Below are 110,263 nucleotides of genomic sequence, written 5' to 3' on the forward strand. Positions count from 1 at the left end.
CAAGCTGCACATCCTCGGCACCGATGTGGCCGACCTGATCGGCACCATCGACCACAACCTCGTCCACGGCGCGGCACAACCCCGCTTCCAGCGCAAGGTGCTGTACCACGCCATCCCGGCCGAGGCCGCCCCTGCGTTCCACGCCCTGGCGGCCGCCGAATCGCAGGCCCTGCTGCTGCGCCTCGACCGCTGGCTGGCCGCGCACGACACCGCCTCCCCCACCGATGCGCGCGTGCGCATCGGCCTGGGCATCCATGCCGTCGAGGAGGCCGTGCCGGCCGGCCTCGCGACCGAAAGCCACGCCCCATGAGCCTCCGCGATTTCACACCGGCCGCGCTGGCCGCCTCCCTGCTGCTCACCGCCTGCGGTGGCGGAGGGAACACGGGAGGCGGAGGCGGCATCGGCGGCACGGGCGGCACCATGCGCCTGTCGATCACCGACGCCCCGGCCTGCGGCTACGACACACTGCACGTGACGATCGAGCGCGTGCGCGTCCACCAGAGCGCAAGCGCCGCTGACGGCGACGCCGGCTGGTCCGAGATCGTGCTGTCGCCCGCCCGCCGCATCGACCTGCTCACGCTCACCAACGGCACGCTTGCGGACCTCGGCGAAGTCACGCTGCCCGCAGGGCGCTACACGCAGGTCCGGCTCGTGCTCGCCGACAACGCCGCGGCGGGTGTTCCCGCCAACGCGGTGCGGCCCACCGGCAGCCCCGAGACGGCGCTCACCACGCCGTCGGCCCAGCAGCCGGGCGGCCTCAAGCTCGCCGCGGGCATCGACGTGACCGAGGGCCAGGTGGCGGAAGCGGTGCTCGATTTCGACGCCTGCAAGTCGATCGTGCGCCGGGGCACCGCGGGCCAGTACAACCTGAAGCCGGTCATCTCCGTCATCCCCGTGCGCGCGGGCGGCGGCGACCGCCTGATCTCCAGCCAGCGGGTCACCGGCTACCTCGATCCGTCGATCGCCGCCGGCGCCTCGGTGTCGATGCAGCTCGACGGCGTGCCCGTGAAGGCCACGGTGCCCGACCCCGCCGGCCGCTTCGTGCTGTACCCGGTGCCCGTGGGCACGTACGACCTCGTGGTGACGGCGCCCGGCCGCGCGGTCGCCGTGGTGTCGGGTGTGCCCGTCTCCGCTTCGTCCGAGACACGCCTCAACGACGCCTCGCACCCGGTGCTGCCACCGACGAGCTCGCCCCGCGCCGTCACGGGCCGCGTCCAACCGCCCACGGCCACGGTGCGGGCCTTGCAGACGGTGCCCGGCGGCCCCGCGGTCGAAGTAGCCTGGGGTCCGGTCGACGCGGGCTCGGGCGACTTCGATCTCTCGGTGCCCGTCGGCCTGCCCGTGCGCGCGGTCTACGCCCGCCCGCCGGCGATGCTCGACTTCGCCGTCAACCTCGCCGGCACGCCGTCGGCCCGCATCGACGCCCGTTCCGACGGCGCACGCCAGACGCTCGACATCGACCCCACGGCCACCACGGTGCCGCCGGCCAACTTCAGCTTCCCCTGAACGGCGGCCTCGCGTGAAACATCCCTGGATCCACGACCACCCCGCGCTGGCGCGCCCGGTGCCGGACGCCGCGGCCGGCATCGAGGTCGTCGAGATCGTGCACCCCGAGCGCTTCTGCTTCGGCGCCGAGACGCGAAGCCCGGCCTCCCCCGCGCAGGCCCGCATCCTGATCCTGGACACGCTGGCCCACCTCGCCGCGATCACGGCGTCCATGCTCACCGACCTCGGGTACGAGGCCCGCTGGTGCATCGACAGCCGCGACGTCATCGAACACCTCGACCGCGACGCGGCCTGCGACCTCCTGGTCGCCCCGGCCTTGAACCCGACGCTGGACGCCGGCCTCGCGCTGGCCCGCGCGGCCCAGGCCCGCCAGCCCGCGCTGCGCATCCTGCTCACGCACGGCTCGGCGCAGGACGTGGGCACGGCGCCCTTCGAGCGACTGGCCAAGCCCTACAGCCAGACCAAGCTGCACCACAAGGTGCGCCAGGTGCTGGTAGCCCCGCCCGGCACGCCGTAAGGATTTCCAAGCGGCGTAGAATTCGTCACCGGGCCCAAATTTTGGTGCCCGGTTTTTTGTTTCCGGCGCCCGCCGGAGGGAACCGGGTTTTCCAGGTCAAGCGCTCGCATTTCAAGGAGCGACTCAATGGAAATCTTCGACTACGACAACGTCCTGCTGCTGCCCCGCAAGTGCCGCGTGGAAAGCCGGTCCGAGTGCGATGCCTCCGCCGAGCTGGGCGGGCGCACCTTCAAGCTGCCGGTGGTGCCGGCCAACATGAAGACGGTGGTGGACGAACCCCTCACCGAGTGGCTCGCCGCCAACGGCTACTTCTACGTGATGCACCGCTTCGACCTCGACGCCGTGGCCTATGCCACGCGCATGCGCGAGAAGAACCTGTTCGTCTCGATCAGCTCCGGCGTGAAGGCGGAGGACTACGCCGTGATCGACCGCCTCGCCGCGAGCGGCGTGGGCGCCGACTACATCACCATCGACATCGCGCACGGCCACGCCGAGAGCGTGCGCAAGATGATCGAGCACATCAAGGCGAAGCTGCCGGACACCTTCGTGATCGCCGGCAACGTGGGCACGCCCGAGGCCGTGATCGACCTCGAGAACTGGGGCGCCGACGCCACCAAGGTGGGCATCGGCCCGGGCAAGGTCTGCATCACGCGCCTGAAGACCGGTTTCGGCACCGGCGGCTGGCAGCTGAGCGCGCTGAAGTGGTGTGCCCGCGTGGCCACCAAACCCATCATCGCCGACGGCGGCATCCGCGACCACGGCGACATCGCCAAGAGCGTGCGCTTCGGCGCCGCGATGGTGATGATCGGCTCGCTGTTCGCGGGCCACGAGGAATCGCCCGGCAAGACGGTGGAGGCCGACGGCAAGCTCTTCAAGGAGTACTACGGCTCGGCCAGCGACTTCAACAAGGGCGAGTACAAGCACGTCGAGGGCAAGCGCATCCTCGAGCCCATCAAGGGCAAGCTGGCGGACACGCTGCGCGAGATGCGCGAGGACGTGCAGAGCTCGATCAGCTACGCCGGCGGCACGAAGCTCGCCGACATCCGCAAGGTGAACTACGTGATCCTCGGCGGGGACAACGCGGGCGAGCACCTGCTGATGTGAGCCCCGCGCCGTCATCCCGGCGGAAGCCGGGACCCACTGGCGGCACCGCGCGCAGGATCCGCAGTGGGCCCCGGCGTTCGCCGGGGTGACCACCGTTTCGGGAATCAGTCCGCGATCATCCCCGACCGCTGCCCCGGCTCCACGACGACCCGGTCCAGCGCCCGCAGGGGCCGCACCAGCGCGGACGACGGCTGCACCGGGCACGACCCGGTCTGCAGGTACGACAGCGCGGCCGCCGTGAGCGTTTCCGTCGCGTCGCCCAGGTTCTTCGAGAAGTCGTCCTTCACGGCGCAGGTGAGCGGCAGACCGCTGTAGTACTTGCCCTGGCCGGCGGCATTCAGGCTCTCGAAGTTGACGAGGCTGTAGACGTTGTCGCACACGTCCTGCGGCGAGAAGCCCACCGGCTTGCCGCAGCTGGCGCTGCCGATGGTGACCACGGTGGCGTACGGCTTCAGGCCGTTGACGACCATCTCGCTCGCCGAGCACGTGCGCGGGCCGGTCAGCACCACCACGCGCGGGAACGCGGTGCTGCCCTGGTTCGTGAAGGTGTAGTTCGCGTCGCGCAGCCCGCTGATGGGGTTGTAGGCCAGCCGCGTGAACAGAGCTCCCGCCCGTGTGGCGCCGGTCACCAGCGACCCGAGGTGGGTGGCCGTGGAGACGCGGCCGCCGCCGTTGTAGCGCAGGTCGAGGATGAGTTCGGTGGCACCCGCCTGGCGGAACTGGGTGATGGCCGCGGTCAGCGGGGCTTCGGCCTGCGTGACGAAATCCTTCAACGACAGGTAGCCCGCCTTCGCGCCGCCGGGCAACGTGAACACGGTGTTGGCCGTGACCGGCACGAGGTTGTAGCGGGCGCCGGTGAGCGTGACCGTGCGCTGCGCGCCGTTGGTCTCGAGCACGAGCGTCAGCACGTCGCCCTCGCGGGTGGGCGACAGCGAGGCGAAGTTGCCCGACTGCACGAGCTGCGAGGCCGCGATGCCGTTGGCGGCCACGACCGTGTCGCCGCGGGACACGCCCGCGGTGGCCGCCGGGCTGCCCGGGTCGACGTACCGCACCTTCAGCGGCAGCGTGCCCTCGGTGCCGTTGACGGAGACGCCGTAGCCGAGCGTGCGCCCCTCGACGAAGAACTCGTCGAAGGCGGAGCGGCTCTCGATGTAGCTGAAGCGGTCGCGCGGTTCGCTGGCATCGCCCTGGAACCGCAGCGCGTCGAGGTAGGCCTCGGGGTCGGCGTACCCCTCGGGCGACGGCGTGGGCGACTTGCCGGCCCAGAAGTAGTACTTCGCCATTTCGCCGCGCAGCCAGAGCTTCTCGTTGTTGATGGTGCACGCGAAGGACTTGCCGTCCTCGTAGTAGTCGTAGTCGTCGTCATCGCCGCCGCAGCTGGCCAGCAGGGCGAGCGCCGCGCAGGCCGCCGTTCGAAGCAGAAATCGCATGCAGGATCCTCCAGAGACCTCCCACGATATCAGCCCGGCGGCGGCACCTACAATCGACCCTTCCCCCGTTTCAGCCTGTTTCACCGAACCACCCCGCCCGGGGGCGTCCGGACCCGCACCATGACCGAACTCGCCAAATCGTTTGAGCCCGCCGCCATCGAAGCCCGCTGGGCCCCGCTGTGGGAGCAGAGCGGCCTGTACGAACCCACGCTCGACGCGTCGAAGCCGTCGTTCGCGATCCAGCTGCCGCCGCCCAACGTCACGGGCACGCTGCACATGGGCCATGCGTTCAACCAGACGATCATGGACTCGCTCACGCGCTACCACCGCATGCGCGGGCACAACACGCTGTGGGTCCCTGGCACCGACCACGCCGGCATCGCTACGCAGATCGTGGTCGAGCGCCAGCTGCAAGACAAGGGCCAGAGCCGCCACGACCTCGGCCGCAAGAACTTCGTCGCCCGCGTGTGGGAGTGGAAGGAACAGAGCGGCTCCACCATCACCCAGCAGATGCGCCGCATGGGCGACTCGGTGTCGTGGAAGCACGAGTACTTCACGATGGACCCGAACCTGTCGGCCGTCGTCACCGAAACCTTCGTGAAGCTGTACGAGGAAGGCCTGATCTACCGCGGCAAGCGCCTCGTGAACTGGGACCCGGTGTTGCGCTCGGCCGTGTCCGACCTGGAAGTGTCGAGCGAGGAGGAGGACGGTTCCCTCTGGCACATCCGCTACCCCCTGGCCGACGGCTCGGGCGAGGTGGTGGTCGCCACCACGCGCCCCGAGACCATGCTGGGCGACGTGGCCGTGATGGTGCACCCGGAGGACGAGCGCTACACCGCCCTCATCGGCCGTGAGGTGAAGCTGCCGCTCGTGGGCCGCAACATCCCCGTGATCGCCGACGAATACGTCGACCGCGAGTTCGGCACCGGCGTCGTGAAGGTCACCCCGGCCCACGACACGAACGACTACGCCGTGGGCCAGCGCCACAAGCTGCCGATGATCGGCGTGCTGAACCTCGACGCCACCGTCAACGACAACGCCCCCGAGGCCTACCGCGGCCTCGACCGCTTCGTGGCCCGCAAGCGCGTGGTGGCCGACCTGGAGGCGCAAGGCTTCCTCGTCGAGGTCAAGAAGCACAAGCTGATGGTGCCGCGCTGCGAGCGCACCGGCCAGGTCATCGAGCCCATGCTGACGGACCAGTGGTTCGTCGCCATGACCAAGGCCGGCGCCGACGGCACGAGCATCGCGCAGAAGGCCATCGACGTGGTCGAGAGCGGCGAGGTCAAGTTCTTCCCCGAGCAGTGGGTCAACACCTACAACCAGTGGATGAAGAACATCCAGGACTGGTGCATCTCGCGCCAGCTGTGGTGGGGCCACCAGATCCCGGCCTGGTACGGCACGGGCGGCGAACTCTTCGTCGCACGCGACGAGGCGGAAGCCCGCGCGAAGGCCACGGCCGCCGGCTACACCGGTGAACTGACCCGCGACGAGGACGTGCTCGACACGTGGTACTCGTCGGCCCTCGTGCCCTTCTCGTCGCTCGGCTGGCCGAACAAGACGAAGGAACTCGACCTCTTCCTGCCCTCCTCCGTGCTGGTCACGGGCTTCGACATCATCTTCTTCTGGGTCGCCAGGATGATCATGATGACGAAACACTTCACCGGCCAGGTGCCGTTCCGCCACGTCTACATCCACGGCCTCGTGCGCGACTCGCAGGGCAAGAAGATGAGCAAGTCGGAAGGCAACGTGCTCGACCCGGTCGACCTGATCGACGGCATCGCGCTCGGCCCCCTGCTCGACAAGCGTGTGGTGGGCCTGCGCAAGCCGGAGACGGCGCCGCGCGTGCGCAAGGACACCGAGAAGGAATTCCCGGACGGCATCCCCGCGTTCGGCGCCGATGCGCTGCGCTTCACGTTCGCGTCGCTCGCCAGCCTGGGCCGCAACATCAACTTCGACAGCAAGCGCTGCGAGGGCTACCGCAACTTCTGCAACAAGCTCTGGAACGCCACGAAGTTCGTGCTGATGAACTGCGAAGGCCAGGACTGCGGCGTCGACGAGTCGAAGCCGGTGGAACTGTCCCCATCCGACCGCTGGATCATCGGCGAGCTGCAACGCGTGGAGGCCGAGACCGCGAAGGGCTTTGCCGAGTACCGCCTCGACAACGTCGCCACCGCGCTGTACCAGTTCACCTATGAGTACTGCGATTGGTACGTCGAGATCGCCAAGGTGCAGATCCAGACCGGCAACGAGGCGCAGCAGCGCGCCACGCGCCGCACGCTGATCCGCACGATCGAGACGCTGCTACGCCTGCTGCACCCCATCACGCCGTTCGTCACGGCCGAGCTGTGGGAACGCGTGGCGCCGGTGGCCGGCCGCGCGGGCCCGAGCATCGTCACGGCGAAGTACCCCGAGGCCGACCTGTCCCGCATCGACCCGGAAGCCGACGCCTGGGTGGCCAAGCTGAAGCAGGTCGCGAGCGCCTGCCGCGTGCTGCGCAGCGAGATGCAGTTGCAGCCCGGCAACCGCGTGCCGCTGAACACCTTCGGAGACCGCGAGTTCCTGACCGCCGCGGCGCCGCTGCTGAAGGCGCTGGCGAAGCTGTCGGAGGTCAACGTGCTGGCCGACGAGGCCGCGTTCGTGGCGGCCACCAGCCTGTCGCCGGTGACCAACGTGGGCGACGCCCGCCTCGCCCTGCACGTCGAGATCGACGTGGCCGCCGAGCGGGTGCGCGTCGGCAAGGAGATCACGCGCCTGGAAGGCGAAGTCGCCAAGGCGCAGGCCAAGCTGTCGAACGAGAGTTTCGTGGCCCGGGCCAAGCCCGAGGTGGTGGATCAGGAGCGCGCGCGCATCGCCGACTTCACGGCGACTCTGGCTCGGCTGCGAGATCAAGCGGCTCGCCTGGCGCAGTCGGCCTGAACTCGGGCGGCGCCACCGGCGTCGCCATGAGCAGCTCGTCGATGCGGCGGGCCACGGCCCACGCGCTGCGCAGCCGCGACTCGCGCGTGGTGCTGGCCAGGCGTGGCGTGATCTGCAGGTTGCCGATGCCGTGCAGCGGGCGGCCCTCGTCGAGGGCGCCCGGCTCCAGGCTGTCGATCCAGCCGGCGGCCATGCGGCCGCTGCGCAGTGCGTCGGCGAGCGACTTCTCGTCGAACACGCCGGAGTGGGACACGCTCACCATCACCTGGTTCGGCTTGCACCACGGCAGCAGCCGCTCGCCGATCAGGCCCTGGTAGCGCGTGAAGTAGTTCAGCTGCACGGCGAGTGCGTCGCTCGTCTCGATCAGTTCGCGCAGCGGCATGGGGGCCACCTTCCAGCGGTCCCAGACGCCGTCGCTCGCGTGCAGCGAGGGCTCGTAGCCGATCACCCGGCAGCCGAAGCCGCTCAGCATCGAGGCCATCGCGCGCGCGGCCGGCGGCATGCCGATCAGGCCCACCGTGCACGCGCCCAGCTCGCGGCCCACGCGCATGCCGTCGGCGCCCTCCACGGGCACCCGGCGCAGCATGGAGAGGATGGCGCCGATCATGAACTCGGCCTCGGCCTGGGCGGTGGCGGTGGCGCTGCGCACCACCTCGATGCCGGCGCGCTGGCAGGCTTCGGCATCGATGTTCTCGGCGCCGCTGTTGATGCGGCCCACGGCGCGCATCATGGGGGCGAGCGGCAGGGTCTTCGCGCCGAAGGCCACGGACGCGGGGAGGATCAGCGCGCGCACGTTGCACAGGGCGAGGCGGAAGGCCTTCAGGTCCTGGGCCAGTTCGGGTGCGTAGCGCACCGTGTGCCGCGACTCGAGCCACTGCCTGACTTCCGCGTCCAGCGTGTCGACGATCAGCAAGTCCATAGGGTTGTCACGCAGTCTCGGTAAAACGGCCGGGCCGGATTCCTGTTCCGGGCCATGACACAATGTTTTTTCTGGGTCGCTGACCGCTGACCCACGCTCACCCACCTGATCACCCGCTCGTCCACTCACCCACTCGAAACGCTGCGCACCATGTCAGTCACCAAGGCAATCTTCCCCGTGGCCGGTCTCGGCACCCGCTTCCTTCCCGCCACGAAGGCCCAGCCGAAGGAAATGCTGCCGGTGGTGGACAAGCCGCTGATCCAGTACGCCGTGGAGGAAGCCTATGCCGCCGGCGTGCGGGAGATGATCTTCGTCACCGGCCGGCACAAGCGCCCCATCGAAGACCACTTTGACATGACTTTCGAGCTCGAGGTAGCCCTCGAACAGGCGGGTAAGCAGGAGTTGCTGGACGTGGTACGGAGCGTCAAGCCCGACGACATGGAGTGCATCTACGTGCGCCAGCCGCAGGCCCTGGGCCTCGGCCACGCCGTGCTGTGCGGCCAGCGCCTCGTGGGCAACGAACCGTTCGCCGTGCTGCTCGCGGACGACCTGATGGTGGGTGATCGTCCGGTGCTCAAGCAGATGGTGGAGCAGTACAACGAGTGGCGCGTGTCCATCCTCGCCGTGCAGGAAGTGCCGGCGGAACACACACGCCGCTACGGCATCGTGGCGGGAACGGCCATCAACGACCGCCTGATGGACGTCAACCGCATGGTGGAAAAGCCGGCGCCGGAAGATGCGCCGTCGCGCCTGGGCGTGGCCGGCCGCTACATCCTGACCCCCGGCGTCTTCCACGAGATCGCCAACCAGCCGCGCGGCGTGGGCGGCGAGATCCAGCTGACCGACGGCATCGCCGGCCTGCTGCGCCGCGAGAAGGTGTTCGCGTACAGCTACGAAGGCAAGCGCTACGACTGCGGCAGCAAGGAGGGGTTCCTGCAGGCCAACGTGGAGCTGGCGCTGAAGCACCCGGTGCTGGGCCCGGGCTTCCGCGACTACCTGCGCACGCTCGAGATCTGAAAAACGGTCATCCCGGCGAACGCCGGGATCCACCGGTGAACAGCGCGCCCCGCCCGCAGTGGGCCCCGGCGTTCGCCGGGGTGACGGGCATCGGGGTTCAGCGCCGCCGCAGGTAGTGCACGAACTCGCCGCCTTCGGCGGTCTGCTCGATCAGCTCGTTGCCCGTCTGCCGGGCGAACGCCTGGAAATCGCGCGTGGACCCGGGGTCGGTGGCCACCACCTTCAGCACGTCGCCGCTGTGCATGTCCGCCAGTGCCTTCTTGGCCTTCAGGATGGGCAGCGGGCAGTTCATGCCGCGGGTGTCGATTTCCTTGTGGACGGTGGGTGCGTTCATGTCGATTCTCGCGGCGAGCCGGCCGGGGGCCACTCGAGCCATTGGGGTTCGATGCCGCGCGAGCGCAGCCAGTCGGCCACCGCCTGGCCCGTGCCGGCGGGCCAGCACTTCACCTTCTCGGGCGGCACCAGCTTGTACTCGGCCAGTTCGGGCGACAGCGTCACCTCGCCGCGCGCCACGACGTGGTACGCGATGATGACCTGGTTCATGCGCTGGAAGTCGTAGACCCCCACCAGGTTCACGGCCTCGGCGGTGAGTGCCGTTTCCTCGAACACCTCGCGGGCGATGCCCTCCTGCGGCGTCTCGCCCGCTTCCATGAAGCCGGTGACGAGGCCGAACATCTTCTGCGGCCACGCGGCGTTGCGGGCCAGCAGCAGCTGGCCGCCCGCCTCGGGCAGCTCGATCACGGCGGCGAGCACCGGGGTCGGGTTGTTCCAGTGGGTCCAGCCGCAGGACGGGCAACGCGTGCGCTCCTTCGGGCCGCCATCCTCGACTTCGGTGATGCGCTGCAGCGCGGTGGCGCAGTTGGGGCAGAAGTGGAATGCGTGGACCATGGCGTCAGGCCGGGAAGACGCCGGTGGAGAGGTAGCGGTCGCCGCGGTCGCAGACGATGAACACGATGGTCGCGTTCTCGACCCGCTTGGCGACTTCGAGCGCGGCCCAGCAGGCGCCCGCCGCGGAGATGCCCGCGAACAGGCCGTCCTCGCGGGCGAGGCGCCGCACCATGTCCTCGGCGTTCTCCTGGCTCACCTCGATGGTCTCGTCGATGTTCGTCGGGTCGTAGATCTTCGGCATGTAGGCCTCGGGCCACTTGCGGATGCCGGGGATGCGCGAACCCTCGCTCGGCTGCGCGCCGATCACCTGGATGGCCGGGTTCTTCTCCTTCAGGAACTTCGACGTGCCGGTGATGGTGCCGGTGGTGCCCATCGCGCTCACGAAGTGCGTGATGCGGCCGTCGGTGTCCTTCCAGATCTCGGGGCCCGTGGATTCGTAGTGGGCGCGCGGGTTGTCGGGGTTGCCGAACTGGTCGAGCACCCGGCCCTTGCCCTCGCGCTGCATCTGCTCGGCGAGGTCACGGGCGTATTCCATGCCGCCGCTGCGGGGCGTCAGCACGAGTTCCGCGCCGAAGGCCTTCATGGTCTGCGCGCGTTCGATGCTCAGGTCCTCCGGCATGATCAGGACCATGCGGAAGCCGCGCACGGCCGCGGCCATCGCCAGGGCGATGCCGGTGTTGCCGGACGTGGCCTCGATCAGCGTGTCGCCGGGGCGGATCTCGCCGCGCTCCTCGGCGCGCTTGATCATGCTGATGGCGGGACGGTCCTTGACCGAGCCGGCCGGGTTGTTGCCCTCGAGCTTGCCGAGGATGACGTTGCCGCGCCGGTCGTTCTCCGCGCCGGGCACACGCACCAGCCGCACCAGCGGGGTGTTGCCGATCGAGTCTTCGAGTGTCTTGTAGGTCTTCATGCGCTCTCCTGCCGCCATTGTCGCAGGAGCGGGAGAACCCGGCCGGCATGCGGAATCTCGGGCTGCACCTCGTTACCGCCCCCCTCGCCGGCTCCGGTACGCTTCGCTCCACAAAAGGAACCCAGGGAGAGAGGGATGGACCGTTCGAAACACTGGCACGTGGCCGCGCTGCTGGGCGCCGTCGCGTGCCTGGCCACCGCGGGGTGTGGGGGTGGAGGCTCCGACACACCCGCCACGCCGCCGGCCCCGGCCGTGACACCGTCGCCACCGGCCGCGGCGCCGCCCGCCTCCGCGCCCCCGTCGGCACCGGCGTCCGCCCTCACCCCGGCTTGCGCGAACTTCTACACCACCGCCTTCACGCTGTCCGGCACCCGCACCACCGATCCCATCGCCACGCTCGCCAAGCCCGCGAAGGGCGCGGCCTTCGCGGAACCCGCGTACGGCACGTGTGTCGTGCGGTCCACCGACCACGCGGCCGACGGTGTCGCCGGCTTCACCCGCAACGACTACTCGCGCCGCCAGGCCTTCAACGCCACCGGCACCCACTACCTCGCCTACGCGCTGAACGGCAGCTGGCACCTGTACGAGACCGCCACGCGGCAGCGCGTCAAGGTGCTGCCCGGCCCCGGCGGCGATGCCGAGCCGCAGTGGCACGCCACCGACGGCGACAAGCTCTACTACCTGCCCACCAACGGCGTCGGCATGAAGGTGAACGAGCTCACGGTGTCCACCGGCGCCACGCGCGTGGTGGGCGACCTGGGCGCCCGCCTGAAGGCCCGCTGGCCGGCCGCCGCGGTGGCGTGGACCAAGTCCGAAGGCGCACCGTCGCGCGACCAGCGTTACTGGTGCTTCATGGTCGAGGACGTGAACTTCGGCACCCTCGGCGTGGCCACGTGGGACCGCGACACCGACAGCCTCGTGGGCACGATGAACACGAACGGCGACCGCCCCGACCACGTCAGCATGAGCCCGAGCGGCGACTGGTGCGTGGTGTCCGGCGACGGCGCGCGCGGCACGGTCGCGTACTCGCGGGACTTCTCGCAACAACGCAAGCTGCTCGCGAAGTCCGAGCACTCCGACATCGCGATCGGCGCGAACGGCGACGACCTCTACGTCTCGGTCGACTACCAGTCGGCCCAGGGCGACCTCTTCATGATCAACCTGCGCACCGGCGAACGCACGGCGCTGCTGCCCACCTACCTCGCGGGCACCACCAACGCGCTGCACATCTCGGGCAAGGGCTACGACAAGCCGGGCTGGGTGATCGTGTCGGTCTACGCGGGTTTCATTCCCGCCGGCGGCAGCCGGCAGTGGATGCACGACAAGGTCTTCGCGATGGAACTCAAGGCCTCGCCGCGCACGTTCAACCTCGCGTTCCACCGCTCGCTCTACAACGAGTACTGGACGGAACCGCACGCGACCGTCAGCCGCGACTTCACGAAGGTGCTGTTCAACTCGAACTGGAACACCGGCAGCAAGGACGACGTGGACGCCTACATGGTGGAACTGCCGGCGGACGCGGTGAAGTGACGGCCACGGCGCGCGGGGCTCAGGCCTTCCGCGCGTCGACCCCTGCCACGCCCGAATCGATCAGGTAGCGCGCGCCCACCTGGGCCTCGCGGATGGCCGAGGCCAGGTTGGGCGCGGGGCCCACGTCGCCCGGCGAATGCTCGACGCCGTCGATCCGGAGGAACCAGTTCCAACGCCCGCCTCCGGCATCGGAAAGAACGATCTCCACCGCGTGGCCACGGTGGACGAACGCGGTCGCGTCCTCGGGTACTTCGTACGACATCGGAATCCTCTTCGCCTTCTCGCAACAACGATGGGGCGCGAGGTTCCGCGAATCGGCGAAACGCCGCAACCCCTTGGCTGGAGGACCTGGGGTTCAGGCGAGCGGAGGGCGTGAGTTCCGGCACGCTCCGGAACAGGCGCCTAAGGCGTCAGGTCCCACTGGGACTGCGCCTGGGCGATCACCGCGCGGATGCTGGCGAGGTACGCGTGGCCATTGCCCACGTGATCGATCGTCCAGTTGGGACCTTCGCCCGGCGGGTCGATCAGGTGCACGGGAAAGCCGACTTCGACGGCCTCCCCGTCCTCGACCACGGCGGGAATCTCGTGGACCAGACGCGCCACCTCGTCATGAATCTCGTGGGCCGTTTTCGCGATCCTCGTCATCAGCGTCTCCCGTGGATGGATGGCCCCATCATGAACCAGGCGCGCGAAGACGGTCTCCGGTGGAACCCGGGTGGCGACGAGGGTATGGGAGCGGGAGCGTGTGGCAGGGTCTGGCCCTGGTGCCCCGGGTCGGACTCGAACCGACACTCCTTGCGGAACCGGATTTTGAGTCCGGCGCGTCTACCATTTCACCACCGGGGCCGGTGCGAGCGGAACGGAACATTCTGCCACACGCCCGGGTCGGAACCCGAGCGCCCGGGGCCGATCCGCAAACCGGGTACCCTAGCGCCTTTGCTGACTTCTCCGGACCCCGCGCATGCCCCCGATGCCCCCCGTGACCCAAGCCCTGCTGCTCATCAACGTGGGCATGTTCTGCGCGCAGTACCTCCTCAACCTGCAGGCGCTCGCGCTGTGGCCGATCGACCGCGGCTTCCTGCCGTGGCAGATCGTCACGTACAGCGTGCTGCACGCCGACATGTTCCAGCTGTTCTTCAACTCGCTCGGGCTCTGGATGTTCGGGGCCGAGCTGGAACGCGTGTGGGGCGGCAAGCGGTTCACGCAGTTCTGGCTCGCAAGCGTCGTCACGGGCGCATTCACGCAGCTGGCGCTGTCCGCGGCCCTGGGATGGGGCAACCCGACGGTGGGTGCGTCGGGCGGCCTGTTCGGCCTGCTGCTCGCGTTCGGCATGATGTTCCCGAACCAGGTCATCATGCCGCTGTTCCCGCCCATCCCGATGAAGGCGAAGGTCTTCGTGGTGGTGTTCGGCGCCCTGGCGCTCGTGCTCGGCCTCATGGCCCGCAGCGCGCACCTGGGCGGCATGATCGGCGCCTTCCTGATGATCCAGTACTGGCGCGGCCGCCCGCCGTTCGGCCGGCGCTGAGCTCCGAACGCCCGTCAGGCGACCAGCCCTTCCCGCACCGTCGGGTAGCGCAGCACGAGGCGCAGTTCCGCCACGAGCCGCCGGTTGTCGAGCCGGCGCGACTCGCTCCAGAACGACATCTGCATGGGCGACATCGTGCGCTCCGCCTCGGCGCGCGTGATGCGCGGTGGCCGCGGCAGGCCGCACAGGTCCGCGGCCAGGTCGAAGTACTCGCCCATGCGCAGGTCGGTGTGGTCGCTCGCGTGCACGATGCGCTGCGGCAGGCCGCGGTGCAGCGCCGCCACGCAGGCGCGGGCGAGGTCGTCGGCGTGGATGTGGTTCGTGAAGACGTCGTCCTCGGCCACCAGCACCGGCGTGGCCTTCGCGAGGCGCTCGCGCGGGTGGCCCCCAGGGCGATCGCCCGCATAGATGCCGGGGATGCGCAGCACCGTGGCGCGCACGCCGGCGCGGCGGCCGAACCACCGCACGCGGGCCTCGGCGTCGACCCGCCGCCGTGCGCGGTCGGTGGCCGGGTTCACGGCGCGGGTCTCGTCGAACCGCGCGCCGCCCGCATCACCGTACACGCCGGTGGTGCTGCCGTAGACGAGGCGTCGCACGCGGCCCTGGCGCGACAGCGCGTCCAGCAGGTGGCGGGTGCGTTCGTCGGTGTCGCCGTCGCGCGCGGGCGGCGCGAGGTGCAACACGGCATCGGCGAGGCCCGCGAGCCGGCCCAGCGTGGCGGGCGTGTCGAGGTCACCCACCAGCGGCACCGCGCCGGCCGCGCGCAGCTCGGGTGCGCGGGCCGCCGTGGACGTCAGCGCCAGCACGCGCCAGCGCCCCGCGAGCAGCCGGACGACACGCAGGCCCACGTCACCACACCCCACGATCAACAGGACGGGCCGGCGGAAGCGGGTGGGACGGGTGGACGGCGTGGGCATGGGATCGCGGGCAAAATCGGGGTGTGGAAGATGAGCGAATTGCCGGAAGAGATTACCCCATGACATTCAACGTCACCGTGTTGCCGAGCGGTGTGAGCTTCGAGGTGGACCGCAACGAACCCATCCTGGCCGCGGCCATCGAGAAGGGCATCGGCCTGCCGTACGGCTGCAAGGACGGCGCGTGCGGCTCCTGCAAGTGCCGCCTCGTGGAAGGCCGTGTCATCCACGGCGCCCACCAGGCCAAGGCGCTGAGCGCCGAGGAAGAGGAAGCCGGCATGGTGCTCACCTGCGTGGCCGCGCCGCAGACCGACGTGGTGCTCGAGGCCCGCACGGTGGCGGGCGCGGGCGAGTTCCCGGTGCGCAAGATGCCGAGCCGTGTGATCAGCATCGACAAGCCCGCGCCCGACGTCGCCATCATCAAGCTGCAGCTGCCGGCGAACGACAAGCTCGCGTACCACGCGGGCCAGTACATCGAGTTCATCCTGCGCGACGGCAGCCGCCGCAGCTACAGCATGGCCACCGCACCGCACACGCAGGAGACACAGCCGGGCATCGAGCTGCACATCCGCCACATGCCCGGCGGCAAGTTCACCGAACACGTGTTCCACGGCATGGCGCCGAAGGAGATCCTGCGGCTCGAAGGGCCGTTCGGCAGCTTCTTCCTGCGCGAGGACGCGCCCGGCCCGGTCATCCTGCTCGCCAGCGGCACGGGCTTCGCGCCCATCAAGGCCATCGTGGAACACATGCGCCACAAGGGCGACGCGCGTCCCGTGCACCTGTACTGGGGCTGCCGCAGCCTCGTCGACCTCTACGCGCACGCCTGGCTCGTGGAGGCCGCGCGCACGACGCCGCAGCTGACGTACGTGCCGGTGCTGAGCGAGCCGAAGCCCACGGACGAATGGACCGGCCGAACCGGCTTCGTCCACCTGGCGGTGATGGCGGACTTCCCCGACCTCTCGCAGCACCAGGTGTATGCGTGCGGCGCGCCCATCATGGTGGAGACGGCGCAGCGGGAGTTCGTGACGCACCGCGGGCTGCCGCCCGACAACTTCTACGCCGACTCCTTCACGAGCGAAGCGGACAAGCACTGAGGCCCGGCCGCGGCCTCACCCCCGCTCGGCCACGAACGGCTGCTCGATCTGGAACTCCCCGGCGGTGTCCTTCACGATCCGCACGATGACGGGCAACATGTCATCGGGGCCCACCCAGGTGGAGCCGCCGCGGGCACGCTCCCAGTCCCCTCGCGGGATCGCGACGAACTCGACCCCGGGCTTCCAGGCCGGGTCGGCCTGCAGGCGGCGGTTGAGTTCGGCGATGTACTGGTCGTTGGTGAGCGAGGCCACTACAGCTCCAGGTGCATCTGGTGCTCTTCGTCGTGGGGATGCAGCGTGGCGAGCGCCTTCTCGGTGGCCACGATCTCGTCGGCGATGCGATCGATCTTCGGCCGGTTCCAGGCCGGAGCGGCATAGGCCTCTTCCAGCTCGTTGCGAAGGCGGTGGTATTTGCCCGTCAGTTCAGTGAATCCCATCGAAGGCTCCTTTTGGGTCTCTGCTGCGGTGCAGTATGACCCAAGTGGAAACCCTAGGGTGTAGGACAACAGGCGTCACGAGGGGTGAGATTGTCGCAACGGTGTGTCGCGTGGGGCCGACGTGGCCTCACCGCGACATCGAACCGAGCAGGCCCCAGGCCCAGCCGGCCACCAGGGGCGCCAGCAGCACGATGGCCAACCAGACCACGGCATGGCGAACCCAGCGGGCACGCCGGTACCGCAGGCGGCGCCCGGGCCCCAGCAATCCGTCGGAGGTGGTGAAACTGACACGGCCGGTGAGTTCTCCCGGGCGTGTCGATCGCGCCGCCGCAGCGGCACGGTGAGGGGCGGCACTCGAAGGCGGGATCACGCGGCCTCCAACGGCCGACCAGCCCTGCCCCCGCATCCCCACGGCGATGTCGTCGGTCATCACGATTCTCCCCAACCCGCCGGAACGGTCCGGCCCCGACGCCAGTGTGAAGGCCACTCTTCGGCCACCGGGTAGGCGCTGGGCGCGGCCGCTTGTCGGCGCCGTCCGACAAGGCTCACTCCCACCGGCGCTTAGAATGCCGTGCCCTGCGCTCCCTCGCCGTAGTTCAATGGATAGAACGGCCGCCTCCTAAGCGGCAAATACAGGTTCGATTCCTGTCGGCGGGACCAGCCACTTTGCGGCAAAGTGCCAGCAGGCGCAGGACGGAAGGCATCAACAGGCGCGACAGACGCCGATGCCCCACGCGACTCAGGGAGAGAAGAGGGACCATGAAGAGGCATGTGGTGCGGCTGGCGCACGAGATCTCGCACGTCACGGGCATGGCCCTGCGCAAGGCGCGGGCCATCAGGCAGCCGCGGGTGCTGATGTACCACACCGTGGACCCCGAGGGCATTCCAACGGACGTCTTCAGGGCGCAGCTCGACGTCATCCGCCGGGAATTCGAACCCATCTCTCTGCCCACGCTGCTCTCCCGGTACCGCGACGGCCGCTGCACGGGCCGCGAGGTCGCCCTCACCTTCGACGACGGGGTCCGCAACCACCTGAGCACCGCCTACCCGTTGCTGCGGGAAGCGGACGTTCCCGCCACGTTTTTCCTCTGCTCCGGCCTGATCGACTCCGGCCAGTGGGTCTGGAACACCGAGGCCCGTGCCCGGCTGCAGGGCCTGGGTGCGGCCGAACGCAAGGCGCTGGCCACCCGCGAGGGATGGCCGGTCCACGCCGTCGAGGCGCTCGTCGAATGGGCCAAGGGCCTCGCACCGGACCGGCGCGAGGCGTTCGAGAGTGCCGTGCGCGCCCACACGCCGGCGTTCGAGCCCACGCCGATGCAGCAGGACCTGTTCGCCCCGATGACGTGGGACGAGGTTCATTCGCTGGATCCGGCCCTCATCACGATCGGCAGCCACACGGTGTCCCACCCCATCCTGACCACGCTGTCGGCCCGGGAGCAGACCGAGGAGCTGACGGCGAGCCGCGCCCGGCTCGAGGCGCAGCTCGGCCGCGAGGTCGACATCTTCTGCTACCCGAATGGCGACTCGGATCCGGCCGTGGTCGAGGCCGTGCGCAAGTCCTACCGCTGGGCGGTGACCACCGAGGAGTCCTTCTGGGGGCCGGGCCACGACCTGTGCCGGCTGCCCCGGATCCCGGCGGCACCGCACCACGCCTTGTTCGTGCGGCGGATGCACAAGCCCACCTCCTGATGAGCACGCCCACCCGCCCCGCCCCACGGGCCGTGGCCCTGGTCCTCGACGGCCACAGCCGCGCGGCCGCCGAGACCGTGCTGGCCCTGCCCCGCGACGTCGAGGTCCACGTGTCGGCCGCGTCGGACGACTGCCTGTGTTTCGCCTCGCCCCGCGTGGCGCAGCGCCTGAGGCAGCCCGCCGACCCCGCCGAGTTCCTCGTGTGGCTGCAACAGCTGGACGCGCAGCACGGCTACGCCCTGATCGTGCCGGTCACGGAAACCTCGCTGATCGCGCTCAAGTCGCACGCCGTGCCCGCGGCCCTGCGCGCGAAGGCCGTCATCGGCGACGAGGCCTCGATCGACGTGGCCCTGAGCAAGGACCACACGGTGCGCGTGGCCGAAGGCCTGGGCATCCGCGTGCCGAAGGGCCGGCTGGTCACGGACGCAGCCGCAGTGACCACGGCCGCCTCGTTCCCCGCGGTGGTCAAGCCGGTGCACAGCAAGGTGCGCATCGACGGCCACCTGCGCACGATCGAGGCTCGCATCTGCGCCGACGAGCAGGCCCGCCAGGCCGCGTTCCGCGAGATGCTGCCGCACACCCCGGTGGTCGAGCAGGAATACTTCGCGGGCCGTGGCGTGGGCGTGGAGGCCCTCTTCGAACACGGCGAGCCGCGCTGGGTCTTCGCCCACGAACGGCTCCACGAGATGCCGCTCACCGGCGGCGCCAGCACGTACCGGCGCGCCATCGAGCCGCCGGCCGCGGTGCGCGAGGCCGCCCTCGCCCTGCTGCGCCACCTGCGCTGGCACGGCGTCGCGATGGTCGAGTTCAAGGTCTCGCCCGACGGGCAGGACTACCGCCTGATCGAGATCAACCCGCGCCTGTGGGGATCGCTGCCGCTCGCCGTGGGCGCCGGCGTCAACTTCCCGCTGGGCCTGCTGCGGCTGGCCACCGGCACGCCCGTGGGCCCGCAGCCCCGGCCCACGCGCTGCCGCTACATGCGCCACGTGTCGAACGACGTGCGCTGGTTCGTGCAGTCGTGGAAACGGCGCCACGACCCCCTGCTGGTCAAGCGACTGGACGCCGGGGACTTCCTCGGCCTGCTGCGCCCGCTGTGGGGCGCCGAGCGCTGGGACCTCTTCCGCTGGAACGACCGCACCCTGTGGTGGGCCGCCACGCGCGACCTGTTCCAGGGCATCACGAACCGACTGAACCGCTGGCGCGCCGGCCGCGCCGCCCGCGCGAACTGGTCGCGGCTCGCGCCGGACTGGCGCGCCGGCCGCATCGAGCGCGTGCTGGTGCTCTGCTACGGCAACATCTGCCGCAGCCCCGTGGTGGGCCTGATGCTCGCCGACGCGCTGCCGGGCGTGCAGGTGCGCAGCGCCGGCATGCACCCGAAGACCGGCCGCACGTCGCCCGCGGCGTGGGCCGAGACGGTGCGGGACACGCTGTCGGTGGACCTCGCCGACCACCGCTCGCAGCAGGCGGGCGAGGCCGACATGGCCTGGGCCCAGCTGGTGATCGCGATGGACACCGAGAACTGGGAGGCCATCGAGCGGACGTTCCCCACGCACCTGCCGCGGGTCACGCTGCTGTCGGCGATGGCGGAACAGGGAGGTGGCAGCGAGGTGCCCGACCCCTACAACAAGCCGGGGCCGGAGATGCGCGCGATCGCGGAGACCATTCGCCGCTGCGTGAGCCGCGCGATCGGTGCGTTCCCGCTGCGCCCGGGATCCCCGGGCTGACCTGACCGCGGGGCCTCAGGAGGGCCGCTGGTCGAGCGTGGGGCCGTCGCCGCGCAGCAGGCGGCCCAGGGCGGGTTCCGGGAGCTTGTCGCCGAGCGGGATCGCATCGGGCGCGCCCACGTCGGAAAGGGCCCGGGCCGGCACGTTCTGCCGCAGTTCGCGCGGATCGAGTTCGGATTCGGCGGCGATGGCGTCGTCGTAGGCTGCTTCGACCGACACCTCGCCCACGGCGGAGGCGAACAGGGTCTTGAGCAGCCAGGCGACCCCGAGGAAAAGCCCGATGCCGATCACGGCGAAGGCCGTGAGCAGCACGCCGTGCACCCACGGCGTGGTGAAGAAGGCGAAGCCGGCCGCGGCGACCAGGCCCGCGACGGCGATGCCGCCACGCGCCCCGGGACCGAAGAAGTCGCCGATCACCAGCGCGTAGCAGATGAGGAAGGCCACGGCAAACAAGTACTGCAAGACACCCATCGATTCAAGACTGTGGTGAAGCTCGCTCATGTGGCACCCGGTGGAACGTAAAACGTTGTGACGCGATGCCATGGTGCCATCCGGCGACGAGGTCGAACGTGACAAAACCCCCTGTTTCCCCTTGGTTATGGGGGTCTCGCCACACAGCGTTCTTCGCCACGGTCAAACATCACGGGTTTCCGGATCCACCGCGCCCCTGGCGAAGCGGCCACGCAACACCCCGAAACGGGGTCGACACACGCAGCAACACAGCAGTCTCCCACGCCGCCGCTGCTCGCAAATACGGTGAAACTTCCGGTCTCCTTCCCCCTCAAAACGGGGGTCCCGCGTCATATACTGAAATCGATTCTTTTTTGGGGTTTGCCGGTCATCCGGCCAGGAGCAGGTCATCTATGGGTTCGAAATTGAAGGTTGCCGGCTGGATCTCGCTCGGTGCGGTGGCCGGGGCGTTGACCACCATGCAGCTCCAGGCGACGGCCCGCAACACCGCGGCGCAGTTCCCCCTCGAGGAAATCCAGCAGCTCTCGAACGTCTTCGAACTCGTCAAGAGCACCTACGTGGTGCCCGTCGATGAGAAGAAGCTGATCACCGATGCCATCGGCGGCATGGTGGCGGGCCTCGATCCGCACAGCCAGTACATCGAGCAGAAGAACGTCAAGGAGTTCTCCGAGAGCATCACCGGCCGCTTCGTCGGGGTCGGCATCGAGATCGGCATGGAAGACGGCCTCGTGAAGGTCATCACCCCCATCGAAGGCTCTCCCGCCTACAAGGCCGGCATCAAGAGCGGCGACCTCATCACGAAGGTCGACGACACCCAGGTCAAGGGCCTCACCGTCGAGCAGGCGGTGAAGAAGATGCGCGGTGAACCGAACACGAAGGTCGTGCTCACGATCTTCCGCAAGACCGAGTCGCGCACCTTCACCGTGCCCATCATCCGCGCCGAGATCCAGGCGCAGAGCGTGCGCGCGAAGGTCGTCGAACCCGGCTACGCGTGGCTGCAGGTTCGCCAGTTCCAGGACAAGACCGTCGAGGACTTCGTCTCCAAGATCGAGGCCATCTACAAGGAAGACCCGAAGCTCAAGGGCCTCGTGCTCGACCTGCGCAACGACCCGGGCGGCTCCGTCGTCGCGTCCGTCGCCATCGCGGCGGCCTTCCTGCAGCCCGAGGTGGTGGTGGTCTCCACGAAGGGCCAGCTCGCCGCGTCGAAGTCGGTGCTGCGCGCCACGCCGAAGGACTACCTCTACTACGAAGGCCGCGGCCTGCTGCGCTCGCTGCCGCCGGACCCGCTGCGCCGCCTGCCCGACGCCGTGAAGTCGGTGCCCATGGTGGTGCTCGTCAACGAAGGGTCGGCTTCCGCGAGCGAGATCGTCGCGGGCGCGCTGCAGGACCACAAGCGCGCCACCGTGATGGGCGCGCAGACCTTCGGCAAGGGATCGGTGCAGACGCTGATGTGCCTCGGTGCCGAGCCGCAGCGCATCGACAAGTGCCCGAGCGCCGCCATCAAGATCACCACCGCGCGCTACTACACGCCGGCCGACCGCTCCATCCAGGCCAAGGGCATCGTGCCCGACATCATGCTGGACGAGACCGCCGACGGCCCGCTGTACTCCGCGCTGCGCACCCGCGAGGCCGACCTCGACAAGCACCTGCAAAGCGGCCAGGGCGTGGAAGAGAAGGACGTCGCCCGCGAAAAGGCCCGCGAGGAAGCCCGCAAGCGCTACGAGGAAGAAGCCGCGAAGGCCGGCAAGTCGCCGCTGAAGCAGCCGCCCGAACTCGGCAGCCCGGAAGACTTCCCGCTGATGCAGGCGCTGAACCAGCTGAAGAACAAGCCGGTGCAGGTCTCGAAGACGGCGACGGAACGCAAGCCCGACGAAGACACCAAGACGAACTGACACATCGCAACAGGAAGCATGTCATCCCGGCGCAGGCCGGGACCCTGTGCTTCCTTCGACGGACGAGCCTTCGACCACCGCCCAAGGTCCCGGCCTTCGCCGGGATGACCGCGGTGGTGGTGAACCCATCGAGATGGACGACAACCAGCTCCTCCGCTACTCCCGGCACATCCTGCTCGACGAAGTCGGCATCGAGGGCCAGCAGCGCCTCCTCGCCTCCCACGCCCTCGTGATCGGTGCCGGCGGCCTCGGCTCGCCGGTCGCGCTGTACCTCGGCACCGCCGGGGTCGGCCGCATCACCCTCGTCGACCATGACACGGTCGACCTCACGAACCTGCAGCGGCAGATCGCGCACGACCTCTCGCGCGTGGGCCGGCCCAAGGTCGAGTCCGCGGCGCAGGCCATCCACGCGATCAACCCCGACGTGCAGGTCGTCGCGCTGCAGGAGCGTGCCGACGCGGTCCGCCTCGCCGAACTCGTGGCCTCGGCGGACGTGGTGCTCGACTGCACCGACAACTTCGCCACCCGCCAGGCCCTCAACGCCGCGTGCGTGCGCCACCGCAAGCCGCTGGTGTCGGGCGCGGCGATCCGCTTCGACGCGCAGGTGTCCGTGTTCGACTCGCGGAACCCCGAGGCGCCCTGCTACGCCTGCGTGTTCCCGCCCGACCATCCGGCCGAGGAAACGAACTGCGCCACGATGGGTGTGTGGGCCCCGCTCGTGGGCATCATCGGCAGCCTGCAGGCGGCCGAGGCGCTCAAGCTGCTGGCGGGCGTGGGCACGTCGCTTGCAGGTCGATTGCAGATGCTCGATGCGCGCGACATGACCTGGACCGAGATCCGCGCGCCGCGAGACCCCGAGTGCCCGGTTTGCGGTCCGCATCCGGCGCGTTAAGCTGTGACCCATGAACAAACGTTCCGACCTGACCGCACGCAACTTCCCTTCGGCCCAGCAGGAGGCCGGCAAGGCCGTCCCGCAGACCAACTACGACGGCCCTGAAAGCGCCTACCGCCTCGCCTTCACCGACACCGATTTCCTGCTGCGCCAGGAACTGCGCCCGGTGCGCATGCAGCTCGAGCTGCTCAAGCCCGAGATGCAGCAGCAGGAACTGGGCATCGAGAGCACCATCGTCATCTTCGGCAGCGCCCGCATCGTGCCGCGCGACACGGCCGAACGCCTCGTCGCCGACGCCACCTCGGCCGGCAACCCCACCGCGCTCGCCATCGCGAACCGCCACCTGGTGATGTCGCGCTACTACGAGGAAGCCCGCCGCTTCGCCGAGATCGTCACCACCCGCTCGCGGTCGATGACCACGCCGCTGTACGTCGTCACCGGCGGCGGCCCCGGCATCATGGAAGCGGGCAACCGCGGCGCGTTCGAGGTGGGCGGCAAGAGCATCGGCCTGAACATCGTGCTGCCGCACGAGCAGGCGCCGAACCCGTACATCACGCCGGAGCTGTGCTTCCAGTTCCACTACTTCGGCCTGCGCAAGATGCACTTCCTGATGCGCTCCATCGGGCTCGTGTGTTTCCCGGGCGGCTTCGGCACGCTCGACGAAATGTTCGAGGTCATGACGCTGATGCAGACGGGCAAGTGCCGCCGCCGCCCCATCCTGCTGTTCGGCAAGGAGTTCTGGACGAAGCTCATCAACTTCGACTGGCTCGTCGAAACGGGCATGATCAGCGAACTCGACCTGCAGCTGTTCAAGTTCGTCGAGACGGCCGAGGAAGCGTGGGACATCCTCGACGCCGAATACGGCTTCAGCCTGCACGAGAATGAGAAGGGCGGCGCGTCCGCCGACATCTGATCCCGTCCGTCAACCACCTCAGGCATCGCCTGGAAAGGGGCCCGCGATGAACCAGCCAGTCAGCCTCATCGGCGCCCCCACCGACGTAGGCGCGGGCACCCGCGGGTCCAGCATGGGCCCCGAGGCGCTGCGGGTCGCCAACATCGGCCCGGTGCTCGCCAGCCACGACCTGGACGTGGCAGACCGCGGCAACCTCTCCGGCCCGCCCAACCCCAACCTGCCGCCCGTCGACGGCTACCGGCACCTCGCCGAGGTGCAGGCCTGGAACATCGCGGTGCACGATGCCGTGTACGCCGAGCTCGCGCTCGGCCGCCGCCCCATCCTGCTCGGCGGCGACCACTGCCTCGGCATCGGGTCCATCAGCGCGGTGGCGCGGTACTGCCGCGAGCAGAACCGCAAGCTGCGCATCCTCTGGCTCGACGCCCACGCCGACTTCAACACGCAGACCCTGACCCCGAGCGGCAACCTGCACGGCATGCCGGTGGCCTGCCTGTGCGGCCACGGCCCGAAGGAGCTCGTCGAGATCGGCGGCCACGTGCCGGCCATCAGCCCGAAGTGGGTGCGGCAGATCGGCATCCGCAGCGTCGACCAGGGCGAGAAGCGGTTCGTGCACGAGATGGACCTCGAGGTCTTCGACATGCGCTACATCGACGAGATGGGCATGCGCCACACGATGGAGATCGCGCTCGCCACGCTCGACGCCAACACCCACCTGCACGTGAGCTTCGACGTCGACTTCCTCGACGCCGAGGTGGCCCCCGGCGTGGGCACCACCGTGCGCGGCGGCCCCACGTACCGCGAGGCCCAGCTCTGCATGGAGATGATCGCGGACACCGGCCGCCTCGGCTCGCTCGACGTGATGGAACTCAACCCCGCGCTCGACGTGCGCAACAAGACCGCCGAGGTCGCCGTCGACCTCATCGAAAGCCTCTTCGGCAAGAGCACGCTGATGCGCACCCGCCCATGACCCCGGCCCTGAAAGAGCGCCGCAAGGTCGCCGTCGTCACCGGATCCTCCTCGGGCATCGGCGCCGCCACCGCCCGCCTCTACGCGCGCAACGGCTGGAACGTCGTCGTCAACTTCTCGCGCAAGCCCGAACCCGCGGAGGCGGTCGCCGCCGAATGCCGGGCGTTCGGCGTCGAGGCACTCGTGGTGCAGGCCGACATCGCCTCGGAGGCCGACTGCCGGCGCGTCGCCACGGAAGCCGAAGCCGCGTGGGGGCGAGTCGACGTGCTCGTGAACAACGCCGGCACCACGAAGTTCGCGCCGCTGAAGGACCTCGACGCCGTGTCGGCGGAAGACTTCCACGCCATCTACGACGTGAACGTCGTGGGCACGTACCAGATGACCCGCGCGCTCGTGCCGCTGATGAAACGCACGCCGGGCGGCGGCATCGTCAACGTCTCGTCCATCGCGTCGATGATGGGCCGCGGCTCGTCCATCGCCTACATGGCCTCGAAGGGTGCGCTCAACGCGATGACCATCGCCCTCGCGCGCGCACTGGGCCCCGAGCTGCGCGTCAACGCCATCGCCCCCGGTTTCGTCGAGACCCCCTGGCTGCGCGAGGGCCTGGGCGCCACCGGCTACGAGCAGGCCCAGCGCGCCTACCGCGACACCGCCACGCTCGGCGCCGTCATCCAGCCCGAGGACGTGGCCGACGCCGCGTGGTGGCTGGGAGCCGGCGCGTCCAAGACCACGGGCGAGGTGATCCTGCTCGACGCGGGGGTGCGGCTGGGCCGGGCCTGAGGTCCCCGCCACAACTGCTCACCACTCCCCCCCTTCGGAGTGGTTGACATGTTATGTCGCGAGCCCTACGCTGCAACGCATGGGGCCGCGTCGGCTCCTGCAACGAGAGGAGCCATGAAACCACTTCACGAGCAGTTGTTTCGCCTCGACGACCACCTCGGTCGCCTGATGGGCAAGGTCGCGGTGCAGCTGCAGCCCATCCCCGGCGAGGTGCCCGTCGTGCAGGTCAACATCGGCGGCCGCGACGAGCTGCCGATCTTCATCACGCGGTCCGACACGCAGATCCTCTGCCTCTGCTACCTCTGGACCGACGCCGAGGTGAAGCCCGCGCGCCGCAACGAACTGGCGCAGACGCTGCTCGAACTCAACCCCTCCGTGCCGCTGTCGGCGTTCGGTCGCATCGGTGACCGCTACGTGCTGACCGGCGCCCTCGCCATCGACGCCCCCGTCGAAGCCGTCGCGCAGGACGTCGCGGTGCTGAGCGACAACGCGCTCGACGCCCTGGACGCCCTGTCCGAGTTCCTGGAATAGGAGAGCCCCATGTCCGTGATCAAGAGAGTGGTGACCCTGCTGCGCGGCAGCGTGCGCGAGATCGGTGAAAGCGTGGTCGACGCCAACGCCACCCGCATCTACGAGCAGGAGATCGTCGACGCGCGCCAGGCCATCGTGGCCGCCCGCAACGACCTGACGATGGTGATGGCCAAGGAGATGCAGAGCGCCCGCGAGATCGAGCGCCTGCAGCAGGAGGCCGCGCGCTACGAATCGCTGGCCGTCGAGGCGCTCGACAAGTCGCAGGAGTCGCTGGCCGAGGAAGTGGCCGGCCGCGTGGCCGCGCTCGAGGAGGAACTCGCCGGCCAGACGAAGGCGCATGCGGCCTACGCGCTGCAGGTGGTCAAGCTGAAGGACCTGGTGCGCACCGCCGAGCAGCGCATCCGCGAACACGAACGCGAGATCGGCATCGCGAAGACCACCGAAAGCGTCTACCGCGCCACCCGCTCCATCTCGGAGAACCTGGGCAGCGGCGGCTCGCGCCTGCTGAACGCGCGCGAGTCGCTCGAACGCATCAAGCAGCGGCACGAGGAACTGGCCGACCGCATGACCGCGGCCGACCAGCTGGAAGGCGAACTGGGCCATGGCGCACTCGACCGCAAGCTGCGCGAGGCGGGCATCGGCGAACAGGCCGACCGCCAGCGCGACGCGATGGCGCGCATCCGCGCCCGCGCGGCCACGCGCACGGCTCCCGCGGCCGAATGACCGTGCGGCAGAAGCCGGCCCGCTGGACCTCGTCCGACGAGGCGATCCGGGCCGTCCAGGTCGCCTTCGACGTCGAGGAGGCCGTGCTGCAGGCGGTGCGCCAGGCGGCGTTCGAGAACCACCTCTCGAACTCCGACCAGATCCGCAAGCTGCTCGACCTGCCCACGGCCGAGAAACCGAAGCGGCCGCGCCTGACCGTGTCGCTGAGCCCGGCCGACTATGAGCTGCTGGCGAAGCGCTACGGGCTGGCGGGCGACGACCGGCTGACCATCAAGGAGCGGGTCACCGCGGAACTCATCGCCTTCGCCGGACAACCGGACGAGGGCACGCCGGCGCCATGACCGGCATCACGCGCGGCAGAACACAGAACAGCGCGCGGAACCACGAGGGAGCAGGGAATGGGAAACTTCTACGGGGCGGCCTTCGGCTTCCCCACGGCGATCTACACGGCGCTGCTGGGCATGGTGCTCTTCTACTGGGTGCTGGCCGTCGTCGGGGTCGTCGACTTCGACAGCAGCGGCATCGACCTCGAACTGCAGGCTGACGCCAGCGTCGACGACCTGGGCACCCTCGCCGGCTTCATCGTGGCCTTCGGCCTCGGCGGCGTGCCGTTCTCGGTCGCCATCAGCCTGCTCGTGCTGATCTCGTGGACCGTGTGCTGCCTGATCGCGATGTGGCTGCTGCCCCTCGTGCCCACGCTGCTCCTGCAGCTCGCCGCCGGCACCGCCGCCCTCCTCGGCAGCTTCGCGCTCGCGCTGCCCGCCACGGCCGTGAGCCTGCGGCCGCTGCGCCGCCTGTTCGTGACCCACGGCGCCGCCACCAACGCATCGCTCGTGGGGCAACGCTGCAGCGTGCTGACCAGCCGCGTCACCGACACCTTCGGGCAGGCCGAGGTGCCGCGCCGCGGCGCCCCGCTCAACATCGACGTGCGTGCCGCCGAGCCCAACGTGTTCACCCGCGGCACCGCCGCCCGCATCGTCGACTACGACCCCGCCACACAACGCTATTCGATCGAACCCGAGGTGTGAACGCGCCCGCGCGCCACACCACCCCATCCATCGCTGTCACGCATTCCAACCAATAAAGCTGAGGGAAGAAATTCATGGAGCCCATCTTCATCGCCGTCGGAGTCCTGGCCCTGCTCATCCTGGGCCTGTTCGCCATGTTCGCCAAGTTCTACCGCAAGGTGGAGCAAGGCTACGCGCTCATCGTGAACACGCTGCGCGCCGACCCCGACGTCACCTTCACCGGCCACATGGTGTACCCCATCATCCACAAGGCCGAGCTGATGGACATCTCCGTGAAGACCGTCGAGATCGACCGCTCGGGCAACCAGGGCCTGATCTGCAAGGACAACATCCGCGCCGACATCAAGGTGAAGTTCTTCGTGCGCGTGAACAACACGGCCGACGACGTGCTGAAGGTGGCCCAGAACATCGGCTGCGAGCGCGCGTCGAACCACGAGACGCTCGAGGAGCTGTTCTCGGCCAAGTTCTCCGAAGGCCTCAAGACCGTCGGCAAGAAGATGGACTTCGTGGACCTGTACCAGGACCGCGCCCACTTCCGCGAGGAGATCCTGAAGGCCATCGGCGGTGACCTGTCCGGCTACAAGCTGGACGACGCCGCCATCGACTACCTCGAGCAGACGCCGCTGCACAAGCTCGATTCGAACAACATCCTCGATGCCCAGGGCATCCGCAAGATCACCGAACTCACCGCGGTGGAGCACGTGCGCACGAACGAGCTGCGCCGCAACGAGGAGATGCAGATCAAGAAGAAGGACGTCGAGGCGCAGGAGACGCTGCTGGAGCTCGAGCGCCAGCAGTCCGACGCCCAGTCGCGCCAGAAGCGCGAGGTGGCCTCGGTGCGCGCGCGCGAGGAAGCGGAGACCGCCAAGGTGCAGGCCGAGGAGCAGGCCAAGACCGAGCTCGCCCGCCTGAACACCGAGCAGGTCGTGTCGGTGCAGCAGGAGAACGTGCTGCGCGAGAAGGAAGTGGCCGAGAACAACCGCAAGCGTGCGGTGGCCATCGAGGAGGAAAAGGTCATCCGCGCCCGCCAGCTCGAGATCGTCGCGCGCGAGAAGGAAGTGACGCTGCAGCAGATCGACAAGGAAAAGGCGGTCGAGGTGCAGAAGAAGGCCATCGCCGACGTGATCCGCGAGCGCATCGTCGTCGAGCGCACGGTGGCCGAGCAGGAGGAGGCGATCAAGGACGTGCGTGTGGTGGCCGAGGCCGACCGCACGAAGAAATCCACGATCATCATGGCCGAAGGCCAGGCCGAAGAGAAGCTGGTGCTGGAGGTGAAGGCCGCCGAGGCCCAGGAGCGCCGCGCTCGCCACAAGGCCACCGAGGAGCAGACGCTCGCCGAGGCCCGCTTCAAGGTCGCCGAGCGTGACGCCGAATCGAAGAAGCGCGAGGCCGAAGGCCTCACCGCCATCGCCGCCGCCCCGGGCCTGGCCGACGCCCGCGTGCTGATCGCCAGCGCCGACGCGAAGGAGAAGCAGGGCCTCGTCGACGCCAAGGTGGAACTCGCGCGCGCCGAAGCGCTGCTGAAGACCGGCCAGGCCACCGCCACCGTGGTGGAAGCGACCGCCATGGCGGAAGCCTCCGGCCTGCGCGCGAAGCTCGAGGCCGAGGCGCAGGGCAAGGAAAAGCTGGGCATGGCCGAGGTGTCGGTGCGTGCCGCCGATGCGGACGCCGCGCTGAAGTCGGGCCAGGTCGACGCCCAGGTGGTCGAGGCCAAGTTCAACGCCGAGGCGAAGGGCCTGCGCGAGAAGTTCGAGGCCATGAAGGCCATGGGCCCGGACACCCGCGCGCACGAGGAGTACCGCATGCGCCTCGAGATGGCGCACGTCGAGACGCTCAAGGGCATCGATGCGCAGACCGCCATCGCGAAGGACCAGGCCGAGGTGCTGGGCACGGCGCTCGCCAAGGCCAACATCGACATCGTCGGCGGCCAGGGCGACTACTTCGAGAGGTTCGTCAACGCCATCTCGATCGGCAAGAACATCGACGGCACCATCGCGAAGAGCAACACGCTGCAGGTCGCGTTCAAGGACCAGCTGGCCGGCAACCGCGACGTGATCGAGGACGTGCGCACGGTGGTGGGCGCGCTCGGCGACTCGACGGCCGAGCTGAAGGACCTCACCGTCTCGGCCCTGCTGGGCAAGGTGATGCGCGACGGCAGCGAGTCGCAGAAGGCCGCGCTGCAGGGGCTGCTGAACGGGTTCAAGCAGTAACCCGGCATGGCGGACACCTCCTCCACCGACACCACCGAACGGATGGTGGCCGACAGCGGCTCCTACGAGCTGCTGAAGAAGCGCCTCGCCGACCAGGGCGGCACGCTCCTCGAACAGGCCCGCGCGCTCAACACCGCGCGGCTGGCCGAGTTCGGCCGCTCCGAGCAGGCGATGATCCTGCGCACGCGGGCACGCACCGAGAACAACTGCGTCGCCCGCGACCTGGTCGTCATCGGCGACCTGTTCCTGTTCGGCTACAACGTCTTCATCGGGCTGCGCAAGGAAACGGCCGTGGAGGACGTCTTCGCGCTGTACCGGCTGCCCGCGGCGGACGGCGGCGACGAACTCGAATCGGTGCCGTCGGCCGGCACCTTCCTCGACGACCCGCGCTTCCTCGCCGACTTCCGCGAGCTCTACACCTACTACAAGCAGGCCACGCTGACGCAGCTGCGTGTCACGCACGACAAGCTGCTCGCGGCGTTCCAGATCGGCCAGCAGGTCAGCGACGTGCGGGTGTTCCGCTGGTCCATCGAGAACGACGGGGCGATCCGCTACACCGACAACCGCGGTGAACGCGACATCGCGCTGCCCCCGAGCCACGACTTCGAATGGACGGTGTGCACGCGCGAGGACCACGTGGGCGGCAGCTTCCCCCACATCAACATCCTCGACACGGTGTTCGTCGAGACGCTCGGTGGCGACCTCACCGTCAAGATCGAGAACAACACCGAGACCGGCCACGGCATCTACAGCGAGCCGGTGAGCGACCCCACGCAGTCGCTCACCGACGCCGAGGTGGCCTACGCGAAGCTCGGGCTGCTGATCCTGCTGCGGGTCAAGCCGTACCGCGAGACGCAGACGCGCTACCTCGTCTACAACACCCGCACACAGCAGGTGCAGCGCATCGACGCCATCGGCGCCTCGTGCATCCAGCTGCCGGAGGACCACGGCATCGTCTTCCCCGGCGGCTGCTACCTGCAGTCCGGCGAAACGAAGACCTTCGACCTGCCCGGCGAACTGGTGGACGCGCTGCGCTTCAAGCGCATGGTGCGTTCGCCGAACGGCGAGGACGTGCTCTACATCTTCTCGCAGCCGGCCAGCGGCCACTACGGCCTCTTCACGTACAACCTGATCGAGAAGGCCCTGAGCCCGCCGATCGTCGTGAACGGCTACGCCCGGCTGCCCGACGGCCGCATGCTCGTGTTCCAGGCCGACCGCGGCGAACCCGTGCGTGTGCACCCGATGCAGCTGTGGCAGACGCCCTTCGCGCACGAGGAACACGCGAGCCGCCAGCCCCGGGGCACCGGCTTCTTCGGCCGCGTGGGCAACGCCGACCTCGTGCGCGGCGTGTCCGACCTGATGGGCATCGCCCGGGCCGTGCGCGAGCAGGTGCCCACCCGCGCCGCGTACGACGACCTGATCCGCCAGTGCACCCGCCTGGCCGACGCATACTTCTGGCTCGACGCGCCCGAGGCCGGCGGCCTGCACACGACGCTGCGCGCCATCGCCGACGCGTCGCGCAACACCCTCGCCGAGTTCGAGAAGGTGGACGCCATCCGGCGCGACACCGCCCGCGCGCTCACGCAGGCCGAAGGCGCCCAACGCGCGCTCACCACCGACATCGCCAGCATGCTCTGGCGGCGTCCCGACGATTTCATGCAGGCGCTCGGCCGCCTGCGCGAGCAGCGCGGCCAGCTGCAGATGCTCCGCGAGCTGCGGTACGCCGACCTCGACCGCATCGGTGCGATGGACGCCGAGCTCGTGGCGGAGCAGCAGCGCGTGGGCGAGCGCGCGCTGCAGTTCCTCGCGGACGAGCGGGCCTTCGACGGCCACCAGAAGGAACTGGCACGCCTCGCCGCCGAACTGCCTCAGGCCGGCACCACGTCGCTGCTGGCCCAGGTGCTGGAAACGCTCGACGGCCTCGCCGCCGGTGTCGACGTGCTCACCGAACAGCTGGGCAACCTGCCGGGCGGCGACGCCGTCGTCCGCACCGCCATCCTCGACCGCATCTCGCTGCTCTACACCGAGATCAACCGCCTGCGCGCCGACGCGCGCAACCGGCGCAAGACCCTCGGCTCGAGCGAGGCGGCCGCCGAGTTCGGCGCGCAGTTCAAGCTCTTCGGCCAGGCGGTCGACAACGCCCTCGAGTTCGCCGACACGCCCGAGAAGTGCGACGACACCCTCACCCGCCTGCTGGCCCAGCTGGAGGAACTGGAAGGCCGCTTCGCCGAACAGGAAGGGTTCCTCGCCGACATCGCCGACAAGCGCGAAGCCGTGGTGGAAGCCCTGTCGGCCCGACGCCAGACGCTGGTCGACGCCCGGCAGCGCCGCGCACAGGCGCTGGTGGACGCGGCCGGCCGCATCCTCGACGGCGTGCCCCGCCGCGTGTCGCAGCTGGCCGACCTCGCGCAGGTGCACAGCTACTTCGCCGCCGACCCGCTGCTCGCGAAACTGCGCAAGCTGATCGAGGACCTGCGGGCGCAAGGCGCGGCCGTCGCCGCCGACGACCTCGACACGCGCCTCAAGACCGCCCGCGACTCGGCACTGCGCGCCGTGCGCGACAAGAGCGAACTCGTCGCCGACGACGGCAACACGCTGCGCCTCGGCCGCCACGCCTTCACGATCAACCGCCAGCCGCTCGATCTCACGCTGGTGCCGAAGGACGACGGGCTCGCCTATCACCTGTCCGGCACGGACTACCACGCGCCCGTGGACGAGCCTCGCCTCGCGCCACTCGCCGCCTACGGGTCGCGGCCGCTGGTGTCGGAGAGCCCGTCGCTCGCCCGCGCCGAGTTCCTCGCCGGGCGCTTCCTCGAAGCCGCGCAGCGGGGCGAGGTGTCGCTCTCGTGGGACGAGTTGTCCCGCTTGGCCGGCGACGGCGCCGAGTCGCATGCGGCGCTGCTGTCGGCGCTGCGCCAGTACGCTGCCCCCCGCTACCAGGAGGGCTACCAGAAGGGTGTGCACGACGAGGACGCGGCCCGCGTGCTCGCCGCGCTGGTCTCGATGCAGGCCCAGGCCGGGCTGCTCGCCTGGGGCCCCACCGAGCGCGCGCTGGCCCAGCTCTACTGGCACCACGGCCGCTTCGTCGCCGAACGCGAGTCGCTGCAGCGGCGTGCCCGCGCGGCGATGCAGATGCGCGAGCTGTTCGGGACTCGCGACGCGATGGTCCGGCTGGAGGCCGACATCGCACAGGCCCTGTCGGACTTCGCCCGCGAAGTGCTGCCCGACCTGCTGCCCGAGGACGGCGCCACCGACCGCGCGCAGCAGCTGGCCACGCTGACCCGACAGTCCGCCACGTACTTCATCCACCAGCTCGCGAGCGAACACGGTGCCGAAGCCTGGGTGCTGAGCGGCGCGGGCCAGGACCTGGCCGACGCGCTGTCGCGCGAGCTGGAACGCGGCGGCCGCCTGGCCGCCTGGTCGGCCGACCTCGACGCCGCCACCGCCCCCGAACGCTGGCGCCTCGCCCGCGACTGGGTGGGGGCGTTCGCCCGCACCCAGTCGCCCGACGCACTCGCCTGGATCGACGACGCCGCCATGGTGTTCGCCCTCCCCGGCCCCCGCGCGCGCATCAACGCCACCCTCGACGTCGCGCTGACCGGCCTGCTCGCCGAACACCCGCGCGTGGCCGGCGGCCAGCTCGCGCTGAACCTCAACGACTTCTGGCGCCGCTACCTGCACCACACCGGCCACGACGTGCCCGGCTTCGAAGCGCTGCAGGCGCTGCGCCACGAGCTGATCGCGAAGGAGAAGACGCGCCTGCGGCTGACGCAGTTCCAGGCGAAGCCGCTGTCGACGTTCGTGCGCAACCGGCTCATCGACGAGGTGTACCTGCCACTCGTGGGCGACAACCTGGCGAAGCAGCTCGGCGCGGCCGGTGAAGGCAACCGCACCGACCGCATGGGCCTGCTGCTGCTCATCTCGCCGCCGGGCTACGGCAAGACAACGCTGATGGAGTACGTGGCGGACCGCCTGGGCCTGATCTTCGTGCGCATCAACTGCCCCGCGCTCGGCCACCAGGTCACGAGCATCGACCCGGCCACCGCGCCCAACAGCGCCGCGCGCCAGGAACTCGAGAAGCTCAACCTCGGGCTCGAGATGGGCAACAACGTGATGCTGTACCTCGACGACATCCAGCACACGAACCCCGAGTTCCTGCAGAAGTTCATCGCGCTGGCCGACGGCACGCGCCGCATCGAAGGCGTGTGGAACGGCGAGACCCGCAGCCACGACCTGCGCGGCAAGCGCTTCGCGGTGGTGATGGCGGGCAACCCGTACACCGAGTCGGGCGACGTGTTCAAGATCCCGGACATGCTGGCCAACCGCGCGGACATCTACAACCTGGGTGACGTGCTGGGCGGCAAGGAGGCGATCTTCGCGCTGTCGTACATCGAGAATGCGCTCACCGCGAACCCCGCGCTGATGCCGCTCGCCTCGCGCGACCCGCAGGACGTGCACCGCCTCGTGCGCCTGGCCTCGGGCGAGGACGTGCCGTCGAGCACGTTCACGCACGCGTACAGCGCGGCTGAACTGGAAGAACTCACCGCGCTGATGCAGCGGCTCTTCCGCGCGCGCGACCTGCTGCTCAAGGTCAACCTCGCCTACATCGAGTCGGCCGCGCAGCAGGATGCCTACCGCACCGAGCCGCCGTTCAAGCTGCAGGGCAGCTACCGCAACATGACGAAGCTCGCGGGCAAGATCACCGCGCTGATGCGCGACGACGAACTCGACGCGCTGCTGCGCGACCACTACCGCGGCGAGGCGCAGACGCTCACGACCGGCGCGGAGGAGAACCTGCTCAAGCTCGCGCAGCTGCTGGGCCGCCCCACGGCCGACGAGGACAGGCGCTACCGCGACATCCGCGACGAGTTCGTCCGGCGCCGCAAGCTGGGCGGCGACGACACCGACGGCAGCACGCGCATCGCCAGCACCCTCCTCGACGTGGCCCGCGCGGTCGACGGCCTGAAGCCGGAGGCGCCGAACGACGAGGGCCGGCGCATGGCCGACGCGCTGCTCGAGTTGTCGATCACGTACCGCAAGATCATGGTGCCGCTGATCGCCGCCACCGAACACCGGCTGAAGCTCGACAGCTCCATCCGCGACGAGGTCGAACGGGTCGGCCGCGCGCTGGAGGACGTCAAGCGCAAGACCTCGCCGAAGGCCTGACCACCATGGAACTTCTCCTGACCCAGATCGAACTGTCGATCGCCGACGAGCGCCTGAGCGACGACGAGAAGCGCGCCCTCACGCAGGCGCTGCGCCAGGCGTCACCGCCCGAGGAAGGGCTGCGCCAACTGCGCAACCGCGCGTTCGACCTCGTGCGCGAGCGCCTCGCGGCGTCGCCTTCGCCCGACGACGTGGCCGGCCTGCTGAAGTGGCTCGAGGGTGTCGTGCGCGCGCTGGACGTGGGCCGCGCGCCACAGGGCACGCCGGTCGCGTCGGCCTGTTTCAGTCCCGGCATGGCCTGCCTGCAGGCCATCGTCGACCGCCTGCGTGCGGCGCGGCGCCAGGCCGACCTCTGCGTCTTCACGCTGTCGGACGACCGCATCACGGCCGAGGTGCTGGCGGCCCACGCGCGCGGCGTGGCCGTGCGCATCGTGACCGACAACGACAAGGAGTTCGACGCCGGCAGCGACATCGCGCAGCTGCGCCAGGCCGGCATTCCCGTGGCCGTCGATCGCACCGACGCGCACATGCACCACAAGTTCGCGCTGTTCGACGGCACGTGGCTGCTCAACGGCAGCTACAACTGGACGCGCAGCGCGGCGCAGGTCAACGAGGAGAACCTCGTGGTCCAGAACGACCCCGGCCTCGTGCGCCAGTTCCAGGTGCAGTTCGACACCCTCTGGAAACGACTCCACTAGGACCCGCCCATGGCACGACCGGAATTCAACTGGAAACTTCCCCCCGAGATCACGCAGCGGCTCGGCCATGACAGCTACGGCGCGCAGCGCGCCATCCACGAAGGCGACCACCTGCTCGTGGTGCTGCACGAGCCACCGGTGAACGAGGGCAACGAACGCGAGCACCGCGTGTTCCTGCGCGGCCCCGATGGCGCATGGCGCTTCCAGGGCGCGGAACACGGCCAGCACATGATGGCCGACCTGCTGACCCGCTACGAAACGCTGCTGGGGCAGGCCGAGCAGCAATACGCGTCGGCCGACAACGCCGACGACCTGTTCCCGCTGCTCGACCGCCTGCTGCCCACGAGCCGCGCCGCGGTCAACCTGCGCGATGCGCTGCAGCAGGCCCGGGACCGCGTCAAGGAAGACCGGCTGCTCATCACGTGGCGCGACCGCGCGGTGGACGTGGCCCGCGGCTTCGAACTGCTGCTGGCGAACGCCCGGCTCGCGCTCGACTACCGCCTCGCGAAGCAGGCCGAGGCGCAGACCCAGGCGGCGCTGGCCGGCACCCGCGCCCAGCTCAAGCTCAACACCATCGCCGCCCTCACCTTCCCGCTGATGACGGTGGCCGCGGTGTTCGGCATGAACCTGCACCACGGGCTGGAGAACCAGGCGGGGTGGCTGTTCTGGGCGGTGTTCGCGGCCGGGCTGGCGCTGGGGCTGGTGGTGAAGTCGTGGGTGCGCGGAGCCCCGCCGCCTGCGCCGGTGAAACCCGGCGGCACGCGAAATGCACTCGGCAAGAAGGCGAGCCCCCGTGCACGGAAAACCGTCTGACGGCATGCCGGTCGTCGAGCGCCCGTTCTTCAACGTCCAGGTGTTCGCGGCCCCGCTCGACGAACTGGTGGCGAGGCTGTGCGCCGTGCCGCTGCGCGGCAAGGTCGCCCGCACCACACCGTTCGTCTTCCCGACTCAGCCCTACCACCAGGCGCCGGAGGATCCGCCGATGCTGCTGTGGACTCCATCGTGCGTGCCGGGCCTGACCGCATTCATGCCAAATGTGGGCTCCGGCTGCTATTTCATCGCTGCCTATGCGGCCGAACGCCTGCGCATCGCAACGCTGCAGCTCCGCAGCACCGTTTCCGACGCCGAGTGGCCGATCAACGAACTGATCGCACACGAAGGCGGCGTCGAGCGGCGCATGGTCCGCGCGATGCGCGACAGCCCCCGCTGGGATTTCTGCGCGGTCGGCGATCCGCTCGCGATCGAGACCCCCTCGATGTATTCGGCCCGCCGCATCCGTGACCGCTTCCACCGCGTCGCCCTGCTCGACGCGGCGGAGCGTTGGGGTGCGCCACTGCGCGACCCGGCCTTCTGGCGCACCGACCGGACGGCGATGACCTTCAGCAGCGACGGGATCCTGCGGCACGAGCTGGCCCGCATCGAGTGACCGCGTCGGCCGCTTCAGGCCGCCCAGGCTTCGTTCAGCAGTTCCCGGAAAAGCACCGACAGCCGCGGCTCCGGATCCTCGCGTTCGGCACGTGACGGAACCAGGGTTTCGAGGCGAGCCAGCTCCTGCTCGATGAACCGCTGGATGGGCGCGATCTGGGGCGACAGCCCGAGCTCCGGGGTGCGGCGCTTCAACACCAGCAGGTCATCGATGGCTTCCCGCAAGCCTTCGACATCCTGGATCGTTTCGAGCAGACGTTCGAACTCGATGGGCGCCGGCTGTTGCCGGCGCTCGAGCCAACGGACCGACAGCAACGGGCGAAGGACGTAGAAGTATTTCTTCAGGGGCACCTGCTCGGCTTGCAGGTACCCGCGGAAGTTCGTCTTGGCCATGCTGCGGTAGTGGTAGATGCCGCGCTCGACCGAATAGACCTCGGGCAGCAATGCCCGGGCTCGGGCCGCGAAGCCACCGCGGCTCTCGTACACCAGGGGCGACTGCACCCACTCGACGAAACCCGGGTTCGACACCCGGAACAGGCGCAGCGCCTTGCGAAGGTCCCACCCGTTGATGTCCATGTCGTCGACGATGGGGTACTCGATGACGTCGCGTTGTTCTTCCAGCCCCACGGACAGATACCACTCCGGGCGGTTCACGTAGATGAAGCGCGCGTCGAAGTCGCTGTTGGGCGACGGAAAGCCCCAGGCCCGGCTGCCCGACTCCACGGCGAGCAGGACCTTGACGTCATGCTCCGCCTCGGCCCCGCGAAGCCGCTGGCGGATCTCCTCGCGCACCGCGAGTGGAACGTTCGTATCGTCAGATGGGGAGTTCGGGGCCATGCCGCTGATTCTGCCTTCGATGTCCACAACGCCCACGTCGCGCGGCGCCACCATCGGAAGGGGCGGGTCGCCGGGTGTGGCGTACGTCGTCAGTCCCGAGGCATCGGCTCCCGGAAGGCCGAGTGGAGGATCAGGCCTCCCTTGAGCAGCAGCGGCTCGACCCGCACGAAGCCGGCATCGGACAGCGCGGCCCGCTGCTCCTCGATGCGCATGTAGAGCTGGTCGTTCGACTGCCCGCCGTCACCTGCGAAGTGGTCGCAGACGAGGTAGCGGCCCTGGGGCGACAGCAACGCACGCACCTGCTCGTGCAGGCCGCGGGCATGGCGCTTGTGGCGAAGCTCGTGCACGGCCTGGTGCGTGACCACGTGATCGAACGTGCCGAGGCCGTGGCCCAGTCCCGGTTCCTTGAAGCTGCGCTCGACGAAGGTCACGCGGCCGGCCAGCGCACCGAGGCGCTCCGCGGCCAGTTCGTGCATCGCCGGCGAGTTGTCGAGCGCCACGTAGTCGAGGTCCGGCAGCGCCTGCAGGAGATGCCGGGCGAGGAATCCGGGACCGGAGCCCAGCTCCAGCACGCGCCGGGCGCCGCCTTGTGCCAGCGCCTCCGCGAACGCGGCGAAGAAGTCGGTGCGCCAGGGGCGAACGGCCAGTGCCTGGTCGGCCCACTCGCGGGCGTCGGCCATCTGGCGGAGGTCGATGGGGCTGGGGACGTCGGGTGGGATCATGGTGCTCTGCTTCGGTCTTGTCTCGTCGTGCCGCTACATCGGCCCGCCACAGAACCCCACCGACGCCGGCCGTTCCGTGTTGCCCGGCGCCACCTGGAACGTGGTGCGCTCCGTGGTCTCGCGCGACTTCGGCTTGAACGCCGGCCATTCGGTCTCGCGCCACTGGAAGGTCCAGCGGCCTTCGCCGTCGGGGTAGCGGATGGTCAGGGCGCCAGAGTTCTCGTCGTGGCAATGGCCGCGCGCGTAGTCGCGTTCGCTGAAACACGCGCGGACCATCTTGCTGCACGAGAACGGCACGGCGCCGTAGGCCACCGTGCGTGCGGTATCGAGCATGACGAAGTCGGCGGTGCGGAACGACGCGCCGCCGCCGGAGTACATCTCGCGGACCTCGCTCACCAGGGCGATCGCGAAACCGCGGTCGCCCACGGGGTACAGCGCCGGATGGATCTCGAGCGGCGGGGGCTTGCCGCCATCGGCGCGCGGCTCTTGCGTGTGAGGCTGCTCCGAGAAGTCCCACACGGTGGCTCGGTTGCCTCGCAGCGGGTCGGCCGCGTCGAGCACCACCAGCATCGGGCGCGAGGCGTCGATCAGCCACATCGGTCCGTCTCCCTGCCCTCGCGCCACGTAGGCCTTCGTCTCCACCGGCTCGCACGGCGTGGACAACGCCGCGCACAGCGAGGCCAGCTGCGCCGCGGTCACGCGGGTGGGCGGCGCCGGCTGCAGCACCACGGCCTCGCGCGGCGCGGCGACGGCGCCGAAGGCCATGGCCCACAGGGCCGTGGCCACGAGTGTCCGATGCAGTGCCGACACCACGATCACACCGAGTCCAGCTCGCGCACCATCGCCACGACGGTCGACACCCCGTCGTGCTGCTGCTCGTAGGCTTCGAGCCACGGCAGGAATTCGGCTGCCGACAGCGCCCGGTTCAGTGGCGCCAGGTCCGGCGGCAGGTCGAGCAGCACTGCGTCGAGTTCCGGGCCCGCCATCTCGTGGCACACGCCGATGCGCGGCTGCAGCAGTTCGCGCGCGGCATGCAGGTGCACGAGGTACGGTTCGAGTTCGGGCGGGCCGTCGCCGTCCAGCGTGGCCCCGGCCTGCTCCAGCGCTTCGCCGAACGTGGGGCCGACGTCGGCCGTGACCGCCTCGCCCGTGTCGAGGCCCGTGCCGGCCGCGGCATCGAAGCCCGGCACGCCTTCGAACGCGGACCAGTCGAACTCGGCCTCGGTGACGTTCATCGCCTGCTCGGCCGCCGCGGCATTGGCGGCGAACTGCTCCGGCGTGAGGTCGGGGACCGGCGACGCGAGCGCGGCGGCCATGCCCCGCAGGAACGAGAGGTCGGCGATGGCGTGGGCGTGCAGGTACAGGAACTCGAACGAGGCACGGTCCATGGTCAGATCACCGATCCGGCGAGGGCGGCCGCACCGCCGATCATCAGCGGCAGCGGCATGCCACGCCCGGCGACGTTGACGAGTGCCTGCGTGGCAATGGGCGTGAGCACGCTCATCATCGCGCTCAGGATGCCGCGGATCACCTTCGCGGTGATCTGCGCTGCGCCAGTGATGATGATGCGGGCCCATCCGGCCGCGTGGCGGATCCACTGCATGAACTCGGCGCTCTGCTCGGCGAGGCGGGTCAGGTCGCGGGCCAGCGACACGCAGAAGAGGTCGATGGCAGTGAGGCCCGAGATGGCGGCGAAACCGGCCTGCTTCAGCAGGTGGCTGAACGCCTTCATCAGGTAGCTGAGGCCCTGCGCCGCACGCTGCGTCATCCAGCCCGGGTTGTCGGAGCTGCGCAGCAGCCAGCGGGCGAGCACCGCGTTGTCGTGGTCCACGGCCATCGCACGCAGGCGCACGGTGTCCCACGAGATGTCGGGACTGCCGATGCTGGCGACGTACTCGAGCATGTCGTGGTTCGCGACACTCAGCAGCTTGCCGGTGGGCGACACCAGCGTCATGTTGTTCTCGTCCGCCGGGTCGCCGTTGACGTGGCCGTACGGGTACGGGCCCACCATGGTCACCGGGTCGAGGTCGTGGGCGACGCGGAAGATGTTGCGCTTGCCGATCGACGCCTCGATGGCGTGCTGCGCGCCCATCGCGCCCACGCGCGGCGAACCGAACGTGTAGAGCTTGACGTCCTTGCCGCGCCCCGAGAAGTGCGCCGCCACGAGCGTGGCCACCGCACCGCCCAGGCTGTGCCCGACGCAGTGCACGACGTCGGCGTCCATGATCCGGTTGATGTCGCGGGCGAGGCCGATCTTCACGCTGTCGAAGGTGTTGCGGAAACCCTGGTGCACGGGACCGAAGCCCGGCAGCCCCACCATCGACGCGCGCAGGTCGGTGAAGATGTCGGCCTTCGAGTGTTCGGCGCGCGTGCCGCGCGTGGCGATCACGACCTGGCGGCGGCCGGCGCGGTTGAAGCTCAGCACGTAGCCGAAGCCGGTGGACACCCCCGCGGTGGAGCCGGCGAACACGCGGTCGAGCCGTGCGCCCGCGAGCGGCGTGGACGCCAGCGACGTGTTGGCGTGCTGCTTCGTCAGGACTCCGGCGCCGAGGCCGTCGCCCGTCACCATCTTCTTCACGTTGGCGCGGGTTTCCATGCCGATCTGGGGCACGCCCGTGATCCAGTCCTGCAGCGTGAAGTACGCGTTGTGGGCGATGAAGGTGGCCTCTTGCGGCGAGAGGAATTCGTGGTTCGACATGGTGTGATGACGCCGCGGTGACCCGCGGTCTCCCTGGGGTGGATCAAAGAACGGAGGTGAGATCGAGCGACCAGACGTTCGACCGCGGCGGGTTCGCGCGGTCGTCGGTGGTCTCGAGCCACAGGCGGCTGCCCACCACGCCCCAGCGCCGCACGTTGCCATCGTCGAGGCCGACGGTGGCGATCTCGAGGCCGTCCGGATGGCGCGGCGAGAAGAGCACCAGGTGGTCGAAGTGGTTCACGTAGCGCTGCGGGCCGACGCGTTCCTTGTCGGACCCGTAGCGCACGAGCACGGTGTCGGGGCGCACCTGCAGGCTCGCGAGGTACTGCAGCGGCAGGCCGCGCGCCCAGTCGGGCGTGACGTCGGCGAAACGGCGCACGCGGTCGGCCGCGATGTCGTAGACGAACAGCGCGTCGACGGGACGCGGGTCGTGGTACTTGAGGTGGAACAGGATGCGGTTGGCGGGCAGCGCCAGCACGCCTTCCGACGACCACATGATCCACTTCGACTGCGCGGGGTCGATGGTGCCGGTGCGGGCCTTGCCGAAGCGGGCGGGCGTTCCCGGCTGGATCTCCCAGAAGCCGGTGGACTGCTTGGCGCCGTAGGTGTTGACGAGGGCGACGGCGGGCTGGCCCGCGCCGGCGTCGACGATGAAGGCCTCGGCCGGCGGCTGCGGCTTGCGCTCGGTGGCGAGCACGCCCGCCGGCGGCGGCGCATCGGCGCTGACGTTGCGCAGCGTGGGGTAGGACGGTGCGGGCGGCGTGGACACGGCCGGGTACGCCGTCTCGCGCTTGAGCGCGCCGCCCAGCTCGGGCCGAACCGTGGTGGTGTACTTGCTCTTGAAGAGACCGAAGATCATGCTGGACTTCCCGCCGTCGTTGGACACCGCGGGACCGCAGCCGCCGAGGATGCCGGCGAGCGCGGCCACGCCGGCCCATTCGACCACACGGCGCGTGGCGGAACGGCGGGGAGCGTGGGAAGGGACTCGGCGAAGCGGCATCGGGCTGGGGTCATGGGTCGCGATGAGCCCGCATTGTGATGTCGCCCGCTGGATGCGCACCCCGCCCATCAGGGGGGAATGCCCCCCCGATGCGACCAAAGTCATGCGCTGCTGTTTCATGTCGATACGAATGCCCTGCTCGACCGGAGCACGATGGCCCCTCCGTTCCCAGGACCTCGCCATGACCGACACCCGCGAACACCCCGCCGTCCTGCGTGGCAGCTGCCTGTGCGGCGGCGTGGCCTTCGACATCCGGGGGCCGCTGACCGGCGCGCTGTACTGCCACTGCCGCATGTGCCGCAAGTCCCACGGCACCGCGTTCCGTGCCCGGGCCGGCGTGGCCGCCGCGGACTTCCGGTGGGCGCGCGGCGACGACCTCGTCACGTGGTTCGAGTCGTCGCCCGGCAACCACCGCGGCTTCTGCCGCGTGTGCGGCGCCAACCTGATCAGCCGCTTCGACAAGCACCCCGATGTATACGGCCTGGCCCTCGGCGTGCTCGACGACGATCCGAACGTGCGGCCGGGTTGCCACGTGTTCGTCGCCGACAAGGCGCCGTGGTTCGAGATCACCGACACGTTGCCGCGCTTCGAGGGGTTTCCGCCGACAGGTTGAGCTGGGACCGCGAGGGGGAGAAGGACGCGACTGAAGCGCTCGGCGCATGTGCTCAGGGACGGCTCTGATCTCTGATGGGCTGCTTCAGGCTGAAAGCGGAAGTTCAGGCTTCTCGCGCAAGAATCTCGAGGCGGCCCAACGTCTTCGCCAGCCCCTCATCAGTATCGTCGTACGGATAGTCGAAGTAGTCGATCTGCAACCACCTCGACGCTTGCCCCGGATGCACGTATTTCTCGAAATCGTCTACGAGTATGACCTCGCTCGGATCAGCGGAAGGAACAAAGTTCAAGTCCTTGGTCTCCCCATGCCATGCGACGTACTCGACGTCACCAAACCATGCAGGTGCGGCGCCTTCCGCCACCAGCAGCGCGGCGATGTCCCTGAAGAGAGGTTCCTTGACTGTGGTGAACATGACCACCCGCGGGAACAACTCCTGGCATCGACTAAGGAAGTCGAAGAGTCCGGGCCTTGGGATTTGGCTCATCGCGTTTGAGATGAGGGTTCCCTCAAGGTCGAGGGCGAGAACCTTCGGTCGTTGGATTTTCATAAGGTGATCCAGGTTGCAGGACTGCTCTCTGCGCGCGGAAAACCCTTCGTGGGTTGACCGCATCAGGCTGACAGTGGACAAGCGTCGCTAGACTCCGCTGGTCCACCGTTTCGCAGCGGCCCGTGCCCGGTGCCGGACTCGTTGAGAGAACTGCTTCGAGGAAATCGAATGCAATTCGGCCGCAGCATCGACATCAACCGGGGCACCCTGCTCCACCCATCGCAGCGCAAGCTCGACCCAGTATTCCGTTGGCCACCGCAGCCCGGCGAGAAGCACTGCCCTCGCATCGAACGGCCCCGCCGAGAATTCAGCGAACGGCCGCTCAAGGGGAAGGACGATGCTGGGTGGGTACATGGGCGAATCGTAGCGCGGGACATCTGCTTCCGCTGCACAGCCGCCCATCGCATCCAAGTTGGCACTCAACGCGAAGTCGCCGGCCGGCTGCGACCCGATGGACGCGGACAGGCACCATGTTCTTTCCGGAACACCTTCGGTTCGATCGCCGGCCGGGCGAACAGGCCGCGACGGCGCGAACGCGCGAGGCGCTCCGCGTCCGCATACGGGCCCGGCGCGTTGCGGTACCCCGGGCTCCAGGCATGTCCCTGCTTCACGAGCCACTCGCCGATGTCCTCGCCGCCCAGCGTGACGGTGCCGACGAGGCGGCCGTAGCCGTCGACGGCATGCGTCTCGACATGCACCTGCCTGCGCAACAGACGCGAACTCAAGGCCTCGGTGGCCTCCTCGTCACCATCCTGGCAGCGCTCGGGCGCATCGACGCCGTGCAGCCGCACGGACACCGGCTTGCGGCCGTCCTCGCGCACCCACACGGTGTCGCCGTCGGTCACGTGGGTCACCACCCCCGTCATCGCATGGGCGCTGGTCGCGATCACCAGCACCAGCCCCGCGAACAGCCTTCTCATCGTCATCCGGGACGCCGCTCCATCGTCACACGCACCCGCACGATGTCCGCATCGTCTCGCTGCAGCACCTCGAACACGACGCCATGCCACACGAGCTGGTCGGCCCCGGCGATCAGCGCCTCGCCGAGCCACTCGGACAGCGAGGCCGCCGGCTGCGCGGGCAGCGGCACCTGGAAGAAGTGGCACACGTCGGCGAGCGGCAGCGAGCCGTCGAGCACGAGGTGGCCCTGCAGCTTCACCGGGTCCGCGGCGGCAGCGTTCGGTTCGACCACCACGCGGAGCCAGCGGGCCACGGCCGACAGAAAAGTGCCCTGCAGCATCAGCGACAGCAGCACCACCGCGAAGGCGACGTTGAAGAAGCGGTAGCTGCCGCTGACCTGCGCCATCAGCGGGAACAGTGCGAGCACGATCGGCACGGCGCCGCGCAGGCCCACCCAGCCGACAAAGAGGATCTCGCGCGCCGAGAAGCGCATGGGGGCGAGGCACAACGCCACCGCGACCGGGCGCGCGACGAAGATCAGCGTCGCGGCCACCGCGAGCGTGCGGCCGGCGTCCTCCACCATCTGGTGCGGCGACACGAGCAGCCCCAGCAGCAGGAACAGCCCGGCCTGCGCGGCCCACGCGTACCCGTCGAGCGCGACCGCCGCGCCGCGCGAGGCCTCGTCCGCGAGCGCCCTCACCCGCACGCCGAACAGGTAGACGGCGAGGAAGCCCGAGCCCTCGACGAGGCCCGCCGACGCGAACACCACGAAGCCGGCCGACAGCAGGATCAGCGCCATCAGCCCGCCCTGGTTCGGCGCGCGCGCATGCATCGCGCGCAGCAGCCAGGCCATCGCCCAGCCGGCCGAGAGGCCGACGAGCGTGCCGAAGCCGGCCTGGCGCGCGAGCAGCCACAGCGCCTCGGCCCAGCCCGCGTCCGCGCGGATCGTGTCGATCAGCGCGAGGGTCAGGAACACCGCCATCGGGTCGTTCAGGCCGGACTCGACCTCGAGCGTGGACGACACCCGCGCATCGAGCTGCACACCCGCGTGGCGCAGCACGGAGAACACCGCCGCCGCATCGGTGGACGACACGATGGCGCCCAGCAGCAGGCCGTAGCGCCAGTCGACGTCCATCGCCGCCATCGCGACCGCGCCGACGATGGCCGCGGTCACCGCGACCCCGGCCGTGGCGAGGCCGAACGCGGGCTTCAGGCCGGCACGGAACGTCGCCATGCGGGTGCTCAGGCCCCCTTCGAGCAGGATGATCGCGAGCGCCGCGTTGCCGACCCACGCGGTGAGCTGCGTGTCGTAGAAGCGCACGCCGCCGGGCCCGTCCACCCCGACCAGCATGCCGGCCACGAGGAACACGAGCAGGAACGACAACCCGAGCCGGGCGGACATCACGCCCGCGACCAGGCTCATCAGCGTGAGCAGGCCGGCGGCGAGCAGGATCAGGTACAGCGTGTGCATCGGACCCGGATCATCGCAGACCCGGCCCGTGCGTCACCGCCGCCGCCGGCACCAGAAGACGAGCCCCGCGCCCAGTGCAGCCAGCAGGCCCATCCCGGGCTCGGACACCGGCGCGGCGATCGGGGGTGGCGCCGGCACGACCGGGACCGACGGCTCGACCGGGACGGCACCGCCCACCCAGCCCCCACCGCCTCCCGGCGGCCACGGCGACCACGGCTCGCCCCGCCCGCCGCCCTCGTCGATGTCAGGACCGGCACCGCCGTCGCCCGGGCCCGGCGACGGCATCCCGGGCCACGCGGAGATGCCCTCACCCGGTTCCGCCATCGGGCCCGCGCCCGGCGGATCGAACTCGAGCTCCGCCACGGGTGGCGGTGGCGCGGGCCGCCGCACGATGCGGCTGACGTTGCGGCACACCGTGGGAACGAGGATGCAATGTCCGTCCTCGCAGTAGACGAGCCCGTGCTCGCGGTGCTCCGACCGCCAGCCGTCGCGCGTGGTGGTCACGCACCGCAGGCCTTTCGACCCGAAGTGCATGCCGGTGATCTGCGGCTCGTAGTCCTGCGTGCCCGCGATGGTGCCGCGGGTGATCTCGACGAAGTCGTCGTACGCATGGCGCGCCATGCGGTCCTTCAGCCGGGCGCGCACCGGCTTCGGGATGTCGTCGTAGACGTCGATGGCGGCGGGGACTTCGCCGAGGTAGGGGTCTCGCCCGGGATCGTCCCAGGCACACGCATTGGGGAGGGCCGCGGCGGTGGCGGCCAGCAGGGTTGTCAACAAGGGCATCGGCGCAACTTCTCCGAAACTCGACATCCCCTTTTGGCAATCCGGATGCCCGCTACGGTCCTCGTTCCACCTGCCGGTACACCGCCTCCGACACCCGGGCGAGCTCCTCCTTCCCGGCCTCGGCCGAGATCGCGTAGCCGAACGGCCCTTCCACCCAGTAGAAGACGTTGACGTCCCCCTGGCGCCCGAAGCGGAACGCGGTGGATTCGCCCCCGGTCTCCCGGGTGACGTACAGCGTGAGCCGCGCGCCGGGGCCCTGCGCCTCGTCGCGGCGGTACATGAACTGGGCCACCGGCCCCTGCCCGCCCGGCAGCAGCCGCCCGCCCTCGAGCGTGTAGCCGAGCGACTGCAGGTGCGGCGCCTTCATCGGCGCGTTCATGCGCTTGGACAGCCACGTGACCAGCTGGTCCTCGTGGGCCGCGTCCACCTCGACGGGCCGGCGCTGCTCGGGCACGAACACCGCGTGGGCGACCGCGGCCCGTTCGGCGAAGGCCGGCAAGGTGGTGGCGACCACCGGCGCGGGCGACCACTGCGCCCGCAGCCCCCACCCGACGGAACCGCCCAGCAGCAGGAGCGTGACGCCGGCGGCCACGCGCCAGGCCGTGGCCGAACGCACGGGGCGCGCGGCCGACACGAGGCGGCGCGGCACGGCTTCGTCGAGCACGGGGTCGAACAGGGCACGGAGCCCGCGCGCCTGGTCGGTCCAGGCGGCCACGCGGCGTGCGGCCTCGGGGTTCGCGGCGAGGTGCGCCTCGACCTCGCGGTGGCGCTCCGCCATCAATTGACCATCGACGAACGCATGCAGGTCGGCGTCCGTGACCGGTCGGGAGTCGTTCGTCATTTCACCACCTTCAGGTGCGCCGGGCCCGGCCGCCCGTCCTGCATCAGCGCGCGCAGGCGCTCGCGGCCGCGCGACAGGCGCGACATCACGGTGCCCACGGGAATGCCGAGCGCCTCGGCGACCTCGGCATACGCCATGTCCTCGAGGGCCACGAGCAGCAGCACCTCCTTCTGTTCCAGCGGCAGGCGATCGAGCGCGGCCTGCAGGTCCAGCACGGCCAGCCGTTCGCCCTGAGCGGGCGGAACGGCCAGGTCGGCGTCAGCCTCGCCGTCGCCCAGGGCGACGGTGGGCACGCGCGGGCGCCGCACGCCGTCGACGTGCAGGTTGTGCATGATCCCGAAGAGCCAGGCCCGCATGTCGGCCACGCCGCGCCACAGCGCGGCGCGCGACCAGGCGCGCTCCAGGGTGTCCTGCACCAGGTCGTCGGCGTCCTCGCGGTTGCCCGCGAGCGCGCGGGCATACCGCCGCAGCCGCGGCACCCAGTCGAGCAATTGCCGGTCTTCGGGGTTCATTCCTTGATGATGTGCCACACGTCCTTGAAGTTGTCACCCGTGCGGTCGCCGGCCTTCTTGTCGGCCTGGTACGTGTAGACGGGCTTGCCCTTGAAGGACCATTGGCGCGAGCCGTCGTCGCGCGTGACGACGCCGAAGTCGCCCATGGGCTGGTCGGCGGCACCGGCCATCGCGGGCGGCCACAGCGTGGCGCAGGGGCCGTTGCAGGCGCTCTTGCCACTGCCGGCGGTGTCCTTGTCGAAGGTGTAGAGCGTCATGCCCTTGGCGTCGACGAGCGCGCCACCCGCGAACTTCGCGGGGGCGTCGGCAGCCATCGCGGCGGCGGACAGCGTGAGGAGGGCCAGGGTGGTCGTCAGGAATCGGGTCGTCATCGTCAGCTCCGGTGGGGGGTGGATACCGGAGCAGACGGACGGGCGGCCCGGCTTATTCCCGTGGCTGCGAACTTTTTTCGAGGGTCAGTCCGGCAGCACGAAGGAGAAGCGGGCGCCCTCGCCCTTCGCGGCCTTCACCCAGACCTCGCCCCCGTGCTTCTGCATGACCCGCCGCACGATCGCGAGGCCCACGCCGGTGCCGGGGAAGTCGCTCTCGCGGTGCAGGCGGCGGAACGGTTCGAAGAGCTGGTTCGCGTACTTCATGTCGAAGCCCGCGCCGTTGTCGCTCACCGTGAAGACCTGGCGGCCGTCGTCGGCGATCTCGCCCTGGAAGCTCACGCGCGCGTCCGCGCACTTCCCCGTGAACTTCCACGCGTTGGACAACAGGTTCTCGAGCGCGATGCGCAGCAGGCCGGCGTCGGCGATGGCCGTGAGCGTGGGGTCGATGTCGACCTCCACACGCCGGTCGGGCTGCGCGGCCTGCAGGTTCGCGACGATGTCGCTCGCCATCTTGCCGATCTGCACGGGCCGCGGCCGCAGGTCGGCACGGGACACCTTCGACAGCGACAGCATGTCCTCGATCAGCGTGTCCATGCGGCGCGCGGCACGATGGATGTTCTCGGCGAAGCCCCGGGCCGTGTCGGCGAGCGGCGGAGAGGTCTCGCCGAGCAGCAGGTCGCTGTAGCCCGTCACCGCGCGAAGGGGCGCCCGCAGGTCGTGGGACACCGAGTAGCTGAACGCCTCCAGCTCCTTGTTCACCGCCTCGAGCTCGGCGGTACGCTCCTGCACCCGTGCCTCCAGGCCCGTGATCAGCGCGACGTTCTCGAACGCGAGCGACGTGGAATCGGCCAGCGCCTGGATCAGCGCGACTTCGTCGGCGGTGGCGGCATGCGGTTCGGCCCAGTAGTTGCCGATGGCGCCGACCGGCGCCTCGGCGCGGATGGGCACCATCACGAGGCTCTTGACGAAGGTGGGGCGGTAGGCGTCGTGGGGGATGCGCGCGTCGGCGTAGATGTCGGGGATCACCGCCGGTTCGCCGTGCAGCATGGCCCAGCCGCTGATGCAGGCCGACATCGGGAACCGCAGGCCCTTCCACATCGGGGCGATGGCGTCCTCGTCGGCGTAGTGGCACATCTCGCCGTCGCGCAGCACGAACGTGGCGCCGTCGGACCGCATCATGCGACGCGACGCGCGCCGCACGATGCGCATGATGTCGTCCACGGTGCGGGCGAGCGACAGGTCGCGCACCGCATCCACCAGCACGGCACGCGCTTCCGTGAGCGTGGCGAGGCGCTGGCTCTCGCGGGCCTCGTTGAGCCGCCGCAGCGCGCTCGGCAGCCGCCACAGCTGGTTCTTCGGCACGTAGTCGGTGGCGCCCGCCTCGATGCAGTGTTCGGCCCAGTGCGGATCGGTGTTGCCGCTGACGAAGATGAACGGCACGTCGGGCCGCTGGGCGCGCGCGACCTGCATGGCCTGCAGGCCGTCGATGCCCTCCACGCGGTTGTCGGAGACGATCGCGTCGAAGTCGCCGCGAGCCATGGCGTCGTGGAATTCATCGGCCGAAGAGGCGCCGATCCAGGTGGGCTCGACCCCGAGCCGCGCGACTTCACGGCGGACCAGATCGGCATCGAAGGCATCGTCCTCCAGGTGGAGGATCTGCAGCTTGTTCATGTTCGCACTCCCGTGGCGACGAGCGCGGGATTTGCGTGTGCTCTGCACGGCATGACGGCCCGCGTCGAAACCATCTTAGGCCGACACCCCTCGCCCCTGCATGACAGAGCCCGCCTTGACCGTGGAACCTTGCCGGTTTTCAACGAAGCGAACGTTCGTTCGATGCGCGCCTTGCATACACTCACGCCCCCACGATCCAGCCTTCGAGCGGATCCATGTCCGCCGGCAGCCCGTGGTTCGGCTGCCCGGCGCTCCACGCGGCGAACACGAGGCACAGCACCGCATCCAGGCGGTCGCCCGACGCATCGGCCACGAGTCCGTCGCGCATCGCGTGGCTCATTCGCACGCGCACGCCCAGCCGGGTGCGCCCCTGCTCCAGCGCCTCGACCAGGTCCTTGCGGGCGATCAGGCGCTCGGGGGTCTGCTTCGCGCGTTCGTCGCTCTTGTACGAGCGGGTGCCGATCAGCTCCCGGGCCAGCAGGCCGGGGTACGCTTCCAGCGCGACACGCTGCGGGTCGCCCGGGTGCAGGCCCGGCAGGTGCACACCCGCGGCCCGCAACAGCGGCACGCCGGCGTGCATCATCAGCGCGACCGGCGGGTTGACCCACTTCATCGACGGCGACGAACCCGCCGGGCCATCCGTCGCGCGGTGCGCGAACTTGGAACCCGCGGGGCGGGCATCGCAGAAGGCGGCGAAGGTCTCGCGCACCTCCTCCCGGGTGAGGCCCGTGAACCGGTCCATCGACGAGGCCCAGGTGTCGGGCCAGCCGAGGGTCTCGACCAGTTCCCGCGGCAGCCCGAACGGGAAGTCGAAGCCGCCGACCCACGGGCCGGGCTGGGCCAGCGTGCCGGCGAGCCCGTCGAAGTCCTCGTGGGCGTCGAGCCGCTCCAGCTTCACCACGCCGGACGCCGCACGGCCCGAGGCCACGGTGATGGGCTTGCGCCGGGTGGGCCGGCTCGTGAAGTCGACGCCGAGGAACAGGGTCATCGCACCGGCTCGCGCATCGTCACGAACTCTTCCGCGACGGTGGGATGGATGCCGATGGTGCGGTCGATCTGCGCCTTGGTCAGCCCGGCCTGCACCGCCACGGCGAAGCCCTGGATCACCTCGCCCGCGTCGGCGCCCACCATGTGCATGCCCAGCACACGGTCGGTGGCGGCGTCCACGACGATCTTCATCAGCGTGCGTTCGGTGCTGTCGCTCAGCGTGTGGCGCAGCGCCTTGAACTCGGCGCGGAAGATGCGCACCTCGCCCACGGTCTTGCGCGCGTGTTCCTCGCTCATGCCCACCGTGCCGATGTTCGGGTGCGTGAACACCGCGGTGGCGACGGCGCCGTAGTCGATGGGCGGGCGCTTGCCGTCGCCGAACAGGTGATCGACGACGGCCATGCCCTCGGCCAGTGCCACCGGCGTGAGCGCCTTGTGGCCCACGAGGTCGCCGATCGCGAACACCGAGGCCACCTTCGTGCGGAAGCGTTCGTCGACCGGCACGGTGCCGTCGGCATGGGGCGTGATGCCGAGCGCCTCCAGGCCCAGGCCGCCGGTGAAGGCGCGGCGGCCCGTGGCGTGCAGCACCGCGTCGACCTCCACGGTGGACCCGTCGCTCAGGCGCACCACCTGCGCGGCTCCGGCCTTCTGCACGTCGGCGATGGTGCAGTCGAGACGCACCGTGAGGCCCTTCTTCTGCATCTCGGCGGACGCGAAGGCCGACACTTCCTCGTCGAAGCCGCGCAGCAGGCGCGGCCCGCGGTGCACGAGCGTGACCTGGCTGCCCAGGCCCTGGAAGATGGACGCGAACTCGCACGCGATGTAGCCGCCGCCCACCACCAGCAGCCGGCGCGGGAACGGGTCGAGGTCGAACATCGCATCCGAGGTCAGCGCGTGTTCGGCCCCCGGGCCGGACGGTGCCTGCGGCCGGCCGCCGGTGGCGAGCAGGATGTGGCGCGCCGTGAAGCGCTGGCGGCTGCCGTCGGCACCGGCCACGTCGACCGTGTGGCCGTCGACGAGCGACGCCCAGCCGCGCACGAGCTGCACGCCCGCGTTGCGCAGCAGCCCGTCGTAGATGCCGTTGAGCCGCGCGATCTCGGTGGCCCGGCGCGACTTCAGCCGGTCCCAGTCGAAGGCCGGCTCGCCGAACGACCAGCCGAAACCCTTCGATTCCTCGAACAGCTCGCCGTAGTGCGCCGCATGGCTGTAGAGCTTCTTCGGGATGCAGCCGAGGTTCACGCAGGTGCCACCGAGCGCGCCGCCCTCGGCGACGATCACGCGTGCGCCGCGTGCCGCGGCCATGCGGCCCGCGCGCACGCCGCCGCTGCCGGCACCGACCACGAAAAGGTCACAGTCGAACGAATCCATCGCCATCGTCTTTCGTCATCGAGGCCGCCACGCGGCGGCACGGCGGGATGATGCCTCAGTGCCCGCCGGGGCGTGGCCGCAGGGGCTTCGTCAGTACCGGCCCGTGGCGCCCGCCACCTTCAGGTACAGGCGTGCGCACCACGCGACCCAGCGGCGGCGCAGCATGCCCTGCACGCCGGTGGGGTACGCGCGTTTCGACGGGTCGATGGCGCTCGACGCGGCCACGGCGCGGTCGAAGGCCTCGGCGAGCGACCGGGTGAACGCCGCGTCGCGCACCACCACGTTGGCCTCCAGGTTCAGCAGCAGCGACAGCGGGTCGATGTTGGAGCTGCCCACGGTGGCCCATTCGTTGTCGACGAGCGCCACCTTCGCGTGCAGGAAGGCCGGTGTGTATTCGTAGATATGGACCCCCTCGGCGAGCATCTCGTCGTACAGCGCGCGCGCGGCCAGCGCCGCGATGCGGTAGTCCACCTTGCCCTGCAGCAGCAGCCGCACGTGCACGCCGCGGCGCGCGGCCTGGCGCAACACGCGGCGGAAGGCGCGGCCCGGGTAGAAGTACGGAGAGACGATGTCCACGCGTTCACGCGCCTTGCGGATCGCGTCGATGTAGCTGCGTTCGATGGCACGGCGGCGGCGCAGGTTGTCGCGCAGCACGAAGGCCGCGCGCACCGGCGGCAGGCCGGCCACGTCGGGCCCCGTGCCGGGCGGCGCCATGCGCAGGCGCTTCATCAGGCGGCGGGCCCGGGCCACCGGCTCCGCGCCGCGGGCGAGGGTCGCCAGCTCGCGGCCGAAGTGACTGCCGAGCACCGCGCGGTGGTACAGCGCCCGCACGGCCTGCTCGATCGGGGCGACGATGGGGCCCTTCATGCGCACCGCGAAGTCGAGGCGCGGCGCTTCGCTCCAGCCGTGCACCTGGTCGTAGCGGTCGTCGAGGAGGTTCACGCCGCCGACGAACGCGACGTTGCCGTCGACCACGCACAGCTTCTGGTGCAGGCGGCGCAGCTGGCCGGGCTGGAACCAGCTCCACCAGCGGTCGAGTGGACGGAACACCGCGATGTGGACGCCGGCCGTGGCCAGCGCCTCACGCAGCACGGGCATGTCGACACGGCAACCGAAACCGTCGAGCAGCACGCGCACACTGACCCCTCGCCGCGCGGCATCGGCCAGCGCGCGCGTGACCTCCTTCACCAGGCCCTCGTCGGTGTAGATGTAGGTGGCGAGCCAGATCTCCCGGCGCGCCGATGCGATGGCCTGCACCATCGCCGGGAAGAGTTCGTCGCCGCCCTGCAGCAGCCGGGCCTCGTTGCCGCCACTGTACTGGGCGCGGACGGCAGCGCGGGTGAGGGCCGTGTCGGCGGACCTCATCCGGCGTCCAGGGCCAGTTCCGCCACCAGCGGCAGGTGGTCCGACATGCGCGCCCAACTCGGTCCCCGCGGCACGTGGGTGCCGATGCAGTGCAGGCCGCGCGTGTAGATGCGGTCGAGCGAGAAGAGCGGCATGCGCGACGGGAACGTGCGTGCTGCCGCCCCGCCTTCGAGTTGCGCGCGCCGCAGCCCCGTGGCCTTCATCGGCGCGCCGAGCCGCTCGCCCCAGTCGTTGAAGTCGCCCGCGACGATCAGGCATTCGTCCTTCGGGATGTGCTGCTGGATGAACGCCGCGATGCGCTCGACCTGCCGCACGCGGCTCGAGTGCATCAGCCCGAGGTGGGCCACGATGGCATGCACCGGCGTGCCGTTCCAGTCGAGCCGCACGTGAAGCAGGCCGCGCTGCTCGAAGCGGTGGTCCGACACGTCGTGGTGTCCGGGGTCGCCCACCATCGGCCAGCGCGACAGCAGCGCGTTGCCGTGTTCGCCCTCGGGCGTGATGGCGTTCGTGCGGTAGGCCACCTGGTAGCCGTCGGGTGCCAGGTAGTCGCCCTGCGAAGCCTTCGGCCAGCCGCGGTGCGGGTCCGGGAACGCGCGGGCCTCGCGGTGGTTGAAGTTGCGCACCTCCTGCAGGCACACGAGGTCGGCGTCGAGCGCCTCGATGCCCAGCACGAGGTTGTGGATCTCGAGCCGCTTCTGCGGTCCGACCCCGCGCACGCCCTTGTGGATGTTGTAGGTCGCGACCCGCAGCACGTCGGCGGCGTGGGTGGTGCTCTTGGGGAAGCGGAGCGGGTTCATGCGGACTCAGTCGAAAAAGCGCGGCAGTTGCAGGATGGCCTCGGCGTTCGACGGCGAGAAGCAGCGGTCCGCCGCCTCGCGCCACGGCAGCCATTCGAAGCGGGTGTGTTCGCGCGGCGCGAGCACGACGGGCGTGCCCTCCGGCACCCGCAGGCCGAACACATGTTCGGTGTTGTGCGTGACACCCGGTGCATACCGGTGCCGCCACACGGGGTAGATCTCGTAGACGTTCCGGATGGCCCAGTCGCGCAGGTTCGTGTCGGGCACGGCAGGCGAGCCGATGTGGATGCCCGTCTCCTCGCCCACCTCGCGCACGGCGGTGTCGCGCGGGTCCTCGCCGAGGGTGTCCTTCGAGCCGGTCACGCTCTGCCAGAACCCCGCGTTCGCCGCCCGTTCCATCACGAGCACCCGCCAGGCCGTGTCGTGGATCACGACCAGCACGGACTCGGGGATCTTCGGGGGACGGGGTGACGGCTCGGGCGTGGACATGACCCCAAGGATAACGAACCGGCGCACGGCCCGTGGACCGCGAATTCGTTCCACGGTCGTGCGTTTCGAAATGTGACAGCAATGCGACGCAGTGCCGGAATTCTCGAATTAGGGGGGTGATGACGCACCCAAGCCACACGGCTTGCCGCAAAAATGCACCTTCGTTCAAAAGTGGAAGCCGTACATGTCCCCTGTCTTCGACCGCTCCCGACGCCATGCCCTCCAGTCCCTCGCCGCCGCCGCAGGCGCCGCGACCGGGTTCCCTGCCCTCGCCCAGGACAACGAGATCCGCATCGGGCAGAGCATCCACCTGACCGGCCCCATGGCGGCCACCACGAGCCAGTCCCTCAAGGGCCAGGCCCTCGCGCTCGACGAGGTGAACCGCGCCGGCGGTGTCAACGGCCGCCCGGTCAAGCTGATCCAGCTCGACGACCAGTACGACGCGCAGCGCTGCGTCGCCAACGTCAAGTCGCTGATCGACACGCACAAGGTCTCCGCGCTGTTCGGCCTCGCCAACAGCCAGGCCATCGGCGCCACCCTCCCGCTGCTGGCCGAGCGGAAGATGCCGTTGATCGGCATCTACTCCGGCTCGCCGGCGCTGCGCGTGCAGCAGCACCCCTGCCTCTTCACCACCGCGGCCAGCTTCCGCGACGAGGTGGTGCAGATGGTGCGCAACCTCGTCGCCGTGCAGCAGGCCGACCTCGGCGTGGTGTACCTCGACAACCCGTTCGGCCAGCTGATGCTGCCGGTGGCCGAACAGGTCATCCAGGAGCACGGTGCCACGCTGGTCGGCAAGCAGGCGCTCGAGGCCACGGGCGCCAACGCCGCCGAGGTCTCGAAGGCGCTCGCGGCCAACCGGCCCAAGGCCGTGCTGCTGATGGCTTTCGGTCCGTCGACGGTGGCGTTCGTGAAGGCGGCCCGCAAGCTGATCGGCGTGCCCATCTACGCGCTGTCGATCACCAACGTGGCCGCGCTGCTGCAGGCCATGGGCGAGGATGCCCGGGGCCTCGCCATCACGCAGACCGTGCCATACCCGTGGCGCGAGACGAGCGGCATCACGCGCGACTTCAACACCGCCGCGCGGCGTGAACAGTTGCCGGTCACGTACGAGGCCATGCTGGGCTACGTCAACGCGCGCGTGCTGGTCGAGGGCCTCAAGCGCTCCGGCAAGGCGCCCACGCCCGAGGCCGTGATCCGCGGCTTCGAGAGCATGAGCAAGGTCGACCTGGGCGGCTACGAGGTCTCGTACGGCCCGAAGAAGCACCACGGCAGCGCCTTCGTCGAGATCACCATCGTGGGCCCGGACGGAAAATTCATCCGCTGACCGAGAAATCGTTCCGCACTAGGGTCTGTACCGGTCAAGTCGTGTCACGGATGTGACGACATGTGGAAACGGTCCCGATTCGGGGACCGCCTTGGAGTCCTCATGTCGAACCGTTTCTCGATCCGGCGCGCGCTGGCCGCTGCCGTCCTGCTGCTCTCCCTGCTCTTCGGCGCAGGCACCCTGACGAGCATCTGGGCGCTGCGCGACAGCAACCAGGCGCTGTCCGACGTGAACGGCGAGATCCGCATCGCGCTGTCGATGTCGGACTCGCTCAACCACCTGCGCACGGCGCGCGTGTGGCTCGTGCAGGCGTCCACCTACACCACCTCCGGCATGATGGCCGAGGCCGACAAGGCCGTGTCGACCGCGGCCGAGAAGGTCCAGCTGTCGCGCAAGGCCTTCGCCGACTACCAGGCGCTGAAGAAGGGAACGGCGGAGCAGGCGCTCGCCGACGCGGCAGCCAAGCACTACGAGGCCTACGTCACCGAGGGCATCGAACCGCTCGTGAAGGCACTGAAGGCCAACGACGCGATGGCCTACCTGCGCACGCTCAAGACCAGCACGCAGCAGCTCGACCACACCTTCGAGGACGCGCTCACGCAGGCCATCGAGTTCCGCGAGAAGCAGGCGCTCGCGAAGAATGAAAGCACCCAGCGCGCGTTCCAGACGAGCCTCGTGCTGCTGCTCGCGCTGGCCGGCGTCTTCGCCCTGGCCGCGTTCGCCATCTGGCGTGTCGCGACGGCCTCCGTCGTGCGCCCGCTGCACAGCGCGGCCACCCACCTGCGCCTCGTGGCCGGCGGCGACCTGTCCCACGCCGCCCCGGCCCACGTGCGCGGCGAACCCGACGAGGTCGCGCAGATGATCGACGGCCTGGCCGCCATGCAGCACCACCTGCGCGACACCGTCTCCGCGATCCGCGAGTCGGCCGACCAGGTGGGCACCGCCACGCTCGAGATCGCCCAGGGCAACCAGGACCTGTCCGTGCGCACCGAGGAACAGGCCGCGAACCTGCAGCGCACCGCCTCGTCGATGGACCAGATGGCCGCCACCGTGGGCCAGACCGCGCAGACCGCCCAGCAGGCCACGCACCTCGCGGCGTCGGCCTCCGAAGTCGCCACGAAGGGCGAGGCGATGGTGGGCGAGGTGATCGCGACGATGGGCAACATCCACGCGTCGAGCGCCCGCATCGGCGAGATCACGTCGGTGATCGACGGCATCTCGTTCCAGACCAACATCCTCGCGCTGAACGCCGCGGTGGAAGCCGCGCGCGCCGGCGAACACGGCCGCGGCTTCGCGGTGGTGGCGGCCGAGGTGCGCACGCTCGCGCAGCGCAGCGCCTCGGCGGCGAAGGAGATCAAGACGCTGATCGCCGACTCGGCCGGCAAGGTGGACCACGGCGTGCGCTGCGTCAACGACACCGGCGAGACGATGAAGGAGATCCTCGCGCAAGTGGCCCGCGTGTCGCAGCTGATCGGCGAGATCCACGCGGCCACCTCGGAGCAGGACTCGGGCCTCGGCGAGGTGAGCCAGGCCGTGAGCCGCATCGACCAGGCCACGCAGCAGAACGCCGCGCTGGTGGAGGAAGGCGCGGCCGCGGCCGAGAGCCTCAAGCAGCAGGCGCAGCGGCTGACCCAGGCGGTGCGCACGTTCCAGCTGGGCCGCTGACCCGGTCCTGCGCCAGAATGGGCGCATGGCCGCGCCCGCTCCCATTCACCACGCCCGAGTCCTCGGTTCGCCATGGCCGGGCGTGTTCGTCACCGAGATCGACAGCGGGCGCCACTTCGGCCGGCACTGGCACACCACGCACGGTCTCGGCCTGCTCGATGCCGGCGCCCAGCGGTCGGCGAGCGGCGTGGGCCGTGTCGACGCGTTCGCCGGCGACCTGATCGCCACGAACCCCGGCGAGGTTCACGACGGCCAGCCCCTCGGCGGGCCCTCGCGCCGCTGGCGCATGGTCTACCTCGATGCCGGCGCGATGGCCGCGTGGGACGGCCTCGGCGTGGACCGGGACGTGACCCGGCCGGTGTTCCACGACCCCGCACTGCGCGCCCGGCTCGGACGCCTGTTCGCGCGGCTGGACGCGTGGGCCGGCGGACAGGGGGACCGCCTCGCGTGCGACGAATCGCTGGCCGAGGTGGTGGCGGGCCTGGCACCGCACGGATTGACGATGGCGCCACGGGAGGTGTCGGCCGACGTCCGGCGCGTGCACGAGCGGCTGGCGGATGTGTCCGGGGAAGATCCGTCCCTCGCCGAACTGGCAGCCCTCGCGGGCCTGGGTCCGTTCCAGCTGCTGCGCCGGTTCCAGAAGGTGTACGGAGCGCCGCCCCATGCGTGGCGGCTCGCCTGCCGGGCCGAACAGGCCCGTCAGTGGATCCGCGCGGGGATGCCCCTCGCGGAGGCGGCGGCCCAGGCCGGCTTCGCCGACCAGAGCCACCTGACGCGGGTGTTCTCGCGCCAGTTCGGGTTCACGCCGGGCGCGTGGCGACGCGCCGTGGCGTGACCCCCTGCCGGACGCTCAGGGCGCCGACGCGGCCTTCGCCTTGGGCTTCGGCTTCGGCTTGCCCGCGGGGTCGTAGACACCGCCCGAGTAGTCCTGGTTCTTGGCCGCGGCCTCGGCCTCGGGGCGGCGGGCCTCACGGGCCTTGACCCGCTCCGACTTGCGGTCGGCCTTCGCGGGCTTCGGCGGCAGTTGATCGGCCGTGGGCATCTTGTCGCCGGTGATGGGGGCCGGGGACGACTGGGCCAGGACGGGCTGGGCCACCAGGGCCGCCACTGCGAGGAACAGCGGCGCGAGCGGGTGCAATGTTTTCATGTGAGTCTCCAGGGTTTGCGCGGTGTTCCCGGCGGGACGAAGATGCGCCCCCCGAAACCCGCGTGGAGCATCGTGCCACTGCCCCGAAATGCCCTCAATTGCCCTTTGGTGCTGGAGGGACACTGCCCACTTGACGGAGGGCGCCCCGCCTGTCAGCGGTGTGCAGCGCAGCACGACGACGCCGCGGCCGCGGGCGCGTGCTCGTACCGGTCGTGGTGGCGCACCCACGCCATGCCTTGCCCCGGCGCCTCGTCCCGCCCCTTCGCGGTCAGGTCCAGCAGGTCGTACGTGCCCATCATCACCTCGACGCCCCGGCCATACGTCGAGTAGGTGAGGAACACGTCGCCCGTGTCATCCCGCCAGAACGCACTGACCCCGGGCGCCTCCTCGTGGGGAAACGCCTGCCGCTGGTAGTTGTAGTCGACCTCGCCGCGCACGCGGTCCTCGGGACGGAACGACACGGCGAAATCGAAGTTGAAGTCGTTGCCCGCCGACGACACCCAGGGAAAACGCCAACCCATGCGTTCGCGGAAGCGCTGGATCTCGGCCAGCGGCGCCCGCGAGACCGCGGTGAACGCCGTGTCGCGCTGCGCGAGGTGCGGCAGCATGCCCTCGACGTGGTCGGCCATGTACGAGCAGCTGGGGCAGCCCTGGGCCCAGCCCGGGCCGAGCATGAAGTGCTGCACCAGCAGCTGGCGGCGGCCCGCGAACAGGTCGCCCAGCGCGCGCGGCCCGTCGGGCGTGTCGAAGACGTAGCGCTTGTCGAGGCGCACCCACGGCAGCGCGCGGCGCTCGCGGGCGATCTCGTCGCGCATCCGGGTCAGCGCCTTCTCGCGGGCCAGCAGCGCCTTGCGCTGGTCGACCCAGCGGTCCCGGGCGACGACGGGGTGATCGATGGTGGTGGTGTTCATGGTTCGCTCCTTTCAGGCCGCGGGGGCCTTGGGACGGCGCACGGCGCGGACCTTGCCGCTGCCCCCGCCGCCGCAGTAGAAGAGGCCGGCGCCGTCGGACTCCAGGCCGCTGACACCGACCCCCTGGGGCATCGCCAGCCGCTCGAGCACGGTGCCATCCGCCGGATCGATGTGGCGCAGCTCGCTCTCGTCACCCTCCCACGTGCCGTGCCACAGTTCGCCGTCGACCCAGGTGACACCGGTGACGAACCGGTCGGACTCGATGGTGCGGCGCACCGCACCGGTGGCGGGGTCGATCTGGTGGATGCGGCGGTCGCGGTACTGGCCCACCCACAGGCTGCCCTCGGCCCACGTGAGGCCCGAGTCGCCGCCGTGGCCGGGCGCGGGGATCGAGGCCACCACGGCGCCCGTCGCCGGGTCGATCTTGTCGATGCGTGACTCGGCGATCTGGTACAGGTGCCGGCCGTCGAAGGCGGTGCCGGCATCGCACGCGTGGTCCAGCGTGCGCACGGTGTCGCCGCTCGCGGGATCGAGGGCGATCAGCGTGGCGCCGGTGGCGGCCCACACGTGGCGGCCGTCGTGGGTGACGCCGTGGACCTTGCCGTCCTCGGCGAAGGGACCGTACTCGCGCACGATCTCGGCGGGGCGCACGGCGGCGCGTTCTTTCGTTCGGATGTTCATGCGAGGCTCCTTGCTGCGGGTGTCGACCCGGTGAAGTCACTCTACTCAAGCGGCAGCGCGGCAGGGAGTAACAAGATCGTCGTGAATCCCGCGAGCGGCGGCGCGAGCCAGCGCTGGGCGCGCGCCCGTCCGGCCGAGCGCACGCGCCCCTCCGCCTCGAGGTCCGCCAGCGCGCGCTGCACGGTGCGCTGGCTGGCCCCGAGGGCCAGTGCCAGGGCCGAGGTGGACCACGCGGCACCGTCGGACAGCAGCGCGACGAGCGAGGCCTGGTCGCCGTCGATCGGTGGTGCCAGCACGACCACCGCGCGGCCGTCGTGCGGAACGAGGCGGAACCCCTGCGCGGTGGCCTCGACCTTCGCCATGCCCGCGGCGAGCGCACGCAGCCGGCCGACTTCGACCCGCAGCCGCGCCCGGTGGGTCTCGTCGGGATCGCGCATGCCGAACGCGCGCGCGATCAGCACATGGCGCGCGACGTCGCCGGGCCAGGCCTCCGCGAGCGTGCGGGCGAGCGCGAACAGCACGGGCCGCCGCGCGAGGGCCACCCTCGCGTCGCCCACGCGCAGCGTGTGGTGGCAGGCGTCCACGACCAGGTCGCCCGAAGACAGCAACGCGCCCACCTCGTCGAGCCGCAGCGCCACCTCCCCGGCCGCGCCCAGCCGCCGCGCCGCTGGATGTTCGAGCGCGGACCGCGCCTGCGTGACCTCGGCCGCGAGGGCCGGCACCCGGGCCCGTTCGGCGGCCACGCGCGCACGGTCGAGGGCCGCGACGGCGGGCGTCACCCGCATCGCGCGGAGGTCCAGTTCGGCGGAAGCCATCTCGGCCGCCGCGGCCAGCGCGGGCGGCAGCGCGCCGGTGTCGAGGGCGGCGAGCCCGGCCGCCGCCTCGGCCAGCCGTCCGAGCCGCAACGCACGTCGCACCGCGATCAGCCGGGCGTGCCAGGCGTTCGTGCGGTCCGCCCGCGCCTCCAGCGTGGCGGCCGCCGCCAGCAGCGTGCGGGACGAGCCCCCGAAGTCGCGCTGGGCCAGCGCCACCTCGGCCTCGGCCACGATGCACCGGGCACGGGACTGTTCCTCGTGCGTGCCGAACCCGCGCGCCGCGCGGCGCAGCAGCTCCCGGGCGCGGGAGTAGTCCCCGAGCTGGGCCATCGCGATGCCGCGCAGCGCCAGCGCCGGCGGGTCGTCGCGCAGCGCCACCCGCTTGAGCGCACCCAGCGGGTCGCCCGCGGCCAGCGCCCGCGCGGAGGCGGCGATCAGCGAATCCATGGGGCGCACTGTATCGCGCGCAATTTCGTTCAAGACCGCACGAGGGTCCCGCACCGAGACTGGCCACCTCGATGAAAGGACTCCTCCCCATGACCGCCCCCTACGTCCACGGCCACGGCGCCCGCGAGGCCGAACGCCTGCGCGACCAGGCCGACACCCTCGCCACGCTGATCCACGACGGCACCCGCTACCCCGTCGGCCACACCGTGCTGGAGGCCGGCTGCGGCACCGGCGCGCAGACCGTCTCGCTCGCACGCCACAGCCCCGGCAGCTGGATCACGTCGATCGACCGTTCGGCCGTGTCGCTCGCCCAGGCTCGGGCCCGCGTCGAGCAGGCCGGCTTCGCCAACGTGACCTTCCGCGAGGCCGACCTGCTCGCGCTGCCGTTCGCGCCCGCCTCGTTCGACCACGTGTTCGTGTGTTTCGTGCTGGAGCACCTGCCCGACCCCGCCGCGGCGCTGGCCGCGCTGGCGCGGGTGCTGCGTCCCGGCGGTTCGCTCACGGTGGTCGAAGGAGACCACGGCACGGTCTGCATGCACCCGCACAGCGATGCCGCGCACCGTGCGGTGGGCTGCCTCGTCGAACTGCAACGCCGCGCGGGGGGTGACGCGCTGGTCGGGCGCCGGCTGCACCCGCTGCTGAGCGCGGCCGGGTTCGCCGACGTCGATGTGACCGCGCGCACCGTGCACGCCGTGGGCGGGCATGCCGGGCTCGCCGAGTCGTTCACGCGCAAGACCTTCACGGCGATGGTCGACGGCGTGCGCGACACGGCGATCGCCGAGGGGTTGTCGACCCTCACCGACTTCGCCGCGGGCGTGCGCGACCTGGACCGCACCGCGGACGCAGGCGGTGTGTTCGTCTACACGTTCTTCAAGGGCACCGCGGTGAAGCGGTGAGGCGTGGCGTCAGTCGCGGTCGGAGGGGAAGGCCGCCTCGAACGCCTCGGCGAACCGCGCGGAGGCCGACAGCGTCAGCGTGACGGCGTGCCACTGGCCGCCCTCCACGTTCACCTGCAGGTCGTGGTCCCAGTCCAATCCTTCGTCCACGGGCCCGTGCGTGTGCGGGAAGTGGCGCCACGCCCAGTCGAGCACCTGCTGCACCTCGGCCATCACGTCCGCATGGTGCGCGGCCGGCGTGGACGCGAGCGCCTCGATGGTCACGACACCGTCGGCATCGTCGCTGAGGTCGAGGGTGAGGTAGTTGAGGTTCACTGGACGCCCCTCCGCGCTGCGCGCTCCGGGATGAGCGCTTGGGAGCGGCCCGGCGCGCTCATGCGCGCGCGGGCCGGGCCTTGCCGCCCTGCCCCAGGTTGGCCGTGATCAGGGCGCCCGCCATCGTGACGAACCACGAGAAGTACACCCAGATCAGGAACACGGGCACGACCGCGAAGGCGCCGTACACCGCCTTGTACGTGGGCACCTTCATCAGGTACGCCGCGAAGCCGCGCTTGCCCAGCTCGACCGCGAGGCTCGCGAGCAGCCCGCCCACGAACGCGTCGCGCTTGCGCACCGGCGTGTTGGGCACGAAGTGGAAGAGGCACGCGAAGGCCACGGTGCCGAGCACCACGGGGCCGAGGGTCAGCACGAAGCGCGCGGGCGGCGGCAGGTCGCCGATCAGGCCCATCGAAGCCCCCGCCACGTACGAGGTGGCCCAGAGGCTCGCGCCGAGCACCGGCGGCCCGGCCGCCAGCACCAGCAGGTACAGCGCCACGCGCTTGAGGAACGGGCGGTTGCGCTTGACGTTCCAGATCTGGTTGAACGCGTTCTCCACCGTGAGCATCACCGCCACCGCGGCCACGAGGATGAAGATCGAGCCGACGAGCGTGAGCCCGTTCGCGTTGGCGACGAACTGGTGCAGGTAGCGCAACACGGTGCGCGAGATGTCCGCCGGGAGCAGGCTCTTCAGCAGGATCTCTTCCAGAGCGACCTCGAAGCGCCGGAACACGGGGAAGTGCGTGAACAGCGCGAGGCACACCGACAGGAACGGCACGATCGACAGCAGCGTGGTGAACGCCAGGCTGCCGGCCACCTGGGCCAGGCGTTCCTGTCGGGCGCGGCGGAAGGTGAGGCGGATCAACTGGATCATGGTGCCGTGTGGAGAAACAGCAAGGGGCGCCCGAGGGCGCCCCTGTGCAGCCATCGTTCCCGAGCGGACGTCAGGCGTTCGTGGCCGCTTGCGGGTTGCGCAGGCGGATGTGCAGCTCGCGCAGCTGCTTCTCGTCGACCGGGCTCGGGGCGTGCGTCAGCAGGTCCTGGGCGCGCTGGGTCTTCGGGAAGGCGATCACGTCGCGGATGCTCTCGGCCTTGGTCATCAGCGTGACGAGGCGGTCGAGGCCGAACGCGAGGCCGCCGTGCGGCGGGGCGCCGTACTGCAGCGCGTCGAGCAGGAAGCCGAACTTGAGCTGGGCTTCCTCGGGGCCGATCTTCAGCGCGCTGAACACCTTGCTCTGCACTTCGGCGCGGTGGATCCGCACCGAGCCGCCGCCGAGTTCCCAGCCGTTGAGCACCATGTCGTACGCCTTGGCGATGCACTTGCCCGGGTCGCTGTCCATGTAGTCCTCGTGGCCGTCCTTCGGCGCCGTGAACGGGTGGTGCACCGCGTTCCAGCGGCCGCCTTCATCGTCGTGCTCGAACATCGGGAAGTCGACCACCCACAGCGGCGCCCAGCGGTCCTCGAAGAGGCCGTGGGTCTTGCCGAACTCGCTGTGGCCCACCTTGATGCGCAGCGCACCGATGGCGTCGTTGACGACCTTTTCCTTGTCGGCACCGAAGAAGATCAGGTCGCCGTTGGCGGCTTCCGTGCGCTTCAGGATCTCGGCGATGGCCGCGTCGTGCAGGTTCTTCACGATCGGGCTCTGCAGGCCTTCACGGCCCTTCGTCACGTCGTTGACCTTGATCCAGGCGAGGCCCTTGGCACCGTAGATCTTGACGAACTCGGTGTAGCCGTCGATCTCGCCGCGGCTCATGTCGCCGCCGCCCGGCACGCGCAGCGCGGCCACACGGCCGCCCTTCGTGGTGGCCGGGGTGGAGAAGACCTTGAAGTCCACGTCCTTCATCACGTCGGTGAGTTCGGTGAACTCGAGCTTGACGCGCAGGTCGGGCTTGTCGGAGCCGAAGCGGTGCATCGCCTCGGCGTACTTCATGACCGGGTACTCGGGCAGGTCGACGTCGATGGCGCTCTTGAAGACCTTGCGGATCATGCCCTCGAACATCGCGCGGATCTCTTCTTCCGTCAGGAAGCTGGTCTCGATGTCGATCTGGGTGAACTCGGGCTGGCGGTCGGCGCGCAGGTCCTCGTCGCGGAAGCACTTCGTGATCTGGTAGTAGCGGTCGAAGCCGGCCACCATCAGCAGCTGCTTGAACAGCTGCGGGCTCTGCGGCAGCGCGAAGAACTGGCCTTCGTTGACGCGGCTGGGCACGAGGTAGTCGCGCGCGCCTTCCGGCGTGCTCTTCGTGAGCATCGGGGTCTCGATGTCGATGAAGCCGTTGGCATCGAGGAACTTGCGCACTTCCATCGCGACGCGGTAGCGCAGGATCATGTTCTTCTGCATGACCGGGCGGCGCAGGTCCAGCACGCGGTGCGTGAGGCGCGTGGTCTCCGACAGGTTGTCGTCGTCGAGCTGGAACGGAGGCGTGACGCTCGGGTTCAGCACCTCGAGTTCGTGGCACAGGATCTCGACCTTGCCGCTCGTCAGGTTGGCGTTTTCGGTGCCCGACGGACGGGCGCGCACCTTGCCCACCATCTTCAGGCAGAACTCGTTGCGCACGCCTTCGGCGATCTTGAACATGTCGGCGCGGTCGGGGTCGCACACGATCTGCACGAGGCCTTCGCGGTCGCGCAGGTCGATGAAGATGACCCCGCCGTGGTCACGGCGGCGGTGGGCCCAGCCCATCAGCGTGACGGTCTGGTCCATCAGGGCTTCGCTCACCAGCCCGCAATACGTTGTTCTCATCGGTTTCTCCAGGATCTCGGTCAGCCCCCGGCGTTTTCGTCGGGCCGGGGAGGAAATGTAGTTCAGGGCGGTGTCGGCCGGGAGGGCCAGCCGTCAGGGCCGAAGGGTCGCCACCCGCTTCAGCCCACCGGATTTCGGTTCAAGGCCGCGGCCTGGACGGGCGGTGCGACGACGCCCATCGAGATCACGTACTTGAGGGCCTCGTCGACGCTCATCTGCAGCACGATCACGTCGGCGCGCGGCACCATCAGGAAAAAGCCCGACGTGGGGTTGGGGGTGGTGGGCACGTACACGCTGAGGTAGTCGCCGCTCAGGTGGATGGCCGCCTCGCCGCCGGGCTTGCCGGTGACGAACGCGATGGTCCAGGCGCCCTCGCGCGGGTACTGCACGAGCACGGCTTCACGGAAGGCGTTGCCGCTGCTCGAGAACAGCGTGTCCGAGACCTGCTTGACCGAGTTGTAGATCGACTTGACGATCGGGATGTTGCTCAGCACGCGGTGCCACTGGCGCAGCGCCCACTGGCCGAAGATGTTCGTGGCGAACATGCCGGTGAGCAGCAGGCCCGTGACGAGCACCACCACGCCGAGGCCGCGGATCTGGCGCAGGCTGCCCAGCAGGTTGTTGGCGGGCGGCCACGACACCACGGACTGCACGGCCGTGATGACGCTGAAGAACACGCCGTCCATCAGGCCGAGCACGGAGTTCAGCACCCAGATGGTGATGGCCAGCGGCATCCAGACCAGCAGGCCGGCGAGCAGGTACTTTTTCAAGGGGTTCCTCGGGGGACGGACGGCACGCCGGCGTCAGGTGTCGGACTTGGGGCTGGACGGAGCCGGTGCGGGCGCCGGGGCCGGCGCGGGCGATGCGGCGGCCGGCGCCGGGGCGGGCGCAGGCGCGCTGCCGCCGTCGGCGGGCGCGGGCGTGCTGGCGGCGTTGTTGCTGCCGCCGCGGAAATCGGTGACGTACCAGCCCGAGCCCTTCAGCTGGAAGCCGGCCGCGGTGACCTGTTTACGGAAAGCGTCGGCACCGCAGTTCGGGCACACCGTCAGGACGGGGTCGGAGATCTTCTGCAGCACGTCTTTCGCGTGGCCGCAGGCCTCACAACGATAGGCGTAGATGGGCATGGCTAACTCTTTGATTCAAAACAGAAAATTATAAACCCGCGGGCGCCCTCGCGGGGCCCGGGGTTTCGGCAGAGCCGGCGCGCGGTCAGACGGCGCCCGAGTTCCCCGCCAGCTTGTGGTGCGAGCCGTGGCGGTTGACCACGACCTGCGGCGCGAGCGACCCGACCACCATGCCCAGGATGGCGGCGATGAAGCCGGCCAGCTGCTGCGGGAAGGCCTGGCCCCAGTCGGTGTTCAGGAACACGAGCCAGACCAGGATGCCGAGGCCGATGGACAGCAGCGCGCCCTGGGTGGTGGCCCGCTTCCAGTAGAGGCCGAAGGCGAGCGGCGCCACGGCGCCGACGAGGGTGACCTGGTACGCACCCGAGACCATGTCGTAGATGGGCGTGCCCTGCAGCGCGATGGCGTAGGCGCAGACGCAGACGCTGAACAGCAGCACCGCGATGCGCATGGTCAGCAGTTCCTGCTTGTCGCTCACGCGCGGGAAGAACTGGCGCCAGACGTTCTCGACGAAGGTGACCGACGGCGCGAGCAGCGTGGCCGAGGCGGTGGACTTCAGCGCCGACAGCAGCGCCCCGAAGAAGATCACCTGCATCACGAACGGCATGCGCTCGAGCACCAGGGTGGGCAGCACCTTCTGCGGATCTTCCTTGATCAGCGTGGCGGCCTGCTCCGGCATGATGATCAGCGCGCTGGTCACGAGGAACATGGGCACGAAGGCGAACAGGATGTAGGCGATGCCGCCGATCACCGGGCCGCGCGTGGCGGCGTACTCGCTGTTGGCCGACATCACGCGCTGGAACACGTCCTGCTGCGGGATGGAGCCCAGCATCATCGTGATGGCTGCGCCCACGAAGAACGCGATCTGGGTGAACGTGGGCTCGGGCAGGAACTTGAACAGGTCCTTGCTGGCGGCGAGCTGGATCACCTTGTCGGCGCCGCCGGCCTGGTTGGCCGCGAACACCGCGATGACGGTCAGGCCCACCACCAGGATGATCATCTGGATGAAGTCGGTGACCGCCACCGACCACATGCCGCCGAAGAGCGTGTACGCGAGGATGGACACCGTGCCGATGATCATGCCGAGCGGGATGCTGATGGCCCCGCCCGACAGCAGGTTGAACACGAGGCCGAGCGCCGTGACCTGGGCCGAGACCCAGCCGAGGTAGCTCAGGATGATGATGAACGAGCAGATCAGCTCCACGCCGCGGCCGTAGCGCTCGCGGTAGTAGTCGCTGATGGTCAGCAGCGTCATGCGGTACAGCTTCGCCGCGAAGAACACGCCCACGAGGATCAGGCAGGTGCCCGCGCCGAACGGGTCTTCCACGATGGCGCCGAGGCCCCCCTCGACGAACTTGGCCGGGATGCCCAGCACCGTCTCCGAGCCGAACCACGTGGCGAACGTGGTGGTGATGATCATGAACAGCGGCAGGTGCCGGCCGGCGATCGCGAAGTCGGTGGTGTTCTTGACTCGCTTGGCCGCCCACAGGCCGATGCCGATGGTGACGAGCAGGTAGAGGAAGACCAGGGTCAGCAGCATGGAAGGACGTCTCCAGGAGCGCGCGGGAGGCAGGGCCGAAGGAAAATGAAAAACGCGGAATTATCTCCGCAAGCGGCGTGCCAAACGGCGCCCGGCCGGTGCCGGGACGTCGATATTTTCGTGGAGGGCGTGGATTTTCCCGCCAGGCGGAACGCCCGGGCGGGAAGGTTCAGGAGCGGCCCGTGGCGCCCGACAGCAGGGGCAGGCGTGGCAGCGGGGTCACCGGGCGGCGTTCAGCGGGTGCGGCCGCCGGCGCGGTCGGGTTGCCGCTGCGCCCTTCGTGGCGCCACTGCGCCCGGACGAGCATCTGGGAGAACGACAACGGAGGCTTCGAGGTCATCATGCGGGTCTCCTGGGGAACCGGAACGACCGGCCTCGTGGGCCGGCACCGGGGTCACTGTCGCGCCGGGCCCGGGGTGGGGACCAGCACCTTGCGACGAAACGGCGTCCACGCGGCGCCAACGGGGTGCGGGATGGATCATTCGGCGGCCGACTGCAGGGCGCGCTCGCGCGCCCTGCCGGCGCGCAGCGCGCTCCAGGCGTTGGCCAGCACGGGGGCCACGGCGGCGGCCACGGCCTGCTCCCGCCCGGAACACGCCGCGTCGCTGACCACCCAGACCACGTCGAGGCGCACCGTGTCCGGGTCGACGCCGGCCGACTGCAGGCCGGCGCGCAGGCCGCGCATCACGTCCTGGCGGGCCTGGTCGAGGTCGATGACCGGCCCGCAGTCGACGGCGGCCACCAGTCGGTGCACGTCGCGGGCCGAGGACACCTCGGCCACCAGCGCCACCCAGACCCCGTCCTGCTCGGCCATGGCGACGCCGCGCCAGACGCCCTGGGGCGCCAGGCCGGCCCAGCCGGAGCGGCGGGCGGCCTCGTCGAGCACCCGGCGGCCGCGCGACTGGGGCGGCAGGTGCTCGCGGCGAAACTGCACCGGGTCACGCCAGGCGGCACGCGCGGCGGCGTCGATGCGGCACTCGGCCCACGTGGCGCGGGGCACGGCCGGCGAGGCCGTGCGCAGCAGGCGGCGGAGCCGGTTCCAGGGACTGGGCGCGGGCTCGGCGGGCGCAAGGCCCGCGGGCAGGTTCAGCTCGATCATCTCGACTCCCGAGGCAACGTGTGGAACGCATGCTCGGGGATCGCCATTAAGAACTTTTTAATGCCACGGGTGCACACTGCGGCCTTCGAAGCCCACGACGTTCACCCCGCCATGCAACTCCTGTTGGTCGAAGACGATGCGATGCTGTCGAGCGCGCTGAGGGCCGGGCTCGAGCGCGACGGCTACCAGGTCGACATCGCGTCCGACGCGCCCGCGGCCCGCCTCGCCCTGACCGACCACGGCTACGCCGCCGTGCTGCTCGACCTGGGCCTGCCCGGCGGCTCGGGCCTGCAGGTGCTGCGGTCGGTGCGCGAACGCTACGACACCACGCCGGTGCTGATCATGACCGCGCGAGACCAGCTCAGCGACCGCATCGCCGGCCTCGACGCCGGCGCCGACGACTACCTCGTGAAGCCCTTCCAGCCCGACGAACTGGGCGCCCGGCTGCGCGCCGTGCTGCGCCGGGCCTTCGGCCGCGTCGCGCCCGTGCTCACCTGCAAGACGGTGCGTCTCGACCCGGCGCGGCGCGAGGTCACCCAGAACGACCAGGCCGTCTCGTTGAGCGTGCACGAGTACCGCACGCTGCTGGCCCTGATGGAACGCTGCGGCCGCGTCGTCACGCGCCAGCAGCTCGAGGAGGCGGTGTATGGCGGCGACAGCACCATCGAGAGCAACACCGTCGCCGTGTACGTGCACCAGTTGCGCCGCAAGCTGGGCGACGACCTGATCGCCACGGTGCACGGCCACGGCTACCGCATGGGAGACGCCCGATGAGCCGACCGCCCTGGGCCATCCGCTCGCTGCGCGTGCGGCTGCTGAAGAACCTGATGCTGGCCATCGTGCTGGTGTGGGCCTCCTGGTTCGGCTGCCAGGCCATCCAGATGTCCCGCACCCAGAGCGGCCACTGGGACACGATGATGCGCGCCATCGGCCAGCAGATCCTGCGGTCGGTCTCGCCCACGATGGCCGAGGTGAAGGCACGCGATGCCGTGCGCATGCCGCCGGAGGTGACGGCGATGCAGGAGAACCTCAGCTACCAGATCTGGCACCGGGACGGCCACGCGGTGCTGAAGTCGGCCGGTTCGCCCGACGTGCCGTTCACGCCGCTGCAGTTCGACACGCCCGACTGGCTGGGCCGGTCCGAAGCCGGCGGCAAGGTGTGGCGCGTCTACACCATCACCGACGCGGACCGCAGCGTTCAGGTGCAGGTCGCCAAGTGCCAGGACATGCTCGACGCCGAGATGGCGCTGTGGTTCAACGGCAGCATCCTCGTGGCCGTGGCGCTGATCGCCCTGTTCGGCACGGTGTCGTGGCTCACGATCTGCATGACGATGGCGCCGGTGAAGCGCCTGCGCGACGCGCTCGCGCGCCGCAAGCCGCTCGACATGCGCCCCGTGCCATCGGCCGAGCTGCCGCAGGAGCTGCGCCCGCTCGTCGACGGGTTCAACACGGTGCTGGGCCAGCTCGACACCGCCCTGCGCGCCGAACGCCACTTCCTCGCCGATGCCGCGCACGAACTGCGCACGCCACTCGCGGTGCTCACCGCACAGGCGCGCCTGGTGCAGTCGGCCGGCACGCTCGAGGAGAGCCGCGCGGCCATCGAGCCGCTCGTGTCCGGCATCGAACGGGCCTCGCGCCTCACCGAACAGCTGCTCGACTCGGCCCGGCTCGACGCCACCACGGATGCGCCCGCCCACGCCGCCGCGGCGCTGCACGAGGTGGTCTCGCTCGTCGTGCACGACTTCGCCGCGATGGCACGCCAGCAGCGCCAGCGCCTGCTGCTCGACACCGAACCCTGCGCGCTGCCGGTGGACGTCAACACCGTGGGCATGCTGCTGCGCAACCTGATCGACAACGCCCACCGCTACGGCGGCGAAGGCGCGCGCATCCAGGTGCAATGCCGCCGCGTGCAGGTGGACGGCCGCTGGTGCGTGGCGCTGGGCGTGCGCGACGACGGTCCGGGCGTGCCCGCCGCGGAACGCCAGCGCATCTTCGATCGCTTCTACCGCGTGCCCGGCACCGCCGGCCGCGGCAGCGGCATCGGCCTGTCGCTCGTCGCCCGCATCGCCGAACTGCACGGCGCGCGCCTGGACGTGGGCGACGGCCTCGACGCGCGGGGCTTCGGCATCACGCTGGTGTTCGTGGCGCACCCGGTGGAGGCGCCGGCGGACTGCGGGGACAGCGGGCCGGCACCGCTCGGGGCGGTGGCACCCGCCTGACTCAGCCGGCCTGCGGCGCGAACCACGTGTCGAACACGTGGCCCGTGTCCAGGTACTCGCGCACCGACTGGATCTTCCCGTCGCGCACCTGCACGAGCAGGTGGTACTCCTGCCGGTACTGCCGCCCGTTCTTCAGGTCGCCGCGGGACACCACCTCGAGCGCGACCCGGTCGGCCTCGGCGATGCACGACAGGACCGTCATCTTCAGGCCGCCGACGAGCGCGTTCGCCATGGCGTGGAACAGGCGCCCGATGCTTTCCTTCGAATGAAGGCCCGACGTGGGCGTGCGTTCCTTGCGGCCCGCGATCCACCAGGTCGCGTCGTCGGCCATCAGGCCCAGGGCACCCGCGAAGTCGCTCGCGGTGAGTCGCGCGAAGAGTTCCTGCGCGAGGGCCTTGTTCTGCTCCGTGCTCATTCGTCCGTCCCCCTGGTGTCGTCTTCGAGGTAGCCCCGTGCCACCTGCTGCCGCTGATTCTCGAAGATCGCCATCGCCGTCTTCATGCGCAGGAACCCGAACTTCCGGTAGAAAGGTTCGCGGCCCGGCACCGCGTAGAGGATGATCTTGCGGTGCCCCCGCGACCGCTCGACGAGGTGGGCGACCACCTGCTTGCCGAGCCCGGTGCCCTGGTGGCTCGGCATCACCGCGATGTCGCAGAGGTACGAGCAGTCGCCCCCGTCCGCGAGCGCCCGGCCCGCGGCCACGAGCCGGCCCTCGTCGTGGACGAAACACCGGTACAGGCTGTTGGAGAAGACCATGCGGAGGTGCGCCGCCGGCTTGTCGCCGAGCGGGGCGGCCTTGTAGAGGGCCGACAGTTCGTCCCAGTCGACGCCGTCGAGGGCGTCCGTCCATGCCAGCGTCATCGGGAGCCCTCGGAGATGGGGGCCCTACTCTACGGCACGCCGGCGCTGCTTCCGCTACTTCCGCTACTTCCGCTTCTTGAGCGCCGCATCCAGCGCCACCCAGGTCTTCTGGCCCACGATGCCGTCGACGTCCAGCTTCTGCCCGCGCTGGAACGCGGCGACGGCCACCTCCGTGCCCGGGCCGAAGTCGGCGTCCACGGCGACCATGAAGCCGAGCTTCTGCAGCAGGCGCTGCAACTCGACCACCGCGTCGCCGCGGGAACCGCGGCGCAGCACGGGGCGTCCCTGCGACGGCGGGTCCTCCCCGAGGATCCGGATGCCTTCCAGCCGGGCGATCGCCGCCTTGGCCCGGGCCGTGAGTTCGCGGCGGTCGGCCAGGCCGTTCGTGCCGCCGTTGACGATGCGGGTGACCCGCACCACGTCGTCGAGGTCGCAGGCCGCGTTCACCTTGTTCTTCTTCCAGAACTCGCAGGCGATGGTCAGCGACAGCACGGGCTCGGCCGCGGCCTCCGGATCCCCTTCCAGGTCGATGCCGAGGCGCGTGCCCAGGTCGCGGTAGTTGGCGCGGCCGGTCAGCTGCAGCAGGCCGCGACCCTTGTAGCGCCGGCCGTCGCCGGGCTGCGTGTTGCCGAGGTCCTGGCGCCCCTCGTAGCGGTCGCCGCTGGCGAACTCCTCGGTGGTGCGGAACCCCGCGCTCTCGTGGCAGGTCTGCGCGAGGAAGTGGGCGATGCGCAGGCGGGTGTCGATGCCGTACCGCGCCAGCGTGGGCGCCAGCACGGCGCCCACCTCCGTCACGATGGCGCGCTGCTTCTCCGCCAGCGAACCGGAGAAGCGGGGGGCCACCTCGAACATCGTCTGCGCGTCGACCGGGATCATGGCGTCGTCCTTCGGGTTCCCGGCCGACGGAGGTCGGGCGCGGATCACCGCAGCGTGCAACGACGGCCCGGCGAACACATCCACCAATCTGTGGAGGCCCGCGCCGATCACACCTTCTTCGACGGCACCTTGAGCGGCGACGCGCTGTCCGGCCCCTCGGCCGGCACGCGGCTGCGGCCGGCGTTGACCTCGACGAAGCGGCGCAACAGGCGCATCAGGTCCTTCTGCTCGTCGGGTTCGAGGCTGCTCAGGAGCGAGGTGCGCAGCTTGTTGACCTCGCGCACGACGTTCGCGAGGACCGACTCGCCCTCCTCGGTGAGGAAGAGCAGGCGCCGGGGCATTCACTCCTCGCCAGACACCGGTGACCGAAGTCACTCGCAGTTCGTCTGCCGGCGGCCTAGATTCAACGGTCATCGGGTTCGACCTCCGTGACGTCGGGCACGAACGTCCACTGCATCGTCTCTTCGAGGTGGCCCCATGAAGCAACAGTCGATCCTCTTCGTCCCCCGCACCAAGGCCTGGGTGGACGCCAATCCGGACGACAAGATCGGCAACAAGCTCGAAGGACTCTGGAAGGACGGACACCCGTCCAGCAAGACCAACCTCTGCACGCTGAAGTACCTGGACCAGGGCGGGGCGTTCGATTTCAACCGCGACGGACGGCAGGTCTACGTCATTTCCGGGCACGGGACACCCAACTGTTCAACCTGCTTCTGGAAAGACAAGACCTCGACCGTCGACGCCGTCAGCGTTGCGGACCAGACCGTTCTCAAGTTTCCCCAGGGAAATTTCGGGGACGTCAAGCTGAAGATCCACTCGTGCCACAGCAGCGAGACAGGCGTCGATTCCTTCGCCAGCGTTTTCGCGGCGGCGTTCGAGAAGTCGATGCGGCTGACGCAACGGACAGGACGCGTGGAGATTTTCGGTTACGAAGGTGCCCTCTCGGTCGCTCCCCAGTTGCTGACGTCGGGGAACATCACCAATTCAACGGAGTTCCTCCGCACAAGCCCTCACCTGGGGCACCTCAGCTCCACGGAGCACCACCGATACACGAAAAAAGCTCCCCAGCCCGGTCAATGGGCGCAGTACTGGGGGAGGGCCTCGGACGGCAGGGTCGTGATCGCCGCGTTGACATTTCCCTGAATGAAAGCGGCAACCGTGGCAACTTCGGTTGCCTCACGCTTTCATGATGCCGAACAGGCGCCCCGCGACCGTCGGGCCGTCAGGCCGTCTCGGCCGCCTCGCCGTACTGGACGTACGTGCCCGCCATGAAGAAGTCGTTGAACTTCTGCGTGGCCGCGACCTCGCCCGGGCGCAGCGCATCGCGGCGTTCGCGGGCACGCGGCACCAGCACTTCGACCTCGTCGGTGGCCAGCGCCTCCAGCGTTTCCGCAATGAACTGCTCGAGCGGCATGGCGCGCGGGTCGTGCAGGTTCATGTCCATCAGTGCGGTCTGCACGTAGGGCGGCATGATCTCGAGCACCTTCACCGACGTGTCGCGCAGCTGGTAGCGCTGCGACAGCGTGTACGAGTGCAGCGCCGCCTTCGCCGCGCAGTACAGCGCCACGTTCGCGAGCGGCACGAAGCCGAGCATCGACGAGATGTTGACGATGGTGGCCGACGGCAGCTGGCGGAAGTGCTCGATCAGGGCCGAGTTCAACCGGATCGGTGCCATCAGGTTCGTGGCGAACGTGGCGGTCAGCAGGTCGTCGTCGACCGTGTTGCCCACGTCGTCTTCGCGCTGAATGCCGGCGCTGTGGATGACGGCGTCGAGCTTCGGGTACGTCGCGATCAGCTGCGGCACCACGCGCGCGATGGCCGCGGTGTCGCAGACGTCGAGCACGACCGAGTCCATGCCGGGGTTCGCAGCCGCCACGTCGGCCAGCGGGTCCGTCGCCCGGCCGGCGATGATGACCTGGTTGCCGCGCTGGTGCAGCGCTTCGGCGAGGGCGCGGCCGATGCCGCTGCCGCCGCCCGTGATGAGGAAGGTGTTGCCGGTGAGTTTCATGAGTGAGGATCCCAGGATGCCGAGGGATCGTAGGCACACGTGTGCACCGGCGGGAGATGGCAGAAGCGGCTGTCCGATCAGTTCGAGGCATCGCCTCCACCGCGACAATGAGCCCCTCGCCCGACTCAGCCCCTGAAGCGCGCGTTCAGATGCTCGAGGATGCGCCCCACCAGCTGCGCCCGCGACGGCTCGCTCGAGAAGGTGTGGTCGGCGTCGTCGATGCGCAGCAGCTTCAGGTGCCCGCTGCGAACGCCCTTGCCGGCGGTGCGGCGTGCGCCCGCGTGCAGGATGTTCCAGCCGGCCTCACCGCTCGCGAGGAACATCGCGATGTGGCGGCGCTGCTGGAAGAGCTGGTCGAGCTGGCGGGACAGCAGCGTGGCCGCGCGCATCGTGACGCGTTCGGCGAGCGTGCGGCCGTGGGACGCGGCCACGTTGCCCACGTGGCGCAGGCCCATGCCCAGCAGGTAGCGCACGCGGATCTGGCCGCGCAGCAGCTTCTTCCAGCTCTCCATCTTGCGCATCGCGCCCTTGCTCGATTCGGCGATGCGGAAGCTCTGCACGTCGGGCAGTTCGCCGCCGTCGTACGAGAAGATCAGCGGGTTGATCAGCAGCACCTCGGCGATGGGCCGGCCGGGCTGGTCCAGCGCGGCCTGGAAGGCGGTGTAGGCGCCCGAGCACAGGCCCGCGAGCACGAGTTCGCCCGGGCCGTGGCGTTCGCCCACGTGGCGCAGCACCGCCCCCGCGTCGCGCACGGCGGTGGGCGGGTACGGATGCGCTTCGAGGCCGCCGGGTTCGCGGGCCACGCTGTCGCCGATGCCCTCGATGTCGCAGCGCAGCGTGGGATAGCCGTGCGCGGCGAGGTTGCGCGCGAGCGTGGTGTAGAGCCGCGACGGCCCGATGCGGTGCGTGGCCCCCGAGCTGAACAGCACGACGGTGGGGCGCTTCGTGGCGGCACCGTCGGGCCGCGTGTGGATGCCGAACAGCGTGCCGTGTTCGCCGAAGCGCGCCGGGGTCTCGACGAGGCGGACGGGGTGCCCGCCCTGGGCCGGGAAGTCGAACCGCAGTTCTTCGCGGGCCGGGAGGGTCACGGCCATCGGCTCGCCCAGGGATGAGCGCGCCACGAGCCAGCCCGCGATGCCGTCGAGCGTGTCCTGCGGCACGACCGTGTGGTGCGGCTCGGCCATCATGCCGGCGAAGCCCGCGCCGTCGAGGGTGTCGACCTCGCGGCCGAGCGAGGCGAGGTGCGCCTGCAGCCCCTCCTCGTCGGGCACGTCGTCGCGCGAGACCAGCAGCACCGCGTCGCGCACCTGCGGCGACACCTTCAGCAGCGAGGCGGCCTTGAGCTGCTCCTGCGTCTCGGCCGACAGCACGAAGCCCGCGGGCTCGACCCAGCCGGAGTCACCGCCGCGGCCCGCGAGTTCGCTCGCCTGCGCGATGGCCTGCATCTCGCGCACGTAGCGGCGGCCCGACACGGCCGGGCCCCACAGCACGAGCTGGTCCACCGCGCGCTCGGCGCTCGCCAGCGCGGCCAGCGTGGCGCCGAGGCGGATGCCCACCAGGCACACCCGCGCACGGCCGCTGCGGGCTCGCGCCTCGTCGATGGCGCGGCGCACGTCGGCAAGCCAGCGGGCGACCCGGCCCGGGTCGAGGTCGGTGCCCGGCGAGTCGCCGGTGCCGTGGTAGTCGAAGCGCAGCGCCGGCACGCCCGCGCGCGCCAGCGTGTCGGCGAGGTAGCGCACCGACCGGTGGCTGTGCACGTACTCGTGGCCGAGGGGCGGACAGATCACCGCGACGCAGTCGCGCACCGGCACCCCCTCGGCGGTGTGGAACCAGCCGAACAGGGCGTCGTCACCGTCGCCGATGTACAGCGCCTGGCGGTGGACCGGCAACTGCAGCGAGGACAACGGGGTGAGGGGTGCGGGCGCGAGCAAGGTCAGTCCGTGCGAAGGGTGTGGAGGTCGCGCAGGTTCAGGGCACCCACGTGGGCCTTGAACTTCGTCGACCGGTCGGCGAGGGGGTGGAACACGACCCGGCGTGGCGAACCCGGGGCGACGTGGAAGTGGGCGTCGTCGGGCCGGAAGCCCGCGCAGTCGAAGTGCACCGACTGCAGGAAGGTGTCGCAGGCGATGGTGACGGCCACGCGGCCATCGGGCAGGCGCTCGGCGCTGGCCTCGAAGGCCTTGGGCGACACCATCGGCAGGTCCAGGCCCTGCGGGAAGTGGAAGTCCTCGGCGATCACCGACCCGTCGGCGGCACGCAGGCGCGCGAGGGCGACGTCGTTCGGCGGCGGGCCGAAGCGGTAGGCATAGGCCGTGTCGGCGAAGCGGCCCAGCATCGCGTCGGCCGACAGCGTGAGGCCCGCGCGGGGTTCCACGCGCACGGGCGCCTCGGCCGCGGCCACGCGCACCTGGCCGTGCTGGAACATCGCGAACTCGACCGTGCCCTCCAGCACGTCCGCCGCATCGTTCGCCACGTGCAACTGCAGGCCGTCCACGCCCTCGTCGGTGAACCCCACCGACCGCGGCGCCCACGCGCGCTTGAGGTACCAGTACGCGGCCTTCGGCCGGCCGAGGCTGTCGATCAGGCCCCAGCCCGCGCCGGGCCACACGTCCTTGAGCAGCCACACGAGCCCGCCGCCGCACACGCTGCGCGGCGCCCGCCATTCGGCGTACACCCTGCGCATCACCTCGCCGGTGACCACGCGCGAGAGCTGCAGGTAGCGTTCGGTGTCGCGGCTGCGCAGCGTGACGGGGTCGAGGCCGAACAGTTCGCGCAGGTAGTGGTCGCGGATGTCCTCGAAGTCCCAGCCCGAGCCCACGTCGCGCGGCTGGCGCGCCTTCCACAGCGGGTGGTGCGCGGGGGGCGTGGTGCCGCCCATCATCGCGGCCACCGTCTCCGGTTCGGGCACGTTCGAGAAGCCGAGGCATTCGGTGGCGAACTTGACCCCGGCCGATTTCACATCGGCCAGCGGCCGGCGGTAGGCACCCACGCCGTAGTAGTGCGCGATGCCCGTGGCCACGTGGAACGGCAGCGCACCTTCGCTCGGCGACGAGCGGAAGTACGGCACGCCGGCATGCAGCCGCGCGCACAGCGCGGGCAGCGTTTCCGCGAAGAAGGGGTTCGTCCACTCGCTGGCGGGCAGGCCCAGCATCGCGGCCTGCTGCTCCACCTCGCTGCCGCCGCAGTACGCGGCCACGCAGGCGTGGCGCTGCAGGCGGCGCAGGTGGAACGTGGCCTCGCGGGTGACCTCGGCGAGGAAGGCTTCGTCACCCACGGGGTAGTCCATGTTGGCGAACATGAAGTCCTGCCAGACGAGGATGCCGAGTTCGTCGCACGACGTGTAGAAGGCGTCGGACTCGTAGGTCATCGTGCCGCCCAGGCGCACCATGTTCAGGCCGGCCTCGCGGGCGAGTTCCAGCGTGGCGCGCGGATCGGCGTGCAGCGACACGAGGTCGTCGGTGGTCCAGCAGGCACCCCGGCAGAACACCGGCGCGCCGTTGACGATGAAACGCACGAGGCCATTCATGCGGTCCACGCGCAGCGTGCGGAAGCCCAGGCGGCTCTGGTGCACGGGCACCCAGCCGTCGGCGAAACGCACCTCCACCACACACGGCAGCGTGGCGGGTTCGCCGTGCGTGTGGGGCCACCAGAGCGGGACGTCGGGCACGGTCACCGCGCCGGACAACACCCCGGCCGCCACCGACAGCGCGGCCTCCGTGTCGCCAACGCGCACGCGTGCGGCCGACGGTGCAGGGCCGTCGAACGTGCCCCGCACGGCGACGACACCCGCGCGACCCTCGACGCGCGCCTGCACGTCGAGTTCCAGTTCGCCCACCGGGCCGCGGCCTTCGAGCACGACCGGCTTCCACAACCCCACCGGCTGCACCGGCGGGTTCCAGCCCGGCATGCGGCCGAGCAGCGTGGTGCGTTCCCAGCGCAGGTTCTGCGACGGCACCAGCGCGGTCTTCCAGCGCGGGCGCGGACGGCGGGCGGCCAGCGCCTGGTCCAGCGAACGCAGGCACACGAGCAGTTCGTTGCGCGGTCGCAGGCGCGCCCCGGCGTCGACCGCATGGGGCACGAACATGTTGCGCGCGTCGAGCACGCGTTCGCCGTTCAGCCAGACCTCGGCGATGGTGGCCAGGCCCTCGAAGCGCAGCGCCTGCGCCGAGGGATCGGCCTCGAAGGTGCAGCGGTACCACCAGTCGAACGCATCGTGGCGGCCCTCGGCGGTGACGTCGGCGCCGAGGCTGGCCGCGACGGTGCCGGGAACCACCGCAAGCTGCCAGGCGAGGCCGGCGGCGGTGGCCGCGGCGGCATCGGCACACGCCCCCGACGCGGTCGACGCCAGTTCCCAGCCGGCCGAGAGCATGCGGCCGGGAGGGCAGCCGTCGCGGCTCGGGGGGGCGGGCGGGGTCATGAGGTGGCCAGGATACCCGCGTGTGTCAGCCGTGGCCGGTGCGCAGCGCACCGGTCGCTTCGTCCCACGCCGCGGCCATGGCGTCGAGCGGAGCCAGGTCGAGCGGCTTCTTGCGCGCCATCGACCGGGCCAGCTGGAACTGGAAGGCCTTGGCCGTCTGGGCGATACCGGCGAACTTCTCGGCGGGCATCGTCACGTTCGGCACGCCCTGCCCCGCCAGCCAGCGCAGGTAGGTCTCGGCGAGTTCGAAACACGCGCCGTACTGGCGCAGGTTCGCGAACGAGTACGTGTGGAAGATCTCCATGTCGGCGTCCATCAGCCACGCGATGTCGCGGCTGAACTGCGCCTTGAAGCGGCCGAACGGGTTGTCGGCCGGCAGGCGCGACAGCTGGCGGCGCAGCAGCCCGAGCGACGCCTCGAGCAGCGCCCCGCCCTGCAGCGGCGCCTGGCCCGGGATGCGTTTGAGGTACTCGATGTATGGCGGCAGCATGCGCTCGTGCACGAGGCCGTTCATCTGGAACAGCGCGTCGAAGTCGTCGCCGCCCAGCGTGTAGTAGCCCTGGTTGTGGAAGTAGCCGAGGTGGCGCGCGGACACGTCGATCTCGTTCACGCCCACGGTGGACTTCATGTGCGCGAGGCCGTACGCGGTGCCGGCGGTGTCGGGCAGGAAGAACGAGTCGAGCTCGACCATGACCGGACGGCCCAGCTCGACCTGGTCCTCGATGTGGTCGGTGAGCGGGCGCCACACGGCGAGTTCCTGCACCTCGATGCCGTACAGGTCGGCGAGGTCACCGTCCGGGAACTTGAAGAACGTCCACTGGTCGCCCTCGAAGTCGATGCCGAGCGTGAACGGCAGCGCCGCGACGGGCTCGACGCCCAGCGCGTGCAGTTGCTCCACCAGCAGGTCGGTGTAGCAGTTGGTCTCGGCCCAGACGCGGTCCTCGCCGTGGATGGCGTGCCGGCGGTAGGTGGCCGCGTCCAGGTCGAGGATGCGTTTCATGCGGCGTCCAGCTGCAGCTGCTGGCGCACGCTCGCCGGCCACTTGGCCACGTCGAGGCCGTGGTGCTTGAAGAGCGCGAGGGCGATGCGCTCGAGGCCGAAGCCCATGCACGCCGAGTGCGCGACCTCGCCGTTGGCGGTCTTGATGTCGAACACCGAACCGAAGTGGTCGAGGTGGCAGTTGCACGAGGTGATGGCCGTGGGCTTCTCCTCGGACACGATGGGCACCACCAGTTCGTACTTCAGGTTCTGCTCGCGCTGCGTGGCCTTCATCACGCGGCCGCCGCGGCCGAAGAACGGGTCGTTCGCGACGACGGGCACCACGTCGAGGCCCAGCGAGCGCAGGATGCCGGAGGCGCGGTCGATCCAGCCGTCGCGGTGGGCCAGCGCCTGCTCGGGCGTGCCGAGGCGCACGAACTCGCGCATGCGGAAGGTCTGCATGCGGGCCGGGTCGTCGGACGGCTCGTGGCGAAACACGTAGCTCTGCAGGTCGATCAGGCGGCCCGTGTCGGGCAACGTGCTGCCGCTGGCCGTGGGGTACAGGGGGTAGCAGGCGGCCGGCGCCAGCATCACCTCGGTGGGCTGCAGGTCGTCGGTCCACTTCTCACCGGCTTCGAATTTCCGGATGAGTTCGAGGTGTTCCGCGTCCTTGCCCATGAAGCTGTGGACGGAGCCCATCAGGTCGGGGAAGTTGTAGAGGTGGTCGAGGCGCGTGTAGTGCGCGCGGTTGAACACCGGCGGGAAGCGCAGCACCTCGGCGTTCATGGCGCGCGTCTCGCGGCCCACGAGGTTCTCGAACTGCACGATCACGTTCTCGAACGTGCCGCTGCGCGCGAACACGCCCCGCACGCCGGAGGGGATCAGCAGCCGCGCGGCCACCAGCTCGTTCTGGTAGTGCTTGTAGGGATCGTCGTCGTGGCAGAGGCACATGGCGTTCTTTCGGCGGTTTTTCGGCGGTTTTTCGAAGGTCGGTATCGGCGCGGTCGTTCAGCGCTGCACGATCTGCATCGTGGCGCTCTGCCCGAGGATGCGGTCGTTGTTGACCATCAGTGCGGCGCCGTACGCATCGCGCAGATGGCGGCCGAGGGTGAGCTTGGAATCGTTGCGGTAGCCGGCGATGCCGCAGATCAGCATGGCCTTGCCGACGATGTCGACGACGAGCTGCGACGACGTGAGCTTCAGGCTGTTGATGGCGATCGCGAACGCGAAGCCGGACGCGGCCTCGGACGACGGATCGTCGAGCACGCGCTGGTACTCGGCGACGGTCTGGCGGATGCCGCCGCGCATCGAGAACAGCACGTTGTCGACCTCGGCCAGCCGCGTGGCCGAGATGGGCGTGACGCTCGGGTTCTTGCGGGCCTCGGCGCGCACCGCGGTGCGGGCGCGCTGCACGGCGTCCGTCGCGAGGCCCAGCCACAGCGAACTCCACACGCAGTGCGCGAACGGGTGCATCGTGCGACGATGGATGTCGGCGTACGGCACCGGCAGGATCTGCTCGGCCCCGCCCTGCGACTTCAGCGTGAAGCCTTCGCTGCAGGTGCCGCGGAAGCCGAGGGCGTCCCACGGAGCCAGGCGCGTCAGCGTGACGTCGGCCTTGCGCACGAGCACCTGGGCCTGGTCGCTCGGCGAGGCGTCGGCGTTCTTGCGGCACGTGACGAGGATGGCGTCGGCCATCGCGCCGTACGAGATCACCGGGGCCTGCTTCTCGAGCGTGAAGCGGTCGCCGTCCACCTGCACGGCGCAGATGCTCGAGCGCACGTCGCCGCCGATGCCCAGTTCCGTGGTGGCCGAGGCGATGAGGTACTGGTGCTGCACCATCTCGCGGGCATAGCCCTGGAAGAACGGCGCGCCGAGCGCGTGGTCGACGATGCACGCGACCTGGATCTGGTGCATCGCGAACACCATCGCGGTGGAGGCGCAGTACTGGCCCAGCACCTCGCACATGCGGGTGACGTCGGTGAGGCTCAGGCCCATGCCGCCGTATTCGACGGGCACGTAGCAGCTCAGGTACTTCTGCGCTTTCAGCGCGTCGAAGGCTTCGGTGGGAAAGCGGGCTTCGCGGTCGACCGACTCCGCGTTGGGGGCGACGATGTCGCGGCCGATGGCGTGCAGGGTTTCCAGCACGGCCGGGAGGTCGGCGTGGTGATCGGAGGTGAAGGTCGACATGGTGCGTCCCGTCGTGGAGGAGGTCAGGCGCCGACGAGTTCGTCGAGCACTTCGGAGATCGAGCGGATGCTCTCGAAGGTCTTGCGGCCGAGCTTGTTGTCCGGGAACTCGATGTCGAACGCGTCTTCCAGCGCCAGCATGAGGTTCACGGTGGTGAGGGAGGTGAGGCCGGCCTCGTACAGGTCGCTGTCGTCGGCGAGGGTCGACGCGTCGATGGACAGGCGGGCGTGTTTGGCAATCACCGCGCGGATCTTGTCGGAGTTCATGGTGGGTCTGGCGATCGGTTTGGAATGGGGGGCTGTCGGGTCCGTCGAACCTTGTGGCCGGTTCGTTCGAGTGAGCGCGGGCTCCGTCGGTGAAACCCGGCCACTTGGCTTGGGGCGGATGATGCAACGCGGTCCGGGTGAGAGCCAACCCCTGAGCCACGGGGGAAGTTCCGCCCGCCCTCTGCAAAACCCCCCACACGGGGGGCCACTCCCACCTCAGGGCGACATGCGCCGGATACACGGATGGCGCAGACTCCGAGGTCCATCGTCCGATGTTCCTCACCCCACCATGAACCACCCCGGCACCCCTGCAGTCCCGCCGCGCCTGCCCGTGCTCGACGGGGTGCGCGGCATCGCGATTCTCCTCGTGGTGACACACAACCTGAACCTGCTGACGGACCCCTCGGGACTCGCCGCGCGACTCGTCGTCGCAGGCCTGGAACGGGGGTGGCTGGGGGTGCAGCTCTTCTTCGTGCTGAGCGGTTTCCTGATCACCGGAATCCTCATCGACTCGCGCGACGACCCCCGCCCGTATTCACAGTTCTTTACATCGCGCGCCCTGCGCATCCTGCCGCTGTACTACGGCACGCTGCTCGTGGTCTTCGGCCTGCTGCCGCTGCTGCACCTCGGCACCGCGGCCACGCCGCTCACCATCGGTTCGCTCGTGCTGTTCCTGTCGAACTGGGTGCAGCCCTTCCAGCCGGGCGACAGCCCGCTGCCGCACTTCTGGTCCCTCGCGGTCGAGGAGCAGTTCTACCTGCTGTGGCCGTTCGCCATCGCGCGCCTGAGCCCGAAGGGCATCGTGCGGCTGTGCGCGGCCGTCGCGCTCGCGGCGCTGGCCGCGCGTGCACTGCTGATCGGGCTCGCGTTCCCGTCGGCCGCGGTGTACCAGTTCTCCATCTGCCGCATGGACGCCCTCGCCTGCGGCGGGGCCGCGGCCGCGCTGCTGCGCTGGCCCGCCGCACGCGCGTGGCTGCTCCAGCGGCCGCTGCAGGTCCTGCTGATCGGCGCCGCCGTCGTTCTGGCAGGCGCAGCGGCCTGCAACGGGTACACGCAGTACAAGCTGACCACGCAGACGGCCGGCTACACGGCGCTGTCGATCGGCTTCGCGGCCATCGTGCTCGCGCTGGCCTGCGCCGACATGGCCCCGGTGCCGGCCCGCTGGGCCGCGCCGCTGCGGGCCGCATGGCTGCGCCGCTTCGGGCTCTACAGCTACGCGATGTACGTGCTGCACGTGCCGCTGCACGGGCTCGTGGGGCTGCCGCTGCTGCAGTCGTGGGGCTGGGCCAAGCCCGCGGACCTCGCGCCCGCCGCGGCCTACATCGCGGTCGGCACGCTCGTGTCGTTCGCGGCCGGGGCGCTGTCGTACCACCTGTTCGAGGTGCACTTCCTGCGGCTCAAGCACCGCGTGCGGGCGATGTGGGCGAACACACCCGCCGGCGCCACCACGACCCGCACCGCCTGAGTCAGCGGAAGTAGTGCCACCAGACGGCCGCACCCGCGGCCACGAAGGCGGCGCCCAGCAGGGTCACCACCGCCTGCAGCCACCAACGCGTGCGGCGCTGCTCGGCGAGCAGTTCGGCCAGCAGCGCGGGTTCCGCCGACGGCGGGCGCTGCAGCGCGTGGTGCACGAGGCGCGGCAACTGCGGCATCAGCTGCGCGAAGTGCGGCGCTTCCTTCTTGAGGCTGGTGACGAACCCGCGCCATCCCACCTGCTCGTTCATCCACCGCTCGAGGAACGGCTTCGCGGTGTTCCACAGGTCCAGTTCGGGGTCGAGCTGGCGGCCGAGGCCTTCCACGTTGAGCAGCGTCTTCTGCAGCAGCACCAGCTGCGGCTGGATCTCGACGTTGAAGCGGCGCGAGGTCTGGAACAGGCGCAGCAGCACCTGGCCGAGCGAGATGTCCTTCAGCGGCCGGTCGAAGTGGGGTTCGCACACCGCGCGGATGGCGCCTTCGAGGTCGTTGATGCGCGTGTCGGGCGGCACCCAGCCGCTCTCGAGGTGCAGCTCGGCCACGCGCTTGTAGTCGCGGCGGAAGAACGCGATGAAGTTCTGCGCGAGGTAGTCCTTGTCGACCTCGGTGAGCGTGCCCACGATGCCGAAGTCGAGCGCGATGTAGCGGCCGAAGGTGGCCGGGTCGATGCTCACCTGGATGTTGCCCGGGTGCATGTCGGCGTGGAAGAAGCCGTCGCGGAAGACCTGGGTGAAGAAGATGGTGACGCCGTCGCGGGCCAGCTTCGGGATGTCGACCCCGGCCGCGCGCAGGCGCTGCCGCTGGCTGATGGGCACGCCCTTCATGCGCTCCATCACGATCACGGTCTGGGTGCAGTAGTCCCACACCATCTCGGGCACCAGCAGCAGCCCGAGGCCTTCCATGTTGCGGCGCAGCTGGGCGCCGTTGGCGGCCTCGCGCACGAGGTCCAGCTCGTCGTGCAGGTAGTTGTCGAACTCGGCCACCACCTCGCGCGGCTTGAGCCGCTTGCCATCCACCGACCAGCGGTCGATCCAGCGGGCCAGCGTGCGCAGCAGCGCCAGGTCGTCGTCGATGACGGCGAGCATGCCCGGACGCAGCACCTTGACGGCCACCTCGCGCCCGTCCATCAGCGTGGCGAAGTGCACCTGCGCGATGGACGCGCTGGCCACCGGCTCGGCGTCGAACGTGGCGAACACGGCCTCGATGGGCTGGCGGAACGCCTTCTCGACGAGGCGGCGCGCCTCGGCCGCCGGGAACGGCGGCACGTTGTCCTGGAGCTTGGCCAGTTCGTCGGCCACGTCGTCGGGCAGCAGGTCCCGCCGCGTGGACAGCACCTGGCCGAACTTGACGAAGATGGGGCCGAGACGTTCCAGCGCCTCGCGCAGCCGCTGCCCGGCGGGCGCGTCGAGGCGCCGGCCGAACGTGATCACCCTCACACCGGCGCGCACCCAGCGTTGCCGGAAGCCCGACAGGGCCACCTCGTCGAGCCCGTACCGCAGAACCGTGACGACGATGTAGACGAGCCGGAACAGGTGCCTCATCGGGGGCCGCCGCCCGCGCCGCGCACGACGAGGTCCTGCAGCGTCTTGACGGCGAAGGTGAACCCGGCCGACAGCGTGGCGGCCGCGCGCGAGATCTGGTGCGCCGGCCCCTGGCCCACGATGCGGGCGAGGTCGTCCTCGATGTCCCAGCGGAGGTTCTCGATCAGCCAGCTGACGTCGGCGGCGAAGGCGGAGTCGCCCTCGATGTTCACGCTCGGGCGTTCGCCCGCGAACCACTGGGCCGCGAGCCTGGCCGGGTTGGAGCCGTCGAGCGAGACGCGCAGGTCCGGGGCGGCCGGCGGTTCGTCGCCGAGCCATTCCAGCAGGCCGGCCGGCGTGACGCCGAACGCGACCACCGGCGGCGGGGGCAGCAGCGAGGGCCAGCCCGTCCAGGACAGCAGCACCGTGCGGCCGGCGTGCGGCTTCAGGCGCTCGGTGGCGACCGTCTCGGCGGCGATCACGTGGTTGAGCAGCAGCGTGATGCGCGCCATGGCCGCCGCGCCGAGGGAGGAAGTGAAGGCGTTGAGCATCCGCGGATTGTAGGGGCCCCTCGTCCTGGGGGCATTCACCGAGGGGGCTGTATCCGTCATGGTCGGCGACCTATCATGCGGTGCAACATCGATCTCCAACCCTTCACCAGATTCCTCCCATGGCCCGCATCCTGCTCACCGGTGCCACCGGTTACATCGCCTCCCACACCTGGCTCGCGCTCGCCGCGGCCGGCTTCGACGTGGTGGGGGTCGACAACTTCTCCAACAGCTCGCCCCTCGTGCTCGACCGCCTGGCCGAACTGGGCGGCTTCCAGCCCGTGTTCGTCGAGGCCGACGTGACGGACAAGGCCGCGATGGACACGATCTTCGACCAGCACGCCATCGACGCCGTGGTGCACTTCGCCGCGTTCAAGGCCGTGGGCGAGTCCACCCAGATCCCGCTCGCGTACTACCGCAACAACATCGGCGGCCTCGTCAACGTCGCCCAGTCCATGCAGGACCACGGCGTGACGAAGCTCGTGTTCAGCTCGTCCGCCACCGTCTACGGCCAGCCCGAGACCCTGCCCATCACCGAGAACTCGCCGCTCGCCGCCACCAGTCCGTACGGCACCACGAAGCTGATGGGCGAAGAGCTGCTGCGCGAACTCGAACGCTGCACGCCGGCGTGGAAGGTCGCCTACCTGCGCTACTTCAACCCGGTGGGCGCGCACCCCAGCGGCCGCATCGGCGAGGACCCGCGCGGCATCCCCAACAACCTGATGCCCTATGTCACCCAGGTGGCCGTGGGCAAGCGCCCGTTCCTGCAGGTCTTCGGGGGCGACTACGCCACGCCGGACGGCACCGGCGTGCGCGACTACATCCACGTGATGGACCTCGCCGAGGGCCACGTCGCCGCCGTGCGCCACCTGCTCGACCGCAACGCCTCGGTCACCGTGAACCTCGGCACCGGCCAGGGCTACAGCGTGCTCGACGTCATCAAGGCCTTCGAACAGGCGAGCGGCCGCACCATCGCCCACCAGATCGTCGCGCGCCGCCCGGGCGACGTGGCCGAGTGCTACGCCGACCCATCGCGCGCGAAGGCCGAACTGGGCTGGTCCGCCACGCGCGGGCTGCCCGAGATGTGCGCCGACTCGTGGCGCTGGCAGAGCGGGAACCCCCAAGGCTTCGCCTGATCGCGGCCTGCCCCCGCCTGGGCCTTGGCGAGTGAATCCTGCAGGCTGGCCGGGTTCCATGCCACGGGCCGCTGAAAGGGCGTTCGATCCGGGCCCGGACCCGCTTGCACCAAAGGACGATTGACCCGGCGGTCCCCGCGAGGGAACCTGAGTCGGTGCTGCTGCGCATCCTGCTCCTCCTCGTCGCCGGGTGGTCGGGCGCTCCGATTCCCGGAGGGCCGGGTCGAGCCATGGCCGCGGAGCCCGAGGCCGCCGTGCTCGTGCTGTTCTCGTCCCACCGGCTCCTGCCCGCGAACCTGGACGCCGACCGCGGACTGCGCGAGGCCGCACCGGCGGGCACGAGGCCGGGCGTCGAACTGTTCTCCGAATTCCTCGGAGCACCCTCGTTCGAAGGCGAGTTGTACGAAGCCAGGACCGCGCGGTACCTGCAGGAGAAGTACGCGGACCTCCAGGTCAAGGTGATCGTGGCGCTGGGCCAGGGCGCCCTCGAGTTCCTGCTGCGGCATCGGCAAGCCACCTTCCCGGACGTCCCGGTGGTGTACGGCGGTGTCGCCCGGGACGTCGTGAACCGCCATGCCATCCCGCCCGGGTTCATCGGAACGCCGCTGGAGCATGACGTCGGAGGCACCTTCGAACTGGCCCGGCAGCTCCACCCGCAGGCGGAACGCCTGGTCGTGGTGACCGGTGCGAGCGGCTGGGACAAGACCCGGGAAGTGGAAGCCCGGGCCGCCGCCGCCAGGTCGGGCCCCGGCTTGGCCATCGAGTACTGGTCGGGCCTGCCGATGCCGGAACTCACGCGGCGCCTGCGCACCCTCGACGAGAGGACCGTGGTCTTCTCGCCCGGCTTCTACCGAGACGGCACGGGCAACAACTTCATCCCGCTCGATGCCGCGCGGCAGGTGGCGGAGGCGTCCGCGGCACCGGTCTACTCGATCTTTCCGACACAGCTGGGCGCCGGCGTCGTCGGCGGGCGCATGACGTCCTTCGTGGACGTGGGTCGAACGGCACGGGCGGCGCTCGACCAGCTCCTCGCCGGAACCCCCGCCGCAGCGGTCGGCACCCCGGCACGGCTGCCCGCGCCGGTGCAGCTCGACTGGCAACAGGTTCTTCGATGGCACGTGGACGAGTCCCTGGTCCCGGCCGACGCCGTCATCCACTTCCGGCGCGCGACCTTCTGGGATCTGTACCGCCGGCAGGTCCTGGCCATCGCGGTCCTGATCGGCCTGCAGGCGGCACTCATCGTCGCGCTGCTGATCGAACGGCGGCAACGGCAGCGCATCGCCGCGGACCTGCGGGCCAGCGAGACACGCACCGCGCTCGCGGCCGAAGCGGCCCAACTCGCCATCTTCGAATGGAAGCCCGATCCCGAGGTGGCGCCCGAATTCCTGCCGGAGGCGCTCCGCAGCGCCCACCCCGCGGACAGGGAGCGGCTCGGCGGCATCTTGCGCAACGCCGCCACGAACGACGCTGCGTTCGAGGTCGAGTACCGCTCCGTCGACGAATCCGGCTCGGTCGGCTGGACCGCATTGCGCGGCCGGACGCGCTGCGGAACGCAGGGGCTCATCGTCGGTGTCACCATGGACATCACCGCGCGCAAGGCCGCCGAACTGCAGGCCGCATCGGACCGGTCGGCCCTGATCCACATCTCCCGGACGGCCACGCTGGGACAACTGTCCGCGGCCATCGCCCACCAGCTGAACCAGCCGCTGGCCGCCATCCTCGGCAATGCCGAGACGGCGCTCGCGATGATGCAGCGTGCCAACGTCCCCGCCCAGGAGATGAAGGAGATCCTCGCGGACATCATCAGCGATGACCATCGGGCGGCCGATGTGATCCGGCGTCTCGCGGCCCTCTATCGCAAGGGCGAGACCGACGTGGCCCCGGTCGACTTGAACGCCCTCATCGAGGAGACGCTCGGACTGATCCGGGCGGAGCTCCTGCTGCGCCAGGTGACACCCGCACTCAAGCTCGAGCAGCCCTCGCCGTCCGTGCAGGGCAGCCGCACCCAGCTGCAGCAGGTGATCCTGAACCTGGTGCTCAACGCGGCCGACGCGATGGTCGACGTCCCCGTCGATCAACGACACCTCGAGGTCCGGAGTTCGATGGGGGAGAACCTCGTGGAAGTGTGCGTGACGGACCAGGGGCCGGGCATCGCCCCCGACAACCTGGCCCGCGTCTTCGAGCCGTTCTGGACCACCAAGCCGACGGGCCTCGGCATCGGGCTCGCCATCTGCCAGTCCATCGTGGCGGCCCATCGGGGCTCGCTCCTGGGACGGAACAACCGTTCGGGCGGGGCCAGCTTCTGCTTCTCCCTGCCCGTGACCACGACCACCGCCAACCGGGAGCCGTCTCATGCATACCGTGTACCTGGTGGATGACGACGCGGGCGTGCGCCGCGCCCTCTCCCGAGTGCTCCGCGAGGATGGATTCGACGTCATGGCCTTCGAATCCGCGACCCAGTTCATCGACCGCGCCGACGCGGGAGACGGGTCGTGCATCGTGCTCGACGTGTCCATGCCGGACGTCGACGGCCTGCAGTTGCAGGAGCAGCTCGCCGGCGCCGGAGCCCGGCTCCCGATCGTCTTCGTCAGCGGCCACGCGGACGTGCCCATGTGCGCGCGGGCGATGAAGAACGGGGCGGTCGACTTCCTGACGAAACCGGTGGACGCCCATGCGCTGGTCACCACCGTCCGCATGGCCATCGACCGGTTCGATGCGGAACGGTGTGCCCGTTCCGAGGCCGAGGCGTTGAAGGAGCGCTTCCACCGCCTGACGGAGCGGGAGCGCGAAGTGCTGGACGCGGTCGTGCGCGGCCGGTTGAACAAGCAGATCGCCGCGGAGCTGAACCTGGTCGAGCAGACGGTCAAGTTCCATCGTGCCCGACTGATGGAACACATGCAGGCCCGGACCGTGGCCGAGCTGATGCTCATGGCGGCCCGGCTCGGCCTGGGCGTGGAATCGGCGGTTTCGTCCCCGGAGGATCCGGGAACCGGACGGCATTGAACCAAAAGCCAGTAGGCAGGAGCCCGCATCGCCGATAACTTGCATCGGGTGGCCATCCCGCACCCCATCATTGCCGTCGTCGACGACGAACCCGCCGTGCGGGCGATGCTTCAGCGCGCGCTCCGGCTGGCCGGCTACCACGCGGAGGCCTTCGCGACCGGCCAGGAGTTCCTCGCCGCCCTCGCGCACCGCCGGCCGGACTGCGTGATCCTCGACATGCACATGCCGGGCCTGTCCGGACTGGACGTGGCGCAGCAGCTGAGCGGACGCCAGCTCCACCTGCCCGTCATCTTCATCACGGCGAGCGACGAGGTCAGCATCGACGGCCGCACGGATCCGGCCACCACCGTCGGTCTCCTGCGCAAGCCGTTCCCGTCCGACACGCTGTTCGAAGCGGTCGAGGCCGCGCTCCGCATCAAGGCTCGAGGCGCCGAGGACTGAACCAAAGGCTAGTTGCCGCAGCGTCCCGGCCTGACCAAACTCGTTGCACGTGACCCACGCCGCCACAAGGCGGCATCCAACCACAAGGTGAAGCCATGATGATTCTTTCAAGCCGCCTCAGTCTGGCCGCAGTGGTCCTGGGCATGGCGGCGTGTGCCCAGTCGCCGTCGAGCCCGCCGGCTGCGGCCGCCAAACCCGACGCGGCGTCCGGCACCCCGACCGGACCGAAGGGGGCCACCGCGGCCACCCGCGCCGCGAACGCCGCGGTGCAGAGCAGCCTGCCCTTCTCGGACAAGGCGGACTTCGACGACGCGCAGCGAGGCCTCGTCGCCCGCCCGGACACGCTCACGATCAAGGACGCGAAGGGCAACGTGGTGTGGGACCTGGAGCAGTACAAGACCTACATCGGCCTCGACAAGCCCGCGCCCGACACCGTCAACCCGAGCCTGTGGCGCAACACCCAGCTCGTGATGCAGTACGGCCTCTACAAGGTGACCGACGGCATCTACCAGGTCCGTGGGTACGACCTCTCCAACATCACGTTCGTCCAGGGACAGACCGGCTGGATCGTGTTCGACCCGCTGATCTCCGCCGAGACGGCCAAGGCGGCGTTCGACCTGGTCACCGAGAAGCTCGGCAAGAAGCCCATCAAGGCCGTGGTCTACAGCCACTCGCACATCGACCACTACGGCGGCGTGCGGGGCATCATCAGCGACGAGGACGTGCAGTCCAAGCGCACCCGCATCTTCGCGCCGGAGCACTTCACCGAACACGCGATCAGCGAGAACGTCATCGCGGGCAACGCGATGGGCCGGCGCGCGGTCTACATGTACGGCGCCCTGCTGCCCCGCAACGCCCAGGGTGGTGTCAACGGCGGCCTGGGGCAGACCGTCTCCACGGGCACCGCCACGCTGATGCTGCCCACCGACGTCGTCAAGAAGACCGGCGAGACCCACACCGTCGACGGCGTGAAGATGGTGTTCCAGATGACCCCGGGCACCGAGGCCCCCGCGGAGATGAACACGTTCTTCCCCGACAAGAAGGCCATGTGGATGGCGGAGAACACCACCAACACGATGCACAACATCCTCACGCTTCGGGGGGCGCAGGTGCGCGACGCGTTGAAGTGGTCCTCCTACCTCGACGAGACCATCCGCCTCTACGGCAAGGACACCGAGGTGAAGTTCCAGGCCCACCACTGGCCACAGTGGGGCAACGCGAAGATCCTCGACTACTGGAAGAAGCAGCGTGACCTCTACAAGTACACGCACGACCAGTCCGTCAACCTGATGAACAAGGGCTACACCGGCACCGAGATCTCCGAGATGATCAAGCTGCCGCCCGAGCTCGATCAGTTCTGGCCCAACCGCGGCTACTACGGTTCGCTGCGCCACAACTCGCGGGCCATCTACCAGCGCTACATGGGCTGGTACGACGGCAATCCCGTCAGCCTGAACAACCTGCCGCCGTCCGATGCCGCGAAGAAGTACGTGCAGTACATGGGCGGCGAAGCCGCGGCGATCAGCAAGGCCCGCGCCGACTTCGACAACGGCGAGTACCGCTGGGTGGCCGAAGCCATGAAACACGTGGTCTTCGCCAACCCGTCCAGCCGGGACGGCAAGGAACTGCTGGCCGACGCGCTCGAACAGATGGGCTACCAGGCCGAATCGGGCCCGTGGCGCTCGGTCTACCTGCAAGGCGCATTCGAACTGCGCAACGGCACGCCGAAGGCCGGCGGCACCAACGTGGCCAGCCCCGACACCATCCGGGCGATGCCGCCTGAAATGCTCTTCGACTACTTCGGCGTGCGCCTCAACGGGCCGAAGGCGGCCGGCAAGAAGATCGCGCTGAACGTCGACTTCACCGATCTCAAGAAGCAGTACGGGCTCGTCGTCGAGAACGGTGTGCTGAACTACTCGTCCGGCGTGCTGCCGCAGTCCGATGCACGGCTCACGATGAGCAAAGCCACGCTCGACTCGATCCAGCTCAAGGAGACCACGCTCGAACAGGCGATCTCGTCCGGCGCCCTCAAGGTGGAAGGCAACCGCCAGGCGTTCAGCGACTTCATGGGCCTGCTCGACACGTTCGACTTCTGGTTCAACATCGTCACGCCATGAAGACGCCGCTCGCCCATGGCCTGATGCTGTTCGCCCTCGGGCTGCCGGCCGCCGCGGCGGCCTGCGGGCTGGACGGCAACGTGATCGACTCGAAGACCCTCTCGGCGGTCCACCCGGGGTCGATCGACGTGGCGCTCGGCGTGCGGCAGCTCATCGACGAGCGCCGCGTCGCCGAGCTGCCCACCGCCGCGCCCGGTCTCGTCTACCAGCGGGCGTCGCAGACGCTGCGCGCCCTCAAGGCCCGCCTGCAGACGGAAGGTCCGCAGGACCCGACGGCCTTGCTGATCGTCGAGTACCACCTGTGGGCCCGCTGGCAGGGGTCGGGCGACACGCTCGAGATGCAGATCCACGTCGACGGCCCCCAGCCGGGTGACACCGTCATCCTCACCGGGGAAGCCGTCCTGACGGCCCTGCTCCAGCGCCAGCTGACGATGGACCAGGCGCAACAGGCCGGCGCGTACCGCGTGGAGCCCGCGGGTGTCACGACGGCGCATGCCGGACCGTTGTCCAGCCCGGGCGATCCGGTGCGCTGAAGTCGACTCAGTCCGTCGCCGGGATGTTCCCGGCGACCTTCCGCCCCATGCTGATGCGGTCCTCGACCTCGTACCCGAGCGACTGGTAGAAGTCGGCGACCCCGGCATTGCTGCCGACGATCTGCAGGTTGATCTTCGTGCACCCCCGCTGCGCCAGCGCCTGCTCGGCGCGGCGGACCAGCGCGGCGCCGATGCCGCTCGAGCGGAACGCGCGCGCCACCGCCACCGAGTAGAGCCAGCCCCGGTGCCCGTCGTAGCCCCCGAGCGTGGTACCGACGACACGGCCATCGACCAGCGCGACGAAGAAGAGGCCGTCGTCCACGGCCAGCTTCTTGTCGATGCTCAGGGCCGGGTCGTTGTGGCCGGTGCTTCGGCCGAAGACGTCGGTCCAGAGGGCGATGACTTGCTGGCGGTGGGGGTTGTCCTGGTAGGTGTCGATCTGGTGCATGGTTCCTGGTTCTCCCTGGCGGACCGCGCTCTCCGGCGCGGGCAACAGGTGAGCAGCATAGCGAGGACTCGTCATCCCGGCGGACGCCGGGATCCACCGCGGTCGCAGCGCGTCGTCGCGTGATGTTGCCGCGGTGCCCTGAACTCAGTGCGTCAGGATCCCGTCGATCCACGCCTTCAACTCGGGCGACGACAGCACCGAAACGTGCCCTGCATTGAACCCACGCACCTCCACCGCGGCCCGCTGCGCGTCCCACCGCAGCTGGCTCTCGAGGCTCACGGAACCATCGTTCGACGACGGCAGGAACATCGAGCGCTTGCCGCTGTAGGCGAAGGCGAGGAACGAGGGCATCGAGGCCGGCAGCGGGGTCTTGAAGAGGGCGCTGGTGTAGTCGCTGCCGACCTGCATGTCGATCCACGACGGCACCACGGCCGGGGCGTGGGCCACGCCCAGGTCGGCGGCCTCGTGGCCCTGCCACGGGGTGGCGACGGTGATGAACTTGCCGTGCAGCGGAGCGCGCAGGCCGGTGCTCTCCAGCTCGAGGTAGCGGCGGGCGACGAGCCCGCCCATGCTGTGCGCGAAGACGTGCATCTCGGTGAAGCCGTACTTGGCGCGCAACTGGCCCACGAGGGTGGACAGCGCGCCGGCGCACGCATCGAGGCGCAGGCCCGAAGGGTAGGCGTACATCCAGACCTGGAAGCGGCGCGCGTCGATGGCCCCGGCCACGGCGGCCCAGTCGCGCGGCGTGCCGCCGGCGCCGTGCACGAACAGCACCGGGATGCGCTTCGGGTCGTACGGCTCGACGAAGTAGACGCCGATGCCGGGGTCGCTCAGCGAGGTGAAGGGCTCCCACAGGCCCTTCTGGCCCATCTGCGGGGTGAAGCGGGCGTCGTCGAACGAGGCGATCTGGCCGACGCGCAACGTCACTTGGTCGGCGCCGAGGGGCACGTCGCGGCGGGCCCGGGCTTCCTTGATGGCGGCCAGGAACTGGGGCGTGAGCGCCGGGCTCGAGGCGGCCAGCCGCACCGGGATCACTTCGGTGCGGCGGCGCGGACCGAAAACGATGGGCTGCCCTCCGTTGTAGAGCCACACCGGCTCGCCCTCGGTGTAGGCCTGGTCGCCGTCGCTGTCCTGGAACACGGCGAGGCGGTGATCCTCGCGGTTCGGCACCGTCAGCACGAACTGCCGGTCGCCGCCCGTCACCTCGGCGGCCGACTCGATCGCGAGGCGGCCGTCCGCCTCGTGGTGATAGACCACGGCGTACACCGGGCCGTTGCCCTGGGTGCCCTCCACCACCTTGCCCGCGATGATCGCCCGCGAGTCGAGTTCGTCGACCTCGTCCTGCAGGCGCTGGAACGACGAGCAGCCGGCCAGCCCCACGACCAGCGCCGCGATCGCGAGGCGCCATGGGGCGCTGACGTTCGGGGACGGAGGAACGGCATCGGTGGCGAAGTTCATCGTGTGGATTCGATCAGGACAGGACATGGACATGGGACAAGGAGTGGTTCGAAACAGATCAGAAACTGACGGCCATCCCGAGCGACCAGCCGCTCACGCCGGGCCCGAACTTGTAGCGGGCCACGGCGCGCCAGCGGGTCACCCACCAATCCTTCGCGCTGGAGTCGGCCTCCAGGCCGAACCCCACGGAATTCATCTGCGACAGACCGGTCTCGTTCTCGGCGCCGAAGAAGTGGGTGGACGCAGCCTCGAACACGTAGCGGACCGGCCGGTCCATCCAGAGGCCCCACCCTGTCGGGACACGGCGCCGTGCCCAGATGCTCAGGCTCTCCGCCTTCGCCCGGCCCACGACCCCCTCGCTCGTGCTGCCATGGCTGCGCAGCTCGACGTTGGTGTAGCGGATCTCGATGTCGTCGTCCGCGTCGAGGCCGAACCGCTCGTAGTCGAGCATCAGGGCGCCGCCGAGCCCGTAGGCCTCGAGCTTGCCGCCATCGAGGAACTCGAGGTTGGCGTCGGTGTTGTTCTCGAGCCAGAACTTCGCCACCTTCAGGTCGCTCGCCACCCGGCCCAGCGTGAAGTTGAAGATCGGGCGGAGCACCCAGTTCCGCGCCATCGGGAAGTCCCACCCGATGCCGCCCGTGGCCGAGAACGAGTTCCAGCGCGTGGGCACCGCGCGCTCCTCGGACCCGTCGCTCGCGATGAACAACGGGTCGTAGCGCGCGTAGGCCGCGTTGCCTTCCAGGTAGAGCGGGGTGTCCTTGCTCCAGGTGAAACCCCCGCCGAACTGGGTCATGCTCAGGTGGTTGCTCGACGAGTCGCTGCTGGACAGGGACAGGGAGCTGGTGGTCACGTCGGGTGCGACGGTGTACGACATGACCCCGACGATGCCGTTCGCGAGCTTCTGGGGATCGAAACCGCGCACGAGCCGCTGCGCGTTCGCGGCGTCGGCCGCGGCCAGCATGAACGGCACCACGGACAGCCACGCGGCGACTCCTCTTCCGAAGAAAGCGCGCCCGCGATCCCGGGGGCAACGCAGGAGATGGCTGACGCAGGCCTGCAAGTGAACTCCCATCACTGGTCAAAGCGGTGTATTTCTGCTCACAATAGGGACACGGATGCCGGCGCGCAATTGCCCCTTAGGGAGGGGCCTCCCCGCCGGTTCCGTCCGCGGCGAACCGCGGTGGCATCGAAAACCAAAACACGGGCCCGCCATAGCCGGAGCCTCACGAAAGGGGATGGGGAACGATGCGCAGGAGTTCACTCGGCGAGAGAGGGGCATGAACGGCGTCACCATCGTCTGGGCACTGGTCGCCGGGGTGGCATTGACCCTCGCCTTCATCCATTTTCCCGTCTGGCTGCGGCGGCGCTCCGCCTGGAACAGCGCGATCCTGACGTCGATGGCGCTCGGCACCGCCATCCTGGCGCTCTCGGAACTGTCGATGATGATGGCCCGCACGCCCGAGGGCTACGGCCGCGCGCTGCGCATCGCGCACGTGCCCGTCTGGATCACCATGGTGTCCATGATCGGGTTCATGCACGTCGCCCTGAAGCCGCGGTACCGGTGGATCGGCTGGACCGTCATCGGGCTGCGCACCGTGACCCTCGCGCTCAACTTCTCGACGGGCGCCAGCCTCAACCTCGGCGCGGTGACCGAGTTGCACACGTTCCGCCTGCTCGGCGAGTACGTGTCCGTCGGCAAGGGCACCTACAACCCCTGGGCGATCCTCGGCAACCTCAGCACGATCCTGATGGGCGTCGCGGCCATCGATGCAGCCCTCGGCGCCTGGCGCGCCGGCAACCGCGGCACCGCGCTGCGGGTCGGCGGCACCATCCTGTTCTTCGCGCTGGCGAGTGTCACCCAGTCCATCCTGGTGTTCGGCATGGGGGTCGAGATGCCCACCACCATCGGCCTGTTCGCGCTGGCCGTGCTGCTCGCGATGACCTACGAACTCAGCTGCGAGGTGACCCGCGCCTCCTGGCTGTCCTCCGAGCTGAGCGAGTCCGAGGAACGCATGACGATGGCCGCGGAAGCTGCCAACCTGGGGCTGTGGGTGCGCGACCTGCCGCGCGACCGCATCTGGGCCAGCCCCAGGCTGCGCGAGCTGCTGGGCATCGGGCCGGAGGAGGTGGTGAACTACGCCCGCCTGACACGCGCCGTCCATCCCGACGACCAGACGGCCATGCTCGAGACCCTGGCGATGGCCGGGGACGGCCGGGCCCCCAGCCACTTCCGCCACGAATTCCGGTCGCCGATGCCGGGCGGCCGGGTGCGCTGGCTCGCATCGCAGGGCCGGGTCGAATTCGATGCCGCGGGGCGCCCCGTACGCACGCGGGGTGCCTGCACCGACATCACCGCCATGCGGCTCGCCGAAGCCGAGACGATGCGGCTGCGCCAGGAGCTCGCCCACGTCGGCCGCGTGTCGGTCGTGGGGCAGCTGGGTTCGGCGCTCGCCCACGAGATCAACCAGCCGCTGGGCGCGATCCTGCGCAATGCCGAGGCCGCGGAACTGCTGCTGAAGTGCCCCGACCCCGACCTCGAGGAGGTGCGCGCCATCGTCGACGACATCCTGAGCGATGACCGCCGCGCCGGTGCAGTGATCGACCGCATGCGCGCGCTGCTGCGGCGGCACGAGATCACGATGGTGCCGCTGTCGGTGCAGGACTTCGTGGGCGACGTCGCGGCGCTCGTGCGCAACGACGCCATGACACGCCACGTCAAGGTGGAGGTGGCCCTCGCCCCCGACATCCCCGCGGTGATGGGCGACCGCATCCACCTGCAGCAGGTGCTGCTGAATCTGCTCACGAACGCGATGGACGCCATCGACGAGGCCCAGCGCACCGTGCGCCACGTGGCCGTGACCGCCGTGCGCGACGGCAGCGGTTTCGTGCAGATCGCCGTGACCGACTCGGGCACCGGCATTCCGGTCGACCGGCTGGAGAGCATCTTCGGCTCGTTCGTCAGCACCAAGCCCTCCGGGATGGGCATGGGCCTGTCGATCGCGCGCAGCCTCATCGAGGCCCATGGCGGACGCCTGTGGGCAGAGAACGATTCCGGCGGGGGTGCGAGCCTCCGCTTCACGCTGGCCATTGCCATGACAGGGGGTACCCCATGAACGAGACCCGACCCGTCGTCCACGTCGTCGACGACGACGCCTCCTTTCTGTCGGCCACCTCCCGGCTGCTCCGCGCGAGCGGCTACTGCGTGAAGACCTTCGCCGGCGCGGCCGAGTTCCTCGCCCGCGACGAGGCGGACGCCGAGGGCTGCGTCGTGGCGGACCTGCGCATGCCCGGCGTGGACGGGCTCCAGCTGCAGAACGCGCTGGCCGGTTCGGCCAACCCCATCCCGATCCTGTTCCTCACCGGCAACGCCGACATCGAGTCGAGCGTGCGGGCGATGCGCGGCGGCGCGGAAGACTTCCTCGAGAAGCGTGCACCCAAGGAAGCCCTGCTCGCGGCCGTCGGGCGCGCCCTCGCGCGCGATGGCGAGGCCCGTGCGGCGCGGGCGAAGCACCGGGCGTTGAAGGACCGCTTCGACTCGCTGACCGCGCGCGAGCTGGAGGTGCTCGAGCAGGTGCTGCTCGGCCGGCTCAACAAGCAGATCGGCGGCGACCTCGACATCAGCGAGCGCACCGTGAAGCTGCATCGCGCGAAGATCATGACCAAGATCGGCGTGCGCTCGGTGCCTGCGCTCACGCTGGCCGCGCAGGAGGCGGGTGTCACATCGCTGTCACCCTTCCCGAAGGGGCAGTAGACGCGAGGCGCGGTGTCGCCGAAAGTGAGGTTGGACGCTCGCGATGAACTCCAACCTCCACACCTACGTAGCCATCGTCGATGACGACGAAAGCCTCTGCCGGTCCTTCGGCAGGCTGCTGCGTGCGTCGGGCATGCAGCCCATCGCGTACCTCTCGGCCGAGGACTTCCTCGCCGACACCAAGCAGCCCGTGTTCGACTGCCTCGTGTTCGACGTGCAGCTGGGCGGGCTCTCCGGCATCGAGCTCGCGCGGCAACTGGTCGCGCAGGGCACGCGCACCCCGATCATCTTCGTGACCGGCCTCGAAGACCCGGAAACGCGCGAACGCGCCGAAGCCGCCGGATGTGCGGCCTTCTACCGCAAGACCGACTCCGGCGCCGCCGTCGTCAATTGCATCCGGCGCCTGACCGGCGTGTGATCGAGGCGAAGAACGAAGGAAGAGTCGGCTCGCACTCGTGCTGAAACCGGAACCTCCGGTAGCCCAACGGCTTGCAAGCGAGCGCCTCACCGGGTGTCGAACTGCCGCTTCATTGAAGATGAAACTTTGCGGTTGCCGGTGCCGTCTCCCGCGGGAAGCGGCGATCGCGGCGATGACCGCTTCAGTTCAGGTTTGTCCGACACCTGAAGTTGCCGCGCGAAATCTGGACGCTCTCGGCGATGTCCGCGAACGATGTCTTCTCGGACCCTCGCTCGTAGCACAACGGGTCTGTGGCCTGGATGATGTGGTCGCGAGTCGTGAGTTCTCCGGCCTCTTGCTTCACGGGTTGGCTCCTGCCGTAGCTTTGTCGAAGACAGGGTAGTCGACGTAACCGCGCTGCCCTCCGCCGTAGAACGTGGCATGGTCTGGTGCGTTCAGGGGCAAGTCCCGCCTGAGGCGCTCGACCAGATCCGGATTCGCGAGGAACGGCGCGCCGAAGGCGGCCAGGTCCGCGCCGCCTTCGAGCAACGCAGCTTGTGCAAGTCGCTTGTCGTACCCGTTGTTGGCGATGTACGTGCCGCCGAAACGCGTGCCATGCACCTCGCAGGTGAAGCGACGTAGGCGTCCGTTCGGTGGTTGGTGCCGTCCCGAAGAAATTGGTCGATGAGGTAGCCGTTGGCGCCATGGACCTCCACACCATCGAAGCCCGCGGCGCTGCGTCCTTGACTAGATGGTCAACACGTCAGCGCGGCCCGGCCTTGGCCCGCCCCAACAGGCATCACCGCGACAGATGCTCTCGAAGCAGTGCGAGAACCGATTGCACGCGCTTGGGTAGCTGCTTCTCGCGGGCGGCGTAGAGCAGCCACACGGCGCTGTCGAAGTCCGTCGCCGTCGCCTCAAGGTCGGGAAACAGATCGACGAGCCGTCCGGCCAGCAGGTCCTTGTCGATGAGCCAGTCGGCCAGCAACGCCGGGCCGAGACCGTCCAGCGCGGCCTGACGCAACGCCAACGCGGTGCTGGCGACAAGCCAACCCTGGATCGGCACCTCTTCGACTTGACCGCCGGATGCACTGCGGAAGCGCCAAAGGGCCCGAAAGCCCGGCAGCGGGAAGCGGAGACAGCTGCAATCGGCGAGGTCGACAGGCTGGCGTGGCCGGCCATGCCGCTTCAGGTAGGCAGGGCTCGCCACGACGCGGAAGCGGACATCACGCTGCCGTTGGCCGACGAGGCTACTGTTGACCGCAGGGCCCAGGCGCAAGGCGATGTCGACACGCTGGCTCACCAGGTCCACAACAGCGTCGGTCAGCATCAGGTCCAGCTCCAGACCGGGATGCCGGCGGTGAAGCTCGGGAAGCAGTGGAACCAACACCGTCTGCCCAAAGGCCACCGAGGCAGTGATACGCACCAGGCCGCGCAACTGGCCGCTGCCAGCCCTGAGTTCCTCCGCGGCGAGGTCCAGCTCGGTCAGCAGTGGCGACACCTGCGCAAGGTAGCTCTCGCCCCCTTCGGTGAGTGAGAGCTGGCGCGTCGTGCGCTGCAACAGGCGCACGCCAAGCTCAGCCTCCAGTGCTGCCACCGCGCGGGTCACCTTGCTCGGCTCGAGGTTCAAGAACCTGGCCGCACCCGCGAAGCTGCCCTGGCGCACGACCTCGATGAAGGTCCGCAGTTGGTCGAGGTCCATCGCCACTATTGCAGAAGTTGCAATTCTCCATGGTAGGTCATGCCCTTCTTTCGCGAGGGATGGTGCCTGACGATCCGCCACCTCGGCAGTTTTCGCAACAAGGAGATGATATGACTTCAACTCAGCCCATTGCATTCCTGGGGCTTGGTGCCATGGGCTCGCGGATGGCGGCCAGGCTCGTCGCGGCCGGGCATGACGTGGTCGCCTGGAACCGCTCACCGGGTCCGCTGCAGTTGTTCCGTGCGCAGGGCGGACGCGTGGCGGCGTCGCCGCGCGAGGCAGCCGCCGGTGCTCGCGTCGTGTTCGCGATGCTCCGTGATGACGAGGCCAGCCGGAGCGTCTGGTTGGACGCTGACACCGGAGCCGCGGCTGCCATGGCGGATGACGCCATCGCCATCGAATGCAGCACCCTGAGTCCCGCGTGGATCGAGGAACTTGCGGCGACGCTGAGCGCTCCCCTGGTCGACGCCCCCGTCGCCGGCTCACGGCCACAGGCCGATGCAGGGCAGTTGATCTTCATGGCCGGCGGCCCGCAAGAAGCCGTGCTGAGCGTGACACCGCTGCTCAGGCACATGGGCAGCGAGGTCCATGCGGTCGGCGACAACGGCAGTGGCACCGCACTGAAGCTGGCCGTGAACAGCCTCTTCGCGGCGCAGGTGGTCGTGCTGGCGGAGCAACTGGCGGCACTGAGCAACCAGCAGGTGACGCTACCCGTCGCGCTCGCCGCCTTGAAGGCCATGCCGGTGACCAGCCCCGCGGCAGCGGGTGCGGCCGCAGCCATGCTGGCCGGTGCCTACGCGCCGTTGTTCCCGGTGCAGCTGATGGCCAAGGACCTGGGCTACGCCTTGCAGGCGGCCGGTCAGCGCCTGCCCCTCACCGAATCCATCCTCGCCCGTTTCCAGGCGGCCAGCGAGGCCGGCCTGGGCGACGAACACATCGTCGCGCTGCACAAGCTCTACCGCTGATTTGCCATCCATCACCAGGAGATTCCGATGCCCCAGTTCACCGTTCACACCCTGGACACCGCGCCCGCCGCCAGCGTGCCGCTGCTCCAGCAGACCCTCAATGCATGGGGCTTCATCCCGCACCTGCACGCCACGCTGGCCGAGTCGCCCATCGCGCTGGGCGCTTACGACACGCTGTTCGGCGCCACCACCACCCAGGGCACGCTCGACGCAAAAGAGCAGCAGGTGGCCTTCCAGGCGGTCAACGTCCTGCACGGGTGCGAATACTGCACCGCGGGCCACACCTTTTTGAGCCGCGCGGCCCAGGTGCCCGAGGACGTCATCTCGGCTCTGAGGGAAGGGGCGCCTATCCAGGGACATCCTCGCTACGAGGCGCTTCGCCAGTTCACCGAAACCGTCGTCCGTGAACGCGGGAGGGCGGGCGACGACGCCGTGGATCACTTCCTCGCCGTAGGCTTCACGCGGGCGCAGGTGCTGGAGGTCATCACCATCGTCGCCTGCAAGACCATCAGCAACTACACGAACCACCTGACCCACACGCCTCACGAGACGTTCATGGCCGATCCGATGCTGAAGTGGGTGGCACCGCAACGGGTCTAGGCCGGGACCTGCGCTAGTTCAGGCCCTGGCGCCGGGACGTCGTGCGCAGGCGGCCAACGTGCCGCAGCACCTCCGCCTTGGGCAGTGGTCCCCCGTGTCCCATGTAGAACGTCGTGCTTCCGTCGCTGGAGAGCCGCTCCAGCTCGTCGGCCACCTGGTGTGGGTCGTCCTCGAACGGCGGGCTCTTGGACGTCCCGGTCATGACGATGCCGCCCAGCAGCACACCTGACGAGACCAGGTCGCCGACGAGCGCCTGGCCATCGTGCAGCACGACGCTCAGCGAGCCGCAGGTGTGCCCTGGTGTCGGCAGCACCCGGCCCGCAATGCCATACGGTGCCAGGTCGAGTACTTCTTCACCTTTCAGAAGCAGGTCGGGCTCGAACGGTGTGTACGCGCGCTGGATCAAGCCGGTGCGGAAGAACAGCCGTCCGAAGGTTCCGGTCGCGCAGAACGTCATGCGCTCCCGCTGCCGGTAGTGCTGCGCGTCGCCCTCGTGCGCACAAACCGGCGCGCCGGTCAGCTCACGCAGCCGCGCTGCATTGCCTGCGTGGTCGATGTGGGCGTGCGTGATGACGATCAGCCGGATGTCGCTCCAGTTCATGCCTCGGAACCGCAAAACCTTCTCCACGGCGCGCTCCGTGTCGGGCAGGCCTGCGTCCACCAGCACGGCACCCGCAGCGCCGACGACAAGGTGTGCATTGACGAGGCCCAACGGCAGGATGGGGATGCGGACGACCTCCGTCGGGCCCGTCATGTCGTCACCTCGCTGGCCGCGACCGGCGGATTCCGCTTCAGCCAGGACGAGACCTCGTCCAGCGGCACATGATCACCCGCGGCGCGGGCGTAGAACGCCAGGTCGATGCGGCCATCAATGCCGATAAGGAAGTCCGCCGGCAGCCTGTTGAACGGGCCTTCGATGCGGCCGGGCGCGAAGCCCTTGCAGAACGCGCGCACCGCATGCACCGCATTGCTCGGCGCAAGGAGGCCAGCCCAGCTTCGCTCTGCCTCGAAGAGGCGGTAGAGCGTCATGTCCGGGTCGGGGATCAGCGCGAACGGCGCGTCATGTCGACCGACGTACTCCCGCATGCTTTCGGCGCTGGACTGGAACACGACAAGCATGACCAGCCCCTCGCGGGACAGACGTTTGTGCGCCAGGACCAGCTCCCGCACCCTGAGGTTGCACATGGGGCAGGAGGCATAGCGCATGAACGAGAGCAGGACCGGGCGCCCCTTCAGGTCCGAAAGGCGGATGGCGCGACCGAACATGTCGGAGGTCTCGAAGTCGGGAACGGCGTCCCCCTGGTGAAGTGGCATGTCAGATTTCCCAAATTTGGACAATCGTCCAATACTATAAGGACGATCGTCCAATTCGCCAAGGTTTTTGGACGAGCGTCCAGATAGAATTGCGGCATGAACGAGTCCCCCGCCACCCGTGAGCGTGTTGTCGCCGCCGCCTCTCAGCTCTTCGCGACGCGCGGATTCGCGGCGACGTCCATTGCCGACGTGGCCGAGGCGTCAGGCCTGCTGAAGGGCAACCTGGCCTATTACTTCAAGACCAAGCAGAGTCTTCTGGAAGCGGTTGTCGATGCGCGAGCCAAGGCGCTGTGGGATGAACTGGTTGCGCCGGCACAGCCCGGTGAGGATGCCCGCGCCACGATTGGTCGCCTGCTCGACCATGTGCGTGCCTCCGCTGACGAGTTGGCCCAATACGGTTGCCCAGTCGGCGGCCTTGCCACCGAGCTTGGCAAGACGGACGACGCGCTGCACACGAACGCTGCGGGGCTGTTGCTGAAGCTGGAGGCCTACCTGTTCGAGGCCTTCGCGAAAACGATGCAGAAGCAGCGCGCCGAGCGGGCAGCTGAGCATCTGCTGGCGCGCCTTCAGGGCGCGGCGGTTGTCGCTCAAGCGCGGCGCAACCCTGCCGTGGTGCATCGCCAGATCGACGACGCCCTGGCTTGGTTGGACACGGTCCTGCCAAGCGGTCGCAGGCGCAGGCGCGCCGGCTGACCTTCGGGTCGGCGATGGCCGAGCGCGCATGAGGGTACGCTGCTCCGTGGGCGATCAGCCGTCCAGACGTGAGGCGCGCCAGCCTGCCTTCGACGAGCCACGCGCGGCGGGCTTCTTCTGTTTGCCGGCCGGCAGCGCGGCGTTGTGCTCTAAGCAAAGGTCGATCCAGCGGCCCAGGCTCGCGTTGGCCTTCACTGCGTTCGAGGCAACGAAGACGTGGCCGGGGCAAGGCCGGCCTTTCATGACGACGGTCTCGACACCTTCCTGCTTCAGTGCTTCGTCATGCAGCGCGGGGTCGATCCGGCACATCAATCGTTCGGGGCGCGCCCGACCAAGTCGTCACCTGTCGATGTACTCAGGGCTGCTCCTCCGTGTCTGCGCGTTGATGGCATATTCACAACCGAGCAGCCGCAACGGCACTCCCATCCTGCGGAAGACCGGCTAGGATCGACCTCGCGCCGCCCTTCGGGGAAGTATCGGCCACGCTCAAGAGGGTTGCATGGACAGGTCCGCAATGTTTCCAACCGAGGGCGGCTGCGACTGCCGCACGGTCAGGTATCGCTTGGAGAGCGCACCGCTCTTTGTCCACTGTTGCCACTGTCGTTGGTGCCAGCGGGAGTCGGGCGCGTCGTTCGCGCTCAACGCCATGATCGAGGGCGACCGCGTCACGCAGCTTGGTCAGGCCCCTGTGATGGTCAACACCCCGTCGAACAGCGGCAGCGGTCAGCTGATTGCCCGCTGCGCGCACTGCAAGGTCGCCGTGTGGAGCAACTACGCCGGTGCCGGGCCCGTGGTGAAGTTCGTTCGCGTGGGGACGCTGGACAACCCCGACCTGCTCCCTCCGGACATCCACATCTTCATCGCATCCAAGCAGCCATGGGTTGTACTGTCCAACGATGCGCCAGCGGTGCCCGAGTATTACGATCGAAACGTGTTCTGGCCGCCGTCGAGCCTGGCCCGGAGGTCGGCGATTCTTCCGCTGATCGAGGCCTATAAACGTTCGAAGTAGCAGCGCGAATCGGTCGTCGGCCGCTGGCTAGGCGACCTCAACGCTGGATGAGTTCTACCCGATACCCATCAGGGTCGCTCACAAAGGCGATGACCTCGTCGCGACTTCCCCTCAACGGGCCAGGCTCCCGCGTGACGGGAACGCCGCCTTTCCTCAACGCTTCTGCGGCGTCGAACACGTCGGGAACGCCGATGGCGATGTGACCGTAGGCGCTTCCCAGTTCGTACTCCCGGACCTCCCAGTTCTCAGTCAGCTCGAGCACGGTGGACTCGCTCTCGTCCGCATAGCCCACGAACGCCAGCGTGAACCGGCCCTCCAGAAAGTCCTGGCGCCGCAGCAGTCGCATGCCAAGCTTTCCGACGTAGAAGCCCAGCGCGACATCGAGGTTGCGGACGCGCAGCATTGTGTGCAGCAGGCGTGGACGCACCAGTGGAAGGTCCCTCATTGGTGCAAGCTGCGCAAGGCCGTTGCCGAAAGACCAGTTGTCTCGACCGGACTCGACCAGGTTGACGATGACGTCCTCGGGTCGGCATTGGCCATTGCCTGGGCGTGAGAGGCGATGGCGGCAAACAGCGCTCGCTTCTGCTCGACGGTGCGGCCGGGCGCGCACGTGATCTGTACGAAGGCGGCGTCGGCCGCATGCCGGATACCCAGGAAGGCTGGCGTGATCCTCAGCTGACAGCCCACCGAGCGTGCCGAGAACGCCTGAAACAGGTCATCTGATGCGACACCGAAGGTGCCCATGAGGGCTCGATGGACGGCGTCCTCGAGTTGCTCGACCCGCTCCTGACTGAAGTCCCTGCTGTGAAGGATGTGAACGAACGGCATGGTGATGGCATCCTCCTGAGAAAGCTGAAGCTGGCGAGGAGACTCGCCAGCACTTGCGGTGGCCCCTTTTGGGGGGCATATCACCCCTTTGCCAGAGCCTCCATCAGCTCAGCGTTCGTCAGCGCCTCGCCGCCAATGCCCCAAGTGCCATCAACCGCGTGCTTCACGTTGACCCAGATGTGCGCGCGCGGCTGACGGCCCTCGCAAGCCTCCTCGACGATGTCCGTCGCCTCCTTCACATACGCCCGTTGGACATCGCGTGAAGTGAAGGCGAACGAGGGGGTCAACCACTCGACAACAGCGATGGGCCGTGGTTCCAGACCGCAGAAGCTGCTTCCGGCCGGCACGCTCTGGACGTGCCCAACCACGTTCGGCGTCAGTGCCCGATTTCCTGACAGGCCGTGAAGTCGGAGGAACGACTCGGAAAGGCGCGCGACAGTGTCTGCGTACCGGCTCGGAGGGATCAGTCCTTCGGAAACGATGAGGGTCAAGGGCATGGCGTTGCTCCAGATGAGTGAGATGAAAACGGTGTTCACGTAACGACCGTTACTTCACTTTAGATTGCGATCGTTATCCGACTGGTATGATGGGCCATTGGCTTTGATGGACCGAGCGATGAGAAGCGAGCAGAAGGAGCAGACACGTCAGCGGATGCGGCAGGCGGCAGCCGAAGGCTTTCGAAGCCATGGCTACGGCATCGGCGTGGACGGGCTGGCGAAGCGTGCGGGCGTGACGTCCGGCGCGTTCTATGCCAACTTCAGTTCGAAGGCGGATGCGTTTCGCGAGGCGGTCGCCTTCGGCATGGATGAACTGCTCGGTGGCATCCGCTACTTCCAGCAGGAACACGGTCTGGCGTGGTGGCCGGAGTTCGTCGCGTTCTACCTAGGAGAAAAGCTGACGTGCGACTTGGCGCAGAGTTGCAGCCTGCAAACCCTCACCCCTGAGCTGGCCCGCGCTGACGACGCGGCCAAAGACGTGTTTCGCGAGAAGCTGCAGTCGATCGCTGAAGCCGTCGTGGACGGCCCAGACTCTCCCGCTAAACCTGCGACTCAGGAGGCAGCGTTGGCGGCTCTTGCTTCGCTGATTGGCGCGGTGACGATAGCGCGAGCCACAGGCAACGAGGATCTTGCGAAGTCGGTCGCCAGCGCCATGCGAGAGCGGCTGCTGGGGAATGCTGCATAGACCTGCCTGGTGGTGGCACGCACCCTCGATGAACTGACGCTGGGTGTTGGTCAGGTCTGCGCAACAGGTTTGCGAGAAAATCGGGCCGCCTCACGCGTGTGAGCCTGGGCTTCCCTGACATGAACTTCCAACCCGTCGAGCTGCCTGCCCGGCGAGTTGCTCAACGGAGCGGCACGGGGTGCGCCGAAGCGGTCTGCCTGGCCGAGCGCGAATAGACGCTGCCCCAGATCAGGCCCAGCGTCGCCGCGACAACTGATCCGACCAACACCCCGAGTTTGGCGGCGCCCAGCAAGGCTGCGTCGTCGAACGCCAGCATGGCGATGAAGATGGACATCGTGAATCCGACGCCTGCGAGCAGGCCGACGAGGATGATGCCGCCCCAGGAAACCCCGGCCGGCAGACGGCACCAACCCAGTTTCACCAGCAGCCAACTCGTCCCCACGATGCCGAGAGGCTTGCCGAGGACCAGCGCCATGGACACCCCCGCGAGCACCCACGACGCACCGCCCTCGTGGAGGTCGATGCTGCCCATGGAGACGCCCGCGTTGGACAAGGCGAAGATGGGCATCACGCCGTACGCCACCCAGGGATGCAGTGCCGTCTGAACACGCACGACCGGCGGAAGCACCTCCCGCTGCGCGTGGCGCAGTTCCCGCAACGGGCCGGCGAGCAAGGCCGGGTCATCGCGTTCGACGCGGTGCCTGACCTCGTCCGTCGCTCGGGACAGCAGATCGACCGGGGCCTGCCGCGAAGGCGTGGAGAACACTGGCGTCAGCAGGCCCAGCACCACACCCGCGAGCGTCGGGTGCGCGCCCGTCATCAACAGACCGCCCCAGACCAC

115 protein-coding genes, 2 tRNA genes and 1 pseudogene (2 of these 118 running past the window's edge) are annotated in these 110,263 nt (G+C 69.6%); 49 read left to right on the forward strand and 69 right to left on the reverse strand.

The genetic code is table 11. The features are described 5' to 3' along the window. The 4 genes from A4W93_RS20630 to A4W93_RS20645 all read left to right on the forward strand — a co-directional run. A protein-coding gene (locus A4W93_RS20630) for a DUF6502 family protein (protein WP_085752395.1) crosses the window boundary here: on the forward strand, positions 1-310 show its end. 527 nt of this gene lie to the left of the window's left edge; only the last 310 of its 837 coding nucleotides appear in the window; its start codon lies beyond the left edge, outside the window; the stop codon is at positions 308-310. Further along, on the forward strand, positions 307-1,506 hold the full coding sequence (locus A4W93_RS20635; RefSeq protein ID WP_085752396.1) for a DUF4382 domain-containing protein: 1,200 nt from the start codon (positions 307-309) through the stop codon (positions 1,504-1,506). The genes A4W93_RS20630 and A4W93_RS20635 overlap by 4 nt, the downstream gene beginning before the upstream one ends. Positions 1,507-1,519: 13 nt before the next feature. After that, positions 1,520-2,023 carry a hybrid sensor histidine kinase/response regulator gene (locus tag A4W93_RS20640; protein ID WP_085752397.1) on the forward strand — a complete coding sequence of 168 codons (504 nt, stop codon included), beginning with the start codon at positions 1,520-1,522 and terminating at the stop codon, positions 2,021-2,023. Between the two features lie 126 nt (positions 2,024-2,149). Continuing rightward, a complete protein-coding gene (locus tag A4W93_RS20645) occupies positions 2,150-3,127 on the forward strand; it encodes a GMP reductase (protein WP_085752398.1) in 978 nt (325 codons plus the stop codon). Positions 3,128-3,231: 104 nt separating this feature from the next. Here A4W93_RS20645 and A4W93_RS20650 read toward each other — a convergent pair whose 3' ends face one another. Next, positions 3,232-4,557 carry a S41 family peptidase gene (locus tag A4W93_RS20650; protein WP_085752399.1) on the reverse strand — a complete coding sequence of 442 codons (1,326 nt, stop codon included), beginning with the start codon at positions 4,555-4,557 and terminating at the stop codon, positions 3,232-3,234. Between the two features lie 120 nt (positions 4,558-4,677). Here A4W93_RS20650 and A4W93_RS20655 point away from each other — a divergent pair, with 120 nt between their 5' ends. Continuing rightward, a complete protein-coding gene (locus A4W93_RS20655) occupies positions 4,678-7,473 on the forward strand; it encodes a valine--tRNA ligase (protein WP_085752400.1) in 2,796 nt (931 codons plus the stop codon). Here the strand turns inward: A4W93_RS20655 and A4W93_RS20660 are convergent. Further along, the gene (locus tag A4W93_RS20660) at positions 7,415-8,392 is read right to left on the reverse strand and encodes an NAD(P)-dependent oxidoreductase (RefSeq protein ID WP_085752401.1); all 978 of its coding nucleotides are present in this window, start codon (positions 8,390-8,392) and stop codon (positions 7,415-7,417) included. The two genes, A4W93_RS20655 and A4W93_RS20660, sit on opposite strands and share 59 nt — an antisense overlap. A gap of 150 nt (positions 8,393-8,542) precedes the next feature. Between A4W93_RS20660 and galU the strand changes: the two genes are divergently transcribed. Then, positions 8,543-9,409: a UTP--glucose-1-phosphate uridylyltransferase GalU gene (galU, locus tag A4W93_RS20665; protein WP_085752402.1), complete on the forward strand. Its 867-nt coding sequence runs from the start codon at positions 8,543-8,545 to the stop codon at positions 9,407-9,409. 97 nt (positions 9,410-9,506) lie between these two features. Here the strand turns inward: galU and A4W93_RS20670 are convergent, their stop codons facing one another. The 3 genes from A4W93_RS20670 to cysM are packed head-to-tail and all read right to left on the reverse strand — an operon-like array spanning position 9,507 to position 11,207. Further along, complete coding sequence (locus A4W93_RS20670) at positions 9,507-9,743, reverse strand: sulfurtransferase TusA family protein (RefSeq protein WP_085752403.1); 237 nt, start codon at positions 9,741-9,743, stop codon at positions 9,507-9,509. After that, complete coding sequence (locus A4W93_RS20675; protein WP_085752404.1) at positions 9,740-10,297, reverse strand: NUDIX domain-containing protein; 558 nt, start codon at positions 10,295-10,297, stop codon at positions 9,740-9,742. Before A4W93_RS20675 ends, A4W93_RS20670 begins: the two co-directional genes overlap by 4 nt. 4 nt (positions 10,298-10,301) lie before the next feature. Then, on the reverse strand, positions 10,302-11,207 hold the full coding sequence (gene cysM, locus A4W93_RS20680) for a cysteine synthase CysM (protein ID WP_085752405.1): 906 nt from the start codon (positions 11,205-11,207) through the stop codon (positions 10,302-10,304). A 135-nt stretch (positions 11,208-11,342) separates the two neighbouring features. Between cysM and A4W93_RS20685 the strand changes: the two genes are divergently transcribed. Beyond that, positions 11,343-12,737, forward strand: a complete 1,395-nt coding sequence (locus A4W93_RS20685) for a hypothetical protein (RefSeq protein WP_085752406.1) — start codon at positions 11,343-11,345, stop codon at positions 12,735-12,737. 19 nt (positions 12,738-12,756) lie between these two features. On the opposite strand, the gene A4W93_RS20690 is transcribed toward A4W93_RS20685, so the two are convergent. The 3 genes from A4W93_RS20690 to A4W93_RS20700 all read right to left on the reverse strand — a co-directional run bounded on the left by A4W93_RS20690 (position 12,757) and on the right by A4W93_RS20700 (position 13,583). After that, positions 12,757-12,999 (reverse strand): hypothetical protein, encoded by a 243-nt coding sequence (locus A4W93_RS20690; RefSeq protein WP_085752407.1) that lies wholly within the window; start codon positions 12,997-12,999, stop codon positions 12,757-12,759. A gap of 140 nt (positions 13,000-13,139) precedes the next feature. Continuing rightward, the gene (locus tag A4W93_RS20695; protein WP_085752408.1) at positions 13,140-13,382 is read right to left on the reverse strand and encodes a hypothetical protein; all 243 of its coding nucleotides are present in this window, start codon (positions 13,380-13,382) and stop codon (positions 13,140-13,142) included. A gap of 117 nt (positions 13,383-13,499) precedes the next feature. After that, a tRNA-Leu gene (locus A4W93_RS20700) sits at positions 13,500-13,583 on the reverse strand. Between the two features lie 124 nt (positions 13,584-13,707). On the opposite strand from A4W93_RS20700, the gene A4W93_RS20705 reads away from it, so the two are divergent. After that, positions 13,708-14,262 carry a rhomboid family intramembrane serine protease gene (locus tag A4W93_RS20705; protein WP_237357814.1) on the forward strand — a complete coding sequence of 185 codons (555 nt, stop codon included), beginning with the start codon at positions 13,708-13,710 and terminating at the stop codon, positions 14,260-14,262. A 14-nt stretch (positions 14,263-14,276) separates the two neighbouring features. Here the strand turns inward: A4W93_RS20705 and A4W93_RS20710 are convergent, their stop codons facing one another. Beyond that, positions 14,277-15,179: an SDR family oxidoreductase gene (locus A4W93_RS20710; RefSeq protein WP_085752410.1), complete on the reverse strand. Its 903-nt coding sequence runs from the start codon at positions 15,177-15,179 to the stop codon at positions 14,277-14,279. 59 nt (positions 15,180-15,238) lie between these two features. Between A4W93_RS20710 and A4W93_RS20715 the strand changes: the two genes are divergently transcribed. Continuing rightward, a complete protein-coding gene (locus A4W93_RS20715; protein ID WP_085752411.1) occupies positions 15,239-16,270 on the forward strand; it encodes a CDP-6-deoxy-delta-3,4-glucoseen reductase in 1,032 nt (343 codons plus the stop codon). A 15-nt stretch (positions 16,271-16,285) separates the two neighbouring features. Here the strand turns inward: A4W93_RS20715 and A4W93_RS20720 are convergent, their stop codons facing one another. The 3 genes from A4W93_RS20720 to A4W93_RS29795 all read right to left on the reverse strand — a co-directional run bounded on the left by A4W93_RS20720 (position 16,286) and on the right by A4W93_RS29795 (position 17,137). Continuing rightward, positions 16,286-16,522: a hypothetical protein gene (locus A4W93_RS20720; RefSeq protein WP_085752412.1), complete on the reverse strand. Its 237-nt coding sequence runs from the start codon at positions 16,520-16,522 to the stop codon at positions 16,286-16,288. Then, positions 16,522-16,707, reverse strand: coding sequence for a hypothetical protein (locus A4W93_RS20725; RefSeq protein ID WP_085752413.1), 186 nt, complete (start codon positions 16,705-16,707; stop codon positions 16,522-16,524). Before A4W93_RS20725 ends, A4W93_RS20720 begins: the two co-directional genes overlap by 1 nt. A 127-nt stretch (positions 16,708-16,834) precedes the next feature. Beyond that, positions 16,835-17,137 (reverse strand): hypothetical protein, encoded by a 303-nt coding sequence (locus tag A4W93_RS29795; protein WP_157131717.1) that lies wholly within the window; start codon positions 17,135-17,137, stop codon positions 16,835-16,837. A gap of 155 nt (positions 17,138-17,292) precedes the next feature. On the opposite strand from A4W93_RS29795, the gene A4W93_RS20730 reads away from it, so the two are divergent. The 3 genes from A4W93_RS20730 to A4W93_RS20740 all read left to right on the forward strand — a co-directional run bounded on the left by A4W93_RS20730 (position 17,293) and on the right by A4W93_RS20740 (position 20,120). After that, a tRNA-Arg gene (locus A4W93_RS20730) sits at positions 17,293-17,367 on the forward strand. 99 nt (positions 17,368-17,466) lie between these two features. Continuing rightward, on the forward strand, positions 17,467-18,396 hold the full coding sequence (locus A4W93_RS20735; protein ID WP_085752414.1) for a polysaccharide deacetylase family protein: 930 nt from the start codon (positions 17,467-17,469) through the stop codon (positions 18,394-18,396). Then, positions 18,396-20,120 carry an arsenate reductase/protein-tyrosine-phosphatase family protein gene (locus tag A4W93_RS20740; RefSeq protein ID WP_085752415.1) on the forward strand — a complete coding sequence of 575 codons (1,725 nt, stop codon included), beginning with the start codon at positions 18,396-18,398 and terminating at the stop codon, positions 20,118-20,120. Before A4W93_RS20735 ends, A4W93_RS20740 begins: the two co-directional genes overlap by 1 nt. 15 nt (positions 20,121-20,135) lie before the next feature. Here A4W93_RS20740 and A4W93_RS20745 read toward each other — a convergent pair whose 3' ends face one another. Further along, positions 20,136-20,582, reverse strand: a complete 447-nt coding sequence (locus A4W93_RS20745; protein WP_157131718.1) for a hypothetical protein — start codon at positions 20,580-20,582, stop codon at positions 20,136-20,138. A 401-nt stretch (positions 20,583-20,983) separates the two neighbouring features. Here A4W93_RS20745 and A4W93_RS20750 point away from each other — a divergent pair, with 401 nt between their 5' ends. The 14 genes from A4W93_RS20750 (at position 20,984) to A4W93_RS20815 (ending at position 37,816) form a co-directional block, all read left to right on the forward strand. Beyond that, on the forward strand, positions 20,984-22,483 hold the full coding sequence (locus A4W93_RS20750; protein WP_085752417.1) for a S41 family peptidase: 1,500 nt from the start codon (positions 20,984-20,986) through the stop codon (positions 22,481-22,483). 133 nt (positions 22,484-22,616) lie between these two features. Further along, positions 22,617-23,375: a HesA/MoeB/ThiF family protein gene (locus tag A4W93_RS20755; RefSeq protein WP_085752418.1), complete on the forward strand. Its 759-nt coding sequence runs from the start codon at positions 22,617-22,619 to the stop codon at positions 23,373-23,375. A 10-nt stretch (positions 23,376-23,385) separates the two neighbouring features. After that, complete coding sequence (locus A4W93_RS20760) at positions 23,386-24,288, forward strand: LOG family protein (RefSeq protein WP_085752419.1); 903 nt, start codon at positions 23,386-23,388, stop codon at positions 24,286-24,288. 46 nt (positions 24,289-24,334) lie between these two features. Then, the gene (gene rocF, locus A4W93_RS20765) at positions 24,335-25,255 is read left to right on the forward strand and encodes an arginase (RefSeq protein ID WP_085752420.1); all 921 of its coding nucleotides are present in this window, start codon (positions 24,335-24,337) and stop codon (positions 25,253-25,255) included. Further along, complete coding sequence (locus A4W93_RS20770; protein ID WP_085752421.1) at positions 25,252-26,034, forward strand: SDR family NAD(P)-dependent oxidoreductase; 783 nt, start codon at positions 25,252-25,254, stop codon at positions 26,032-26,034. The genes rocF and A4W93_RS20770 overlap by 4 nt, the downstream gene beginning before the upstream one ends. A gap of 114 nt (positions 26,035-26,148) precedes the next feature. Continuing rightward, a complete protein-coding gene (locus A4W93_RS20775) occupies positions 26,149-26,565 on the forward strand; it encodes a YjfI family protein (RefSeq protein WP_085752422.1) in 417 nt (138 codons plus the stop codon). Between the two features lie 9 nt (positions 26,566-26,574). Continuing rightward, on the forward strand, positions 26,575-27,288 hold the full coding sequence (locus tag A4W93_RS20780) for a PspA/IM30 family protein (protein WP_085752423.1): 714 nt from the start codon (positions 26,575-26,577) through the stop codon (positions 27,286-27,288). Beyond that, positions 27,285-27,629 carry a hypothetical protein gene (locus A4W93_RS20785; protein WP_085752424.1) on the forward strand — a complete coding sequence of 115 codons (345 nt, stop codon included), beginning with the start codon at positions 27,285-27,287 and terminating at the stop codon, positions 27,627-27,629. Before A4W93_RS20780 ends, A4W93_RS20785 begins: the two co-directional genes overlap by 4 nt. Positions 27,630-27,686: 57 nt before the next feature. After that, positions 27,687-28,316 (forward strand): ubiquinone biosynthesis protein, encoded by a 630-nt coding sequence (locus A4W93_RS20790; protein ID WP_085752425.1) that lies wholly within the window; start codon positions 27,687-27,689, stop codon positions 28,314-28,316. A 74-nt stretch (positions 28,317-28,390) separates the two neighbouring features. Further along, entirely contained in the window at positions 28,391-30,526 is a 2,136-nt protein-coding gene (locus A4W93_RS20795) for a hypothetical protein (RefSeq protein ID WP_085752426.1), read from the forward strand. 6 nt (positions 30,527-30,532) lie between these two features. Beyond that, positions 30,533-35,692: a DNA repair ATPase gene (locus A4W93_RS20800; protein WP_085752427.1), complete on the forward strand. Its 5,160-nt coding sequence runs from the start codon at positions 30,533-30,535 to the stop codon at positions 35,690-35,692. A gap of 5 nt (positions 35,693-35,697) precedes the next feature. Next, complete coding sequence (locus A4W93_RS20805; protein ID WP_085752428.1) at positions 35,698-36,390, forward strand: phospholipase D-like domain-containing protein; 693 nt, start codon at positions 35,698-35,700, stop codon at positions 36,388-36,390. A 9-nt stretch (positions 36,391-36,399) separates the two neighbouring features. After that, complete coding sequence (locus tag A4W93_RS20810) at positions 36,400-37,203, forward strand: magnesium transporter CorA family protein (RefSeq protein WP_085752429.1); 804 nt, start codon at positions 36,400-36,402, stop codon at positions 37,201-37,203. A 4-nt stretch (positions 37,204-37,207) separates the two neighbouring features. Beyond that, the gene (locus A4W93_RS20815; RefSeq protein ID WP_085752430.1) at positions 37,208-37,816 is read left to right on the forward strand and encodes a hypothetical protein; all 609 of its coding nucleotides are present in this window, start codon (positions 37,208-37,210) and stop codon (positions 37,814-37,816) included. Positions 37,817-37,830: 14 nt separating this feature from the next. Here the strand turns inward: A4W93_RS20815 and A4W93_RS20820 are convergent, their stop codons facing one another. From A4W93_RS20820 to A4W93_RS29800, 6 genes are all read right to left on the reverse strand, one after another. After that, complete coding sequence (locus A4W93_RS20820) at positions 37,831-38,652, reverse strand: nucleotidyltransferase domain-containing protein (protein WP_085754262.1); 822 nt, start codon at positions 38,650-38,652, stop codon at positions 37,831-37,833. 89 nt (positions 38,653-38,741) lie between these two features. Beyond that, positions 38,742-39,374 (reverse strand): class I SAM-dependent methyltransferase, encoded by a 633-nt coding sequence (locus A4W93_RS20825; protein ID WP_085752431.1) that lies wholly within the window; start codon positions 39,372-39,374, stop codon positions 38,742-38,744. 33 nt (positions 39,375-39,407) lie between these two features. After that, entirely contained in the window at positions 39,408-40,160 is a 753-nt protein-coding gene (locus A4W93_RS20830) for a hypothetical protein (protein WP_157131719.1), read from the reverse strand. A 29-nt stretch (positions 40,161-40,189) separates the two neighbouring features. Beyond that, positions 40,190-40,762: a hypothetical protein gene (locus tag A4W93_RS20835; protein ID WP_085752433.1), complete on the reverse strand. Its 573-nt coding sequence runs from the start codon at positions 40,760-40,762 to the stop codon at positions 40,190-40,192. A gap of 2 nt (positions 40,763-40,764) precedes the next feature. Next, positions 40,765-42,072 carry a lipase family protein gene (locus tag A4W93_RS20840; RefSeq protein WP_157782205.1) on the reverse strand — a complete coding sequence of 436 codons (1,308 nt, stop codon included), beginning with the start codon at positions 42,070-42,072 and terminating at the stop codon, positions 40,765-40,767. Positions 42,073-42,115: 43 nt separating this feature from the next. Continuing rightward, positions 42,116-43,072 (reverse strand): hypothetical protein, encoded by a 957-nt coding sequence (locus tag A4W93_RS29800; protein WP_157131720.1) that lies wholly within the window; start codon positions 43,070-43,072, stop codon positions 42,116-42,118. Positions 43,073-43,253: 181 nt separating this feature from the next. Between A4W93_RS29800 and A4W93_RS20845 the strand changes: the two genes are divergently transcribed. Further along, entirely contained in the window at positions 43,254-43,685 is a 432-nt protein-coding gene (locus A4W93_RS20845) for a GFA family protein (protein ID WP_085752435.1), read from the forward strand. A 103-nt stretch (positions 43,686-43,788) separates the two neighbouring features. Here A4W93_RS20845 and A4W93_RS20850 read toward each other — a convergent pair whose 3' ends face one another. The 13 genes from A4W93_RS20850 to nudB form a co-directional block, all read right to left on the reverse strand. After that, positions 43,789-44,232 (reverse strand): NIF family HAD-type phosphatase, encoded by a 444-nt coding sequence (locus A4W93_RS20850; protein WP_085752436.1) that lies wholly within the window; start codon positions 44,230-44,232, stop codon positions 43,789-43,791. A gap of 419 nt (positions 44,233-44,651) precedes the next feature. Beyond that, positions 44,652-45,152: a thermonuclease family protein gene (locus A4W93_RS20855; protein ID WP_085754263.1), complete on the reverse strand. Its 501-nt coding sequence runs from the start codon at positions 45,150-45,152 to the stop codon at positions 44,652-44,654. Between the two features lie 2 nt (positions 45,153-45,154). Then, positions 45,155-46,603 carry a potassium/proton antiporter gene (locus A4W93_RS20860; RefSeq protein ID WP_085752437.1) on the reverse strand — a complete coding sequence of 483 codons (1,449 nt, stop codon included), beginning with the start codon at positions 46,601-46,603 and terminating at the stop codon, positions 45,155-45,157. Positions 46,604-46,636: 33 nt separating this feature from the next. Next, positions 46,637-47,386: an MHFG family PEP-CTERM protein gene (locus A4W93_RS30670; RefSeq protein WP_085752438.1), complete on the reverse strand. Its 750-nt coding sequence runs from the start codon at positions 47,384-47,386 to the stop codon at positions 46,637-46,639. 52 nt (positions 47,387-47,438) lie between these two features. Beyond that, positions 47,439-48,227, reverse strand: a complete 789-nt coding sequence (locus A4W93_RS20870) for an anti-sigma factor family protein (protein WP_085752439.1) — start codon at positions 48,225-48,227, stop codon at positions 47,439-47,441. Next, a complete protein-coding gene (locus A4W93_RS20875) occupies positions 48,224-48,739 on the reverse strand; it encodes a sigma-70 family RNA polymerase sigma factor (protein WP_085752440.1) in 516 nt (171 codons plus the stop codon). The genes A4W93_RS20870 and A4W93_RS20875 overlap by 4 nt, the downstream gene beginning before the upstream one ends. Then, on the reverse strand, positions 48,736-49,110 hold the full coding sequence (locus tag A4W93_RS20880; protein ID WP_085752441.1) for a COG4315 family predicted lipoprotein: 375 nt from the start codon (positions 49,108-49,110) through the stop codon (positions 48,736-48,738). The genes A4W93_RS20875 and A4W93_RS20880 overlap by 4 nt, the downstream gene beginning before the upstream one ends. A gap of 84 nt (positions 49,111-49,194) precedes the next feature. After that, positions 49,195-50,781 carry a sensor histidine kinase gene (locus A4W93_RS20885; RefSeq protein WP_085752442.1) on the reverse strand — a complete coding sequence of 529 codons (1,587 nt, stop codon included), beginning with the start codon at positions 50,779-50,781 and terminating at the stop codon, positions 49,195-49,197. A 181-nt stretch (positions 50,782-50,962) separates the two neighbouring features. After that, positions 50,963-51,769, reverse strand: coding sequence for a DUF429 domain-containing protein (locus A4W93_RS20890; RefSeq protein WP_085752443.1), 807 nt, complete (start codon positions 51,767-51,769; stop codon positions 50,963-50,965). Beyond that, positions 51,766-53,136 (reverse strand): glutathione-disulfide reductase, encoded by a 1,371-nt coding sequence (gorA, locus tag A4W93_RS20895; RefSeq protein ID WP_085754264.1) that lies wholly within the window; start codon positions 53,134-53,136, stop codon positions 51,766-51,768. The genes A4W93_RS20890 and gorA overlap by 4 nt, the downstream gene beginning before the upstream one ends. Before the next feature lie 90 nt (positions 53,137-53,226). Further along, a complete protein-coding gene (gene clsB, locus A4W93_RS20900; RefSeq protein WP_085752444.1) occupies positions 53,227-54,501 on the reverse strand; it encodes a cardiolipin synthase ClsB in 1,275 nt (424 codons plus the stop codon). Then, positions 54,498-55,298 (reverse strand): endonuclease/exonuclease/phosphatase family protein, encoded by an 801-nt coding sequence (locus tag A4W93_RS20905; protein ID WP_085752445.1) that lies wholly within the window; start codon positions 55,296-55,298, stop codon positions 54,498-54,500. The genes clsB and A4W93_RS20905 overlap by 4 nt, the downstream gene beginning before the upstream one ends. A 6-nt stretch (positions 55,299-55,304) precedes the next feature. Further along, positions 55,305-55,787 carry a dihydroneopterin triphosphate diphosphatase gene (nudB, locus tag A4W93_RS20910; RefSeq protein WP_085752446.1) on the reverse strand — a complete coding sequence of 161 codons (483 nt, stop codon included), beginning with the start codon at positions 55,785-55,787 and terminating at the stop codon, positions 55,305-55,307. A 184-nt stretch (positions 55,788-55,971) separates the two neighbouring features. On the opposite strand from nudB, the gene A4W93_RS20915 reads away from it, so the two are divergent. The 3 genes from A4W93_RS20915 (at position 55,972) to A4W93_RS20925 (ending at position 59,611) form a co-directional block, all read left to right on the forward strand. Then, on the forward strand, positions 55,972-57,111 hold the full coding sequence (locus A4W93_RS20915) for an ABC transporter substrate-binding protein (RefSeq protein ID WP_085752447.1): 1,140 nt from the start codon (positions 55,972-55,974) through the stop codon (positions 57,109-57,111). 102 nt (positions 57,112-57,213) lie between these two features. Further along, complete coding sequence (locus A4W93_RS20920; RefSeq protein ID WP_169726571.1) at positions 57,214-58,776, forward strand: methyl-accepting chemotaxis protein; 1,563 nt, start codon at positions 57,214-57,216, stop codon at positions 58,774-58,776. Positions 58,777-58,801: 25 nt separating this feature from the next. Then, a complete protein-coding gene (locus A4W93_RS20925; RefSeq protein WP_085752449.1) occupies positions 58,802-59,611 on the forward strand; it encodes an AraC family transcriptional regulator in 810 nt (269 codons plus the stop codon). Between the two features lie 15 nt (positions 59,612-59,626). On the opposite strand, the gene A4W93_RS20930 is transcribed toward A4W93_RS20925, so the two are convergent. The 4 genes from A4W93_RS20930 to A4W93_RS20945 form a co-directional block, all read right to left on the reverse strand. Beyond that, positions 59,627-59,923: a hypothetical protein gene (locus A4W93_RS20930; RefSeq protein WP_157131721.1), complete on the reverse strand. Its 297-nt coding sequence runs from the start codon at positions 59,921-59,923 to the stop codon at positions 59,627-59,629. Between the two features lie 152 nt (positions 59,924-60,075). Then, positions 60,076-60,834 carry a DUF899 domain-containing protein gene (locus A4W93_RS20935; protein ID WP_085752451.1) on the reverse strand — a complete coding sequence of 253 codons (759 nt, stop codon included), beginning with the start codon at positions 60,832-60,834 and terminating at the stop codon, positions 60,076-60,078. A gap of 12 nt (positions 60,835-60,846) precedes the next feature. After that, positions 60,847-61,515: a Vgb family protein gene (locus A4W93_RS20940; protein ID WP_085752452.1), complete on the reverse strand. Its 669-nt coding sequence runs from the start codon at positions 61,513-61,515 to the stop codon at positions 60,847-60,849. A gap of 41 nt (positions 61,516-61,556) precedes the next feature. Beyond that, positions 61,557-62,777 carry a helix-turn-helix domain-containing protein gene (locus A4W93_RS20945; RefSeq protein ID WP_085752453.1) on the reverse strand — a complete coding sequence of 407 codons (1,221 nt, stop codon included), beginning with the start codon at positions 62,775-62,777 and terminating at the stop codon, positions 61,557-61,559. Between the two features lie 89 nt (positions 62,778-62,866). On the opposite strand from A4W93_RS20945, the gene A4W93_RS20950 reads away from it, so the two are divergent. Next, on the forward strand, positions 62,867-63,673 hold the full coding sequence (locus A4W93_RS20950) for a methyltransferase domain-containing protein (protein ID WP_085752454.1): 807 nt from the start codon (positions 62,867-62,869) through the stop codon (positions 63,671-63,673). Between the two features lie 9 nt (positions 63,674-63,682). Here the strand turns inward: A4W93_RS20950 and A4W93_RS20955 are convergent, their stop codons facing one another. From A4W93_RS20955 to A4W93_RS20985, 8 genes are all read right to left on the reverse strand, one after another. Continuing rightward, entirely contained in the window at positions 63,683-63,988 is a 306-nt protein-coding gene (locus tag A4W93_RS20955) for a hypothetical protein (protein WP_085752455.1), read from the reverse strand. Between the two features lie 58 nt (positions 63,989-64,046). After that, complete coding sequence (locus tag A4W93_RS20960) at positions 64,047-64,862, reverse strand: YihY family inner membrane protein (RefSeq protein WP_085752456.1); 816 nt, start codon at positions 64,860-64,862, stop codon at positions 64,047-64,049. A gap of 70 nt (positions 64,863-64,932) precedes the next feature. Further along, positions 64,933-66,729 carry an aspartate--tRNA ligase gene (aspS, locus tag A4W93_RS20965; protein ID WP_085752457.1) on the reverse strand — a complete coding sequence of 599 codons (1,797 nt, stop codon included), beginning with the start codon at positions 66,727-66,729 and terminating at the stop codon, positions 64,933-64,935. A 119-nt stretch (positions 66,730-66,848) separates the two neighbouring features. Next, a complete protein-coding gene (locus A4W93_RS20970) occupies positions 66,849-67,499 on the reverse strand; it encodes a DUF502 domain-containing protein (protein WP_085752458.1) in 651 nt (216 codons plus the stop codon). 33 nt (positions 67,500-67,532) lie between these two features. Continuing rightward, the gene (locus A4W93_RS20975; RefSeq protein ID WP_085752459.1) at positions 67,533-67,853 is read right to left on the reverse strand and encodes an FmdB family zinc ribbon protein; all 321 of its coding nucleotides are present in this window, start codon (positions 67,851-67,853) and stop codon (positions 67,533-67,535) included. An 85-nt stretch (positions 67,854-67,938) separates the two neighbouring features. Then, complete coding sequence (locus A4W93_RS20980) at positions 67,939-69,393, reverse strand: high affinity choline transporter 1 (protein WP_085752460.1); 1,455 nt, start codon at positions 69,391-69,393, stop codon at positions 67,939-67,941. A gap of 169 nt (positions 69,394-69,562) precedes the next feature. Further along, complete coding sequence (locus A4W93_RS29805; RefSeq protein WP_157131722.1) at positions 69,563-69,736, reverse strand: hypothetical protein; 174 nt, start codon at positions 69,734-69,736, stop codon at positions 69,563-69,565. A 135-nt stretch (positions 69,737-69,871) separates the two neighbouring features. Further along, complete coding sequence (locus A4W93_RS20985) at positions 69,872-70,492, reverse strand: hypothetical protein (protein WP_085752461.1); 621 nt, start codon at positions 70,490-70,492, stop codon at positions 69,872-69,874. A 111-nt stretch (positions 70,493-70,603) separates the two neighbouring features. Here A4W93_RS20985 and A4W93_RS20990 point away from each other — a divergent pair, with 111 nt between their 5' ends. Continuing rightward, positions 70,604-71,266, forward strand: coding sequence for a response regulator transcription factor (locus tag A4W93_RS20990; protein WP_085754265.1), 663 nt, complete (start codon positions 70,604-70,606; stop codon positions 71,264-71,266). Next, positions 71,263-72,711, forward strand: coding sequence for an ATP-binding protein (locus A4W93_RS20995; RefSeq protein ID WP_085752462.1), 1,449 nt, complete (start codon positions 71,263-71,265; stop codon positions 72,709-72,711). The genes A4W93_RS20990 and A4W93_RS20995 overlap by 4 nt, the downstream gene beginning before the upstream one ends. A 1-nt stretch (position 72,712) precedes the next feature. On the opposite strand, the gene A4W93_RS21000 is transcribed toward A4W93_RS20995, so the two are convergent. The 4 genes from A4W93_RS21000 to A4W93_RS21015 all read right to left on the reverse strand — a co-directional run bounded on the left by A4W93_RS21000 (position 72,713) and on the right by A4W93_RS21015 (position 74,789). After that, positions 72,713-73,126, reverse strand: coding sequence for a nuclear transport factor 2 family protein (locus A4W93_RS21000; protein WP_085752463.1), 414 nt, complete (start codon positions 73,124-73,126; stop codon positions 72,713-72,715). Beyond that, positions 73,123-73,572, reverse strand: a complete 450-nt coding sequence (locus A4W93_RS21005) for a GNAT family N-acetyltransferase (protein WP_085752464.1) — start codon at positions 73,570-73,572, stop codon at positions 73,123-73,125. The genes A4W93_RS21000 and A4W93_RS21005 overlap by 4 nt, the downstream gene beginning before the upstream one ends. Positions 73,573-73,635: 63 nt before the next feature. Next, positions 73,636-74,448, reverse strand: coding sequence for a peptidoglycan-binding protein (locus A4W93_RS21010; RefSeq protein WP_085752465.1), 813 nt, complete (start codon positions 74,446-74,448; stop codon positions 73,636-73,638). 107 nt (positions 74,449-74,555) lie between these two features. Further along, positions 74,556-74,789, reverse strand: a complete 234-nt coding sequence (locus A4W93_RS21015) for a hypothetical protein (protein WP_085752466.1) — start codon at positions 74,787-74,789, stop codon at positions 74,556-74,558. 136 nt (positions 74,790-74,925) lie between these two features. On the opposite strand from A4W93_RS21015, the gene A4W93_RS21020 reads away from it, so the two are divergent. Continuing rightward, positions 74,926-75,591: a hypothetical protein gene (locus A4W93_RS21020; RefSeq protein ID WP_085752467.1), complete on the forward strand. Its 666-nt coding sequence runs from the start codon at positions 74,926-74,928 to the stop codon at positions 75,589-75,591. Between the two features lie 79 nt (positions 75,592-75,670). Here the strand turns inward: A4W93_RS21020 and A4W93_RS21025 are convergent, their stop codons facing one another. The 7 genes from A4W93_RS21025 to A4W93_RS21060 form a co-directional block, all read right to left on the reverse strand. Beyond that, on the reverse strand, positions 75,671-76,456 hold the full coding sequence (locus tag A4W93_RS21025) for an SDR family oxidoreductase (RefSeq protein WP_085752468.1): 786 nt from the start codon (positions 76,454-76,456) through the stop codon (positions 75,671-75,673). Positions 76,457-76,581: 125 nt separating this feature from the next. After that, positions 76,582-78,387, reverse strand: a complete 1,806-nt coding sequence (locus tag A4W93_RS30110; RefSeq protein WP_169726572.1) for a serine aminopeptidase domain-containing protein — start codon at positions 78,385-78,387, stop codon at positions 76,582-76,584. A gap of 2 nt (positions 78,388-78,389) precedes the next feature. Continuing rightward, complete coding sequence (locus tag A4W93_RS30115) at positions 78,390-80,873, reverse strand: glycoside hydrolase family 2 protein (RefSeq protein WP_169726573.1); 2,484 nt, start codon at positions 80,871-80,873, stop codon at positions 78,390-78,392. A gap of 25 nt (positions 80,874-80,898) precedes the next feature. Then, complete coding sequence (locus A4W93_RS21045; protein WP_085752471.1) at positions 80,899-81,873, reverse strand: DUF1839 family protein; 975 nt, start codon at positions 81,871-81,873, stop codon at positions 80,899-80,901. Further along, positions 81,870-82,802: an amino acid--[acyl-carrier-protein] ligase gene (locus A4W93_RS21050; RefSeq protein WP_085752472.1), complete on the reverse strand. Its 933-nt coding sequence runs from the start codon at positions 82,800-82,802 to the stop codon at positions 81,870-81,872. The genes A4W93_RS21045 and A4W93_RS21050 overlap by 4 nt, the downstream gene beginning before the upstream one ends. 57 nt (positions 82,803-82,859) lie before the next feature. Beyond that, positions 82,860-84,038 carry an acyl-CoA dehydrogenase family protein gene (locus tag A4W93_RS21055; RefSeq protein ID WP_099959952.1) on the reverse strand — a complete coding sequence of 393 codons (1,179 nt, stop codon included), beginning with the start codon at positions 84,036-84,038 and terminating at the stop codon, positions 82,860-82,862. A 23-nt stretch (positions 84,039-84,061) separates the two neighbouring features. Then, on the reverse strand, positions 84,062-84,304 hold the full coding sequence (locus A4W93_RS21060; protein WP_085752473.1) for an acyl carrier protein: 243 nt from the start codon (positions 84,302-84,304) through the stop codon (positions 84,062-84,064). A 289-nt stretch (positions 84,305-84,593) separates the two neighbouring features. Here A4W93_RS21060 and A4W93_RS21065 point away from each other — a divergent pair, with 289 nt between their 5' ends. Beyond that, a complete protein-coding gene (locus A4W93_RS21065; RefSeq protein WP_157782207.1) occupies positions 84,594-85,769 on the forward strand; it encodes an acyltransferase family protein in 1,176 nt (391 codons plus the stop codon). Between the two features lies 1 nt (position 85,770). Here A4W93_RS21065 and ubiB read toward each other — a convergent pair whose 3' ends face one another. Both ubiB and A4W93_RS21075 read right to left on the reverse strand, forming a co-directional pair. Beyond that, positions 85,771-87,318 (reverse strand): ubiquinone biosynthesis regulatory protein kinase UbiB, encoded by a 1,548-nt coding sequence (gene ubiB, locus A4W93_RS21070; protein ID WP_085752475.1) that lies wholly within the window; start codon positions 87,316-87,318, stop codon positions 85,771-85,773. Beyond that, the gene (locus A4W93_RS21075; protein WP_085752476.1) at positions 87,315-87,848 is read right to left on the reverse strand and encodes a hypothetical protein; all 534 of its coding nucleotides are present in this window, start codon (positions 87,846-87,848) and stop codon (positions 87,315-87,317) included. Before A4W93_RS21075 ends, ubiB begins: the two co-directional genes overlap by 4 nt. Positions 87,849-87,967: 119 nt before the next feature. Between A4W93_RS21075 and galE the strand changes: the two genes are divergently transcribed. The 6 genes from galE (at position 87,968) to A4W93_RS21105 (ending at position 95,075) form a co-directional block, all read left to right on the forward strand. After that, positions 87,968-88,981, forward strand: a complete 1,014-nt coding sequence (galE, locus tag A4W93_RS21080; protein WP_085752477.1) for a UDP-glucose 4-epimerase GalE — start codon at positions 87,968-87,970, stop codon at positions 88,979-88,981. A gap of 230 nt (positions 88,982-89,211) precedes the next feature. Next, positions 89,212-91,359, forward strand: coding sequence for a sensor histidine kinase (locus tag A4W93_RS21085; RefSeq protein ID WP_085752478.1), 2,148 nt, complete (start codon positions 89,212-89,214; stop codon positions 91,357-91,359). Next, on the forward strand, positions 91,352-91,984 hold the full coding sequence (locus A4W93_RS21090) for a response regulator transcription factor (protein WP_218919156.1): 633 nt from the start codon (positions 91,352-91,354) through the stop codon (positions 91,982-91,984). The genes A4W93_RS21085 and A4W93_RS21090 overlap by 8 nt, the downstream gene beginning before the upstream one ends. A 48-nt stretch (positions 91,985-92,032) precedes the next feature. After that, complete coding sequence (locus A4W93_RS21095) at positions 92,033-92,425, forward strand: response regulator transcription factor (RefSeq protein ID WP_237357591.1); 393 nt, start codon at positions 92,033-92,035, stop codon at positions 92,423-92,425. 95 nt (positions 92,426-92,520) lie between these two features. Next, positions 92,521-94,542 carry an alkyl/aryl-sulfatase gene (locus A4W93_RS21100; RefSeq protein WP_237357592.1) on the forward strand — a complete coding sequence of 674 codons (2,022 nt, stop codon included), beginning with the start codon at positions 92,521-92,523 and terminating at the stop codon, positions 94,540-94,542. Further along, positions 94,539-95,075 (forward strand): hypothetical protein, encoded by a 537-nt coding sequence (locus A4W93_RS21105; RefSeq protein ID WP_085752480.1) that lies wholly within the window; start codon positions 94,539-94,541, stop codon positions 95,073-95,075. Before A4W93_RS21100 ends, A4W93_RS21105 begins: the two co-directional genes overlap by 4 nt. A gap of 7 nt (positions 95,076-95,082) precedes the next feature. Here A4W93_RS21105 and A4W93_RS21110 read toward each other — a convergent pair whose 3' ends face one another. The 3 genes from A4W93_RS21110 to A4W93_RS21120 form a co-directional block, all read right to left on the reverse strand. Beyond that, positions 95,083-95,523, reverse strand: coding sequence for a GNAT family acetyltransferase (locus A4W93_RS21110; RefSeq protein ID WP_085752481.1), 441 nt, complete (start codon positions 95,521-95,523; stop codon positions 95,083-95,085). Positions 95,524-95,667: 144 nt separating this feature from the next. Beyond that, a complete protein-coding gene (locus A4W93_RS21115; protein WP_085752482.1) occupies positions 95,668-96,981 on the reverse strand; it encodes an esterase/lipase family protein in 1,314 nt (437 codons plus the stop codon). Between the two features lie 58 nt (positions 96,982-97,039). Continuing rightward, entirely contained in the window at positions 97,040-97,942 is a 903-nt protein-coding gene (locus A4W93_RS21120) for an autotransporter domain-containing protein (protein ID WP_085754269.1), read from the reverse strand. A gap of 316 nt (positions 97,943-98,258) precedes the next feature. On the opposite strand from A4W93_RS21120, the gene A4W93_RS21125 reads away from it, so the two are divergent. Genes A4W93_RS21125 through A4W93_RS21135 form a run of 3 tightly spaced genes read left to right on the forward strand, consistent with a single transcriptional unit; the run spans position 98,259 to position 101,150 of the window. Beyond that, on the forward strand, positions 98,259-100,094 hold the full coding sequence (locus tag A4W93_RS21125; protein ID WP_169726574.1) for a sensor histidine kinase: 1,836 nt from the start codon (positions 98,259-98,261) through the stop codon (positions 100,092-100,094). Further along, a complete protein-coding gene (locus A4W93_RS21130) occupies positions 100,091-100,732 on the forward strand; it encodes a response regulator transcription factor (protein ID WP_085752484.1) in 642 nt (213 codons plus the stop codon). Before A4W93_RS21125 ends, A4W93_RS21130 begins: the two co-directional genes overlap by 4 nt. A 43-nt stretch (positions 100,733-100,775) precedes the next feature. Next, complete coding sequence (locus A4W93_RS21135) at positions 100,776-101,150, forward strand: response regulator transcription factor (protein WP_085752485.1); 375 nt, start codon at positions 100,776-100,778, stop codon at positions 101,148-101,150. Positions 101,151-101,489: 339 nt separating this feature from the next. On the opposite strand, the pseudogene A4W93_RS21140 reads toward A4W93_RS21135, so the two are convergent. Together A4W93_RS21140 and A4W93_RS21145 are read right to left on the reverse strand one after the other, a co-directional pair. Next, positions 101,490-101,860: pseudogene (locus tag A4W93_RS21140) on the reverse strand (oxidoreductase); the annotation flags it as partial. Positions 101,861-101,928: 68 nt separating this feature from the next. Further along, positions 101,929-102,831 carry a LysR family transcriptional regulator gene (locus A4W93_RS21145; RefSeq protein WP_085752486.1) on the reverse strand — a complete coding sequence of 301 codons (903 nt, stop codon included), beginning with the start codon at positions 102,829-102,831 and terminating at the stop codon, positions 101,929-101,931. A 110-nt stretch (positions 102,832-102,941) separates the two neighbouring features. On the opposite strand from A4W93_RS21145, the gene A4W93_RS21150 reads away from it, so the two are divergent. Both A4W93_RS21150 and A4W93_RS21155 read left to right on the forward strand, forming a co-directional pair. After that, positions 102,942-103,796, forward strand: a complete 855-nt coding sequence (locus A4W93_RS21150; protein WP_085752487.1) for an NAD(P)-dependent oxidoreductase — start codon at positions 102,942-102,944, stop codon at positions 103,794-103,796. A 27-nt stretch (positions 103,797-103,823) separates the two neighbouring features. After that, positions 103,824-104,396 carry a carboxymuconolactone decarboxylase family protein gene (locus A4W93_RS21155; RefSeq protein ID WP_085752488.1) on the forward strand — a complete coding sequence of 191 codons (573 nt, stop codon included), beginning with the start codon at positions 103,824-103,826 and terminating at the stop codon, positions 104,394-104,396. A gap of 13 nt (positions 104,397-104,409) precedes the next feature. On the opposite strand, the gene A4W93_RS21160 is transcribed toward A4W93_RS21155, so the two are convergent. Both A4W93_RS21160 and A4W93_RS21165 read right to left on the reverse strand, forming a co-directional pair. Continuing rightward, entirely contained in the window at positions 104,410-105,150 is a 741-nt protein-coding gene (locus A4W93_RS21160; RefSeq protein WP_085752489.1) for an MBL fold metallo-hydrolase, read from the reverse strand. Continuing rightward, a complete protein-coding gene (locus A4W93_RS21165) occupies positions 105,147-105,710 on the reverse strand; it encodes a redoxin domain-containing protein (protein ID WP_085752490.1) in 564 nt (187 codons plus the stop codon). The genes A4W93_RS21160 and A4W93_RS21165 overlap by 4 nt, the downstream gene beginning before the upstream one ends. 96 nt (positions 105,711-105,806) lie before the next feature. Here A4W93_RS21165 and A4W93_RS21170 point away from each other — a divergent pair, with 96 nt between their 5' ends. Continuing rightward, entirely contained in the window at positions 105,807-106,403 is a 597-nt protein-coding gene (locus A4W93_RS21170; protein WP_085752491.1) for a TetR/AcrR family transcriptional regulator, read from the forward strand. A gap of 54 nt (positions 106,404-106,457) precedes the next feature. Here A4W93_RS21170 and A4W93_RS21175 read toward each other — a convergent pair whose 3' ends face one another. Further along, positions 106,458-106,712, reverse strand: coding sequence for a hypothetical protein (locus tag A4W93_RS21175; protein WP_085752492.1), 255 nt, complete (start codon positions 106,710-106,712; stop codon positions 106,458-106,460). 190 nt (positions 106,713-106,902) lie between these two features. Between A4W93_RS21175 and A4W93_RS21180 the strand changes: the two genes are divergently transcribed. Next, positions 106,903-107,412, forward strand: coding sequence for a GFA family protein (locus A4W93_RS21180; protein WP_085752493.1), 510 nt, complete (start codon positions 106,903-106,905; stop codon positions 107,410-107,412). 37 nt (positions 107,413-107,449) lie between these two features. Here A4W93_RS21180 and gloA read toward each other — a convergent pair whose 3' ends face one another. From gloA to A4W93_RS21195, 3 genes are all read right to left on the reverse strand, one after another. Next, positions 107,450-107,839 (reverse strand): lactoylglutathione lyase, encoded by a 390-nt coding sequence (gene gloA, locus A4W93_RS21185; RefSeq protein ID WP_257790063.1) that lies wholly within the window; start codon positions 107,837-107,839, stop codon positions 107,450-107,452. 14 nt (positions 107,840-107,853) lie between these two features. Then, positions 107,854-108,240, reverse strand: coding sequence for a tautomerase family protein (locus A4W93_RS21190; RefSeq protein ID WP_085752495.1), 387 nt, complete (start codon positions 108,238-108,240; stop codon positions 107,854-107,856). 80 nt (positions 108,241-108,320) lie between these two features. Further along, a complete protein-coding gene (locus A4W93_RS21195; protein WP_085754270.1) occupies positions 108,321-108,737 on the reverse strand; it encodes a tautomerase family protein in 417 nt (138 codons plus the stop codon). Between the two features lie 118 nt (positions 108,738-108,855). Between A4W93_RS21195 and A4W93_RS21200 the strand changes: the two genes are divergently transcribed. Continuing rightward, positions 108,856-109,422 (forward strand): TetR/AcrR family transcriptional regulator, encoded by a 567-nt coding sequence (locus tag A4W93_RS21200; RefSeq protein WP_237357593.1) that lies wholly within the window; start codon positions 108,856-108,858, stop codon positions 109,420-109,422. 160 nt (positions 109,423-109,582) lie between these two features. Here A4W93_RS21200 and nhaA read toward each other — a convergent pair whose 3' ends face one another. Further along, positions 109,583-110,263, reverse strand: partial view of a Na+/H+ antiporter NhaA gene (gene nhaA, locus A4W93_RS21205; RefSeq protein WP_085752496.1) — the 3' end only. Its footprint extends 687 nt past the window's final position; the window shows 681 of its 1,368 coding nt (coding positions 688-1,368); the start codon falls outside the window, past its right edge; the stop codon is at positions 109,583-109,585.

Source organism: Piscinibacter gummiphilus (genome assembly GCF_002116905.1).
Lineage (GTDB): Bacteria > Pseudomonadota > Gammaproteobacteria > Burkholderiales > Burkholderiaceae_C > Rhizobacter > Rhizobacter gummiphilus.

Coding starts and splice junctions, on each gene's coding strand:
- A4W93_RS20800 (WP_085752427.1), top strand. CDS start 30,533: ATGGCGGACACCTCCTCCACCGACACCACCGAACGGATGGTGGCCGAC.
- A4W93_RS20950 (WP_085752454.1), top strand. CDS start 62,867: ATGACCGCCCCCTACGTCCACGGCCACGGCGCCCGCGAGGCCGAACGC.
- A4W93_RS20905 (WP_085752445.1), bottom strand. CDS start 55,298: ATGAACCCGCTCCGCTTCCCCAAGAGCACCACCCACGCCGCCGACGTG.
- A4W93_RS20790 (WP_085752425.1), top strand. CDS start 27,687: ATGGGAAACTTCTACGGGGCGGCCTTCGGCTTCCCCACGGCGATCTAC.
- A4W93_RS21190 (WP_085752495.1), bottom strand. CDS start 108,240: ATGCCGTTCGTTCACATCCTTCACAGCAGGGACTTCAGTCAGGAGCGG.
- A4W93_RS21000 (WP_085752463.1), bottom strand. CDS start 73,126: ATGAGCACGGAGCAGAACAAGGCCCTCGCGCAGGAACTCTTCGCGCGA.
- A4W93_RS20930 (WP_157131721.1), bottom strand. CDS start 59,923: ATGAAAACATTGCACCCGCTCGCGCCGCTGTTCCTCGCAGTGGCGGCC.
- A4W93_RS20750 (WP_085752417.1), top strand. CDS start 20,984: ATGGGTTCGAAATTGAAGGTTGCCGGCTGGATCTCGCTCGGTGCGGTG.
- A4W93_RS21170 (WP_085752491.1), top strand. CDS start 105,807: ATGAACGAGTCCCCCGCCACCCGTGAGCGTGTTGTCGCCGCCGCCTCT.
- A4W93_RS21200 (WP_237357593.1), top strand. CDS start 108,856: ATGAGAAGCGAGCAGAAGGAGCAGACACGTCAGCGGATGCGGCAGGCG.
- A4W93_RS21180 (WP_085752493.1), top strand. CDS start 106,903: ATGGACAGGTCCGCAATGTTTCCAACCGAGGGCGGCTGCGACTGCCGC.
- A4W93_RS20675 (WP_085752404.1), bottom strand. CDS start 10,297: ATGGTCCACGCATTCCACTTCTGCCCCAACTGCGCCACCGCGCTGCAG.
- A4W93_RS21120 (WP_085754269.1), bottom strand. CDS start 97,942: ATGCTGGCCGCGGCCGACGCCGCGAACGCGCAGCGGCTCGTGCGCGGT.
- A4W93_RS21010 (WP_085752465.1), bottom strand. CDS start 74,448: ATGATCCCGGTCGACGCGCAGACGATGTTCGAGGTGGCCCCCCGCTTC.
- A4W93_RS29805 (WP_157131722.1), bottom strand. CDS start 69,736: ATGATGACCTCGAAGCCTCCGTTGTCGTTCTCCCAGATGCTCGTCCGG.
- A4W93_RS20935 (WP_085752451.1), bottom strand. CDS start 60,834: ATGAACACCACCACCATCGATCACCCCGTCGTCGCCCGGGACCGCTGG.
- A4W93_RS21050 (WP_085752472.1), bottom strand. CDS start 82,802: ATGTGCCTCTGCCACGACGACGATCCCTACAAGCACTACCAGAACGAG.
- A4W93_RS20645 (WP_085752398.1), top strand. CDS start 2,150: ATGGAAATCTTCGACTACGACAACGTCCTGCTGCTGCCCCGCAAGTGC.
- A4W93_RS20995 (WP_085752462.1), top strand. CDS start 71,263: ATGAGCCGACCGCCCTGGGCCATCCGCTCGCTGCGCGTGCGGCTGCTG.
- A4W93_RS20960 (WP_085752456.1), bottom strand. CDS start 64,862: ATGATCCAGTTGATCCGCCTCACCTTCCGCCGCGCCCGACAGGAACGC.
- A4W93_RS20825 (WP_085752431.1), bottom strand. CDS start 39,374: ATGATCCCACCCGACGTCCCCAGCCCCATCGACCTCCGCCAGATGGCC.
- A4W93_RS21075 (WP_085752476.1), bottom strand. CDS start 87,848: ATGCTCAACGCCTTCACTTCCTCCCTCGGCGCGGCGGCCATGGCGCGC.
- A4W93_RS20780 (WP_085752423.1), top strand. CDS start 26,575: ATGTCCGTGATCAAGAGAGTGGTGACCCTGCTGCGCGGCAGCGTGCGC.
- A4W93_RS20810 (WP_085752429.1), top strand. CDS start 36,400: ATGGCACGACCGGAATTCAACTGGAAACTTCCCCCCGAGATCACGCAG.
- A4W93_RS21150 (WP_085752487.1), top strand. CDS start 102,942: ATGACTTCAACTCAGCCCATTGCATTCCTGGGGCTTGGTGCCATGGGC.
- A4W93_RS21055 (WP_099959952.1), bottom strand. CDS start 84,038: ATGTCGACCTTCACCTCCGATCACCACGCCGACCTCCCGGCCGTGCTG.
- A4W93_RS21025 (WP_085752468.1), bottom strand. CDS start 76,456: ATGAAACTCACCGGCAACACCTTCCTCATCACGGGCGGCGGCAGCGGC.
- A4W93_RS20805 (WP_085752428.1), top strand. CDS start 35,698: ATGGAACTTCTCCTGACCCAGATCGAACTGTCGATCGCCGACGAGCGC.
- A4W93_RS21115 (WP_085752482.1), bottom strand. CDS start 96,981: ATGAACTTCGCCACCGATGCCGTTCCTCCGTCCCCGAACGTCAGCGCC.
- A4W93_RS20975 (WP_085752459.1), bottom strand. CDS start 67,853: ATGCCCATCTACGCCTATCGTTGTGAGGCCTGCGGCCACGCGAAAGAC.
- A4W93_RS21065 (WP_157782207.1), top strand. CDS start 84,594: ATGAACCACCCCGGCACCCCTGCAGTCCCGCCGCGCCTGCCCGTGCTC.
- A4W93_RS20855 (WP_085754263.1), bottom strand. CDS start 45,152: ATGAGAAGGCTGTTCGCGGGGCTGGTGCTGGTGATCGCGACCAGCGCC.
- A4W93_RS29795 (WP_157131717.1), bottom strand. CDS start 17,137: ATGACCGACGACATCGCCGTGGGGATGCGGGGGCAGGGCTGGTCGGCC.
- A4W93_RS20990 (WP_085754265.1), top strand. CDS start 70,604: ATGCAACTCCTGTTGGTCGAAGACGATGCGATGCTGTCGAGCGCGCTG.
- A4W93_RS20710 (WP_085752410.1), bottom strand. CDS start 15,179: ATGCCCACGCCGTCCACCCGTCCCACCCGCTTCCGCCGGCCCGTCCTG.
- A4W93_RS21100 (WP_237357592.1), top strand. CDS start 92,521: ATGATGATTCTTTCAAGCCGCCTCAGTCTGGCCGCAGTGGTCCTGGGC.
- galE (WP_085752477.1), top strand. CDS start 87,968: ATGGCCCGCATCCTGCTCACCGGTGCCACCGGTTACATCGCCTCCCAC.
- A4W93_RS20650 (WP_085752399.1), bottom strand. CDS start 4,557: ATGCGATTTCTGCTTCGAACGGCGGCCTGCGCGGCGCTCGCCCTGCTG.
- A4W93_RS20875 (WP_085752440.1), bottom strand. CDS start 48,739: ATGAACCCCGAAGACCGGCAATTGCTCGACTGGGTGCCGCGGCTGCGG.
- A4W93_RS20815 (WP_085752430.1), top strand. CDS start 37,208: ATGCCGGTCGTCGAGCGCCCGTTCTTCAACGTCCAGGTGTTCGCGGCC.
- A4W93_RS20670 (WP_085752403.1), bottom strand. CDS start 9,743: ATGAACGCACCCACCGTCCACAAGGAAATCGACACCCGCGGCATGAAC.
- A4W93_RS20770 (WP_085752421.1), top strand. CDS start 25,252: ATGACCCCGGCCCTGAAAGAGCGCCGCAAGGTCGCCGTCGTCACCGGA.
- A4W93_RS20870 (WP_085752439.1), bottom strand. CDS start 48,227: ATGACGAACGACTCCCGACCGGTCACGGACGCCGACCTGCATGCGTTC.
- A4W93_RS20635 (WP_085752396.1), top strand. CDS start 307: ATGAGCCTCCGCGATTTCACACCGGCCGCGCTGGCCGCCTCCCTGCTG.
- A4W93_RS20755 (WP_085752418.1), top strand. CDS start 22,617: ATGGACGACAACCAGCTCCTCCGCTACTCCCGGCACATCCTGCTCGAC.
- A4W93_RS20940 (WP_085752452.1), bottom strand. CDS start 61,515: ATGAACATCCGAACGAAAGAACGCGCCGCCGTGCGCCCCGCCGAGATC.
- A4W93_RS20735 (WP_085752414.1), top strand. CDS start 17,467: ATGAAGAGGCATGTGGTGCGGCTGGCGCACGAGATCTCGCACGTCACG.
- A4W93_RS20660 (WP_085752401.1), bottom strand. CDS start 8,392: ATGGACTTGCTGATCGTCGACACGCTGGACGCGGAAGTCAGGCAGTGG.
- A4W93_RS30115 (WP_169726573.1), bottom strand. CDS start 80,873: ATGACCCCGCCCGCCCCCCCGAGCCGCGACGGCTGCCCTCCCGGCCGC.
- A4W93_RS20885 (WP_085752442.1), bottom strand. CDS start 50,781: ATGAACAAGCTGCAGATCCTCCACCTGGAGGACGATGCCTTCGATGCC.
- ubiB (WP_085752475.1), bottom strand. CDS start 87,318: ATGAGGCACCTGTTCCGGCTCGTCTACATCGTCGTCACGGTTCTGCGG.
- A4W93_RS20945 (WP_085752453.1), bottom strand. CDS start 62,777: ATGGATTCGCTGATCGCCGCCTCCGCGCGGGCGCTGGCCGCGGGCGAC.
- A4W93_RS20835 (WP_085752433.1), bottom strand. CDS start 40,762: ATGGACCGTGCCTCGTTCGAGTTCCTGTACCTGCACGCCCACGCCATC.
- A4W93_RS21165 (WP_085752490.1), bottom strand. CDS start 105,710: ATGCCACTTCACCAGGGGGACGCCGTTCCCGACTTCGAGACCTCCGAC.
- A4W93_RS20775 (WP_085752422.1), top strand. CDS start 26,149: ATGAAACCACTTCACGAGCAGTTGTTTCGCCTCGACGACCACCTCGGT.
- A4W93_RS20980 (WP_085752460.1), bottom strand. CDS start 69,393: ATGCTGCTGACCCTGGTCTTCCTCTACCTGCTCGTCACCATCGGCATC.
- A4W93_RS21085 (WP_085752478.1), top strand. CDS start 89,212: ATGGCCGCGGAGCCCGAGGCCGCCGTGCTCGTGCTGTTCTCGTCCCAC.
- A4W93_RS20685 (WP_085752406.1), top strand. CDS start 11,343: ATGGACCGTTCGAAACACTGGCACGTGGCCGCGCTGCTGGGCGCCGTC.
- A4W93_RS20795 (WP_085752426.1), top strand. CDS start 28,391: ATGGAGCCCATCTTCATCGCCGTCGGAGTCCTGGCCCTGCTCATCCTG.
- A4W93_RS21125 (WP_169726574.1), top strand. CDS start 98,259: ATGAACGGCGTCACCATCGTCTGGGCACTGGTCGCCGGGGTGGCATTG.
- A4W93_RS21005 (WP_085752464.1), bottom strand. CDS start 73,572: ATGACGCTGGCATGGACGGACGCCCTCGACGGCGTCGACTGGGACGAA.
- A4W93_RS20820 (WP_085754262.1), bottom strand. CDS start 38,652: ATGGCCCCGAACTCCCCATCTGACGATACGAACGTTCCACTCGCGGTG.
- A4W93_RS21110 (WP_085752481.1), bottom strand. CDS start 95,523: ATGCACCAGATCGACACCTACCAGGACAACCCCCACCGCCAGCAAGTC.
- A4W93_RS20695 (WP_085752408.1), bottom strand. CDS start 13,382: ATGACGAGGATCGCGAAAACGGCCCACGAGATTCATGACGAGGTGGCG.
- A4W93_RS21105 (WP_085752480.1), top strand. CDS start 94,539: ATGAAGACGCCGCTCGCCCATGGCCTGATGCTGTTCGCCCTCGGGCTG.
- A4W93_RS20690 (WP_085752407.1), bottom strand. CDS start 12,999: ATGTCGTACGAAGTACCCGAGGACGCGACCGCGTTCGTCCACCGTGGC.
- A4W93_RS20925 (WP_085752449.1), top strand. CDS start 58,802: ATGGCCGCGCCCGCTCCCATTCACCACGCCCGAGTCCTCGGTTCGCCA.
- A4W93_RS21020 (WP_085752467.1), top strand. CDS start 74,926: ATGAAGCAACAGTCGATCCTCTTCGTCCCCCGCACCAAGGCCTGGGTG.
- A4W93_RS20705 (WP_237357814.1), top strand. CDS start 13,708: ATGCCCCCCGTGACCCAAGCCCTGCTGCTCATCAACGTGGGCATGTTC.
- A4W93_RS20655 (WP_085752400.1), top strand. CDS start 4,678: ATGACCGAACTCGCCAAATCGTTTGAGCCCGCCGCCATCGAAGCCCGC.
- A4W93_RS20840 (WP_157782205.1), bottom strand. CDS start 42,072: ATGTCGAACCACGAATTCCTCTCGCCGCAAGAGGCCACCTTCATCGCC.
- A4W93_RS21145 (WP_085752486.1), bottom strand. CDS start 102,831: ATGGACCTCGACCAACTGCGGACCTTCATCGAGGTCGTGCGCCAGGGC.
- A4W93_RS20785 (WP_085752424.1), top strand. CDS start 27,285: ATGACCGTGCGGCAGAAGCCGGCCCGCTGGACCTCGTCCGACGAGGCG.
- nudB (WP_085752446.1), bottom strand. CDS start 55,787: ATGTCCACGCCCGAGCCGTCACCCCGTCCCCCGAAGATCCCCGAGTCC.
- A4W93_RS20845 (WP_085752435.1), top strand. CDS start 43,254: ATGACCGACACCCGCGAACACCCCGCCGTCCTGCGTGGCAGCTGCCTG.
- A4W93_RS21155 (WP_085752488.1), top strand. CDS start 103,824: ATGCCCCAGTTCACCGTTCACACCCTGGACACCGCGCCCGCCGCCAGC.
- A4W93_RS20920 (WP_169726571.1), top strand. CDS start 57,214: ATGTCGAACCGTTTCTCGATCCGGCGCGCGCTGGCCGCTGCCGTCCTG.
- A4W93_RS20985 (WP_085752461.1), bottom strand. CDS start 70,492: ATGATCGAGCTGAACCTGCCCGCGGGCCTTGCGCCCGCCGAGCCCGCG.
- A4W93_RS21160 (WP_085752489.1), bottom strand. CDS start 105,150: ATGACGGGCCCGACGGAGGTCGTCCGCATCCCCATCCTGCCGTTGGGC.
- A4W93_RS20725 (WP_085752413.1), bottom strand. CDS start 16,707: ATGGGATTCACTGAACTGACGGGCAAATACCACCGCCTTCGCAACGAG.
- A4W93_RS21060 (WP_085752473.1), bottom strand. CDS start 84,304: ATGAACTCCGACAAGATCCGCGCGGTGATTGCCAAACACGCCCGCCTG.
- A4W93_RS20890 (WP_085752443.1), bottom strand. CDS start 51,769: ATGACCCTGTTCCTCGGCGTCGACTTCACGAGCCGGCCCACCCGGCGC.
- cysM (WP_085752405.1), bottom strand. CDS start 11,207: ATGAAGACCTACAAGACACTCGAAGACTCGATCGGCAACACCCCGCTG.
- galU (WP_085752402.1), top strand. CDS start 8,543: ATGTCAGTCACCAAGGCAATCTTCCCCGTGGCCGGTCTCGGCACCCGC.
- A4W93_RS20760 (WP_085752419.1), top strand. CDS start 23,386: ATGAACAAACGTTCCGACCTGACCGCACGCAACTTCCCTTCGGCCCAG.
- A4W93_RS21045 (WP_085752471.1), bottom strand. CDS start 81,873: ATGAAACGCATCCTCGACCTGGACGCGGCCACCTACCGCCGGCACGCC.
- A4W93_RS20715 (WP_085752411.1), top strand. CDS start 15,239: ATGACATTCAACGTCACCGTGTTGCCGAGCGGTGTGAGCTTCGAGGTG.
- A4W93_RS20860 (WP_085752437.1), bottom strand. CDS start 46,603: ATGCACACGCTGTACCTGATCCTGCTCGCCGCCGGCCTGCTCACGCTG.
- rocF (WP_085752420.1), top strand. CDS start 24,335: ATGAACCAGCCAGTCAGCCTCATCGGCGCCCCCACCGACGTAGGCGCG.
- A4W93_RS21130 (WP_085752484.1), top strand. CDS start 100,091: ATGAACGAGACCCGACCCGTCGTCCACGTCGTCGACGACGACGCCTCC.
- A4W93_RS20915 (WP_085752447.1), top strand. CDS start 55,972: ATGTCCCCTGTCTTCGACCGCTCCCGACGCCATGCCCTCCAGTCCCTC.
- A4W93_RS21195 (WP_085754270.1), bottom strand. CDS start 108,737: ATGCCCTTGACCCTCATCGTTTCCGAAGGACTGATCCCTCCGAGCCGG.
- A4W93_RS21175 (WP_085752492.1), bottom strand. CDS start 106,712: ATGTGCCGGATCGACCCCGCGCTGCATGACGAAGCACTGAAGCAGGAA.
- A4W93_RS29800 (WP_157131720.1), bottom strand. CDS start 43,072: ATGCCGCTTCGCCGAGTCCCTTCCCACGCTCCCCGCCGTTCCGCCACG.
- A4W93_RS20740 (WP_085752415.1), top strand. CDS start 18,396: ATGAGCACGCCCACCCGCCCCGCCCCACGGGCCGTGGCCCTGGTCCTC.
- clsB (WP_085752444.1), bottom strand. CDS start 54,501: ATGAGGTCCGCCGACACGGCCCTCACCCGCGCTGCCGTCCGCGCCCAG.
- A4W93_RS21015 (WP_085752466.1), bottom strand. CDS start 74,789: ATGCCCCGGCGCCTGCTCTTCCTCACCGAGGAGGGCGAGTCGGTCCTC.
- A4W93_RS20850 (WP_085752436.1), bottom strand. CDS start 44,232: ATGAAAATCCAACGACCGAAGGTTCTCGCCCTCGACCTTGAGGGAACC.
- aspS (WP_085752457.1), bottom strand. CDS start 66,729: ATGAGAACAACGTATTGCGGGCTGGTGAGCGAAGCCCTGATGGACCAG.
- A4W93_RS21135 (WP_085752485.1), top strand. CDS start 100,776: ATGAACTCCAACCTCCACACCTACGTAGCCATCGTCGATGACGACGAA.
- A4W93_RS30670 (WP_085752438.1), bottom strand. CDS start 47,386: ATGCCCTTGTTGACAACCCTGCTGGCCGCCACCGCCGCGGCCCTCCCC.
- A4W93_RS20880 (WP_085752441.1), bottom strand. CDS start 49,110: ATGACGACCCGATTCCTGACGACCACCCTGGCCCTCCTCACGCTGTCC.
- gorA (WP_085754264.1), bottom strand. CDS start 53,136: ATGGATTCGTTCGACTGTGACCTTTTCGTGGTCGGTGCCGGCAGCGGC.